Annotated in this window: 101 protein-coding genes (2 of these 101 only partly in view); 43 read left to right on the forward strand and 58 right to left on the reverse strand. The window is 61.2% G+C overall.

Annotated elements, in window-relative coordinates; all coding sequences use genetic code 11:
* The 5 genes from RF819_RS06890 to RF819_RS06910 all read right to left on the reverse strand — a co-directional run.
* A protein-coding gene (locus RF819_RS06890) for an excinuclease ABC subunit UvrA (RefSeq protein ID WP_078364298.1) crosses the window boundary here: on the reverse strand, positions 1-5455 show its 5' portion. 824 nt of this gene lie to the left of the window's left edge; only the first 5455 of its 6279 coding nucleotides appear in the window; it begins with the start codon at positions 5453-5455; the stop codon falls past the left edge of the window.
* Positions 5456-5602: 147 nt separating this feature from the next.
* The gene (locus RF819_RS06895) at positions 5603-6265 is read right to left on the reverse strand and encodes an ABC-type transport auxiliary lipoprotein family protein (protein ID WP_078364299.1); all 663 of its coding nucleotides are present in this window, start codon (positions 6263-6265) and stop codon (positions 5603-5605) included.
* Positions 6262-7191: an MlaD family protein gene (locus RF819_RS06900; protein WP_200224347.1), complete on the reverse strand. Its 930-nt coding sequence runs from the start codon at positions 7189-7191 to the stop codon at positions 6262-6264. The genes RF819_RS06895 and RF819_RS06900 overlap by 4 nt, the downstream gene beginning before the upstream one ends.
* Complete coding sequence (locus RF819_RS06905) at positions 7188-8000, reverse strand: ABC transporter ATP-binding protein (RefSeq protein ID WP_078364301.1); 813 nt, start codon at positions 7998-8000, stop codon at positions 7188-7190. Before RF819_RS06905 ends, RF819_RS06900 begins: the two co-directional genes overlap by 4 nt.
* A 1-nt stretch (position 8001) precedes the next feature.
* Positions 8002-8841, reverse strand: a complete 840-nt coding sequence (locus tag RF819_RS06910) for an MlaE family ABC transporter permease (RefSeq protein WP_242473167.1) — start codon at positions 8839-8841, stop codon at positions 8002-8004.
* A gap of 292 nt (positions 8842-9133) precedes the next feature.
* Between RF819_RS06910 and RF819_RS06915 the strand changes: the two genes are divergently transcribed.
* Complete coding sequence (locus RF819_RS06915; protein ID WP_078364302.1) at positions 9134-10981, forward strand: phosphoenolpyruvate carboxykinase (GTP); 1848 nt, start codon at positions 9134-9136, stop codon at positions 10979-10981.
* Between the two features lie 116 nt (positions 10982-11097).
* On the opposite strand, the gene RF819_RS06920 is transcribed toward RF819_RS06915, so the two are convergent.
* Positions 11098-12360, reverse strand: coding sequence for an Hsp70 family protein (locus RF819_RS06920; RefSeq protein ID WP_078364303.1), 1263 nt, complete (start codon positions 12358-12360; stop codon positions 11098-11100).
* A gap of 198 nt (positions 12361-12558) precedes the next feature.
* Between RF819_RS06920 and RF819_RS21290 the strand changes: the two genes are divergently transcribed.
* The 6 genes from RF819_RS21290 to RF819_RS06945 all read left to right on the forward strand — a co-directional run bounded on the left by RF819_RS21290 (position 12559) and on the right by RF819_RS06945 (position 20226).
* The gene (locus tag RF819_RS21290) at positions 12559-12705 is read left to right on the forward strand and encodes a hypothetical protein (protein WP_158081243.1); all 147 of its coding nucleotides are present in this window, start codon (positions 12559-12561) and stop codon (positions 12703-12705) included.
* Between the two features lie 60 nt (positions 12706-12765).
* Positions 12766-13917 (forward strand): glycosyltransferase, encoded by a 1152-nt coding sequence (locus RF819_RS06925; RefSeq protein WP_244899876.1) that lies wholly within the window; start codon positions 12766-12768, stop codon positions 13915-13917.
* A complete protein-coding gene (locus RF819_RS06930; protein ID WP_078364304.1) occupies positions 13914-15449 on the forward strand; it encodes a CYTH and CHAD domain-containing protein in 1536 nt (511 codons plus the stop codon). The genes RF819_RS06925 and RF819_RS06930 overlap by 4 nt, the downstream gene beginning before the upstream one ends.
* Before the next feature lie 179 nt (positions 15450-15628).
* Complete coding sequence (locus tag RF819_RS06935) at positions 15629-18280, forward strand: PAS domain S-box protein (RefSeq protein ID WP_078364305.1); 2652 nt, start codon at positions 15629-15631, stop codon at positions 18278-18280.
* 265 nt (positions 18281-18545) lie between these two features.
* Positions 18546-19079 carry a DUF2242 domain-containing protein gene (locus tag RF819_RS06940; protein WP_143541813.1) on the forward strand — a complete coding sequence of 178 codons (534 nt, stop codon included), beginning with the start codon at positions 18546-18548 and terminating at the stop codon, positions 19077-19079.
* 196 nt (positions 19080-19275) lie between these two features.
* Positions 19276-20226, forward strand: a complete 951-nt coding sequence (locus RF819_RS06945; protein ID WP_242473169.1) for a hypothetical protein — start codon at positions 19276-19278, stop codon at positions 20224-20226.
* A gap of 262 nt (positions 20227-20488) precedes the next feature.
* Here the strand turns inward: RF819_RS06945 and RF819_RS06950 are convergent, their stop codons facing one another.
* The 4 genes from RF819_RS06950 to RF819_RS06965 are packed head-to-tail and all read right to left on the reverse strand — an operon-like array spanning position 20489 to position 27383.
* Entirely contained in the window at positions 20489-21910 is a 1422-nt protein-coding gene (locus tag RF819_RS06950) for an efflux transporter outer membrane subunit (protein WP_078364307.1), read from the reverse strand.
* Between the two features lie 27 nt (positions 21911-21937).
* Positions 21938-25180, reverse strand: a complete 3243-nt coding sequence (locus RF819_RS06955) for an efflux RND transporter permease subunit (RefSeq protein WP_078364308.1) — start codon at positions 25178-25180, stop codon at positions 21938-21940.
* A gap of 49 nt (positions 25181-25229) precedes the next feature.
* Complete coding sequence (locus tag RF819_RS06960; RefSeq protein WP_078364309.1) at positions 25230-26450, reverse strand: efflux RND transporter periplasmic adaptor subunit; 1221 nt, start codon at positions 26448-26450, stop codon at positions 25230-25232.
* Between the two features lie 24 nt (positions 26451-26474).
* Positions 26475-27383, reverse strand: a complete 909-nt coding sequence (locus RF819_RS06965) for an alpha/beta hydrolase (RefSeq protein ID WP_078364310.1) — start codon at positions 27381-27383, stop codon at positions 26475-26477.
* Positions 27384-27564: 181 nt separating this feature from the next.
* Between RF819_RS06965 and RF819_RS06970 the strand changes: the two genes are divergently transcribed.
* The 9 genes from RF819_RS06970 to RF819_RS07015 all read left to right on the forward strand — a co-directional run bounded on the left by RF819_RS06970 (position 27565) and on the right by RF819_RS07015 (position 37333).
* Entirely contained in the window at positions 27565-28581 is a 1017-nt protein-coding gene (locus tag RF819_RS06970; protein WP_078364311.1) for a LysR family transcriptional regulator, read from the forward strand.
* Positions 28582-28904: 323 nt separating this feature from the next.
* Entirely contained in the window at positions 28905-29837 is a 933-nt protein-coding gene (gene osmF, locus RF819_RS06980) for a glycine betaine ABC transporter substrate-binding protein OsmF (protein WP_078364313.1), read from the forward strand.
* Between the two features lie 312 nt (positions 29838-30149).
* Entirely contained in the window at positions 30150-31046 is an 897-nt protein-coding gene (locus RF819_RS06985) for an ABC transporter permease (RefSeq protein WP_158081244.1), read from the forward strand.
* A gap of 3 nt (positions 31047-31049) precedes the next feature.
* Positions 31050-32012: an ABC transporter ATP-binding protein gene (locus RF819_RS06990; protein WP_078364315.1), complete on the forward strand. Its 963-nt coding sequence runs from the start codon at positions 31050-31052 to the stop codon at positions 32010-32012.
* Complete coding sequence (locus tag RF819_RS06995) at positions 32009-32767, forward strand: ABC transporter permease (protein ID WP_078364316.1); 759 nt, start codon at positions 32009-32011, stop codon at positions 32765-32767. Before RF819_RS06990 ends, RF819_RS06995 begins: the two co-directional genes overlap by 4 nt.
* Before the next feature lie 233 nt (positions 32768-33000).
* Positions 33001-33645 carry an RpiB/LacA/LacB family sugar-phosphate isomerase gene (locus tag RF819_RS07000; RefSeq protein WP_274610619.1) on the forward strand — a complete coding sequence of 215 codons (645 nt, stop codon included), beginning with the start codon at positions 33001-33003 and terminating at the stop codon, positions 33643-33645.
* Between the two features lie 265 nt (positions 33646-33910).
* Entirely contained in the window at positions 33911-34330 is a 420-nt protein-coding gene (locus RF819_RS07005) for a hypothetical protein (RefSeq protein WP_078364318.1), read from the forward strand.
* 127 nt (positions 34331-34457) lie between these two features.
* A complete protein-coding gene (locus RF819_RS07010; protein ID WP_078364319.1) occupies positions 34458-34667 on the forward strand; it encodes a hypothetical protein in 210 nt (69 codons plus the stop codon).
* A gap of 344 nt (positions 34668-35011) precedes the next feature.
* The gene (locus RF819_RS07015; protein ID WP_143541623.1) at positions 35012-37333 is read left to right on the forward strand and encodes a hypothetical protein; all 2322 of its coding nucleotides are present in this window, start codon (positions 35012-35014) and stop codon (positions 37331-37333) included.
* A 165-nt stretch (positions 37334-37498) separates the two neighbouring features.
* Here the strand turns inward: RF819_RS07015 and glmS are convergent, their stop codons facing one another.
* The gene (gene glmS / locus RF819_RS07020) at positions 37499-39367 is read right to left on the reverse strand and encodes a glutamine--fructose-6-phosphate transaminase (isomerizing) (protein ID WP_078366816.1); all 1869 of its coding nucleotides are present in this window, start codon (positions 39365-39367) and stop codon (positions 37499-37501) included.
* A gap of 138 nt (positions 39368-39505) precedes the next feature.
* Between glmS and RF819_RS07025 the strand changes: the two genes are divergently transcribed.
* Positions 39506-40405: an EamA family transporter gene (locus RF819_RS07025; RefSeq protein WP_078364321.1), complete on the forward strand. Its 900-nt coding sequence runs from the start codon at positions 39506-39508 to the stop codon at positions 40403-40405.
* Positions 40402-40893 carry an Lrp/AsnC family transcriptional regulator gene (locus RF819_RS07030; protein WP_078364322.1) on the forward strand — a complete coding sequence of 164 codons (492 nt, stop codon included), beginning with the start codon at positions 40402-40404 and terminating at the stop codon, positions 40891-40893. Before RF819_RS07025 ends, RF819_RS07030 begins: the two co-directional genes overlap by 4 nt.
* A gap of 56 nt (positions 40894-40949) precedes the next feature.
* On the opposite strand, the gene RF819_RS07035 is transcribed toward RF819_RS07030, so the two are convergent.
* Both RF819_RS07035 and glmU read right to left on the reverse strand, forming a co-directional pair.
* Positions 40950-41747 (reverse strand): sensor histidine kinase, encoded by a 798-nt coding sequence (locus tag RF819_RS07035; protein ID WP_078364323.1) that lies wholly within the window; start codon positions 41745-41747, stop codon positions 40950-40952.
* Positions 41744-43177: a bifunctional UDP-N-acetylglucosamine diphosphorylase/glucosamine-1-phosphate N-acetyltransferase GlmU gene (gene glmU / locus RF819_RS07040; RefSeq protein WP_078364324.1), complete on the reverse strand. Its 1434-nt coding sequence runs from the start codon at positions 43175-43177 to the stop codon at positions 41744-41746. The genes RF819_RS07035 and glmU overlap by 4 nt, the downstream gene beginning before the upstream one ends.
* Between glmU and RF819_RS07045 the strand changes: the two genes are divergently transcribed.
* Together RF819_RS07045 and RF819_RS07050 are read left to right on the forward strand one after the other, a co-directional pair.
* Positions 43176-44069, forward strand: a complete 894-nt coding sequence (locus RF819_RS07045) for a DUF6279 family lipoprotein (RefSeq protein WP_143541624.1) — start codon at positions 43176-43178, stop codon at positions 44067-44069. The genes glmU and RF819_RS07045 overlap by 2 nt on opposite strands.
* A gap of 19 nt (positions 44070-44088) precedes the next feature.
* Entirely contained in the window at positions 44089-45489 is a 1401-nt protein-coding gene (locus RF819_RS07050) for an L-serine ammonia-lyase (protein ID WP_078364326.1), read from the forward strand.
* 5 nt (positions 45490-45494) lie between these two features.
* On the opposite strand, the gene RF819_RS07055 is transcribed toward RF819_RS07050, so the two are convergent.
* Both RF819_RS07055 and RF819_RS07060 read right to left on the reverse strand, forming a co-directional pair.
* Entirely contained in the window at positions 45495-46034 is a 540-nt protein-coding gene (locus RF819_RS07055) for a cysteine hydrolase family protein (protein ID WP_078364327.1), read from the reverse strand.
* A 34-nt stretch (positions 46035-46068) separates the two neighbouring features.
* Positions 46069-46668 carry a 5-formyltetrahydrofolate cyclo-ligase gene (locus RF819_RS07060; RefSeq protein ID WP_078364328.1) on the reverse strand — a complete coding sequence of 200 codons (600 nt, stop codon included), beginning with the start codon at positions 46666-46668 and terminating at the stop codon, positions 46069-46071.
* A gap of 9 nt (positions 46669-46677) precedes the next feature.
* Here RF819_RS07060 and RF819_RS07065 point away from each other — a divergent pair, with 9 nt between their 5' ends.
* Positions 46678-48651, forward strand: a complete 1974-nt coding sequence (locus tag RF819_RS07065; RefSeq protein ID WP_078364329.1) for a lytic transglycosylase domain-containing protein — start codon at positions 46678-46680, stop codon at positions 48649-48651.
* A complete protein-coding gene (locus RF819_RS07070; protein ID WP_078364330.1) occupies positions 48648-49352 on the forward strand; it encodes a glutathione S-transferase family protein in 705 nt (234 codons plus the stop codon). Before RF819_RS07065 ends, RF819_RS07070 begins: the two co-directional genes overlap by 4 nt.
* Here the strand turns inward: RF819_RS07070 and RF819_RS07075 are convergent.
* The gene (locus tag RF819_RS07075; RefSeq protein WP_244899944.1) at positions 49349-50521 is read right to left on the reverse strand and encodes a GGDEF domain-containing protein; all 1173 of its coding nucleotides are present in this window, start codon (positions 50519-50521) and stop codon (positions 49349-49351) included. The two genes, RF819_RS07070 and RF819_RS07075, sit on opposite strands and share 4 nt — an antisense overlap.
* Before the next feature lie 96 nt (positions 50522-50617).
* A complete protein-coding gene (locus RF819_RS07080; RefSeq protein ID WP_158081245.1) occupies positions 50618-51091 on the reverse strand; it encodes a putative pterin-binding protein in 474 nt (157 codons plus the stop codon).
* Between the two features lie 219 nt (positions 51092-51310).
* Between RF819_RS07080 and RF819_RS21880 the strand changes: the two genes are divergently transcribed.
* Positions 51311-51433, forward strand: coding sequence for a hypothetical protein (locus RF819_RS21880; protein WP_274610620.1), 123 nt, complete (start codon positions 51311-51313; stop codon positions 51431-51433).
* Between the two features lie 93 nt (positions 51434-51526).
* Here the strand turns inward: RF819_RS21880 and RF819_RS07085 are convergent, their stop codons facing one another.
* The 7 genes from RF819_RS07085 to RF819_RS07115 all read right to left on the reverse strand — a co-directional run bounded on the left by RF819_RS07085 (position 51527) and on the right by RF819_RS07115 (position 59084).
* A complete protein-coding gene (locus RF819_RS07085; protein WP_078364333.1) occupies positions 51527-52462 on the reverse strand; it encodes a helix-turn-helix domain-containing protein in 936 nt (311 codons plus the stop codon).
* A gap of 90 nt (positions 52463-52552) precedes the next feature.
* Complete coding sequence (dalD, locus tag RF819_RS07090; RefSeq protein ID WP_078364334.1) at positions 52553-53938, reverse strand: D-arabinitol 4-dehydrogenase; 1386 nt, start codon at positions 53936-53938, stop codon at positions 52553-52555.
* A 56-nt stretch (positions 53939-53994) separates the two neighbouring features.
* Complete coding sequence (locus tag RF819_RS07095; RefSeq protein WP_078364335.1) at positions 53995-54732, reverse strand: SDR family oxidoreductase; 738 nt, start codon at positions 54730-54732, stop codon at positions 53995-53997.
* A 23-nt stretch (positions 54733-54755) separates the two neighbouring features.
* On the reverse strand, positions 54756-55817 hold the full coding sequence (locus tag RF819_RS07100) for an ABC transporter ATP-binding protein (protein ID WP_078364336.1): 1062 nt from the start codon (positions 55815-55817) through the stop codon (positions 54756-54758).
* A 150-nt stretch (positions 55818-55967) separates the two neighbouring features.
* The gene (locus RF819_RS07105; protein ID WP_078364337.1) at positions 55968-56792 is read right to left on the reverse strand and encodes a carbohydrate ABC transporter permease; all 825 of its coding nucleotides are present in this window, start codon (positions 56790-56792) and stop codon (positions 55968-55970) included.
* A gap of 10 nt (positions 56793-56802) precedes the next feature.
* Entirely contained in the window at positions 56803-57663 is an 861-nt protein-coding gene (locus RF819_RS07110; RefSeq protein ID WP_078364338.1) for a carbohydrate ABC transporter permease, read from the reverse strand.
* 107 nt (positions 57664-57770) lie between these two features.
* Positions 57771-59084, reverse strand: coding sequence for an ABC transporter substrate-binding protein (locus tag RF819_RS07115; protein WP_078364339.1), 1314 nt, complete (start codon positions 59082-59084; stop codon positions 57771-57773).
* 339 nt (positions 59085-59423) lie between these two features.
* On the opposite strand from RF819_RS07115, the gene RF819_RS07120 reads away from it, so the two are divergent.
* From RF819_RS07120 to RF819_RS07135, 4 genes are all read left to right on the forward strand, one after another.
* The gene (locus RF819_RS07120) at positions 59424-60683 is read left to right on the forward strand and encodes a multifunctional CCA addition/repair protein (protein ID WP_078364340.1); all 1260 of its coding nucleotides are present in this window, start codon (positions 59424-59426) and stop codon (positions 60681-60683) included.
* Positions 60684-60798: 115 nt separating this feature from the next.
* Positions 60799-61500 carry a response regulator gene (locus RF819_RS07125; RefSeq protein WP_078364341.1) on the forward strand — a complete coding sequence of 234 codons (702 nt, stop codon included), beginning with the start codon at positions 60799-60801 and terminating at the stop codon, positions 61498-61500.
* Positions 61497-62948, forward strand: coding sequence for a sensor histidine kinase (locus tag RF819_RS07130; RefSeq protein WP_078364342.1), 1452 nt, complete (start codon positions 61497-61499; stop codon positions 62946-62948). The genes RF819_RS07125 and RF819_RS07130 overlap by 4 nt, the downstream gene beginning before the upstream one ends.
* Before the next feature lie 86 nt (positions 62949-63034).
* Complete coding sequence (locus tag RF819_RS07135; RefSeq protein WP_078364343.1) at positions 63035-65623, forward strand: sensor domain-containing protein; 2589 nt, start codon at positions 63035-63037, stop codon at positions 65621-65623.
* Between the two features lie 26 nt (positions 65624-65649).
* Here RF819_RS07135 and RF819_RS07140 read toward each other — a convergent pair whose 3' ends face one another.
* The 5 genes from RF819_RS07140 to RF819_RS07160 form a co-directional block, all read right to left on the reverse strand.
* A complete protein-coding gene (locus tag RF819_RS07140; protein ID WP_078364344.1) occupies positions 65650-66720 on the reverse strand; it encodes an ABC transporter ATP-binding protein in 1071 nt (356 codons plus the stop codon).
* Between the two features lie 4 nt (positions 66721-66724).
* Positions 66725-67585 (reverse strand): carbohydrate ABC transporter permease, encoded by an 861-nt coding sequence (locus RF819_RS07145; protein WP_078364345.1) that lies wholly within the window; start codon positions 67583-67585, stop codon positions 66725-66727.
* Between the two features lie 112 nt (positions 67586-67697).
* Positions 67698-68567 carry a carbohydrate ABC transporter permease gene (locus RF819_RS07150; protein ID WP_078364346.1) on the reverse strand — a complete coding sequence of 290 codons (870 nt, stop codon included), beginning with the start codon at positions 68565-68567 and terminating at the stop codon, positions 67698-67700.
* A gap of 30 nt (positions 68568-68597) precedes the next feature.
* Entirely contained in the window at positions 68598-69848 is a 1251-nt protein-coding gene (locus RF819_RS07155; RefSeq protein ID WP_078364347.1) for an ABC transporter substrate-binding protein, read from the reverse strand.
* Positions 69849-69976: 128 nt separating this feature from the next.
* The gene (locus RF819_RS07160) at positions 69977-71425 is read right to left on the reverse strand and encodes an aminotransferase-like domain-containing protein (RefSeq protein ID WP_078364348.1); all 1449 of its coding nucleotides are present in this window, start codon (positions 71423-71425) and stop codon (positions 69977-69979) included.
* Positions 71426-71730: 305 nt separating this feature from the next.
* Here RF819_RS07160 and RF819_RS07165 point away from each other — a divergent pair, with 305 nt between their 5' ends.
* The 6 genes from RF819_RS07165 to RF819_RS07190 all read left to right on the forward strand — a co-directional run bounded on the left by RF819_RS07165 (position 71731) and on the right by RF819_RS07190 (position 76720).
* Positions 71731-72423, forward strand: coding sequence for an aspartate/glutamate racemase family protein (locus RF819_RS07165; protein WP_078364349.1), 693 nt, complete (start codon positions 71731-71733; stop codon positions 72421-72423).
* 40 nt (positions 72424-72463) lie between these two features.
* The gene (locus RF819_RS07170) at positions 72464-73375 is read left to right on the forward strand and encodes a DMT family transporter (protein ID WP_078366817.1); all 912 of its coding nucleotides are present in this window, start codon (positions 72464-72466) and stop codon (positions 73373-73375) included.
* The gene (locus RF819_RS07175; protein WP_078364350.1) at positions 73372-74634 is read left to right on the forward strand and encodes an aminotransferase-like domain-containing protein; all 1263 of its coding nucleotides are present in this window, start codon (positions 73372-73374) and stop codon (positions 74632-74634) included. The genes RF819_RS07170 and RF819_RS07175 overlap by 4 nt, the downstream gene beginning before the upstream one ends.
* A gap of 2 nt (positions 74635-74636) precedes the next feature.
* Positions 74637-75254 carry a glutathione S-transferase family protein gene (locus RF819_RS07180; RefSeq protein ID WP_078364351.1) on the forward strand — a complete coding sequence of 206 codons (618 nt, stop codon included), beginning with the start codon at positions 74637-74639 and terminating at the stop codon, positions 75252-75254.
* Positions 75255-75272: 18 nt separating this feature from the next.
* Positions 75273-76208 carry a PhzF family phenazine biosynthesis protein gene (locus RF819_RS07185; RefSeq protein ID WP_078364352.1) on the forward strand — a complete coding sequence of 312 codons (936 nt, stop codon included), beginning with the start codon at positions 75273-75275 and terminating at the stop codon, positions 76206-76208.
* Positions 76209-76396: 188 nt separating this feature from the next.
* Positions 76397-76720 (forward strand): hypothetical protein, encoded by a 324-nt coding sequence (locus tag RF819_RS07190; protein WP_078364353.1) that lies wholly within the window; start codon positions 76397-76399, stop codon positions 76718-76720.
* Between the two features lie 100 nt (positions 76721-76820).
* Here RF819_RS07190 and phaP read toward each other — a convergent pair whose 3' ends face one another.
* The 4 genes from phaP to RF819_RS07210 all read right to left on the reverse strand — a co-directional run bounded on the left by phaP (position 76821) and on the right by RF819_RS07210 (position 79651).
* Positions 76821-77366, reverse strand: a complete 546-nt coding sequence (gene phaP / locus RF819_RS07195) for a TIGR01841 family phasin (protein ID WP_078364354.1) — start codon at positions 77364-77366, stop codon at positions 76821-76823.
* A gap of 157 nt (positions 77367-77523) precedes the next feature.
* Complete coding sequence (locus RF819_RS07200; RefSeq protein ID WP_078364355.1) at positions 77524-78417, reverse strand: DMT family transporter; 894 nt, start codon at positions 78415-78417, stop codon at positions 77524-77526.
* 8 nt (positions 78418-78425) lie between these two features.
* Positions 78426-79271, reverse strand: a complete 846-nt coding sequence (locus RF819_RS07205) for a creatininase family protein (RefSeq protein ID WP_078364356.1) — start codon at positions 79269-79271, stop codon at positions 78426-78428.
* Positions 79272-79303: 32 nt separating this feature from the next.
* The gene (locus tag RF819_RS07210; protein WP_078364357.1) at positions 79304-79651 is read right to left on the reverse strand and encodes a zinc ribbon domain-containing protein YjdM; all 348 of its coding nucleotides are present in this window, start codon (positions 79649-79651) and stop codon (positions 79304-79306) included.
* Positions 79652-79753: 102 nt separating this feature from the next.
* Between RF819_RS07210 and RF819_RS07215 the strand changes: the two genes are divergently transcribed.
* Both RF819_RS07215 and RF819_RS07220 read left to right on the forward strand, forming a co-directional pair.
* The gene (locus RF819_RS07215; protein WP_078364358.1) at positions 79754-80512 is read left to right on the forward strand and encodes an alanyl-tRNA editing protein; all 759 of its coding nucleotides are present in this window, start codon (positions 79754-79756) and stop codon (positions 80510-80512) included.
* The gene (locus RF819_RS07220; RefSeq protein ID WP_078364359.1) at positions 80509-80835 is read left to right on the forward strand and encodes a DUF167 domain-containing protein; all 327 of its coding nucleotides are present in this window, start codon (positions 80509-80511) and stop codon (positions 80833-80835) included. The genes RF819_RS07215 and RF819_RS07220 overlap by 4 nt, the downstream gene beginning before the upstream one ends.
* A 37-nt stretch (positions 80836-80872) precedes the next feature.
* Here RF819_RS07220 and RF819_RS07225 read toward each other — a convergent pair whose 3' ends face one another.
* On the reverse strand, positions 80873-81460 hold the full coding sequence (locus tag RF819_RS07225) for a hypothetical protein (RefSeq protein ID WP_078364360.1): 588 nt from the start codon (positions 81458-81460) through the stop codon (positions 80873-80875).
* A gap of 110 nt (positions 81461-81570) precedes the next feature.
* Here RF819_RS07225 and RF819_RS07230 point away from each other — a divergent pair, with 110 nt between their 5' ends.
* From RF819_RS07230 to ruvC, 7 genes are read left to right on the forward strand one after another with little or no spacing between them, the layout of a single operon-like run.
* Positions 81571-83640, forward strand: coding sequence for a ribonuclease catalytic domain-containing protein (locus tag RF819_RS07230; RefSeq protein WP_078364361.1), 2070 nt, complete (start codon positions 81571-81573; stop codon positions 83638-83640).
* A gap of 2 nt (positions 83641-83642) precedes the next feature.
* On the forward strand, positions 83643-84494 hold the full coding sequence (locus tag RF819_RS07235; protein ID WP_078366818.1) for an energy transducer TonB: 852 nt from the start codon (positions 83643-83645) through the stop codon (positions 84492-84494).
* A gap of 31 nt (positions 84495-84525) precedes the next feature.
* Entirely contained in the window at positions 84526-85362 is an 837-nt protein-coding gene (gene aroE, locus RF819_RS07240; RefSeq protein WP_078364362.1) for a shikimate dehydrogenase, read from the forward strand.
* 10 nt (positions 85363-85372) lie between these two features.
* Complete coding sequence (locus tag RF819_RS07245) at positions 85373-86161, forward strand: transglycosylase domain-containing protein (RefSeq protein WP_078364363.1); 789 nt, start codon at positions 85373-85375, stop codon at positions 86159-86161.
* A gap of 34 nt (positions 86162-86195) precedes the next feature.
* Entirely contained in the window at positions 86196-86831 is a 636-nt protein-coding gene (locus RF819_RS07250; protein WP_371736847.1) for a lysophospholipid acyltransferase family protein, read from the forward strand.
* A 13-nt stretch (positions 86832-86844) separates the two neighbouring features.
* The gene (locus tag RF819_RS07255) at positions 86845-87843 is read left to right on the forward strand and encodes a phosphatidate cytidylyltransferase (protein WP_078364364.1); all 999 of its coding nucleotides are present in this window, start codon (positions 86845-86847) and stop codon (positions 87841-87843) included.
* 59 nt (positions 87844-87902) lie between these two features.
* Entirely contained in the window at positions 87903-88463 is a 561-nt protein-coding gene (gene ruvC / locus RF819_RS07260; protein WP_078364365.1) for a crossover junction endodeoxyribonuclease RuvC, read from the forward strand.
* Between the two features lie 60 nt (positions 88464-88523).
* On the opposite strand, the gene RF819_RS07265 is transcribed toward ruvC, so the two are convergent.
* Entirely contained in the window at positions 88524-89330 is an 807-nt protein-coding gene (locus RF819_RS07265) for an AraC family transcriptional regulator (RefSeq protein WP_244899877.1), read from the reverse strand.
* 74 nt (positions 89331-89404) lie between these two features.
* Here RF819_RS07265 and RF819_RS07270 point away from each other — a divergent pair, with 74 nt between their 5' ends.
* Complete coding sequence (locus RF819_RS07270) at positions 89405-90628, forward strand: MFS transporter (RefSeq protein WP_078364367.1); 1224 nt, start codon at positions 89405-89407, stop codon at positions 90626-90628.
* Positions 90629-90668: 40 nt separating this feature from the next.
* Here RF819_RS07270 and RF819_RS21395 read toward each other — a convergent pair whose 3' ends face one another.
* From RF819_RS21395 to RF819_RS07380, 23 genes are all read right to left on the reverse strand, one after another.
* Positions 90669-90845 carry a hypothetical protein gene (locus RF819_RS21395; protein WP_169906428.1) on the reverse strand — a complete coding sequence of 59 codons (177 nt, stop codon included), beginning with the start codon at positions 90843-90845 and terminating at the stop codon, positions 90669-90671.
* A 20-nt stretch (positions 90846-90865) separates the two neighbouring features.
* A complete protein-coding gene (gene lpxC, locus RF819_RS07275; protein ID WP_078364368.1) occupies positions 90866-91789 on the reverse strand; it encodes a UDP-3-O-acyl-N-acetylglucosamine deacetylase in 924 nt (307 codons plus the stop codon).
* Positions 91790-91862: 73 nt separating this feature from the next.
* Positions 91863-92561, reverse strand: a complete 699-nt coding sequence (locus RF819_RS07280; protein ID WP_078364369.1) for a DUF3334 family protein — start codon at positions 92559-92561, stop codon at positions 91863-91865.
* Between the two features lie 114 nt (positions 92562-92675).
* Complete coding sequence (gene ftsZ, locus RF819_RS07285) at positions 92676-93932, reverse strand: cell division protein FtsZ (RefSeq protein ID WP_078364370.1); 1257 nt, start codon at positions 93930-93932, stop codon at positions 92676-92678.
* 140 nt (positions 93933-94072) lie between these two features.
* On the reverse strand, positions 94073-95302 hold the full coding sequence (gene ftsA, locus RF819_RS07290) for a cell division protein FtsA (protein WP_078364371.1): 1230 nt from the start codon (positions 95300-95302) through the stop codon (positions 94073-94075).
* 21 nt (positions 95303-95323) lie between these two features.
* Entirely contained in the window at positions 95324-96112 is a 789-nt protein-coding gene (locus tag RF819_RS07295; RefSeq protein WP_078364373.1) for a cell division protein FtsQ/DivIB, read from the reverse strand.
* Entirely contained in the window at positions 96109-97068 is a 960-nt protein-coding gene (locus RF819_RS07300) for a D-alanine--D-alanine ligase (RefSeq protein WP_078364374.1), read from the reverse strand. The genes RF819_RS07295 and RF819_RS07300 overlap by 4 nt, the downstream gene beginning before the upstream one ends.
* A 5-nt stretch (positions 97069-97073) precedes the next feature.
* Entirely contained in the window at positions 97074-98498 is a 1425-nt protein-coding gene (murC, locus tag RF819_RS07305) for a UDP-N-acetylmuramate--L-alanine ligase (RefSeq protein ID WP_078364376.1), read from the reverse strand.
* Positions 98499-98592: 94 nt separating this feature from the next.
* A complete protein-coding gene (gene murG, locus RF819_RS07310) occupies positions 98593-99669 on the reverse strand; it encodes an undecaprenyldiphospho-muramoylpentapeptide beta-N-acetylglucosaminyltransferase (RefSeq protein WP_078364378.1) in 1077 nt (358 codons plus the stop codon).
* 82 nt (positions 99670-99751) lie between these two features.
* The gene (gene ftsW, locus RF819_RS07315; RefSeq protein WP_078364379.1) at positions 99752-100999 is read right to left on the reverse strand and encodes a putative lipid II flippase FtsW; all 1248 of its coding nucleotides are present in this window, start codon (positions 100997-100999) and stop codon (positions 99752-99754) included.
* Positions 100996-102597 (reverse strand): UDP-N-acetylmuramoyl-L-alanine--D-glutamate ligase, encoded by a 1602-nt coding sequence (murD, locus tag RF819_RS07320; RefSeq protein WP_078366820.1) that lies wholly within the window; start codon positions 102595-102597, stop codon positions 100996-100998. Before murD ends, ftsW begins: the two co-directional genes overlap by 4 nt.
* A 2-nt stretch (positions 102598-102599) precedes the next feature.
* A complete protein-coding gene (gene mraY / locus RF819_RS07325) occupies positions 102600-103778 on the reverse strand; it encodes a phospho-N-acetylmuramoyl-pentapeptide-transferase (protein ID WP_078364382.1) in 1179 nt (392 codons plus the stop codon).
* Positions 103772-105196 carry a UDP-N-acetylmuramoyl-tripeptide--D-alanyl-D-alanine ligase gene (locus RF819_RS07330; protein WP_078364383.1) on the reverse strand — a complete coding sequence of 475 codons (1425 nt, stop codon included), beginning with the start codon at positions 105194-105196 and terminating at the stop codon, positions 103772-103774. Before RF819_RS07330 ends, mraY begins: the two co-directional genes overlap by 7 nt.
* On the reverse strand, positions 105193-106707 hold the full coding sequence (locus RF819_RS07335; protein ID WP_078364384.1) for a UDP-N-acetylmuramoyl-L-alanyl-D-glutamate--2,6-diaminopimelate ligase: 1515 nt from the start codon (positions 106705-106707) through the stop codon (positions 105193-105195). Before RF819_RS07335 ends, RF819_RS07330 begins: the two co-directional genes overlap by 4 nt.
* On the reverse strand, positions 106707-108440 hold the full coding sequence (locus tag RF819_RS07340) for a peptidoglycan D,D-transpeptidase FtsI family protein (RefSeq protein ID WP_078364385.1): 1734 nt from the start codon (positions 108438-108440) through the stop codon (positions 106707-106709). The genes RF819_RS07335 and RF819_RS07340 overlap by 1 nt, the downstream gene beginning before the upstream one ends.
* The gene (gene ftsL, locus RF819_RS07345; RefSeq protein WP_078364387.1) at positions 108437-108763 is read right to left on the reverse strand and encodes a cell division protein FtsL; all 327 of its coding nucleotides are present in this window, start codon (positions 108761-108763) and stop codon (positions 108437-108439) included. The genes RF819_RS07340 and ftsL overlap by 4 nt, the downstream gene beginning before the upstream one ends.
* Positions 108760-109713 carry a 16S rRNA (cytosine(1402)-N(4))-methyltransferase RsmH gene (gene rsmH, locus RF819_RS07350; RefSeq protein WP_078364388.1) on the reverse strand — a complete coding sequence of 318 codons (954 nt, stop codon included), beginning with the start codon at positions 109711-109713 and terminating at the stop codon, positions 108760-108762. The genes ftsL and rsmH overlap by 4 nt, the downstream gene beginning before the upstream one ends.
* A 9-nt stretch (positions 109714-109722) precedes the next feature.
* Positions 109723-110151, reverse strand: a complete 429-nt coding sequence (gene mraZ / locus RF819_RS07355) for a division/cell wall cluster transcriptional repressor MraZ (RefSeq protein ID WP_078364389.1) — start codon at positions 110149-110151, stop codon at positions 109723-109725.
* A gap of 292 nt (positions 110152-110443) precedes the next feature.
* On the reverse strand, positions 110444-111775 hold the full coding sequence (hslU, locus tag RF819_RS07360; RefSeq protein WP_078364391.1) for an ATP-dependent protease ATPase subunit HslU: 1332 nt from the start codon (positions 111773-111775) through the stop codon (positions 110444-110446).
* Between the two features lie 61 nt (positions 111776-111836).
* On the reverse strand, positions 111837-112382 hold the full coding sequence (gene hslV, locus RF819_RS07365) for an ATP-dependent protease subunit HslV (protein ID WP_078364392.1): 546 nt from the start codon (positions 112380-112382) through the stop codon (positions 111837-111839).
* Between the two features lie 16 nt (positions 112383-112398).
* A complete protein-coding gene (locus RF819_RS07370; protein ID WP_078364394.1) occupies positions 112399-114099 on the reverse strand; it encodes an STAS domain-containing protein in 1701 nt (566 codons plus the stop codon).
* A 39-nt stretch (positions 114100-114138) separates the two neighbouring features.
* Entirely contained in the window at positions 114139-114867 is a 729-nt protein-coding gene (gene dksA / locus RF819_RS07375; protein WP_420853881.1) for an RNA polymerase-binding protein DksA, read from the reverse strand.
* A 459-nt stretch (positions 114868-115326) separates the two neighbouring features.
* Positions 115327-115343, reverse strand: the 3' portion of a protein-coding gene (locus tag RF819_RS07380; protein ID WP_078364395.1) for a CobW family GTP-binding protein. 1045 nt of this gene lie beyond the right edge of the window; only the last 17 of its 1062 coding nucleotides appear in the window; the start codon falls outside the window, past its right edge — the gene reads right to left on this strand; the stop codon is at positions 115327-115329.

Consider the following 115343-nt stretch of genomic DNA (forward strand, 5'->3'; position numbering starts at 1 on the left):
TGACCTGTTCACAACCGGTCCAGGCGATGGTTTCGCCTGCTTCCAGCGCATCGCGCCCCGCCTTGGTACTGCGTTTGTGGACCGCTGTCTGCACATTGGCCAGCAACACATCGCGCGCAAGCGTGGACTTGCCGGAGCCGGACACACCGGTCACCGCGACCAAGCGTTTGAGTGGCACCTGGACGGTGACGTTTTGCAGGTTATGCAAATGGGCACCGGTGACGGTGATCCATTGCTGGCTGTAGGGCTCAACCACGTTCGGGTCCACGGGCAACCGTTTGGCGACCTTCGTTTTCTTGGGCGCAGGCACAAACACAAATTTGGCATCCCCAGCTACAGCCGCCAACACGCTGTCAGCAGACGCTGGTTCGCTGGGCAACGGGTTGGCATCAACCGCCAAGGTTTCTGGCGCACTGGCACCCAATTGGCCTCCGGCCCTTTTATCACCTGGGCGAACAGCTACCGATTCCGCAGCAAGCACTACCCGGCGCGCCTGCACCGGATGGCGCATGGCGTGCAACAGATAACGCCCGGTCTGCGACTCGGCGGCGTCCTGAATGTCAGCCACCGAGCCTTCGGCCACCAGCCGCCCGCCGCGTTTGCCAGCACTTGGGCCAATGTCGATGATGTGGTCGGCGTGGCGGATGGTGTCCTCGTCGTGCTCGACCACCACCAGGGTGTTGCCCTGGTCGCTCAGCGTTTGCAAAGCACCCAGCAAAATCTGGTTGTCACGCGCATGCAGGCCAATGGTCGGCTCATCCAGCACATAACAGACACCCTGCAAGTTGCTGCCCAGCTGCGCCGCCAGCCGGATGCGCTGCGCCTCGCCGCCGCTCAAGGTCGGTGCGCCGCGGTCCAGCGTCAAATAACCCAGGCCAACCTGCTCCAGGAACTTGAGGCGGCCCAGAATCTCGGGCACCAGGTCGCGGGCAATCTCGGTCTCGCGCTGGCTCATACGACCCAATACCTGCAAGGTCTCAACCCACGCGCGCATGTCACTCACGCTCAGACGGGCCAGTTCGGTGATGCCAATGCCCTCACCCCTGCCCTCTCCCGACGGGAGAGGGAGAAATTCAGACGCCTGCGCCGCGCTGATGACCGCACTCTCTTGCTCCCTCGCCCCTTTGGGGAGAGGGCCGGGGTGAGGGGCTCCAAACTTGACGGCCCGCGCCGTCGCGTTGAGCCGTGTGCCGTTGCAGCTGGGGCAGACGACATCCACCAGGTCTTCCACATCGGCCTCGACAAAGGTTTGTTCACGGCCTTTGGTTTCATCGTCGCGCACCGAGTCGTCAAACACCTTGCGCTGCTCACGGCTGAGTTTGAGACCGGTGCCCACGCAGTCCGGGCACCAGCCGTGTTTGCTGTTGTATGAAAACAGGCGCGGGTCCAACTCGGCGTAGCTGGTGCTGCACACCGGGCAGGCACGCAAGGTGGAAAACACGCTCAAACGGCCAATCCCCGCCGTCGAAGTGCCCGCCTGCATCGCCTCCGACAACCCGTCCAGATCAGACAAGACATGCAACACGCCCTTGCCATGCTGCAAAGCATCGGCCAGGGCTTGGCGCAGCAGGGTTTCATTCTCGGGCGTCACGTCCAGGCTGAACACCGGCAGCTCGATGGTGTGCTCCTTGAAACGGTCCAGGCGCGGGAATGCTGTGGTCGGCAAAAAGTTGCCGTCGACACGCAGATGGGTGAACCCACGTGGGCGCGCCCAGTCGGCCAGCTCGGTGTAGACACCCTTGCGGTTCATCACCAGCGGCGCCAGCAACCCAATATGCTGACCGCGATAGGTTTTCATCAACTGCGCGGCAATACTCTCAGGCGTTTGCGGCGCCACTGGTGTGCCGTCATGGACGCAGTGCTGGGTGCCGAGTTTGACAAACAGCAACCTTAAGAAGTGCCAGACCTCGGTGGTGGTGCCCACCGTGGACTTGCGCCCGCCGCGACTCAGCCGCTGCTCAATCGCCACCGTGGGCGGAATGCCGTAGACCGCGTCCACCTCGGGCCGCCCAGCCGGTTGCACGATGCTGCGCGCGTAGGCGTTCAGGCTCTCCAGATAACGGCGCTGCCCTTCGTTGAACAAAATGTCAAACGCCAGCGTCGATTTGCCCGAACCGCTGACCCCGGTGACCACGGTGAACTGGCCACGCGGGATGTTGACACTCAGCCCCTTGAGGTTGTGCTCACGCGCATTGATGATCTGAATGGCATCGTGCCCGGACGGCTGCATAGCATCGCTCACCCGCAAACCCGCCGGGGTTGGGCTGAGGCCGGGTGACGATGTCGAGGCAGCGAAGCTGACGTCTGAGGAACCCGGACTCAGCCCAGCCCCGGCAGCGCGCACCACAGACAAATACTTGACAGAGACCTCCGCCACCTCATGCACCACCCCCATCTGCGCCGCGTACTCACGCAGCGCCTGGCCCGTGTGGGAACTGGCGTGCAACATCACATCTTCAGGTGTACCAAAGGCCACCACCTCACCACCCGCGTCACCGCCCTCGGGGCCCAGGTCGATGAGCCAATCGGACGCACGGATCACATCCAGGTTGTGCTCAATCACCAGCAACGAGTGACCCGCGTCGAGCAACTTGCGCAACGCCCGCATCAGTTTGGCAATGTCGTCAAAGTGCAGCCCGGTGGTGGGCTCATCAAACATGAACAACACCCCTTTGCGCGCCAAAGCCTGGCGGCTGGCACTGCTGCTCTTGGCCGCGTCAGCCAGGAAACCAGCGAGCTTCAGGCGCTGGGCTTCCCCCCCACTGAGCGTGGGCACCGGCTGGCCGAGCTTCACATACTCCAGCCCCACATCCACGATGGGTTGCAACGCACGGATGACATCGCGGTCGTCTTTGAACAAGGCTGCGGCTTCACTCACCGTCAGGTCCAGCACATCGGCCACATTAACAACACGCCCACCACGCTCGATGCTGATCTCCAGAATTTCGGGGCGGTAACGTTTGCCATCACAGTCCGGGCAACGCAGGTAGACGTCGCTCAGGAACTGCATCTCAACATGCTCAAAGCCTGAACCACCACAGGTCGGGCAACGTCCGTCGCCGTTGTTGAAGCTGAACTTGGTAGCGGTGTAGCCGCGTTGCTGCGCGAGCGGCGCGTTGGCAAAAATCTCGCGAATCGCGTCCCAGGCACCCACATAACTCACCGGGTTGGAACGCGCGGTTTTGCCAATCGGCGACTGATCGACAAACACCACATCACTGAGTTGCTCAGCACCCAGCAGGCGCTCAAACGCACCGGGCGTGTCGGTGGCTTTGCCAAAGTGGCGCAACAAGGCGGGGGCCAGTGTGTCCTGGATCAGCGTCGATTTGCCCGAGCCAGACACACCGGTGATACACACCAGGCGCTGCAGCGGGATCTCGACCGAGACGTTTTTGAGGTTGTGGTCCGAGGCGCCTTCCATAATCAGGCGCGGTGTGCTGCTTGCCACCAGCCGCTTGAAACCCATGCCCACCTGTTTACGGCCGCCGAGGTACGCGCCGGTCAGCGTGTCGGCATTGCGCAGATCGGCCGTGCTGCCGTCAAACACAATTTGCCCGCCCAACTGGCCGGGGCCGGGGCCCATGTCAATCATGCGGTCGGCGGCGAACATCACCGCCGGGTCGTGTTCAACCACCACCAGGGTGTTACCGGCGTCGCGCAGGCGCTGCATGGCCACGATGATGCGGTGCATGTCGCGCGGGTGCAGGCCGATGCTGGGTTCGTCCAACACAAACAAGGTGTTGACCAGCGAGGTGCCCAGCGCAGTGGTCAGGTTGATACGCTGCACCTCGCCGCCACTGAGGGTGCGGCTTTGGCGGTCCAGCGTCAGGTAACCAATGCCGACCTCGCTCAGGTATTGCAGGCGGGTGCAGATTTCTTCCAGCAGCAGCTTGAGCGTTTTGGCATCTGCCTCGTTGCCAGGGGCCGCGCCCACCTGGGCCAACTGCATGCTGTCAAAAAAGCGGCGCAGCCGGTCGATTGGCAGCAGCATCAGGTCATGCAGGCACAGGCCCGGCAATGCCTCCAGCTGCGCGCGTGACCATGACACACCGGCAGGCAGAAAACGCTTGGCGGGGTCCAGTACCGCGTCGGCCTGGGCCTTGGAGCCAATGCGCCAGAGCAGGCTTTCGGTCTTGAGCCGGGCGCCGGTGCAGGTCGGGCATTCGGTGTAGCTGCGGTACTTGGACAGCAGCACCCGGATGTGCATCTTGTAGGCCTTGGTTTCCAGGTACTCAAAAAAGCGTTTGACGCCAAACCACTTCTTGTTCCACTGGCCATCGCGGTAGCCAGGTTCACCATGGATCACCCAATGCTGTTGCTCCGGGCTGAGCTTGTTCCAGGCAGTGTCGCGCGGAATGCCGTGGGTTTCGGCATGGCGCATCAGATCGTCCTGGCACTCCATCCAGGCCGGGGTCTGGAACGGCTTGATGGCGCCAGAGCGCAAGGTCAGTTTGTCGTTCGGGATGACCAGGCCGTAATCGACCCCGATGACGCGGCCAAAACCTCGGCAGCTGTCGCAGGCACCGACCGCCGAGTTGAACGAAAACATCGAGGCAATTGGCTCGGTGTAGCGCAGGTTGCTGTCCGGGCAATGCAGGCCGGTGGAAAAGCGCCAGATTTCAGGCGCCTCAGCAACTCCTGAATTTGTAGCCACCTGCCCTTGATTGATAAGGGCTAGAGGCTGATTTAACACATAAACACTGAGGCGACCGCCGCCGTGTTTGAGGGCAACCTCAATCGCCTCCAGCACCCGGGCGCGCTCGGCCGCGCCCAAGCGGAAACGGTCGGCCACCACATCGAGCAACTTGCGCTGCGCCACATCACGCTGCGCCTGCACCTTTGTGAAACCACTGACCGAGAGCCATTGTTCAATCTCTTCGGGCGTGGCGCTGGCGGGCAGCTCGACCGGGAAGGTGATGGCCAGCCGCAGGTCCGACGCCCCCACGCTCCCCACTGCGTTGGGTTCGCTGCCCCCCGAGGGGGCTGCTTCACCTTGGGGCGGCCCGGCGGTGAAGCTTTCCGCACGACGCAGCAGTTCGGCGTAAATCGTTTCAGGCGTGTCATGGCGCACCGGCTGGGCAGTAGCGCTGTCAAACAGCTGGGCAGCGCGGGCGAACAACAGCTTCAGGTGGTCGTTGAGCTCAGTCATCGTGCCCACGGTGGAGCGGCTGGAGCGCACCGGGTTGGTCTGGTCGATGGCGATGGCGGGCGGCACACCGTCGACCTTGTCGACCGCAGGTTTGTCCATACGGTCCAGAAACTGGCGCGCGTAGGCGCTGAAGGTCTCTACATAACGGCGCTGGCCTTCGGCAAACAAGGTGTCAAACACCAGGCTGGACTTTCCCGAGCCGCTCGGGCCGGTGACCACGGTGAGTTCACCGGTACGGATGTCCAGGTCCAGGTTCTTGAGGTTGTGCTGGCGTGCACCGCGAATGCGGATGGTTCCCTGGGTCATGGATGGTGTTTCCGGGTGAGGTGGCAAAGGTTGGGGCCGATGATTCTAGGGCGCCACCTGTCGCCCCGGGCCAGCAGCGGTCTTTGTCGAGATCATGACATTCCCGGCTTGGTCAAGCACCGCTCCAGCAGCGGCCTCACAAAGCGTTCAGTCTGTTGGGGGCAAGCGGGATGCTGAAGCGACAAATAGCGCCAGCTGCGCCAACACCTCCTGCACCACCTGGTTCGCTGCCGTCACACCGGCTTGTGCGTTGTCGCTGGTGGCGTCTGCCTCGGCGCTGAACTCGCGCCAGGCCAGAACCCGGCGGGTTTTTTCATCAGTCAAGTAGGCACGCAGGCTGAACTGCACCCGGCTCGGCGTGTTGTGAAAGTTCTGCTGCAAACGGATGATCTGGGTGTCCAGCCGCAAGTCGCCCGACACACCCGCAGGTGCCAGCACCACCGGGCCAAACGCGCCGGTGTGGTCCAACGCGGCCACCAGCAAGGGGCCCAGCATACGCGCCGGTGGGTCAACCCACTCGCTGTGCGCAAAAAATGCCAGGGTCTGGTCGTCACGCACATAGATGATGCGCTGGCTGTCAAACCCCGATGCCGCCCGCGTTGGAGTAACCAGCAGCGTGGACAAGGGCGGTACCACCTTGCTTTGAACAGCTGTTGCCACCGGACCGGGCAAACCTGCCAGCAGGTACAAGGTCGGGGCCTGGGTGGGGGTCGGGCGCAGCGCACCACAGGCCGACAGTGTGAACAGCGCCGCAACCAGCAGCGCACGCTGTAGCCGATAGGTCGAGGTTTTCAGAACGTGATGGGTCATGGTGTGTCGCCTGATTCGCCGGGGCCATTGACCACGGCGGGGTGTCCAAAAATGAGGCCGCTGGGGTTACGCCGGGTTTGTTCGGTGAGCTCGGTGAGTGAACGGCTCAAGTTACTCAGCTCGGCCAACAAACGCTGTAATTCGGGCAAGGTTTCCGCCCCAAACCGCTGCACATCAGCCCCCACCGCACCAATGGTCTGGCCCGCACCGGCGCTGGTTTTGGCCACCTCGGTGCCCATCAGGGCCACCGCGTCGGCGCTGCGCGCCAAGCGCTGCACCAAGTCGTTGAGGCCAGCGCTGGCCACTGAGGCGTTTTTCATGGTGCGGGCGCCGTCGACCAGCGCGGTGTCGATGCTGTCTTTGCGCGCAGCCAGGGTGCGTGTGATGATCGCCATGTCGGCCAGCGCGTTGTGAAAGGCGGCCTGGTTGTCTTTGCTGAGAATCGCGTTGAGGTTGGTGGAAGTGCTGTCGAGCTTGGCCAACACACTGGAGAGCACGTTCTCCAGCCGGGCCGACAAAGACGGCGAGCTGCGGATCACCGGGTAGCGCGCGCCCACTTTGGCCAGCAACACCGGCGAAGCCAGGCTGCCACCACTGAGCTCCACATAAGCAATGCCGGTGAGGCCCTGGGTCTTCAGCACCGCCAGGGTGTCTTCTTTGACGGGGGTGCCTTGCTCGATGGCAAACAGCAGGTTGACGTTTTTAGGGTTGCTGCTGTCGAGCAGGATGGCCTGCACCTTGCCCACATCCACACCGTTGTATTTGACGGGCGCGTTGAGGTTGAGCCCGGCCACCGACTCCTCCAGCACCGCCTGGTACAGCGCGTACTTTTTCTGCCAGGCGCCGCCCGAGGCCAGCCACAAGATACCCGCCACCAGCAGGCTGCCCAGCAGCAGCACAAAAGCGCCAACCAGCGCATAGTTCACTTTGGTTTCGATGATGTCTCCTGTCGGGTAAAACAGGCCTGTGCGGCGGCGGCGCGCGCCCTCGGCCCGTCAAAAAAGGGGCGTATGGCGGGGTCGCTCATCGCGGCCAGCTCAGCCATCGAGCCAATCGCTTGCACCCTGCCATCTGCCAACACCGCCACCCGGTCTGCCACCTGCCACAGCAGATCGAGGTCGTGGGTGATCATGACCACCGTCAGCCCCAGGGTGTCACACAAGCGCAGTACCAGCTCATCAATACCGGCGGCGCTTTGCGGGTCCAGCCCGGCGGTGGGTTCGTCCAGAAACAGCAGCTCAGGCTCCAGCACCAGGGCACGGGCCAGCGCGGCACGTTTCAACATGCCACCACTGAGTTCGGACGGGTATTGGCGGGCCACACTCGCCGCCAGGCCAACAGCAGCCAGCTTCTCGGCCGCCAGGGCATCCACCTCGCGGTTGCCCAGCTGGCGATGTTCACGCAGCGGCAGCCCAATGTTTTCCAGCACCGTGAGTGAGCCAAACAGCCCGCCCTGCTGAAACAGCACCCCAAAACGCTGGCGCAGTGCCAGCGCCGCGGCGTCGCTGATGTTGGCCAGGTCCACCCCCAGCACCCGGATGTGACCCGCATTGGGTGTCTGCAACAAGATCATTTCGCGCAGCAAGGTTGATTTGCCGGTGCCGCTGCCGCCAATCACGGCAAACACTTCGGCGCGGCGCACGGCCAGGTTGATGTCCTTGTGCACCACATGCTGGCCAAAACGTGTCACCACCTGTTGCATCTCAAGCACCGTCTCGGGCGTATCGGTGGTCATGTCACAGGTCCAGCATGCTGAAGGCCACCGAAAACAGGGCATCCGCCACAATCACCACAAAGATGGACTGCACCACAGCGCGGGTGGTGTGTATGCCCACACTGTCCGCACCACCGCGCGTGCGAAAACCCTGGAAACAGCCGGCCATGACAATGATCGCGGCAAAAATCGGCGCCTTGCCAATACCCACCAGGTAGGTGGTGACACTGACCGCTTTGGAGAAGCGGTCCAGAAACTCAGCAAAACCCACACCCAGTTGGGCGCGGGCCATCAACATGCCGCCCAGCACACCTGAGACATCGGCAAACACGGTCAGCAGTGGCAGGGCCAGCACCAGGGCCAGGAGTTTGGGCAGCACCAGCATCTCCAGCGGCGCGATGCCTATGGTGCGCATGGCATCAATCTCCTGCGTCACCGACATGGTGCCGATTTGTGCCGCATAGGCCGAGCCGGAGCGCCCGGCAATGATGATGGCCGTCATCAAGGGCGCAAATTCGCGCAACATCGACAAACCCACCAAATCCGCGACAAAAATATTGGCGCCGTATTGGCGCAGCTGATCAGCCCCCTGGTACGCCACCACAATACCCAGCAGGAACGACAGCAGCCCAACAATCGGCAGCGCATCGAACCCCGCGCTGCGCAGGTTAAACAGGATGGGGCGCCAGCGAATGCGCCTGGGGTGCAGCACCCAGCCAAGCAGCGCCATCACGTTTTCCCCCAAAAAACCAAGTACTGCCAATACCTGCGCCTGGATGCCGCACGACCAACGGCCAAGGCGCGCCAACATCCCCCATGGGGGCTGGGCGGCGCTTGGGGCGGATGGCAGATCGTCATTCATGGATGCCGCGCATGCTAGGGGCCGATGAAGGGACAGTCTGTGCTCCAGTACACGGACAGCGCCCTCTTTGCCCCCAAACCGCGCTTGGCCACGTCGGGCTGGCGGCCGCCTGTTTGTCACCCATCTGACATGGATCAAAACCATACTGCACAAAGTGCTGGACTTGTGCAAAGATGAGGCTTGCGCCATAATTATTAACAATTAATTAATAACGTCGCGCATCAGAGACCTGGAGCCGCACACGGGTACGCACTCCGGGAGACAAGTTTTTTTAACTGCAAGGAGTCGTTCAATGAGTGGCAAGTCCATGGGTTCCCCGGCGAATACGAGCAACGAGAAGCTTCTCACATGGGTCAGTGACATGGCCGAACTGTGTAAACCTGACCGCGTGGTGTGGTGCGACGGTTCGCAGGATGAGTACGACCGCTTGTGTGAAGAAATGGTGGCCGCAGGCACCTTCATCCGTCTCAATCCCGAAAAGCGCCCCAACTGTTTCCTCGCCCGCACCCATCCCTCGGATGTGGCCCGTGTCGAAGAGCGCACCTTCATCTGCTCTGCCACCAAAGACGAGGCAGGCCCCACCAACAACTGGGCCGCACCAGAGGAAATGCGCGCCACCCTGAAGAATGTGTTCACCAACTGCATGACCGGGCGCACCATGTATGTGATCCCGTTCAGCATGGGGCCACTAGGCTCACCGATTGCCAAGATTGGTGTGCAGATCACCGACAGCGCCTATGTGGTGACCAATATGCGCATCATGACGCGTATGGGTGCCAAGGTATTGGACGTGCTGGGCAACGGCGCCTTCATCCCGTGTATGCACTCAGTCGGCGCACCGCTGGCTCCGGGCCAAAAAGACTCGACCTGGCCATGTGAGCCCGATATCGCCAAAAAGTACATCGCCCATTTCCCCGACACCACCGAGATCTGGTCGTATGGCTCGGGCTACGGTGGCAATGCCTTGCTGGGCAAAAAATGCCTGGCCCTGCGTATTGCCTCGGCCATCGCCCGCAAGGAAGGCTGGCTGGCCGAACACATGCTGATCTCGGGTCTGGAGTCTCCGGAAGGTCAAAAAACCTACATCGCAGCCGCGTTCCCCAGCGCCTGTGGCAAGACCAACCTGGCCATGCTGCGCCCACCCAAGGGCATGGAGGGCTGGAAGGTCACCACCGTGGGTGACGACATCGCCTGGATCAAAAAAGGCCCTGACGGCTCCCTGCGCGCCATCAACCCTGAGGCCGGTTTCTTTGGCGTGGCCCCAGGCACCAACTACTCGTCCAACGCCAACGCGATGTTGACCATGACGAAGAACTCGATCTTCTCCAACGTGGCATTGACCGACGACGGTGATGTCTGGTGGGAAGGCATGGACGGCCCCGCCCCCGAGCACTGCATCGACTGGCAAGGCAAGGACTGGACCCCTGGCTGTGGCCGCCCCGCCGCCCACGCCAACTCGCGCTTCACCGCGCCTGCCAGCCAATGCCCGTCAATTGACCCCGACTGGGAAAACCCGGCTGGGGTGCCGGTCGCGGCCTTCATCTTTGGTGGCCGCGCCAGCAAGGAAATGCCGCTGGTGTTCCAGTCCTTCAACTGGGCGCATGGGGTTTACCTGGCCGCTACCATGGGCTCGGAAGCCACCGCTGCAGCGATTGGGGTGGTGGCCACCCGGCGTGACCCGATGGCCATGCTGCCGTTCTGTGGCTACAACATGGCCGACTACTTCTCGCATTGGCTCAATGTGGGGCGCAACGTCAGCAACCCACCACGCATCTTCCGCGTCAACTGGTTCCGCAAAAACGACGAAGGCAAGTTCATCTGGCCTGGTTTTGGCGACAACCTGCGTGTGCTGAAGTGGATTGCCGGACGCGTGCATGGCCAGGCTTGTGCGGTGGAAAGCCCGATTGGCTGGATGCCCCGCTTTGAGGACCTGGATTGGACGGGGTTGGACTTCTCCAGCGACAGTTTCTACGACCTGATGGCCGTGGGCCGCGAAGCTGGCACGGCCGAAGCCCATGCCCACGAAGAGCTGTTTGACCGCTTCCGCGACCGCCTGCCCAAGGAGTTCACCTTTGAACGGGAGTTGCTGCGCTCTCGCCTGTGGCGCTCGCCCGACCGCTGGGAACTGGCGCACGAGTAAGGCCCCCTTGACGCCCCGGCCAACCAGCGGGGCGATATCACCACACGGCGAGCTTCTGGCTCGCCGTTTTTTTGCCCCTATCACACCAACCAGCGCGTGATGTGACCACAGCCCTCTCAAGCCCGAACTTGGGAATAGGCCAGACCGGCCGCCACCCCACCAAACAGGTCACCTTCCACCAGGGGCACACCGGGAAACTCGGCCCGCAACGCCGCCTGAAATGGCCGCAGGGCCGACGAGCCCCCGGTCAGGTAAATAGCGTCCAGCGCGGCGTCGGAGATACCGGCACGCAACACGCAGTCTCGTGCACAGGCCACCACCTTACCTAGCAAGCTCGCCAGGTGCGCCTGCATGTCCTCGGGCGTCATCTGCAAAACAAAGCCAGGTTCCACAAACGACAGATCCACGGCCGTGCTGTCATTGAGGTCTGAGCAGCGAATTTTGGCCAGTTCCAGCTCATGCGCCATCTGGTGGCCTAACCGGTGGTTGAGCACCTTCATCAAGCGCTGGTGTAAATGCGGGTCGGCATAGTTGCTGCGCAATTCCCGGGCCTGGCTCAGCGCGCGCGACTGGTACAGCCAGTTGATCAGATGCCAAGTTGACAGGTCAAAGAAGATGCGGCTGGGCACCTCGCGCTGCTGCGGCCCAAGGTGGCGGTAACCCAGCATCGGCATCAGCTGCTCCAGACTCAGTTTCTGGTCAAAGTCGGTGCCGCCGATGTGTACACCGGTGGTGGCCAGGATGTCGCTGACCCGCTCCGGCCGCGTGACACGTTGCGGACCCAGCCGCACCACGGTGAAGTCTGAAGTCCCGCCGCCAATGTCCACCACCAACACCACCGACTCACGCTGCAGGCGACGCTCGTAGTCCAGTGCGGCAGCAATCGGCTCCAGCTGGAACGTCACCTCGTCAAAACCAACGGACTGCGCCGCCTGCCGCAGTGAGGCCTCGGCCTGGGCATCACGCAACGGGTCATCATCGACAAAATGCACCGGGCGCCCCATCACCACACGCCTGGGAGACGCCCCCAATGACTCGGTGGCGCGCTCGCGCAAAGTCGCCAGAAAAGTGGCGATGATGTCCTGAAAGCTGACCTGCCGGTGGTTGATCACCGTGGTTTCCAACAACAAGGGGCTGCCCAGCAGGCTTTTGAGCGAACGCATCAGCCGCCCGGGTGTGCCACCCAAGTACTGCGCCACCGCATCACGGCCAAAGTGGGTGCTCAGGTCTTCTGAGTTGTAGAACACGGCGGTCGGCATGGCGGTGGCCTGGCCCTCCAGGCAGAGGTGGCGGGCCTCACCGAGCGGGTCGGCCCAGGCCATGGCGGAGTTGGAGGTGCCGAAGTCGATGCCAAGTGTGCCTTGGGGGGAAGAAATCATGGGGAAAAACAAGGTGGGTGAAAGGAAACCAGCCCATATAGATGGGTAGAACCCAGGAAGGACCGAAAAGTCAGAGCGGGCGATTCTGCCAGCTTGGGGCAAACGCTGGCGCGTGGCAGGAAAGCCCACACGACGCTGTCACACAAGCTTCACAGACAGAAAGCACACTGAAGGCCTTGTTCTGGACAGAGGCAACCCATGCGTGATCGATCCGACTTTGTGATGTTGTGTCTCAGCTGGCTGGGGGCTTTCAACGACCACTTGACCATGGGCTTCATCACCTCGACAGAAATCGCCTACGCTGACTGGCCTGAGTCAGCGCGCCATCCGCAAACATGGAAATAGTGTGGTTCGGCCGTCCGCAAGAAAGATCTCCAGCGCAGCAACGTGAACGGTTGGACGCCATTGCTGGCAACCTCTGAGCTTGAAAAAGCCCCCCCGGGGTCAGCGACGACCCGCGTCGACCTGATCTACTTCAATGCCGGGGGTGGGCACCGGGCCGCTGCGACCGCGTTGCAACAGGTCATGCACGGCCAAGCCTGGCAAGTGCGACTGGTGCACTTGTTTGACATCCTTGACCCCAGCCGCCTGTTTGCCAGAACACTCGGTTTCCAGCCGGAAGACCTCTACAACAGGCAACTGGCCATCGGCATGACCCTGGGCATGTCACTGGAGCTCAAATTGCTGCAGATGCTGATCAAAATGGGGCACCAGGCGATGGTCAAGCGGATGCAGGCCTATTGGCTCGATGCCCAGCCCGACATGGTTGTGTCAGTGATACCCAACTTCAACCGCGCCTTGTGTGAAAGCTTGAGACTGGCCTTGCCAAGTGCCTCGTACGTGACCGTGCTCACCGATATGGCCGACCACCCACCAGCCTTCTGGGTCGAACCGGACCTGCCCCAGCAGGTGGTTTGCGGTACCCACTACGCAGCCCAGCAAGCGATAGCTGCAGGTTGTTCAGCGCAGCGTGTCCACCAAACCTCAGGCATGATCCTGTCGCCCCGGTTTTACGCGTTGTCGGCCTCGGATCGCTGGGCAGAACGGTTCAGGCACGGCTTTGTTGGCAAGCAGGCGGTGGGGCTGGTGATGTTTGGCGGGTATGGCTCCGATGTGATGAAGACCATCGCGACCCGCCTGGTCGACACGCCGCTGATTTTGGTCTGCGGCAAAAATGCAGCGTTAGCCCAATCCTTGCGCGCAATGACCACCCAAGCGCCTCATGTGGTGGTCGAATTCACCGATGACATGGCGTACTGGATGCGTCTGGCGGACTTTTTCATCGGTAAACCCGGGCCAGCCAGCCTCAGTGAAGCGGTGCATATGGGGCTGCCTGTTGTCATCACCTGCAATGCCTGGACCATGCCTCAGGAGCGCTGGAACACCCAATGGGTTCGCAACAACGGTTTGGGGGTGGTCCTCAAAAGTTTTCGCAGTGTGCGCTCGGCAGTGCATGACATCGTGAGTCACCTGTCCACGTGGCAAAAGAACGTCCGCCAGGTGCAAAATCGGGCCGTGTTTGAAGTGCCACAGCTTTTGGCCAAGATGACCATATGATTCGATCACTTTCCAGGCAAGCACCCGCACCCCAAGAGATTGAGCTCAAACTGAGCTTGCCGATGGCCGATCCGGCCAGATTGGCTACACAGTTGGCACAGGTCCCTGCGTTGTCCCGACACCAAGCCACTCACCAGACCTTACACAACATTTATTACGACACACCCGACCAGCAGCTTCGCCAGCAACACGCCGTCCTCAGACTGCGGCGTGTTGGCAGCAGCGGCGCCCCGCGATGGCTGCAGACTTTCAAAATGGGGAGCAGTGAGCCATCGGCCCTGAGTCGGCGCAGCGAATGGGAGACTCCCGTCGCTGCGGCCACCTTGTCCCATCAGGCGCTCAAGGCCACAACATGGTCGGAGATTGACTCCGATGGCAGCCTCTTTGCGGCCTTGGCACCTTGTTTTGTGACCCACTTTGAACGCACCCTCTGGCTGGTGCAACAACACGACAACAGCGTGGTCGAAGTGGCGCTGGACCTGGGTCAGATTGAGGCCCTTGGCCAAACCACACCCATTTGTGAACTGGAGCTGGAACTGAAGGCCGGAGAGCCATCCGTTTTGTTTGATATCGCCCATGAGATTGCCCACTCGGTCGCTGTGCTGCCGTCCAGCATGAGCAAAGGTCAGCGCGGTTATGCACTGGCGCAAGCTGGTTTGAACCGGCCGTACCGCGCGCCATTGCCAAACTTCAGCAAAGACGTGCCCGTGCTGCTGATGGCACAGCAGGTGCTGCGCCATGCATTGACCCAGTTCACCACCAATCTGGAGAGTTTGCTCTGTTCTGACGATCCCGAAGTGCTACACCAGGCCAGGGTAGGCTGGCGCCGCTTCAAGAGTGCCCGACAGATGTTCAGGAAGCTGATGCCCCTGGCTGCACCACAACCCGATGCTGCCTTGCACGGTCTTCTGACCCATCTGGGTGAACTGCGCAATCTGGATGTGGCCCGCACTGAAACCTTGCCAGCCCTGGCCGAGGCGTTCATTCTGGGCGACCCTCGGCGGGCCCAAGCCTGGCAAACCATGATGACCCTTCTGACGCAGCTGAGCGACCAGCAACGCGAAACGGTGCGTCAGGCGCTGCAACAAGCTGATGTGGGAGCCAGTCTGCTCGCCATCCAGCAATGGTTGGAAAACCTTCCTGCTGACGGGCAGTCAAGGCCTGCGCCCCGCATGCGACTGCGTGGCTGGGTCAAACAACGGATGCAGCGCTTGAACCGTCAGCTGGACAAGGCCTGCCAGGTTGCCAACACCCCAGCGCAGTGGCATCAGGTACGCATCTTGGCTAAACGATTGCGGTATGGCACCGAGAACTTGCAAGGTTTGATGCCCCCACGCCTGGTCAAGCTCAGTCTGGAACGCGCAAGCACCCTTCAAAGCAGCATCGGTGCATCACGCGATACCGCTCACATCAGCACCTTGATGGCCAGACTGGCTCTGGAGCCTGGTGTGGCGGAATTTTTGCGTGGATTCTCTGTCGGGGCGACACGGGCACTCGCCAGCACAGCACACTCGGCAAAGCATATTGCCTGACTCGGATAACGCGGTCATCTGCTGACCGCATCCCGTGCGTTCCGCTTGGGAACAACGGCAGCGGCACCCGGCTGCAAGCATTTGCCATGGGTAATACCAATTGGCCAAATCAGGCACACGGGCACCATAGAATCACCAGACAACGAAGAGACCCCATTAACCAAATCTGACTGGTTATTATGGATACACCCATACTATTGACAACGGGCGCACTGCTTTCCACAGCTGCCGCCATTGTCATGTTCGTGGTACTGCTGACCAGGAAGTCGTATCCAGGATTCGGCTATTGGGTGTTTGGCGTGTTGTGCCTTGCTTTGGGTGCTGCCATGTTAATTCCAGGCGCATGGCCTTCAAATTGGTTGATTCGCCTGGCCCGCAATACCCTGCTGGTTGGTGGTCAGATGCTGATACTCCACGGCTTGCTCGTTTTCAGAGAAACGAGCTTCAGTCGGCGCGTCGAATGGCTGTTTTTTATGTCGTTCCTCGCCATCTTTGCATACCTGAGTTTTGATCCGGCAAAGATTGACGCGCGCATTGCCACATATTCAATTTACACCGCGTTAATCTGCTTTGCCACCGTATATATAACGATCCACCGCCGCCCCGGTTATTTTGCATCCAACGATGTGATGCTGGCTGTCTGGCTGGCGGTATACGGCTTGCTGCTGCTCACCCGGTTGGCACAGCAACTCATCAGCCCAGAACAGAGCACCGCTTTCGAAGCCTTGAAGGGACTGGGATCGTTTTACGCCATTGCACAGATACTGACCGTCCAGCTGGTGACGTTGACCTTGATCAGCATGAATTCACAACGCATCGAGTGGGAGTACAAATCCAGTTTGGTGCGAATACGTGAAAGTGAAGAAAAATTCCGCTCCGTCAGTGAGGCTGCAAATGATGCGATTATTTTGCTCGACAACACTGGACGCATCACCTTTTGGAATCGTGCCTCCGAGCGAATGTTCGGCCGCCTGAGTTTGGAGGTTATCGGTCGCCCCCTCATTGATGTGATCGCCCCCAGACGATACAGAGAGGCCTATTTGCCCGTGTTTGAGCCATTCAAACATGGGGCCCCAAACCAGGCCAATGGCAAAACCATAGAACTGACCGCGCAAACCAGTCGCGGTGCAGAGTTCCAAATAGAAATTTCACTCTCTGCGGTGCAGCAGAAAGAAGAATGGGGTGCTGTGTGCATAGTGCGTGATATTTCGGAGCGCAAGCGACACGAAATCGCACTGCAGGAGTTGCGGGGGAATCTTGAAGCAACCCTGGACGCGATTCCCGACCTGCTGTTTGAAATCGACCTCAATGGTGTTTATCACACCTATCACTCACCCCGGCTTGACCTGCTGGCAGCTGCACCTGAGCAGCTGATCGGCAAGTCCATCCATGAGGTTCTGCCACCAGAGGCCGCCCGTTGCTGCGCTGCGGCTCTGCAAGAAGCCAATACGAACCAGATTTGCAGCGGTATGCAGATGTTCCTGGACCTGCCGATTGGCCGCAGATGGTTTGAACTGTCGGTGGCCAAGAAACCAACGGCTTCTTGTGAAACACCACACTTCATCGTGATTTCGCGTGACATCACCCAGCGCAATGAGGCGATGTCGATCCTGAAGAACCACCACAGTGAGCTCGAACAACGAGTTGCAGAACGCACGCAGGAGCTCCTGGAAGCCAAAAAAGGGGCAGATGCAGCCAATATCGCCAAGAGCACCTTCCTGGCCACCATGAGCCACGAAATCCGTACCCCCATGAACGGCGTATTGGGCATGGCCAATCAACTGCGCCGCACCGAGCTGACGGCCAAGCAGTCGCATCTGCTGGATCTGATGGAGTCTTCTGGCGCCCACCTGATGGCCATCATCAACGACATTCTGGACCTCTCACAAATTGAATCCGGAAACATCCATTTGGACGAGCGCGATTTCAATCTGCCAGATGTGCTGAACAATGTCACGGCCATCTTCGACTCAAGAATCCGGTCCAAAGGACTGCACCTGGAAGTCCGCATGCCCAGTGCGACTCAGGCGTTCAGAGGTGATCAGGCGCGACTGACCCAGATGATCGTCAACTATGTCGGCAACGCTGTGAAATTCACACCTGAGGGCAACATCACCATCACCTGCCGCCTGCAGGAGGAAACCGAGGACCGCTATCTGTTGCGCATTGAAGTGCACGACACCGGTATCGGTGTGTTGCCCGGACAGATCACAAGAATATTTGAAGCATTTGAGCAGGCGGACCAATCCACGGGACGGGCCTACGGTGGCACAGGTTTGGGGCTGGCCATCAACCGGCGTATTGCACAGCTCATGGGTGGAGATGTGGGCGTGGAGAGTGAGCCAGGCAAAGGCAGCACATTCTGGCTAACCGTGTCCCTGGGTAAACCGATATCACCCGGGCTGCAGGAAACGGATGTGGACAACGCCGAGGACCTCATCCGCAGCGACTACAGTGGCCGTCGCGTCCTGATTGTTGACGATGAACCCATCAACCTGGAACTGGCACGCCTGCTTCTGGAGCAGGCCGGACTGACGGTGGATCTGGCGGAAGATGGTGAACAGGCCTTCCAGTCTGTGGCCTTGCATGATTACGCTCTGGTCCTGATGGATGTGCAGATGCCAGTGACGGACGGCCTGAGCGCCACCAGGTTGATACGCCAGCTTCCGGGAAAAGCGGCAGTTCCTATTCTGGCGCTGACAGGCAATGCTTTCAGCGAAGACCGGCAGCGCTGCCTCGCCGCTGGCATGAACGATTTCATCACCAAGCCCATCCAACCTGCGGTACTGTTTCGCACCATGCTCAGATGGTTGCAGGCACGCCATCCCTGACAGTCTCCACTTCGTCGGCTGAAGGCCTCACCGATACATCACAAACCCACCGGCGGGCACAAGGAGGTGCACCGCGCGCCCGTTGCGTGCCTCTATGGACGTGGTGGTGCCGATTTGCGCTGGATCGGTCGGACAAACCACACGTGTGAGGACTTGTGTCCTCAAGAGCGAAAATAGGGCCTGATTGACCCGTCCTAAACCCGATTTTTGATGCCCAAAGGAGTGCCTGGCTTTGAAATTTGCATGGATACGACGCCACCCTACCCTGTGGCTGGTGGGCCTGGTGAGCTTGTCAAGTGTGCTGACCGCGTGTGGCACGTCCTTGAAGAAGTTCCCGTTGCAGGAGAAATTCGGCTCCACCTCGACCTATTCACGGCTGTTTGACAGCACCCCGGCGCACACCTGCGAGGCCGCCAGAAGGGCCTTGCTGAGCCAGGGCTACATCACCAACATCACCCGCGACGATCTGGTGACGGGGCAAAAAAGTTTTCAGCCCGATGGCGAATCCCACTTGCAGCTGGAGATTCGGGTGGTGTGTGTGCCCGACAGCAAAGACGGGCAAATCAGCCTGGGTTTCGTCACCGCTTTGCAAGACCGTTATGCGCTCAAGAAAAGCAATAACTCGGCGAGTGTCGGCGTGAGCGCCATTGGCTCCGTCTCTCTGCCATTCACCTCCAGCAATGAGTCCATGGTCAAGGTCGGCAGTGAAACCATTGTTTCAGACGCTTTTTACGACCGCTTTTTTGACCTGGTGAAGCAGTATTTGGTGAGCAATGCTGAGCCGGACGAAGCGCCGTAAACATCCTGGTAACGCGGCTGAACCTCTGCTCTGACAAGTTGTCCCCGCAGACTGGGCCCAAAGCTGTGGATAAGGACGGGAACAAGTCGCCAAAGCCGCGCCCCGCTTGAGCTGGCGGGGACTGCTTAAAACATAGGCAGCAGGCTGGTCAACACAGCGGGCTTTCTTTTATACTGTACACATTAACAGTATTTGTATGCGCCCCGCGTCATCCACCCCCAACCCGAACACCGCTTTGAGCCAGGCCCCAGGGGCAGAGACGGCCAAGGAAAGTGGCCCGCAGGCCAGCACGGCCGCTGACACACCTGTCAAACCTTCCCGCAAAACCAGAGTCAAAGCCAAGCCCAAAGCCGACACCGGCACCCAGGCTGCGGCCCCGTCAAACAACCCCAACCCGGCAGCAGCGGCAGATCTGCCGATCCCCCTGAAACGGGTCCACACCCAGCGCCTGCGTGAGGTGTACCGCTCAGCGGGTTGGCCGTATCAAGATGGGGTGGAAGTTGAACTGCTGGCAGCCGGGCTGCTCAGGCGCACCAACAGCGACGCGGGGCACCCCCTGATTGCACTCACCGATGCGGGCATCACCCACCTGGCCCAGGCCACCCAGGGCAACCGCCAGGCCCGCTCAGCACACGAGGCACTGGTGGACAAGGTGGTGCAGGCCATGCTGCGTGATGGCCGCCTGGTCTGGACCGGGCTGAACCTACGCGCCAAGGTGCCAGGGGAGTCTGAAGAGCAATCACGCTGGAAGATGTGCCAGCCCGATGTTTTCTCGATCCGCAACAGCTCACGGCAAGAGTACCTGGAGCCCATCGTGCACGAGATCAAGGTCAGCCGCGCTGATCTGCTGGGCGACATCAAACGCCTCGACAAACGGTCGGCTTATCTGGATGTGGGCGGCCAGTGCTGGTATGTGCTGGGCTGCGACCGCAGCGGTTACCCGATTGCCAAGGCCAACGAAATTCCGCTGGAGTGTGGCGTGATGGTGCTGCAGAACAGCCAGCTGGAGGTGCTGCGTATGGCGCCCAAGCGCATGGTGAGTCAACTGCCATTTGCGGTGTGGATGGCCTTGGCAAAGGCAACGCCGGTGAGGGGAACGGAGCTGGAGCCCTGTCAGGATGCGCTGGGACTCACGGGTGGTGGATGACGGGCTTCTACCCCTTGCAGCCGGTCGCCGCGAACCCAAGCGGCAGGCACACAGGATGCTCACCTTGCACGAATGGCCTTCTGGCACCGAGGTTCCAGACACACCTCCTTTTAAGCGCCAAAACAGCCTCTAGCCCTTATATAACAAGGGTATCTAGCTATTACTTAAGGAGTCGCCCGGAGCCTTGGTTTGCATGGCACCAGGAGCGCGGCGAGGTGACGGCCCCTTGCTACCGAGCCATCGCAAGACCCCAACAGGTTCGTCAGACCCAGCCCCCACCCAAAGCGCGGATCAGCCCGACTGTGGCCTGGTATTGCGCCGCACGCACTTGCAGTGCCTGGCGGCGGTTGCGCAGTTCGCTGCGCTGCGCGTCCAGCAGTTCAAGTTGACTGACAAAACCATTGCGGTAACGTGCGCCCGACAGCTGTGTGGCGCGGCTGCTGGATGCCACTGAGCGCGCCTGCGCCTCAGACTGCTCGGCCAGCAGCCGCAATGACGACAACTGGTCTTCCACCTCCCGAAACGCCACCAGCACCTGCTCACGGTAGCTGGCCAGTGCCATGTCGAGTTCGGCGTTGGCGCTTGACAGACCCGCCTCACGCTTGCCACCGTCAAACACCGGCAGCGAGAGCAGTGCGCCCACACCCCAGGCCCGGGTAGACAGCGAGAACAAGTCCTTGATCTCGGGCGCGGCATAACCGCCATTGGCCGTTAATGAAAAGCTCGGAAACCAGGCGGCTTTGGCCACACCAACGCGTGCTTGGGCGGCCTGCATGCTGCTTTGGGCTGCAGAGATATCGGGCCGGCGTGTCAACACGGTACTGGGCACACCCGCGGGTATCGCGGGCAAGGCCGTCGCCCATTGGGTGGGCGGCACAGAGAAGTTGGAGGCAAGCTCACCGACCAGAACGGCCAGGGCGTGCTCCAGCTGGGCACGGCGCTGGTCCAACGCCAGCACGTCGGATTCTGTGGAGGCCACTTCGGACCGCACTCGCGCCACATCCAGCTCGGCCACATCGCCTTCCCTGTAACGCACTTCGGTGAGCTGCAAGGTGTTGCGGTAGGCCTGCAAGGTATCGCGCACCAAGGTCCGCTCGCTGTCCGTGGCACGCAGGCTCAGATAGGTCTGGGTGACTTCGGCTTGTACCAGCAGTTGTGTGCTGCGCAAGAGGGCATCGCGCGAGCTGGCGTCCAGCGAGGCGGCATCCGATGCCGCCGAGAGCTTGCCAAACAGGTCCACCTCGTAAGACAGGTTGAGGCCGGTGCTGACCACCGTCTGCAGTGTGTTGGCCGTTGTGCTGTTGTTCTGGCGTGCCACGCCGGTGCTCAGGCCCATCTGGAGCGCGCGGCTGGCATCGGTCAGGCCAGCCAAAGCACGCGCCTGTGCCAGCCTGGCGGCCGCCACTTGAATGCTGTTGTTGTTGCGGTTGGCTTGTTCAACCAACTGATCAAGCAGTGGATCGGCGAAGACCTGCCACCACAGGCCTTGCGCCTGTCCTGGCGCGCTCACCGTGGTGGCTGGCGTGTGGGTTGAGGTGACCGTGCCGCCGTTTTCCTTGAACGCGGCAGGGGCGGTTGGCAGGCTGGATGGCGGGATCACCGTGCCAGTGGCACAGCCAGCCAGCACCAGTGCGGCAAGCAGCGGCAACAGTGCAAGATGTCGCTTTAAGGGGGACTGGTTCATGAGGAACTCCTTGGGTGTCATGTCTTGTTATTCGTGGTATCCGATGGCTGCTGCGGGCTGGGCATGACCGGCTGGCCCGCCTGCGGCATGGCTGCCTGCAAAACCGTCCAGATGGGGCACTTCGCCATGTAATTTGAGCGGTCGGTTGCCCGCAAGACGGCGCAGAACCACGTAAAAAACGGGCGTGAGAAACAGGCCAAACGCTGTCACACCAATCATCCCGAAGAACACCGCCACCCCCATGGCAGAGCGCATTTCTGCACCCGCCCCGGTGGACAGCACCAGCGGCAGCACACCCATCACAAAAGCCATGGAGGTCATCAAAATGGGGCGCAAGCGCAGGCGGCTGGCTTCAATGGCGGCCTGCACCGGTGTCCGGTCGGCAAACTCAAGCTCGCGGGCAAACTCCACAATCAGAATGGCGTTTTTGGCAGACAGCCCAACCAGCACCATGAGCCCGATCTGGGTGAACACATTGTTTTCACCCCCTGACAACCACACACCGGTCATCGCCGCCAACAAGCTCATCGGCACAATCAGAATGATCGCAACAGGCAAGGTCAGGCTTTCATACTGCGCCGCCAGCACCAGGAACACCAGCAAAATGGCCAGCGGAAACACCAGCACGGAAGAGTCACCCGCCAGGATCTCCTGGTAGGTCAGCTCCGTCCACTCAAAGCCGATGCCTGTGGGCAAGGTCTCGGCCGCGATACGCTCCACCGCTGCCTGGGCCTGGCCCGACGAATAACCCGGCGCCGGGCCACCACTCACGTCGGCCGAGAGGTAGCCGTTGTAACGCATGGCACGCTCAGGCCCAAAACTGGACTGCACCTTCATCAGCGCCGACAGCGGCACCATCTCGCCGGTGGTGGAGCGCACCTTGAGCAGGCCCACATCTTCAGCACGTGCGCGGTAGGCCGCGTCGGCCTGCACACGCACACTGTAGGTGCGGCCAAACTTGTTGAAGTCGTTGGCATACAGGCTGCCGAGGTAGATCTGCATGGTGTCGAAAATGTCCGTCACCGGCACGTTCAGCTGACGCGCCTTAGTGCGGTCAATGTCGGCATACAACTGCGGCACATTGACCTGCCAGCTGGTGAAGCTGCCCGCGAGTTCGGGTGCCTGCGAGACCTTGGCCATGAAAGCCTTGACCGCCGTGTCCATGACCTCATAACCGAGCGACGCACGGTCCTCCAGCTGCAGCTTGAAGCCGCCTGTTGTCCCCAGGCCCTCCACCGGTGGTGGCGGGAACATCACAATGAAGGCATCCTGAATGCTGCCAAAGGCCTGGTTGAGTTGCCCCGCAACCGCACCGCCGCTCTGGTCTTGGCGGCTGCGTTCGGCAAAGGGCTTGAGCGTGGCAAACACAATGCCCGAGTTGGAGCTGTTGGTAAAACCGTTGATTGACAGCCCCGGGAAGGCAATCGCGTCTTCCACATTCGGGTTCTGCTTCATGAGATCGCCCATGCGCTTGATCACATCCTCGGTGCGGTCCAGCGTCGCACCGTCAGGCAACTGTGCAAACCCAATCAGGTACTGCTTGTCCTGTGCAGGCACAAAACCACCAGGCACCAGTTTGAAGATGCCCACCGTTGCGCCAACCAGCACCATGTACACCACCAGCATCAAGGTCTTGCGCGAAATGGCGCCGGTCACCCCCGTGCTGTAGCCCTCAGCGCCCCGCTTGAATAAACGGTTGAAACCGGCAAAAAAACGGCCTAACACCTTGTCAATACCGCGCGCCAACGCATCTTTGGGCGCGTCGTTGCCCTTGAGTAACAAGGCTGCAAGAGCGGGCGACAAGGTCAGCGAATTGATCGCGGAGATCACGGTCGAGATCGCAATCGTCACCGCAAACTGGCGATAAAACTGACCGGTCAAGCCACTGATAAATGCCAGCGGCACAAACACGGCGACCAGCACCAAGGCGATAGCAATGATGGGGCCCGACACCTCGCGCATGGCACGGTAGGTGGCCTCGCGCGGGGTCAAGCCGCTTTCGATGTTGCGCTCCACGTTTTCAACCACCACGATGGCGTCATCCACCACAATGCCAATGGCCAGCACCAGCCCGAACAGGCTGAGCGCGTTGATGGAGAAACCCAGCAGGTGCAATACCGCAAACGAGCCAACCACCGATACCGGCACAGCCAGCAGCGGAATGATGGACGCACGCCAGGTTTGCAAAAACAAAATCACCACCAGCACCACCAGCGCAATCGCTTCGAGCAAGGTGTGGATCACCGAGGTGATCGATGCACGCACAAACTGTGTCGGGTCGTAGGCGATGCGGTACTCCACACCTTCCGGCATGTTTTTGCCAAGCTCTTCCATCGTTTGGCGAACTTCTGCGGAGATGTCCAGCGAGTTGGAGCCAGGCGCCTGGAACACACCCATGCCAACGGCCTGCTTGTTGTTCAGCAAAGAACGCAGCGCGTAGTCAGCGGCACCCAGCTCCAGGCGCGCGATATCGCGCAGCCGTGTGACAGCGCCGTCAGCACCCGTCTTGACGATGATGTCGCCGAACTCTTCTTCGTTCTGCAAGCGCCCCTGCGCGTTGATCGACAACTGCATGTCCACGCCCTCCAAGCCAGGGGAGGCACCCACAACACCAGCCGCCGCCTGGATGTTCTGGCCACGGATGGCGGCCACCACGTCGCTGGCCGAGAGACCACGTTGCGCGACTTTCTGGGGGTCCAGCCAGACGCGCATGGCGTATTCACCGCCGCCAAAGACCTGCACCTGACCCACGCCCTGGATACGCGCCAGCCTGTCCTTGACATTGAGCACAGCGTAATTGCGCAGGTAGTTGATGTCATAGCGGTCATTGGGCGACACCAGGTGAACCACCATGGTGATGTTGGGTGAACTCTTGACCGTGTTCACGCCCAGTCGCCGCACCTCTTCGGGCAAACGCGGCTCGGCCTGTGCGACGCGGTTTTGCACCATCTGCTGCGCTTTGTCGGGGTCGGTTCCCAACTTGAAGGTGACAGACAGTGTCATCACCCCATCGGTGGTGGCTTGGCTGTTCATGTAGAGCATGTCCTCCACACCGTTGATGGACTCCTCCAGCGGGGTAGCCACGGTCTCTGCAATCACCTTCGGGTTGGCACCCGGGTACTGGGCGCGCACCACCACGGTTGGCGGTGCGACCGCGGGATATTCCGAGATCGGCAGGCCACGCAACGCGACCAGACCGGCAAGCAAAATCAGCAAGGACAACACGCCAGCAAAAATAGGGCGGTCGATAAAAAATTTGGAAAGATTCATGGGGTGTTTCTTGTTCGGGCCAAAAGCGGGCTCAGGTTCAGATGTCCGTTCATGACTTCGCTGCCACCCACACAGGCTTGTTCAGCTCAGCCTTGGCACTCATTTCCACGAGCTGTGGCGCGACCAGCGAGCCCGGACGAATACGCTGCAGGCCGTTGACAACAATGCGCTCATTGGCCTCCAACCCCTGTTTAACGATGCGCAGGCCGTTGACAGACGCGCCCAACGTGACTTCGCGGTAGATAGCTTTGTTGTCGGCGCCGACTACCAGCACGAATTTTTTGTTCTGATCGGTGCCCACTGCACGTTCATTGATCAACAGCGCCGTGCCCTGGGTGGCCTGGCCCATGCGAATACGTGCAAACTGGCCGGGCATCAGCTGGCCGTCCGGGTTATCGAACACGGCCCGGGCGCGGATCGTGCCGCTTTTGGGATCCACCTGGTTGTCCACCAACTGCAGCCGCCCTTCGAAGGGTGTGTCGGTGCTGGCCGCCGTACCCATTTGCACGGGGATCCGGTCGAGCTTGCGCACACCCTTCACACCAACGTCTTTTAATGCTTTGGCGACCACCTGCTCGTCGGCATCAAAGCTGGCATAAATCGGGCTGACCGATACCAGGGTGGTCAACACCTGCGCACCCGGGCCGGCAGCAACCAGGTTACCCACCGTCACTTCCAGCTTGCCAACGCGCCCCGCCACGGGTGCCCGAAGCTGCGTGTAACCCAAGCTGAGTTGGGCGGCTTGCAGGGCCGCCTGGGCCGCACGCAAATTGGCATCAGCTTCACGCTGACCGTTGACACGTTCATCAAGTTCACGTTTGGAGATCGCCTGTTCACTCCAGAGACGTTGTGAACGTTCCTGCTCCCCCCTGGCTTGTGCAACCCGGGCCTGTGCGGCCATCACCTGGGCCTCGGCACGCTGCACCTCGGCAGCATAGGGCGCCGGGTCAATGGTTAACAGCAACTCACCTTTTTTGACCAGCGCACCTTCACGGAAGTGCACGGTCTGGAGTGTTCCTGCCACTTGCGAGCGGATGTCAACTCGCTCCACAGCCTCGAGTCGGCCTGAAAACTCGTCCCAGGCTGCCACCTCGCTTTGCACGACGGTGGCCATAGAGACGGGTGTTGCAGGTGCCTGTGATGGCCCTCCAGGCTGAGCCTGGGACTTAGATACCCCAAACATGACGGTGGCCGCGCCGATCACGGCAAGAGTCGCGAGAGCCAGAACGAGCAGTCGGCGTCGAGAAGGGTGAAGTTGAATGGTTGGCATGGCAAAGATCCTCAATGAGTGAAATTACGAAACTGAAATGGGAAGCGAACAAACGGGCTTGCGCGAGGAGTCGACCTCGGCAGCGCCCAGGAAACTGTGGAAGAAGTCGGAAAACTGTTGCTGCACAGCAGCACCCCAGGTCGCCTGCTGGCTGGTGGCTTGCCGATAACTGGCTGGCCAGCCCGTCGGCCCAGGCAGCACAACGGCTTGCACAGCCCTCCCGGCTGCACCAAGACGATTGGCATAAGCCTGCGCTTCATCGCGCAGCGGGTCGTCCTGCGCGGTCAGCAACAAGGTCGGTGGCAAGCCAGACAAGCGCATCGCGTTGCCCGGAGCGGCATAGGGATGGCACGCCTGCTCCAGGCGTGACAAGTACTGGCGCCAACCATCTGCCCAGGGACACCCAACTCGCCCTGCATTCACACATCTCAAAGACGCGGTGGCCAGAATCGGGTCCAGCATCGGAGAAAGCAAAATTTGTCCGGCCAGCACCGGCTGCTGCCGGTCGCGCGCCATCAATGCCACAGCGGCCGCCAGGTTGCCACCCGCTTCTTCACCGGCCACAAACAGTGATGTACTCCTGCCGACCAACTTGTGCCGGGCTTTCCAGGCCCACACCAACGCTGCATATCCAGCCTCAACCGCCAAAGGAAACGGCTGGGCAGGTGCCAATGGATAGTCCAGGGAAATCACAACAGCCCCCGCTTGAGCCAGCAGGCGCGCAACACAGGTGCCGGTGTCGAGTGAACCGGCCACAAAAGCACCCCCATGGAAATGGACCACCAGGGGCATCGACCCCGCATCAAGCACTGCCCTGCGATGGCTGTAAATGCGCACCCCCAGAAGCTGGTTCGACGGTGTGTTGATCTGTTTGTCCACCTCCAGCAGCCGGTCGGTCGGCAGATCTGCAGAGGTGGGATGAATGCTGTGCATCGGGTTAAGCCGTCAGGCGGCACCTGTTTGTTGCGATGCGGCAGAATGTAAAGTCAGCAATGGAAACAATAAATAGCCGGTTTGCTTATACTTTGTTTCACCAAAGAAACAATCGGCCGGCAACCCATCTGGTTTACCCGTTCAACCCTTTGAGGTTCGCCCTCAACCCCACAGGAGTCCCGTGGACAAGTTCTCTGCCATGCAGGCGTTTGTGCGTGTCGTGGAGGCTGGTACTTTTACCAAGGCCGCCGATTCGATGCACCTGCCCAAAGCCACCGTCACCCGCCTGATCCAGGATCTGGAAAAAGAGCTGGAAACCAAGTTGCTCAATCGGACAACCCGCAAAGTCACCGTGACTGTTGATGGCGCGTCCTACTACGAGCAAGCCTGCCGCCTGCTGGATGAGGTGCATGAGCTTGAGGCCAGCATGTCGCGCGCCAAAGCCAGCCCACGCGGCAAGTTGACGGTGGACGTTCCGTCGTCTTTGGGGCTGGCCGTCATCATTCCTTCGCTGCAGGACTTCTACGCGCGTTATCCAGACATTCAGTTGCATCTGGGTGTCAGCGACCGACCAGTCGATCTGCTGGCGGAGAACGTGGACTGCGTGGTCCGCGCTGGTGCCATCACCGACCAATCCCTCGTGGCTCGGCGAATTGGTGAGTTCTACATCATGGCGTGTGCTTCTCCGAGCTACCTCCAACGCCACGGTGTGCCGCAACACCCGGATGAACTCAAAAACGGGCATCGGACCATCGGTTATATGTCGCCTCTGACAGGCAAACTGTTTTCTCTCAAGATGCAAAAGGATGGCGAGCTGACTGAGGTTGGTGGGCAACACCAACTTGCGGTGAATGATTCCAGCGCGGCCGTCGTGGCGGGTCTGTCGGGTCTGGGTGTCTTGTTTACCTCGACATTCATGGTGCAGCAGCACATCAGCAGCGGTGCGCTGGAGCCCTTGTTCACCGGCTGGTGCACCGAAGCCAAACCGATCTACATCGTCTACCCGCCAAACCGGCACCTCAGCAACAAGGTACGCGTCGTTGTGGACTGGATTGCCGAGTTGTTTGCCCAACATGATTTGATGAACCGCAAAAGTTCTTTGCCCCCAGAGATGTGCAGCGCATGGACAGCGGCTAAGGAGTCATCGGTGGTCATGCCCACAAATGCACAACGGGAACAAGTTGCGGAGACTGCCTGAATTACCCGGGAGTTGAGGTGGCTCTCTGTATGCTGGAGGCCTCGTATGAGCTTCGGCCGACCGATCAACGCTCACACCTGATTGTTGTGAATGAAGCATCTTTGCGGTGGCACCTGCTCCATCTCAATAACAACTACCATGCGGTACACCACGCGCGTCCGGAGTGGCCTTGGTACCAGATTTCTACCCATTGCCACGCCGACCGTACTGGTTATTTGGAACCAAACGGAGGTTTTGGATACCCGGCTACGCTTGGTGGATTCGCTACCGTTTGCGGCGGCCTGGTTCGATTCCGATGTATTTCACTTCAACAAGGACACAACATGACAGCTTCAATTTCACGTCGGGCGTTGACCTTGGTTTCGTTGGCGTCAGCGCTGCTCATAACGTCTGCCTGGGCACAAGAAACACCAGTGCGCGTCGGCTCCAAAATCGACACAGAAGGTGCATTACTCGGCAACATCATTGTTCAGGTACTAGAAGCGCATGGCATCAAAACCGAAAACAAGGTACGCCTGGGCAATACAAAAATAGTGCGCAGTGCCCTCGTCGCCGGGGAAATCGACATCTATCCCGAATACACCGGCAATGGTGCCTTCTTTTTCTCGGACGAGAAAAATCCTGCCTGGAGAAATGCCCAAGCTGGTTTTGATCTGGTCAACAAGCTCGACTCTGAGACGAACAAGATTACCTGGCTGGCTGCGGCACCAGCCAACAACACCTGGGCCATTGCGATCCGCAAAGACGTGGCCAACACCAACAAGCTCAAGACGCTGGCAGACTTGGGCCGCTGGTTGTCCAGTGGCGGCAAGTTCAAGCTTGCCGCATCGGCTGAATTCATTGAACGCTCGGACGCCCTCCCCGCTTTCCAGACCGCCTACGGCTTCAAGCTCAGTCAGGATCAGCTGCTAACCCTGGCGGGCGGTGACACGTCCGTGACGATCAAGGCGGCCGCCGAAAACACCTCTGGCGTGAACGCGGCAATGGCCTATGGAACGGATGGGCCCGTTGCCGCACTGGGATTGGTGATTCTTGATGACCCCAAGGGCATCCAACCTGTTTACGCACCGGCACCCATCATTCGCGCGTCCGTCCTTGCAAAGAACCCCAAAATAAAAGACATATTGGCGCCTGTCTTCAAAACCTTGGACGGCCCAACACTGCAGTCCCTCAATGCGAAGATTGCGCTTGAAGGCCAGGATGCCAAAAAAGTTGCTGCCGATTACTTGAAAGCCAAAGGCCTTCTCAAGAGCTGAGCATGGCCAATGTCTGCACCCATGTCGCGTTTCTCCAAACCGTCTTCTCTGGTGATATTGGTGCTGCTTGCCTTGCTGGTTCTGACTGGCCTGCCGCTTGTCAGTGCGGCACCAAACCGTTTGCTTAGCGGCCACGGGCTGAGCCTTTGGACAGTTTCTGAGTCAACGGGCTCTCTCTGGAAAGAGAGCCTGCTGGCGCTAAGCTTTGTCACCGTCGTCGCCATGGTTGGACTCTGCCACAGGTCTTGGCAGAGATTTTTTTCTGCACTTGTATTGGCGGCTCTTGCTTCTGGCTGGTGGTGTCTGACTGCCATGTCGGGGCAATTTGCCGCCGCAGCAAACACACAGACCGACGGTTTGGGCCGCATTGCTTTGTCGAGTGGCTACTGGCTGACGGTACTGATCGCATGGCTAGCCGCAAACGATGCCTTGCGGCGTGTTCAGGCCACAACATGGGCACGCTACCTCTACTGGTTGACGGTGCTTGCAGGGTTGGCGGGGCTGCTGGCCCACGGCACACTTGACAGCCTGTCTCTACTCAAAGAATTCGCCAACCGCCAAGACGATTTTTGGCGAGCACTTGGGCAACATATTCACATCATCACCCTCGTCACCTTTTTCACCTTGGTGATGGGTTTGCCCCTGGGGGTGGCCATTCACCGACATCCCGCTTGGGCCAGCCGAGTCTTTCCCCTGTTGAACCTTGTCCAGACCATTCCTTCCATTGCCCTGTTCGGCCTGTTGATCGCTGTGCTGGCGTGGTTTGGAAAGTTGTTCCCATTGCTGCCTGCCTGGGGTTTACAGGGAATAGGACTGGCACCCGCTGTGATGGCATTGACCTTGTACTCGCTGCTGCCTTTGACACGAAGCACCAGCGAAGGACTCAGCCAACTGCCAAAGGCCTTGACCGAATCCGGCAAAGCCATGGGCTTGTCAAACAGCCAATTGTTCTGGCAGGTAGAGTTGCCGCTGGCGTTTCCGGTGATTCTGTCGGGTCTGAAAGTGATGCTGATCCAGACCATTGGCTTGACCGCAGTTGCCGCCCTGATTGGTGCGGGCGGACTCGGTTCTTTGATGTTTGAGGGCTTGTTTAGCAGCGCGCTGGATCTGGTGGTGCTGGCCGTGATCCCCATCGTGGTGCTGACCTGGCTGGCCAACGGTATTTTCATCATGCTGACGGCCATCTCCCGCCAATGGATTCGGGGCTAGGTCATGATTGAATTTGACAATGTGAGCAAGGTTTATGGTGGCCATCCTGCCGTTACCGATCTGAATTTGTCGATTGGGCAAGGCGAGTTTGTGGTCCTGATTGGGCCGTCGGGCTCGGGCAAGTCCACCACCTTGCGCATGATCAACCGCTTGGTGGAGCATGACCGGGGCCGCATCCGCTTCGCGGGCCGCGAGATCCGTGATTTCAAACCCGAAGATTTGCGCAGGCGCATGGGGTATGCCATTCAGTCGGTGGGCTTGTTCCCGCATTGGACTGTCGAAAAAAATATCGCTACCGTGCCGCGCTTGCTGGCCTGGCCCAAAGACAAAATCAGAGCTCGGGTTCATGAGCTTCTGGAGCTGCTGCAGTTGCCACACGCTGAGTTCGCCAAACGCTACCCGCATGAACTGTCGGGTGGTCAACAACAGCGTGTAGGTGTCGCCCGTGCCCTGGCTGCTGACCCAGAGATTCTGTTGATGGATGAGCCCTTTGGCGCACTGGACCCGGTGACCCGCATCGTGATGCAGCGAGAACTCAAGCGCATTCATGCGCTTGCAGGCAAAACCATTGTGATGGTCACCCACGACATCGATGAAGCGCTCTTTCTTGCCAGCCGCGTGGTGTTATTGAAGGACGGGCAAATTGTTCAAGATGGCACACCGCTTGAATTGTTCTCACACCCGGCCAGTGATTTTGTTGTGGACTTCCTGGGTCGGGCAGAGTTGGGCATCAAGCGCTTGGGGCTCGGGTCCGTCCGCGAACATCTGCGTCCAGGACGTCCAACGGTTGGCAAAGCAATTTCCGTTGACGCCAGTCTGAGAGAGGCACTTTCTGCCTTCATCGTGCAAGGCACGCCGATCCTGCCAGTGATCAACACCAACGGCAGCCACGCCGGAGAAATGCACTTCTCCGATCTCTTGCTCCCCCGAAAAGATGCAGATCCAACCAAGGATCAGTCCGCATGAACAAACGGGCAGCAAAAGACAACAGCCTGAGAACGACGGTCGTTCTGGTCACGCTGCTCATCCTGCTTGCGCTGTTCATGACGGAGTTGGAGCCGGTATTTCACCACTTGTTTGCCATGCAAGAACGGCCCATGTACCGGCAAGAGTCTTTCATCAATTTGTTGGGCGCCCATGTGGCGCTGGTGCTGGTTTCTAGCGGTTCTGCCTTGGTATTGGCGCTGGCTGCAGGCATCTGGGTCACTCGCGCGGGTGGGCGCGAGTACCAAAGCACGGTGGAGTCGCTGGTGGCCATGGGCCAAACCTTCCCGCCGGTGGCCGTGCTGGCATTGGCAGTCCCTCTGATCGGATTTGGCGAACGGCCTGCCTACATTGCACTGGCTCTATACGGTCTGTTGCCGATGTTGCAAGCGGTGATCGCGGGGCTGGACTCCACGCCGGAAGCTGTGGTGGATGCGGCCAGGGGCCTGGGCTTGAGCCAGTGGCAGGTCTTTCGATCTGTAGAATTGCCGCTGGCAGCGCCAGTGATTCTGGCGGGGATACGCACCTCGGTCACGATCAATATCGGCACCGCTGCCATAGCCGCTACTGTGGGTGCCCAAAACCTGGGTTCGCCGATCATCATTGGTCTGAGTGGTTTTAATACGCCCTACGTTCTGCAAGGCGCCCTGCTCACGGGTCTTCTTGCCATTACCACGGACTGCGCATTTGAGTTTTTGTCCCGTCGCACACAACGCTGGAAACTGGCAGCTCAGTAGCGATTGCAACCGGCGTACCACTTGCTGATGCGACGCTGGCAGCGTCATCGGCACAACATAGCGCGCGTCGGGCAGACCCACAGCGGTTTGATCTAGGACGCCTTGGTGGTCCGGCCTGAATACGGTCGGCAACCGCACCGCCTTCTAGGGTGCTGGCAAAGAACAGCGTTTTGGTTCATCTGGAAAAAGGTGAGCCACGTAAAATCGGCTGCTATTTAATCTGCATGAAAGCAATGACAATGAAAATCGCCCTGATCAATGAAAACAGCCAAGCTGCCAAGAACGAGATCATCTTCAATGCACTCAAGACTGTCGTCGAGCCCATGGGACACACCGTTTTCAACTACGGCATGTACGCGGCTGATGACAAGGCTCAGCTCACCTACGTGATGAACGGTGTACTGGCCGCCATTTTGCTCAACTCCAAGGCTGCTGATTTTGTGGTGACTGGCTGTGGTACCGGTATGGGCGCCATGCTGGCCTGTAACGCCATGCCCGGCGTGCAGTGCGGCCTGGTGATCGACCCGACGGACGCCTTCCTGTTTGGCCAGATCAACGATGGCAATGCCATCTCGATGCCCTACGCCAAAGGCTTTGGCTGGGCTGCCGAACTGAACCTGCAAGATTGTTATCGCAAACTGTTTGAAGGCGAGCGCGGTCTGGGCTACCCCAAAGAGCGCGCAGCCATCATGGCCAAAAACCGGGGCATCTTGTCGCAAGTGAAGGCCGTTTCCTGCAAGGACATGCTGACCGTCCTGAAAGAAATCGACCAAGACCTGTTGAAGGCCGCCATCGCTGGCGACAAGTTCCAGGAATATTTCTTCGCCAATTGCCAGGATGATGCCATTGCGGCCTACCTGAAGACTGTGCTGGCCTGATTCTTTGGTTGCAAGTGAAGGGGAGCCAGACGGCTCCCCTTTTTTATTGCCAGTTCGCGCCGAGGCGTTAGACCTTTGCGGCATCGCAGATATCGCGATAGCCACCTCGATACAAGACCCTGCGAAGGTCACCCCGTGCAGGCCAGCTTCAGCGCCAAGCTTTGAGCTTTTGCCAGAGGCATGTTTGGCATTGGTCTCGATATGATGGCCGTCAGACCCCGATGCGACCAGGCAAGCTGCGGGTTTCAAAGAAAAGGAAAACAAGATGCTTCTAACTGATATCGCCGTCGAGCACACACGGGTGTCCAAACAGAATGGGGTGCGGCAGACTTTCGTGCTGCATCCGTTTACCGATACGCAGCGAGACACGCTGGGCAAATTCGAGATCGTTCGTGACATTCGTGAGCCAGGGCTCAAAGAAGTGAAACGATCAACCTTCGTGACGTTTCAACAACTGGCGGAGTTGTATGCAAAAGGCGTGCTCGATGAGTTCGGTTTTTCCGTTCGCATGTGTCCGGGTCAGGGCACCTACCCCGCTGCAAATCCCACCAAAAAGATACTGCCAACCAGCATCCGGCCAGGCTCACCGTTCGACCTGGCTGTTCAACAGGTGGACGTTTCAAAACCTGCTACTCGCGAATTGAGAACAGCCTTACTGCGCACCCACGTCAAACTTGAAAGGTGATGACACCAACGAATGGCCTGCCCACCCTAAAAAGCCAATCACTCCAAGCCACTTGGCCTGATCCTGGCTGTCACGGTATGGGGTGCGAAACAACTCAAAAAATGCGCCATCAGATAAGGGAGTACCCGTGAATCCATCCGTTGCCCATGCCGAACTCATCGCCACATTCAAGCGGGCGCAGGCAGATGCTGATCACAAATTTGGATTGATCAAAGCTGCTGCGCAAAAGGGCCCCAAGGCCATCCAAGCGGCCACCGAAGCAGCGGCAAAAGCAGCCAAACGCAGGGACTCGTATGCCAAGAAGCTGGCTGCCTTAGGTGTGAGCATCGAGGATTGAGCGGGGCCAAGCCTGCTGACCGACATCAGTCATTGGCGACGACCCCCAACTGGCCACAGCTGGCGCTGCTGTCACCTGCTGAAACAATGAAAGTTGTTGTGTTGACGACTTGAATTGCGCGGAACAGCAGTCGCCCCGTTACTGTCGTTCTGCAATAGGCCATTGACCAGTGTTAGCGCAAGGCTTCAACGAAATGGACGGCGGTGAAGCCCATTCGTCAGGACGCAAATTACTGGTTCGAATGGCCAGCCTAAGTCTGGCATCTCCCACGCACATACCTGGCTCATCTATCGAACCGGGAAAAGTCCAGGGCATACTGTCCCGAAAATCAGACGGAGAGGATGATGGTCAAGAAGAAAAATCCACGCAAGCCAAAAAAGGCGAAATCGAATTCCGCGCGGGGGCCCTTTATGGTTGGCCATCCTCTGAATGGCTTGCCTTCTAACATACGTCGGCAATTCGTATTGGAATCTGTAGCTAGAAGCAAAGCCAAGTATGCTGAGCTCCTGCCAAAGCTTCTCGAAAGCGTATCCAGGCTTGCCCCCCTGCACTCAGTTGCGTTGATGTCCACCTACGGGCTAATGGGGGCGGCGGAAAGGCAGGACAAAGCAGTCGGCAAGGGTTGGAAGCCGAGAATTCAGCAAGGCCACGTGGAGTATTTGCAGGCTCTGTGCTTGCGACACCCAATTGATCTTGAGAACAGCCACTTCCCAGCCCCTCCCGATATCCAAAACTACTTCGACTGGATACCTGCGCTTTTTGAAGCTTCACAACTCATTCGCCACCCAGGAGTTGCTGCAGAAGGAGAGAATGAAATCACTTCCCAAAATCGCATGGCGATCGCTGGAGTACAGGAATTCATTCGTGGGCACACTTCAGTTGTGCGGAACTGGGGGTATTTCAAGAACGTTACGAGAATCTCGAGGGCACTATTTGAACGCATCGACGAACCATTTAGCCGAGTTTTTGGACTCAAACTCACTAAAGTCATCGACATATTCGAAAGCCTAGTTCGCCAACAAGAAGATCGAATCAACGATCATCGCGAAAAAATCCATCAGGCATTTGCTCGCAAGCCATCCCAAGGCGCCATGGTGGATGCGTTCTTTGCGGCGTACCCTGAGTTCCACGGCGAACTCGCTGAGTTTAGAGCCCGGCTCACTGCACCTGGTGTGTCCATGCAAGAGGCGTTTGGCCGCATTCTTGCAATGACCGATAGGCTAGTCGCGCAGCTTCTCATCATCGATTGCGAAAAACTCGGGCCAGAGCATAACGTCGACCCCAAGGTTCTTGGCACTTTTTTCAATTGGCTCAGCATAGGCCTAGGCGACTTGGACGAAGTTGACCCAGAAGCGCTATTTCTCGACAACCCTGTTTGGCTCAGGCCCCTTATCTACTTCAGCCGCAATAGCTATTTCTGTGCGCTTCCTCAGACGCTCATGAGTTTTGTTTTCCCCATCGTGGACGAATTGATTCACCCGTATCCAGATCTGGCAAAGAAGCTGAGCTTGGCACGGGCGTCGTTCCTCGAAGACGAAGTGGCAGCCCTATTCGAAAAGGGACTTCCTGGCGCTCAGCTCAGTCGCGGGTTTAAGTGGAGAGAAGGCAGCCAGCAGTTTGAAAGCGATCTGGTGATTCGCTATGACACAACGATATTGCTCGTGGAAGCGAAGTCCGGGAAGGTTTCCTGGCCTGCCCTCAGAGGCGCGCCAGCAAGAATGATTGACCATATACGCACTTTGATTGTCGAGCCCTCCGACCAATCGGGAAAGCTCGCCCAGCGCCTGCAAGAAGACATTGAACGTGTGCGGGGCGGTAGACCCACTCAGCTTCGGTTTCCCCTGCCAATGGAAGGAATAACCTGCGTCGTGCGTCTTTCGGTCACGCTCCATGACTTTGCCACTCTTCAAAGCGTTCCCGGAATGCTCGCCGAGGCGGATGTCCTCAAAAATACGTTTCCCTTAGCTCCATGCATGTCTCTGGCCGACCTGGAAACCGTGCTCGACCTCTTTGACGAGCCACATGTCCGTCTGCATTACTTGCGCCGTCGCGCTGAGCTTCTTTTTAAGATCAATACGATAGGGGACGAGCTCGATATGCTTGGCTTCTACTTGGACACATCGCTGGACGTTGGCGCTATGAGCAAGGAGCGCAACACCTTTTTGCTGACCGGCTACTCGAAGAAAGTAGACCGCTACTACACGCTGCTCGATGAAGGTATTCGGATTCCAAAACCTCAGCCCAATATTTCCGCTTGGTTCACGCGCCTTTGCGAGCAGCTATCTAAAAGAAAGCACCCCGGATGGAGCGAGATAGCGTGTGCCTTGCTCTCAGTGTCACCTACCGATCAAAGGACCATTGAACGGCGCGTTCGGAAAATCAGCGCGAAAGTAAAGGTCGGGAAGATGCCCAAGGACGACCACGACGCCATATTGAGCATTCCTCCGGCTGGAATGAAACAAGCACTTGCCTTTCTGGTAAAGCGTAGCGATGGAGTGGGCTACGGAGCGGACTCACAGAACATTGCAAAAGCATCTTTTGAGACTCCTTACGTGGAAAAAAGCATTGTCATCGTGGTTGATGCGATGTCTGACGAGCTTACATATCTGAGCGCTGGACTGTTCATAGCCAACGAGCGAAACCCAAACATGACGGTTTTCTTGTGAGAAACACAACTGTATATTCCAGTTCCATCTTCGATTGGGACCAAGACGGGAGCGCTCGTGTAACCGAGGTCCGCCCCTAGCCCACAGCAGGCACTACTGTCACCTGCTGAAGAAGCAATAATTTATTTTGTTTACGACTTTAACTACGCGGAAGACCGGTCACACCTACTCCACCGTCACCGACTTCGCCAAATTACGCGGCTTATCAACATCCGTCCCGCGTGCACAAGCGGTGTGGTACGCCAGCAATTGCAGTGGAACCACGTGCAGCATGGGTGACAGTTCACCGTAGTTTTCAGGCATACGAATCACATGCAGGCCCTCGGCGCTTTCAATCTTGGAGTCGGCGTCGGCCAGTACATACAACACACCACCCCGTGCACGCACCTCGTGCATGTTGCTCTTGAGCTTTTCCAGTAGCGCGTCGTTGGGCGCCACGGTGACCACCGGCATGGCGCTGGTCACCAGTGCCAGCGGGCCGTGTTTGAGTTCACCGGCCGGGTAGGCCTCGGCGTGGATGTAGCTGATTTCTTTGAGCTTGAGGGCGCCTTCCAGCGCAATCGGGTAGTGCAGCCCTCGGCCCAGGAACAGCGCGTTTTCCTTGGCGGCAAAGTCTTGCGCCCAGGCGATCACCTGCGGCTCCAGCGCCAGCACAGACTGCAACGCGGCGGGCAGGTGGCGCATGGCCTTGATGTGGCGCACTTCCTCAGCCTCGCTGAGCAGGCCACGGGATTGCGCCAGCGCCAGCGTCAGCAAAAACAGCCCGGCCAGTTGCGCGGTGAAGGCCTTGGTAGAGGCCACACCTATCTCGACGCCAGCGCGGGTGATGTAGGCCAGCTCACACTCGCGCACCATGGCGCTTGTGGACACGTTGCAAATGGTCAGGGTGTGTTGGGTGCCCAGGCTTTGTGCATGGCGCAGCGCGGCCAGGGTATCGGCGGTTTCGCCCGACTGGCTGATGGTGACCACCAGGGTGCGTGGGTTGGGCACCGAGTCGCGGTAACGGTATTCGCTGGCCACCTCGACCTGGGTCGGGATCTTGGCAATGCTCTCGAGCCAGTACTTGGCGGCGCAGCCGCTGTAGTAGCTGGTGCCACAGGCCAGGATCAGTACCGAGTCAATCTCTTTGAACACGCGGGCAGCGCTGGCGTTTGCGCCGTCAAACAGCTCGGGCTGGATGTGGTTGACACCTTCGAGCGTGTCGGCAATGGCGCGCGGCTGCTCAAAAATCTCTTTTTGCATGTAGTGGCGGTACGGGCCCAACTCGGCCGCGCCACTGTGGGCATGCACGGTTTTGACCGGGCGCTGGGCGGGCGTGAGGGGTTTGAAGGCCTTGTCCACCAGCCAGTATTTGCCAAGCTGGATGTCGACCACGTCGCCCTCTTCCAAGTACACGATCTGGTCGGTGACACCGGCCAGCGCCATCGCATCACTGGCAAGGTAGTGCGCCTGGTGGTCTGGCCCCACACCCAGAATCAGCGGCGAGCCGGCGCGGGCGCCAATCAGGCGATGCGGCTCGTCCTTGCAGAACACCGCAATGGCGTAGGCACCACGCAGCGAGCCCAGCGCGGCTTTGACGGCCTCAAACACATCACCGTCATACAGGCTGTCGACCAGGTGGGCGATGACTTCGGTGTCGGTCTGGCTCTGAAACACATATCCCTTGGCCTGCAGGCTGGCACGCAGCTCGTCATGGTTTTCAATGATGCCGTTGTGCACCAGCGCAATACGACCGGGGCGGCTGGCGGCGTCAGCCCCTGGGCCATGGCTGAAATGCGGGTGGGCGTTGTGCACTGCCGGGGCACCGTGGGTCGCCCAGCGGGTGTGGGCGATACCGGTGGTGCCCTCCAGATGGGTGGTGGCGATCTGGTCCATCAGCTCCGACACACGGGCGGTGCTACGGGCGCGCTGCAGGCCGTTGGCGTACACCGCCACACCACAAGAGTCATAACCCCGGTACTCCAGCCGGGACAAGCCCTGCACCAGAATGGGAACGATGTTTTGCTGGGATACTGCACCGACGATGCCACACATGAGCTGCTCCAAAAAAGTGATGGGCTGCATCGTAGAAGCTCACACAAGAAATATGCAGTCTATTTGTCACACTATTTGACTCAAAATTTCACAAAACAAGATGTGTGTTTAAATATTTCATAAATAGAGTTTTCATGAATGAATAAATCACTCTCTCTGCGCCATTTTTTGCTGGCGCTGGCCGTGGTGGCGGTCTGGGGCAGCAATTTTGTGGTGATCAAGCTGGCGCTGGGCCAGATGCCGCCGCTGCTGTTTGCCACGCTGCGCTTCCTCATGGTGGTGGTGCCGATGGTGTTTTTGATACCGCGCCCGGCGGTGCCCTGGCGCAATCTGGCGGCCTACGGGCTGCTGATTGGTGTGGGGCAGTTTGGGCTGCTGTTTGTGGCGATGAACGGGCACATTTCGCCGGGGCTGGCCTCGCTGGTGATCCAGGTTCAAGTGTTTTTCACGATCGGGCTGGCCATGGCGCTGGCGGGTGAAACGCTGCAGCGGGTGCAATGGCTGGCGCTGCTGCTGGCGGCCGGTGGCCTGGGGGTGATCGTGGTCCACACCGACGGCAGCACCACCCTGCTGGGCCTGGGGCTGGTGTTGCTGGCAGCCTTGTCCTGGGCCGGTGGCAACCTGGTGAGCCGCGCTGCCGGGCGCATCAACATGGTGGCGTATGTGGTGTGGTCCAGTCTGTTTGCGGTGCCGCCGCTGGCTGTTTTGTCACTGTGGGTAGAGGGCTGGCCCGCGCTGTTGGCCGGGCTGCAACATGCCGATGCGGTGGCCTGGGCCGCCGTGGCCTGGCAGGCCTGGGGCAACTCGATCTTTGGTTACGCCGCCTGGGGCTGGCTGCTGAGCCGCTACAGCGCGGCCACCATCACCCCGATGGCGCTGCTGGTGCCGCTGTTTGGCATGGGATGTTCGGCCTGGTGGCTCGGCGAGAGCCTGCCGCCCTGGAAACTGGGTGCTGCCGCGCTGGTAATGGCCGGGCTGGCGCTCAACCTGCTGTGGCCCATGTTGCGCCAAAAACTCTTGAAGCGACCCGCCCCATGAGCGCCCTGACACTCGACAACATCGATCTGCAGTTACTCGCCCAGCTGCAAACCAACACGGCTTTGTCTAACCAGGAACTGGCCGAGCGGGTCCATGTGTCGCCGCCCACCTGCCTGCGCCGGGTCAAACGCCTCAAAGATACCGGCTTGATCGAGCGCGAGATCGCGGTGCTCAGCACCGACAAACTCGCCAGCGAGCTTGGCCACGGGCTCACCGCCGTGGTGGAGATCACGCTGGACCGCCAGGACCAGGCCGCGCTGGAGGCCTTTGAGCAGCGGGTGGCACCCATCGATGCGGTGCAGCAGTGTTACCGCGTTTCCCCTGGGCCGGACTTCTGCCTGGTGGTGCACGCCGCCAACATGCCCGACTACCTGGCGCTGACCCAGCAGCTGTTCACCGCAGATGCCAATGTGCGCAATGTGAAGAGTTTCTTCAGCCTCAAACGCAGCAAGTTTGGTGCGAGCCTGCCTTTACCCGAATCGCTCTAACTTATAAGCCTTTTCGGCCTCTAGCCCTTATATAACAAGGGCCAGAAGCTATGGATTTAAGAGATATCCGGTGCCACAGGCAGGCACACCGTCACCTCGCAGCCTTGGTCTGGCGTGGCGGTGATCTGGATTGCGCCACCCAGGCGCTCCAGGATACGGCGGCATAACAGCAGGCCCAGCCCCAGGCCTTCAAATTCACACGCCGGATGCAAGCGGCCAAACACCTTGAACAGCGCCTGCGCCTGCTCGGGCCGGAAACCCACACCGTTGTCGCGCAGGGTCAGGCGGATGCTTGCGGGTGCAGCGGCCTCGGCCTCTGCAGATGGCGCGGGCTCAAGCTGCCAGCCCAGGGCAATCTGGACCGGCGCCCGGCCCCGGCTGAATTTGAGGGCATTGCCCAGCAGCTGCTGCAACACTTGGCGCATCAGACACGGATCGGCCTGCACTGGCGGCACATCGTCTGCCAGTTGCCACAACACATCGACATCCGGGTGCAGTGCCGCCAACTCATCTGCCACCTCACGCGCCAGCGTACCAACAAACACTGGCTGCAGGTCCAGCACTTGTGACCCCAGCCGCGACAGCTGGGCCAGGCCGTCGAGCTGGCGGGTCAGCAGCTGCGCCGACTGGCGGATGGTGCCCAGGTGGCTGGCCAGCTCGTCGGGTAGCTCAGGCCAGTCTTCGGCAATGATCTGGGCATAGGCTTGGATGTGGCGCAGTGGTGCACGCAGGTCGTGCGACACCACGTAGGTAAATTCCTGCAATTCGGCGCGGCTGGCATCAAGCTGGCGCTGCAGCTGCGCCAGTTCCTGGATCAGTTGGTGGGGATGGGGCTGTTCGCTGGGCGCACTCATTTCTTGGCTGGGCGTTTCCAGTTGGGGATGCTGACCTGGCGCGCACGCGCCACGGTGAGCGCCAGCGGTGGCGCGTCCTTGGACAGGGTCGAGCCGCCGCCCACGGTGCCACCCGCGCCGATGGTGACCGGCGCAATCAGCACACAGTTGCTGCCAATGTGCACGTCGGCCTCGATCACCGTGCGGTGTTTGTTGGCGCCGTCGTAGTTGGCGGTGATGCTGCCTGCGCCATAGTTGACACGTTCACCCACGGTGGCGTCACCCAGGTAAGCCAGGTGGTTGGCCTTGGCGCCTTTGGCCAGGGTGGAGTTCTTGACCTCGACAAAGTTGCCGATGTGCACCTCGGCACCCAGCTTGGCGCCGGGACGCAGGCGGGCAAACGGTCCAATCAGCGCACCCGCGCCGACCTCCACCGCGTTTTTGCTGCCGGGCTCACCCCCCTCGATGTGGGTGAAGGGGTGGATCACCGCACCGGCGGCGATGCTGGCGTTTTTGATCACGCAGTTGGGGCCAACTTGGACGCCCTCACCCAGGCTGACTTGACCTTCAAACACACAGTTCACATCAATGGCCACGTCCTGCGCACAGGTCAATGTGCCGCGCACATCCAGGCGCGCGGGGTCAGCCAGGCGCACACCCTGCTCCATCAGCTGCAGTGCCACACGTTTTTGGTAAGTGCGTTCCAGCTCAGCCAGCTGCACCGGGCTGTTGACACCGGCCACCTGGGCCGCGTCGCTGATCTTGTGCGCCACCACCGGAAAACCGTCGGCCACCGCAAACTTGACGATGTCGGTCAGGTAGTACTCACCCTGGGCGTTTTTGTTGTCGAGCCGCGCCAGCCAGCTTTTGAGCTGTTTGGCCGGCACCGCCATGATGCCGCTGTAAACCTCGGTGATCTTGAGTTGCGCGGCGCTGGCGTCTTTTTGCTCAACGATGGCTTGCACCGCGTCGCCCTTGCGCACGATGCGGCCGTAACCCGTGGGGTTAGCAAAGTCGATGGTCAGCAGCGCGAGTTTGTCACCGGCGCAGGCGCTGATCAGCTGCGTCAAGGTGTCGGCTTGGGTCAGCGGCACATCACCCGAGAGCACCACCACCAGACCATCGTCACGCAACACCGGCACCGCCTGCTGGATGGCATGGCCGGTGCCAAGCTGCGGCTCTTGGCGCACAAAATGAATATCCAATTGGCCTGCAGCCCTCGTCTTTGTTGACAAAGCTGCTTCAACTTCTGCAGCACCGTGACCGGTGATCACGGTCACCTGGCGCGCCTGCAACTCGGCCGCGGTGTCCACCACATGCTGCACCAAGGCACGCCCGGCCAAAAGATGCAACACTTTGGGCAGTTTGCTTTTCATGCGGGTGCCCTTGCCCGCTGCCATGATCACCACGTCCAGCGGTGTGTCTGTAAAAAGTGTCTGAGTGATTGCCATGCCAAGCTCCGCGTTGAGTCGATTGCCGTTTTTTCGCATTATCCGCGCCCTGCTGGTGACGCTGACCGTGCTGCTGCTGGGTGCCTGCAGCATGGTGCGCCTGGGGTACGACCAGTTACCCAGCCTGACGTATTGGTGGGTGGACAGTTACTTTGACCTCAACGATGCCCAGAGTGTGGCCCTACGCCGTGACCTGGAGTCCCTGCACAGCTGGCACCGCAGCCAGGAGCTGCCACAACTGGCCAAGCTGCTGGCCTCGCTGCAGACCCAGGCCTTGCAAGACACCACACCGCAGTTCACCTGCCAAGTCATTGACCAGCTCAAAGCGCACCTGCAGGTGGTGCTGACCCAGGCCGAGCCCGGCCTGGCCACCCTGGTGCGTCAACTCACACCCGCGCAAATGCAACACTTGGCCCACCAGCTGGACAAACGAGAACATGCCTGGCGCGAAGAGTGGGTGCAGATCAGCCCGGCCAAGCTGACCAAGCGCCGCACCGAACGCCTGATCGAACGCAGCGAAAGTTTTTACGGCCGCCTGAGCGACTCACAACGCAGCCTGCTGACCAGCAGTGTGCTGGCCAACCCCTATGACGTGGTGCAGGCCGAAGCCGAGATGCTGCGCCGCCACCAGGACCTGCGGCAAACGCTGCAAGCGCTTGTGCAGGGTGGCGACAGCGCCAGCCAGGCACAGGCACGGCTGCATGCCCTGCAACAGCGCCTGCTCGACTCGCCCAACACCAGCTACCGCACCCAGATCGCGGCCTTTACCCAGGCCAACTGCGCCAGCTTTGCCCAGTTGCACAACAGCGCCAGCCCAGCGCAGCGGCAACAGCTGGTGAGCCGACTCCAAGCTTATGAACTCGACCTGCGCACGCTCTCAGCGCCGCGCTGAACCCACCTAAGATCACCCCATGGCTATCAGTGTTTTTGACCTTTTTAAAGTGGGCATTGGCCCCAGCAGTTCCCACACCGTGGGGCCGATGCGTGCCGCGCGCCTGTTTGCGGCGGCGCTGCAAACAGAGGGTGTGTTGGCGCAGACCACCAGCATCTGCTGCGAACTCTACGGCTCGCTTGGTGCCACCGGCAAAGGCCACGGCTCGGACGTGGCGGTGATGCTGGGCCTGATGGGCCACGCGCCCGACACGGTGGATGTGGACGCAGTGCCCGACCTGATTGCCGGTGTGCGCAGCAGCCGTTCACTCAGTGTGCTGGGCCAACACCCGATTCCATTCATCGAGCGCGAACACGTGCTGATGTACCGGCGCGAGGCCCTGGCCGAGCACCCCAATGGCATGAAGTTCACAGCCCTTGACGCTCAAGGCCAGACACTCAAAGCCGCCAAGTATTTGAGTGTGGGTGGCGGTTTTGTGGTGACCGCAGGCGCTGCCAACGAGGCCGTGCTGACTGAGTACCAAAAAGTGCCCTACCCCTTTACCAGCGGCGATAAGTTGCTATCGATATGCAAGCAGACCAACTGGAGCATCAGCCAGGTCATGTGGGCCAACGAGCGCACCTGGCGCAGTGACGAGGCCATCCACAGCGGCTTACACACCATCTGGCGCGTGATGCGTGAGTGTGTGCAACGCGGCCTGAGCCACAGCGGCACCCTGCCCGGCCCCTACAAAGTGCAGCGCCGCGCCCCGCTGCTGGCCGCGCAGTTGCGCGAACGTGCCGAGCGCACGCTGGCCGACCCCTTGAGTGTGCTGGACTGGGTCAACGTCTACGCCTTTGCGGTGAACGAGGAAAACGCCGCCGGTGGCCGCGTCGTCACCGCGCCGACCAATGGCGCGGCGGGCGTGATCCCGGCGGTGCTGCATTACTGCGACCGTTTTGTGCTGCCGTCGCGCCGCCAATACACCAGCGCAGGCGGCCAGGACAATGTGGACAACTTCCTGATGACCGCCGCCGCCATCGGCATCCTCTACAAACTCAACGCCTCGATCAGCGGCGCCGAGGTGGGTTGCCAAGGTGAGGTGGGTGTCGCCTGCTCGATGGCCGCTGCGGGCCTGGCCGCGGTGATGGGCGGCACGCCGGAGCAGGTCGAAAACGCCGCCGAGATTGGCATGGAGCACAACCTGGGCCTGACCTGCGACCCGGTGGGTGGCCTGGTGCAGGTGCCGTGTATCGAACGCAATGCCATGGGCGCGGTCAAGGCCATCAACGCCGCGCGCATGGCGCTGCAGGGCGACGGCCAGCATGTGGTCTCGCTCGACAAGGTTATCAAAACCATGCGCGAGACCGGCGCCGACATGAAAACCAAATACAAGGAAACCTCACGCGGCGGGCTCGCCGTGAATATCGTGGAATGCTGACGCGCTCAGGCGCTCAGGGCTATCTCAGCCGCCGGGACTGCTGTCACGCGTGGGCCAAAGCTGCCCAGGTTGGCCAGCGTGGTGTTGTGGTGGGCTGAAATCTGCGCCGCAGTCAGCACAGCGTTGTCCACGGTGCTGTGGCCGTCGGCCACCAGGGTCACCGGGTAGCCCCGGGCCAGTGCGGCGCGCACGGTGGAGTCCACACAAAACTCGCTCTGCAGGCCACACACCACCAGGTGATCCACCGTGTGTGACAGCAGCAGGTCCTGCAGGTTCGTCTTATAAAACGAATCACAGGCGGTTTTGTGAAGCCGCAGGTCGGCATCCGACAGCTGCAGGCGAGCATCGAGCTGCCAGCCCTCGGCACCGTGCTGCAGCGGCCCATCAGCCTCTTCGTGCTGGATCAGGATCACAGGAGCACCCACCGCACGGGCCTTCGCTGACACACGGTTGATGCGATCAATCACAGACGCAATGTCAAAAGCGGCATCTGCGCCGTGGCATAGGGCATGTTGGACATCAATGATCAGAAGCGCGGAAGTCATGGTCGATTCGGAAAAAGTCTGGCGCAAACTCAACTCACACCGGCCAGACCACGCCGTGGTCGTTGAGGATCGCGTCGAGCGGCATGTCGTGGGGCTCGGGTTCAAAGTCGGGCAAAAAGTCGGTGCCAAAACCCAGCCCCACGGTGAACGGGCGAGGGTTGAGCGAAGCCAGCATGCGGTCATAAAAACCGCCGCCATAACCCAGCCGATAACCACCGGGTGCGTAACCCACACAGGCCACAAACAGCAGCGTGGGGGTGATCACCTCGGTGTCTTTCGGCTTGGGGATGCCATAGGCGTCGTCTTCCATCGGGCAGCCCGGGTACCAAGCATGAAAGGTCATGGTTTTGTGAACTTTGTCGACTACCGGCAGTCCAATCTTGCGTAGCTGGGGGCGCTCGACCAGTTCGCCGTCTTCTTTCCAGCGGTGCAGGGCCGGCAGTGGGTTGAATTCCCCTTTGATCGGCCAGTAGGCACCAATCACCGTGTCGGGGCGACCCACCAGCCAGATGCGCATGACACGCCGCAACAGGGCCACCCGCTGTTCGCGGTCTGGCAGATGCAGGCGTTGTTCGAGAAGCTGTTTGCGCAAGGCCTTTTTGTCCTGCGCACGTTGTTCATCAGAGTTATTCATAATCTCCACATGCAGTTCAAGATGATTTTGACATTGATTGGTGCCGCCGGATTGGCTGCGGCACCAATGCTTCATGCCCAGAGCACGGCCGACAACGTGGTGCTCGACATGCAGCAGGCTTTTAAACGGGGTGACAGTGCCCGACTCACCGCCTTGTTACCCCAGACCCAGGGCCATCTGCTGGAACCCTGGGCCGCCTACTGGGCCTTGCGTGCCCGCCTGGACAGCGCCTCTGCCGACGAGGTGAATGCGTTTTTTACCCAGTACCGTGGCAGCTACCAGGAGGACCGCTTGCGCAATGACTGGCTGCTGCTGCTGGGCCAGCGCCGTGACTGGTCGCGTTTTGCCCAAGTGGCGCCCGACTTCCGCATGAACGATGACCGCGAGGTGCGCTGTTACACCCTGGCCATGGAGAACATCCTGGCCAAGGTGGACCTGGCCAGCGAGGTCAAGGCCCAGTGGTACGCGGCCAAAGACGCGGGTGACGGATGCACCCTGGCGGCACAAAGCCACTTTGACGCAGGCCAGCTGTCCGAGGCAGATGTCTGGCGCAAGGCACGTCTGCTGGTGGAGGCCCGCCAGCTCGATGCGGCACGCCAGGTGGTCGCCATCGTGGCGCCCGGCGCCAGCGCGGCACTCAACGACGCCCTCAAAAAACCTGAGACCGTTCTGATCAAACGCCCGGTGTCCAACCAACGCCTGAATCAGGAGCTGGCGGTGCTGGCGCTGATCCGCTGGGCCGACAGTACACCTGACAGCGCGGCTCAGGCCTTGGAAGAACGCTGGAGCAAACACCTCAGCCATGCCCAGCGTGCCTGGGCTTGGGGCGCGATTGGCAAACTGGCAGCACAAAAACTCTCTGACAGCGCCTTGCCCTATTTCCAACACGCCAGCCCCGAGGCCATGAGTGACGAACATCTGGCCTGGCGGACCCGCGCCGCCTTGCGCCAGCACCAATGGCATGACGCGCTGGAGAGCATCAAGGCCATGAGCCCGGACGCCGCCAGCGACCCCACCTGGGTTTACTGGCGCGCCCGCGCCTTGTTGCAGCCGGGCCAGAGCCAGGCCGAGCAAACACAAGCACGCCAGCTGCTGCAAGGCATCGCCAGCGTGCGTGGTTTTTACCCACTGCTGGCGCTGGAGGAACTGGGCCAACCAATCACACCACCACCCACACCCGCACCTTTGAGCGCGCAGGAAAAAGACCGGGCGCAGGCTAACCCAGGGCTGCAGCGTGCCCTCAAAGCCATCACCCTGGGCCTGCGCAGCGAGGGTGTGCGTGAGTGGAACTACACCACCAATTTGCATGCCCCCGGCGGCATGAATGACCGCGAGCTGTTGGCCGCCGCTGACCTGGCCTGCCAGAACGCAGTATGGGACCGCTGCATCAACACCAGTGAACGCACGCGCAACATCATCGATCTGGCGCAGCGTTTCCCGATGCCCTACCGCCAGGCAGTGATTGAACGCAGCCGCAGCATCAGCCTGGACCCGGCCTATGTCTACGGCTTGATTCGTCAGGAAAGCCGCTTCATCACCGATGCGCGTTCGGGCGTGGGTGCCTCGGGCCTGATGCAGGTGATGCCTGCCACTGCGCGCTGGACCGCCAAAAAAATTGGCCTGAGCAACTTCACACCCCAGCAGCTCAATGACCGCGACACCAACATCACGATTGGCACCGGTTACCTCAAGCTGGTGCTGGACGATTTTGCGGGCTCCATGCCCCTGGCCGCCGCAGCCTACAACGCTGGGCCCGGGCGCCCGCGGGTCTGGCGTGGCCAACCCGGCGCCCCCTCAGTGGAGGCCGCCATTTGGGCGGAAAACATCCCGTTCACTGAAACCCGTGATTACGTCAAAAAAGTGCTGGCCAACACCACCATTTACGCGGCCATGATCACTGGGCAAACCCAGTCCCTCAAGGCACGGCTGGGGCACATTGGCCCAGCCGACATCAGCACACCAGAGAACCGCGACCTGCCATGATCCAACTCTATATCGGTAACAAAAACTACTCGTCCTGGTCGATGCGGCCCTGGGTGCTGCTCAAGCAGGCGGGCATCCCGTTTGAGGAGGTGATGGTGCGTTTTGACGCCTTCACGCCCGACTCGCAGTTCAAGGCGGCGCTCAAACCCGTGTCACCCACCGGCAAGGTGCCGGTACTGGTGGACGGGGATCTGGTGGTGTGGGACACGCTGGCGATTGCCGAGTATCTGGCCGAGCAGTTTCCCGACAAACAACTTTGGCCGACCAACAAGGCAGCCCGAGCCCGTGCGCGCAGCATCTGCGCAGAGATGCACAGCGGCTTCACCAGCCTGCGCAACCACTGCCCGATGAACATCGAAGCGCGGCTGCCCGACACCGGCGCCCTGCTCTGGCGCGACCAGCCCGGTGTGCGTGCCGATGTGGCGCGCCTGATTGAGATGTGGCGGCCGCTGCTGCAGGCACACGGTGGACCGCTGCTATTTGGTGACTTCTCGGTGGCCGATGCCTACTTCGCACCGATCTGCACCCGGCTTGTCACCTATGGACTGCCTTTGCCAGAGGACATCGCCGCCTATGTGCAGCGTGTCTGCGCCCTGCCGGGTGTCAAGGCCTGGATCGATGGTGCCTGCGCGGAGCAGGATTTTCTTGACTTTGAAGAGCCCTACCGCTTGGCCAGCCAGGCCAACAAACCACAGGCTTAAGTCGCCCGTTCACTGCGGTTTCCGCCAAGTTGCTTGGCGCGGTACATGGCGGCATCAGCGGCTTTGATAATTTGATCGGCACTGAGCTCGTCCTTGAAAAACACCGCAACACCCACGCTGGCCGTACACACATGACGAATCCCGCCTGGCTCGGCTTTCTGACCCAACGGGGTCAGCAGATAGGGGGCGGACAAGGCGTCAAGCAGCTTCTGCGAGACCATGCTGACGGTGCCATTCACATCCTCCGCCGGACCATTGATCTGCCCGAGCAAGACCGCAAACTCGTCACCCCCCAGCCGGGCGACCGTGTCCACATCACGCACACAGTTCTTCATCCGTTTGGCCACTTCAACCAGCAACATGTCCCCGGCATCATGGCCGTAGGTGTCGTTGATGGGCTTGAAATTGTCGAGATCAATCAAGATGACCGCACCATAGGCGTTGTGCCGCTTGCTGCTGGCCAGCGCGTGTTGCAACTGGTCGTAGAGCAATCTTCGGTTGGCCAAGCCGGTCAGAAAATCGTGTGAGGCATGAAAACTCGAATGCAGGTACAACTCTTTGAACTGCTGTTGCCGCTGCAAAGTCAGGCTCAAGTTGCGCATGGCTGAGACACCCCAGCCGATCCCCAGCACAAGCACAACGGACGACAGCACAAGAAGGTAGTTACCGAGGGCAGTCACCTCTTGGATCAGTTGGCTTGACTGCAAATAACGTCGGCTATGGGCCTCAATGACGAGGCGATGCACATTGGCGTGCAAACTGTCGACCTGGTCCAACAGCAGCTGCATGGCTGGGTAATCGGGCGTTGGGCTCACCGATTCAAGCACCGGATCGGCCTGTTTGACAAAGGCATGCGCTTGCGCCAACACCGTCTGAAAGATGGGCGCGTCCTGCATCGCTTCCCGGCTCTCACCGTTGTCAATCGATGACATGTGCGCGAAAAACAGGCTGTACTGGGTGCTCACTTGCTCGATCAGTTGCGGCGTATCCTGCCGCATCTGTGCTTCAAACAAGGCACTGCGTAAAGACAAGACCCGCAGCTCCAGCTTGAAGGCATTCCATTCAAAACCGCTGAAGCTTGGGCGGGTCAAATTCTCCAGGCTGTGTGCCTGCCGGTATTGAAGCCATCCAAAAATGGGAATGCCCAACAAGATCAGCAAAAAGATCACCAAGGCCCCGCGCCTTACCCGGGCGCTCGCACCAGCATCACCTTCACAGCGCAACCATCCAAGCAACCAGGCTTTCACATCAAGGCCCCGGGCAACTCATTCCACCACCATCTGTGTCAGATGCCAGACAGATCGGCTGTAATAGACATCACTTTTGAGCTCTGGCAGATCGTCAAACGGGTAGATCAAGAACAGGGGACCTTGGTCCTTGACTTTCAAGCTCACCCCGTCAATTTTTCGGGCAAGTACCGGATTGAATTGCGTCACATCCTGAACGGGTACACGCACCTCATAGTTGTCCAGGGCGATCAACCTCAGCGACTGGCCTTTGGCACCCACCAGCGCCAGCACGGATTGGAGGGAAGGCCCGGTGAAGGTACGCAGCCCTTTGCGCCAGAATGCGGACGTTTTGACCTGGCTCACGGCCAGGGCATCCACCATGGCCGCGTCAAACACGGCGGCATTGGCCGAGTTTTTGTGGGTGATGTTCCCGCTGATGGTCAGGATGACGGGCCCCTCCGGCTTGGCCAAGGACTGCGCCTGCGATAACCAAGGCAAAACAGCAGCCAACAGAAACAAACCACTGCGCGAGAACAGCCTCCACCGACAAGTCGACATCACCATCCACCCTGCTCACTTTTTTCACAAAGTTGACCGGTTCTTGTGCCGGATTTGTAACATTCTAAAGTGCTGATCGCCCTGTCTGACGGCGCCTCGGGCAAGGCTGATCAAGTCTCTGCTTGGCCCATGACTTGCGTGGTTCATGGCAACACTGGCAGGAAGAGGCAGATGAAACAACACACCCTGGCCCTGGCCGAACAGCAAAGCTTTGACAGCGATCGCCAACCCACGCGGCGCGACGAGTGCTTGAAAACCATGGAAGTCATCGTTCCCTGGCCATCCCTGTGCTAAGTCAGGCCAGTTTTATGTGCTCCAGCGGTCTTGGCGGTCGTCAATAGCTGTAGTTTTCCTTCCTATTTGCTGTTCTCTTTTCGCTCGCAGGCGTCAGTGGCGAGACGTAGCGTTGGCGCCAAAACGGCTGGCCGCCTGGCGACGGTAATCGCTGGGGGTCATGCCTTTGATGTCCAGAAAACGTCGGTTGAAGTTGGCGATGTTGTTGAAGCCCACCTGGTAACCAATGTGGGTGATCAGCAGGTCAGACTCCATCAGCAACTGGCAGGCGCGACTGACCCGCACGTGGTTGACAAAATCGGTGAAGGTGTTGCCGGTGGCCCGACGGAAAAAGCGCGAAAAACTGCTCTCGCTCATGTCGAGTTCGCGCGCCATGTCCGCCGCCGAAATCGGTTCGGACAGGTTGTCGCTGATGCGGCTGAGAATGGCATTGATCTGGTCGAGTTGGGTGTCGCTGTCCATGCTCTTCATCTGGGTGTTGGACAGCAGCCGGAAATCTGTGCAGCGTGAGAGTTCACCCATCAGCTCACAAAACGCCGCAAACCGCGCCAAACCCTGATTGGCTTTGATTCGCTGCCAGTACGTGACCGTTTGCGCAAAAACGCCAAAAAACTCGATGCCATGTTTGGCTCGCTCCAACAAGGGCATCACCTCACGCAGTTCGACGATGTGCCTGCTGGCTGTTTCAATGGGTTCGTGCAAAAACTGGATCACCAGATCACGCAGTGGAACGCCGCCATCGGGCACGTCGGCGCTAACCCAGTTGTGCGGCAGGCGCGGACCAGTCAAGACCACGTGCCCCGGCTGGAAGTGGCCGATCCAGTCGCCGACGAACGCCTTGCCAGAGGTGGTGGTGATCAAGTGCAGTTCATACTCGTCATGGTGGTGCCATCGCGCCAGCGGTGTCGGGAACCCATGGGACAGGCAGCGGATGAAGCCCGACTCATCAGGTGTCTCATAGCCCAAATCCGAGGAGCGTACGTGGTCGAGCTCCAGCTCTGGCTTGAGTTGACGTCGCAGGTTGAACATGTCTTTTTGTGCTTGTTTGTCAACTCATCACATTACCACCATCCACACGCAGCGTCTGTTTGCCCTGCGGGCCGACGCTTGGCACCGTGGTCATGATTGGTGGTTCTTGACAAAGAGTTTGACACGTTCAAACGCGGTGCGCATGGCCTGGACCAGGCGCTCGTCATTGGCCAGCGGACCCCACAACACGGTGTTGGCACAGTACGCTGCAACTGGGTCAACAGACTCGCAAATCGCATGGGCCGCCGCTGGGTCCATGGCCTGGTCCTGGTAGGTGTAGGGAATCTGCCCGGCATGCCAGCGTTGCAGGTAGGCTAAAAAGAGTGCAGGCAGCATGGACACGCTGTGGATGGTTTCACCACGTGCCAGCCGGTCGCGGATGGTGGGTGCAATCATCGCTGGGATCTTCGAGAACGCGTCCATCGCCACCCGCTGGTTGGTATCGGCAATGGCCGGGTTGCCAAAGCGGTCCAACACCACGTCACGGTATTTTTCGAGGTTAATCGGGCAGGGCAACAGCACCGGAATGGTGTCGTCGGTGACGTAGTCATAGGCCAGTTGGCGGATCACCGGGTCAAGCGTGCCCTCATGGATGTAGGTGTAACCGACCAGCGTGCCAGCCCAGGCGATGCAGCTGTGGGTGGCGTTGAGCAGGCGGATCTTGGCTTCTTCATACGCTTGCACCGAGGTCACCATCTCCACCCCGACCTTTTCCCACTCGGGGCGACCGGCGATGAAGTTGTCTTCAATCACCCACTGGATGAAGCTTTCTCCCATCAGCGCCGCAGCGTCGTCGACGCCGGTGGTGGCCAGCACACGCGCCCGCACCTCTGGCGTCGGGCGTGGTGTGATGCGGTCCACCATCGCGTTGGGGCTGGTGGTGTTGGCCTGCACCCAGGCCAGCAGGGCGCTGTCACCAAGCAATTCAATGAATTGCAGCAGCCCGCCGCGTGAGCGTTCGCCGTTGTGGCGCAGGTTGTCGCAATTGAGCAGTGTCACTGGCCCGGCATTGGCTTGCATGCGGGCGCGCAGGATGACGCAGAGTGCGCCGTAGATGGTCGACACCGGTTCGCCTGACTTGACCGCAGCCAGATCGGCTCGCAGGTCGGCAAAGTTCTGATCGAGCTGGTACTTGGCATCGAGGTAATAGCCGGCTTCGGTCACGGTAAAAGAAATGATGCGTGTGTCCGCGTCTGCGCCGATACGCACCAGACCACAGAGCTCGGGATCAAAAGGCACCACGGTCTGGATGGCGGTGATACGGGTGTAGCTGCGCTCGTTGTGCGGGGTCACGGTTTCCAGCGTGTAGGCCCCCCCCTGGGCAATCAAAGCGTCAATGGTGTCTTGCATGTCGGGTCGGATATTGCCGCCGGCCAGCGCCCAACGTTGGTCGCCGGATTCCCGCAACTGGTGCAGGTAGACGGCCTGGTGGGCACGGTGGAATGAACCTAGACCCAGGTGGAGCATCGTCGTCATGATGTGGCTTCTTTCTAGAGTGTGACTGTCAATAAAAAGGGATACGGGTGGCCGGTTCAGAGGTCGAACTGCGTGGGCATCATCACCACATCGCGGATCGTCATGCCGCGCGGGCGCGTGAGCATGAACAGCACGACGTTGGCAACCTCGGCGGCCTCCAGCAAACTGCCCTTGGCCTTGGCCTCTTCCAGCTTTTCTGCCGGCCAGTCGGCCAGCAGCGAGGTGATCACCGGTCCTGGTGAGATGGCGCCCACACGGATGCCGTGCTTGAACACCTGGCGCCGCACTGTCTGCACAAAACAATCAATGGCCCACTTGCTGGAGGCGTAGACCGGCTCCCAAGGAGTGGGGAAATGCGCTGCGAGCGAGCTTGTCACGATGATGTCGCCCACACCTCTCTCCATCATGTGGGGCAGCACCCCGCGTACGTTCTTCATGACCACGTTGATGTTCAGGTTGAGCATGCGGTCGATCGCGTCGTCGGTCGCGTCGATCAGATCACCACCCACATACAGTCCGGCGTTGGCGTGGAAGATGTCGAGTCGGCCACCGGTCAGCGCCAGAATGCGCGCTGGCATGGCCGCACACTGTGCGGGGTCCAGCAGGTCCAGCACCAGTGGCAGGGCGCAATCGCCCAGTGTTTCCCGGGCCTTGGCCAGAGCCGGTGCATCGCGGTCAACCAGGACGACCTGTGCGCCAGCAGCGATCATCGCCTGGGCACAGGCAAACCCGATGCCCGATGCCGCACCGGTGACGGCGGCCACCTGGCCGCTCAGGAGAGGTGTATGGTTCATGATGTCACGCAGTGGTCGGTGAGTCAGTGGGTCGGTGTTTCATGGGTTTGACCGGTGCGTGTGATGCGCCCGTTGGCATCAAACACATGGGCCGCGTCGGTGTCGATCTGGATGCCCACGGCATCACCCGTTCGCAGCGGTGTGCGTTCGTTTTGGCGCGACACCAGTTGGGCACCTTGTGTGGTGGTGACGTAGATCAGTGTTTCCGCGCCCAGCGCCTCGACCAAGTCGACCTTGCCATGCAGCAAACCCTGCCCAGCCGGGTGCAGCATCACGTTCTCTGGCCGCAAGCCGACGAAGCCATCCGACGCGATGGACAAACCTGCGGTGGTTTGCAGCGCAGGCAACTGGGAGGCCGGAACAATGTTCATCTGGGGCGTGCCAATGAACTGCGCCACAAACTGGTTGGCCGGGCGGTCATAGAGTTCCAGCGGTGTGCCAACCTGCTCGATCACGCCATCGCGCAGCACCACCACGCGGTCGGCCAGGGTCATGGCTTCGACCTGGTCGTGGGTCACATAAATCGTGGTGGCACCCAGGTCGCGGTGCAGTTTGGCGATCTCGATGCGGGTCTGGCCGCGCAATGCCGCGTCCAGGTTGGAGAGTGGTTCGTCGAACAGAAACACCTTGGGCGCTCGCACGATGGCGCGGCCAATGGCAACGCGCTGGCGCTGGCCACCGGATAACTCTTTGGGCGTGCGGTCCAGGTACTGCGTCAGATTCAGAATCTTGGCGGCCCGGTCCACTTTTTCCTTGATCAAGCTGGGGTCGGCTTTGGCCAGTTTGAGCGCAAAACTCATGTTCTCGAACACACTCATGTGCGGGTACAGCGCGTAACTCTGGAACACCATGGCCAGGTCGCGTTTGCTCGAAGGCAGGTGGGTGATGTCACGGCCATCGAGCTTCAGGGTACCGCCGTTGATCTGTTCCAGCCCGGCGATCAGGCGCAAGAGCGTGGATTTGCCACAGCCCGAAGGCCCGACAAACACCACGAATTCACCCTTTTGAATGTCCAAATTCAAGCCCTTGATGACGTGAACTTGACCAAAAACTTTGTCGATGCCGCTTAAGCTAAGGTAAGCCATCAAATTGCTCCTAATCTATTTATATGCAAAGGGTTGAGTGCAACGACCGCTAACCAGGGGTGCCGCAGAACCGGCTTTGCCGGGCTGCTGGCGCCGCCCCCTGCAAGGGGGAAAGCGGCCACACGGAGTGGGCAAACCTGGGGGTGTTCATCATTTGACGGCACCGAAGGTCAAGCCTTGCACCAGTTGTTTTTGGCTGAACCAGCCAAACACCACGATGGGTGCGATGGCCATGAAGGACGCGGCAGACAGCTTGGCCCAGAACAGACCTTCGGGACTGGAGTAACTGGCAATCAGCGTGGCCAGCGTGCCTGCCTTGGCTGCGCTGAGGTTGAGGGACCAGAACGCCTCATTCCAGCTCAGCACCAGGCACAACAAGCCGGTTGATGCCAAGCCGCCCAGTGTGAGCGGTAGCAGCACCATACGAAACTCTTGCCACAGCGTGGCGCCGTCCATGCGCGCGGCCTCCAGAATCTCGCCCGGTATTTCCTTGAACTGCGAATACAGCATCCAGACCATGATGGGCAGGTTGCTCAGGGTGAAGATGATGGTCAGCCCGGTGCGGGTATCGAGCAAACCGGAGTTCTGTGCCAGCACATAGATCGGCACCAGCGCGCCCACGGCGGGCATCATCTTGGTGGACAACATCCACATCAGGATGTCCTTGGTGTATTTGCCTTTGAAGAAGGCCATCGAGTACGCGGCTGGAAACGCCAGTGCCAGCCCGAGGAGGGTGGAGGCCACGCTGGTGATCAGCGAGTTTTGGGCGTACAGCAGATAGTCACTACGCTCCTCGACGATCGTGAAGTTCTCCAGCGTGGGCGTGAACAGCAGCAAAGGCGGCACCGCGATGGCTTGCAACTCGGTCTTGAACGCGGTCAGCACCAGCCAGCCCAGCGGGAAAAACAGCAGCAAGGCAACGCCCCAGGCGGCCAGCGTGCGCACATATAACAAGAGCTTGTTTTGGGTGTTCATGGTGCGCTACTTATTTGTCAAGGTTTTTGCCAACCATGCGGATCAGGAAAATGCCGGCAATATTCGCCAGCACCACCGCAAACAGCGCCCCGGCAGAAGCCACGCCGGCGTCAAAGTTCAGCAGCGCCTGCTTGAAGATCAGAAACGCCACATTGGTGCTGGCGTCCCCCGGACCGCCACCGGTAGTGGTGTAGATCTCGGCAAACACGCTGAGCAAAAAGATCATCTCGATCATCACCACCACCGCCATCGAGCGGCCCAGGTGTGGGATGTAGAGGTAGCGCAGTTGCTGCAGGTAGGTGGCACCGTCCATGCGCGAGGCCTCTAACTGCTCGCGATCCATGCTTTGCAGCGCGGTGATAAAAATCAGTGTGGCAAACGGCAGCCACTGCCAAGTGACGATCAGGATCACGCTCCACAGCGGCCAGTCGGTCAGCCAATCCACCGGCGTGGCACCAAAGAAAATCCAGACTTGCGCCAGCACGCCATAAATCGGGTTCATCATCATGTGTTTCCACAGCAGCGCGTTGACTGTGGGCATGACAAAAAAGGGCGAAATCAGCAGGATGCGCACGATGTTGCGCCCCGGAAACGGCGCATCCACCAGCAGCGCCAGCAATATGCCAACCACCACGGTCAGCACAATCACCGAGCCCAGCAGCAGCAAGGTGTTGCTCACCGCTGTACCAAAAGACGGGTCGGTGATGAAGTATTCAAAGTTCTCCAGCCCGATGAAGCCGCTCTGATCGGGCTGCATCAGGTTGTAGCGAATGACCGAAAAATAGATCGACATCACCAGTGGCACGATCATCCACAGGAAGAGCGTGAGCACAGCAGGTGCCAGCAGGATGCGGGGAATGAATCTGTTCATGGACAAAGGCCTTGGTGAATCAGTTTGCTCATCAAAATGGCTTCAAGCCCTCTTCTATAAAGGGCAAGAAGCTATTGATTTGATAGTTTTACAAGTCCTGATCTGATTTATTTGTAATAACCGGCCTTCTTCATTTCACGCTCGGCAGCGATTTGCGATGCCTTCAAAGCGGCGTCCACCGTGGACTTGCCAGCCAGCGCGGCGCTCATCTGTTGACCGACAGCAATGCCAATGGCCTGAAATTCAGGGATGGCCGCAAACTGCACCCCGACATACGGGCTCTTGGGCAGGGTTGAATCGGTCGGGTTGGCGCTGTCGATGGCCATCTTTTCGGCGGCGGCAAAACGGGCTGCTTTTTGGAACTCAGGCGCGGCGTAGGTGCTCTTGCGGGTGCCGGTGGGCACATTCGCCCAGCCATTGGTCTTGGCGACGAGCTGGATGTATTCCTTGCTCGTGGCCCAGGTCACGAACTTCTGAGCGGCGTCCACCTTTTGTGAACCAGCAGGAATCGCCAGGTTCCAGGACCACAGCCAGTTGGCGCCTTTGGGCGTGTTCATGGTGGGAGCCTGGGCAAAGGCCATCTGGTCCGCCACCTTGGACTGCTTCGGATCGCTGACAAACGAGGCGGCAATGGTGGCATCAATCCACATGCCGCACTTGCCAGCGTTGGTCAGCGCCAGGATTTCGTTGAAGCTGTTGGCCGACGAGCCGGGCGGGCCGTAGTTTTTCAGCAGGTCCACGTAATAGGTGATGGCTTCTTTCCAGGGTTTGCTTTCCAGCTGGGGTTTCCAGCTCATGTCGAACCACTGGCCACCAAAGGTGTTCACCATGGTGGTGATAAAGGCCATGTTGTCACCCCAGCCCGGCTTGCCACGCAGGCAGATGCCATAGACGCCATCCTTGGGGCTGTTCATCTTGGCGGCCAGGTCTTTGATTTGCGGCCAGGTCGGGCGATCAGGTACTTGCACACCGGCCTTGTCGGCCAGGTCCTTGCGGTACATCAGCATTGAGCTTTCACCATAGAACGGTGCGGCAAACAGCTTGCCATCCACCGACAGGCCGTTGCGCATGGCGGGCAGCAAATCGTCCACGTCATAGGCGGCATCGGTTTTGAGCTCCTGCAACCAGCCTTTTTTGCCCCAGATCGGCGCCTCGTACATGCCGATGGTCATGATGTCGAACTGACCGCCCTTGGTGGCGATGTCGGTGGTCACGCGCTGACGCAGCACGCCTTCTTCGAGCGTGACCCATTTGAGTTTGATGTCGGGGTTGGCACTCTCAAAATGTTTGCTGAGCTTCTGCATTTCGATCATGTGGCCGTTGTTCACGGTGGCGATGACCAGTTCGGTGGCTGCATGAGACATGCCGCAAAGCGACAGAACCAGAGAGGCAGCAAGTGTGAGGCGAACTTTCAGTTTCATGGTTGGGGCTCCGTTGAGAGAAATGTGGTTTGCTCTGTTCAGCGCGCTATCTGCGCTGACACAGGTGACGATACTGATCCTGTCTCGCGGCTTTGATACTTAAATTGGTCAAGTAGGTACGTTATTGCAAAATTTGACTAGTATTTACACCTAGGGGCGTCAAATTTGTACTGCTGCTGAGAGGCATATTGGTAGTCCGCGCCCATCGATCTCACCTGGATACTCTGCAAAAGAGATGTGCTGCAGATGTGTGCAGACGGGCATGTGGCATCTGCACAGCATGTGCGCGGGTTTGACGAGACTTGTTCAGTGTGGCCCTAAGCTCAGTAAACTGCGGCCATGAAAATCTTCCTTGTAGGTGGTGCGGTGCGCGATGCGCTGCTGGGTTTGCCAGTGAGTGACCGCGACTGGGTGGTGGTGGGCGCCACGCCGCAGCGGATGCTTGACCAGGGTTATGTGCCGGTTGGCAAAGACTTCCCGGTGTTCCTGCACCCGCAAACCCATGAGGAATACGCGCTGGCGCGCACCGAGCGCAAAACCGCGCCCGGTTACCACGGCTTTGTTTTCCACACCGCACCCGACGTGACTCTGGAAGATGATTTGGCGCGGCGTGACATCACTATCAATGCCATAGCTACTTCCCCATATTCAATAAGGGCCAACGGCCAATTTGACACTAAAAGCACGCTGATTGACCCGTTCCACGGCCAGCAGGACCTGGCAGCCAAATTGTTTCGCCATGTCAGCCCGGCGTTTCGCGAAGACCCGGTGCGTATCCTGCGGGTGGCGCGTTTTGCGGCACGGTTTGCCGACTTCACGGTGGCGCCCGAAACCCTGGCACTGATGCAGCAGATGGTGACTGACGGCGAAGTCGATCACCTCGTGCCCGAACGCATCTGGCAAGAGCTGTCGCGCGGGCTGATGGAGGCCACACCTTCACGTATGTTCGCGGTGTTACGCGACTGCGGCGCACTGGCGCGCCTGCTGCCCGAGGTGGACCGCCTGTGGGGCGTGCCCCAGCGCGCCGACTACCACCCCGAGGTCGACACCGGTGTGCACCTGATGATGGTGCTGGACATGGCCGCGCGCCTGCAGGCGCCCCTGGCCGTGCGTTTTGCCTGCCTGTGCCACGACCTGGGCAAGGGCAACACCCCGGCCGATGTGTTGCCGCGCCACATCGGCCATGAAGAGCGCAGTGCCCGGTTGCTCAAAGGGGTCTGTGAACGCCTGCGTGTGCCCACCGAATGCCGCGAACTCGCCGATGTGGTGGCGCGTGAACACAGCAACGTCCACCGCAGCACCGACTTTGGCGCCAGCGCCCTGGTGCGCCTGCTGGAGCGTTGTGATGCCTTGCGCAAACCACAGCGTTTTGCCGACATGCTGCTGGCCTGTGAGTCTGATGCACGTGGCCGACTTGGGCACCTTGACAGCCCCTACCCGCAGCGGCCCCGGCTGCTGCAGGTGCTGGCGGTGATGCAGGCGGTGGACACCAAAACCATCGCCCAACAGGCCATGGAGATGGGCGCCAGTGGGCCAAAAGTCGGCGACATGGTGCACCAGGCCCGGGTGGCGGCGGTGCAGGCCACCCTGCCTGGCTGAAACCACCCACGTCAGGCGCTGCGGGTGTCGCGCGGACGGGCCAACAGACGCAAGATTCGCGAGAAATCCCTCACAGATCAAACTTGGGCGAAATCCGCTGGGTTATGCTTACAACATGTCAAGTTTGCTGATTATTGAAGACGACGAACTGCTGCGTGATGGTTTAAGCGCCCAGCTTCGTCAGCTCGGTCATGCAGTGACCACAGCGGCCGATGGTGAGTTGGCACAACGGCTGCTGGAGTCTGACCGCTTTGACGGTGTGGTGCTGGATCTGGGCCTGCCCAAGATCAGTGGCATGGAACTGCTGCGCTGGTTGCGCAAACGTCTGCCCGCGCTGCCAGTGCTGATCCTGACCGCCCGCGACGATGTCGATGACCGGGTACAGGGCCTCAACGCCGGTGCCGACGACTACCTGACCAAACCCTTCGACATGGCCGAACTGCAGGCCCGGCTCGGCGCGCTGCTGCGCCGCGCCGCGCTGCCTGCCTTTGGTGGCAGCCTGGAGGTGGCCAGCCAGAGCACCCGGCGCCTGCGGGTCGACGCCACCCTGCCACAAGCCTGGCTGGGGGACGAACCACTGGACCTGACCCAGCGTGAATGGGCCCTGCTGTCGCTGCTGGTGACCCACGCCGGGCGGGTGGTCAGCCGCGAGGATGTGCTGGAAACCTGGCAGGCCGAACCCGGCGACAGCCTGAGTTCCGCCTCGAACGCACTGGAGGTCTACATCCACCGCCTGCGCCGCAAGCTGGTCGACTCGGGCCTGAACATCCGCAATGTGCGCGGCCTGGGCTACATGCTGGAAACCACGCCGCAATGAACACCGAGGCCAGGCCTGCCGGGCAGGGTCTGTCACTCAAACGCCAGTTGCTGCTGTGGCTGCTGCTGCCCCAACTGGTGCTGTTTCTGGTGGGTGGTGCGCTGGCTTACCGGATCGCCCTGAGTTACGCCGAAAAAGCCACCGACCAGTCACTGACCCAGTCGGTGCGTTCGCTGGCACGCCAGGTCAAACCGATTGGCTCCGGGCTCTTGATCGACTTTCCGCGTGCGGCGCAGGACATCATCGAACAGGACCCGCAAGACCGAGTCAGCTACATGGTGTCGAGCCCGCCCGGGCATTTTTTGCTGGGCAACGCCAAGCTGCCCGACCCCGCCATCACGGTGGCGGCCAACAGCCGTGACGCCCTGCTCTACACCACCCACATCGATGGCAAACCGATGCGCCTGGCCCTGCTGGAGCTGGACTACGGCGAGGCCGATGCGCCCCAACGCCTGCGCGTGCAGGTGGCCAAAAGCCTGGCCCTGCAACAACGTCTGACCAACGAACTGATTGCCGACATGCTGGCACCACTGATGCTGCTGGTGGCGCTGATGAGTTTGCTGGTTTTTGCCGGTATCTCGCGCGGGCTGCAGCCGCTCAAACGCCTGCAGGCGCAGCTCGGCGACCGCCAGTCACTCAGCGTGCACGCGCTGTCGCCGATCGAGCTGACACAGGCGCCGCAAGAGGTCCATGCCCTGGCCACGGCACTGAACCAGCTGCTGTCGGCGGTACGGCGCAGCCTGAGCCAGGAAAAACGTTTTCTCAACGATGCGGCGCACCAACTGCGCACCCCGCTGGCGGGTTTGATCAGCCAGACCGAACTGGCGCTGACCGAAACCGACCCGCAGGCGCGGCAGGACCGGCTCAACAAGGTGTTGTCAGGCGCCCGGCGCAGTGCCCACCTGGTGCACCAGTTGCTGTCACTGGCGCGCAACGAGGTCGAGGCCAAGCTGGCGCCGCTGGATGTGGCGGTGCTGGCGCGGGAGGTGGCGCGCGAGTGGACACCGCGTGCGCTCAAACACAACATCGACCTGGGTTATGAGGGGGAGGACCACCTGATGGTGAACGGTGAAGCCCTGCTGCTGCACGAAGCCCTGAGCAACCTGATCGACAACGCCCTGACCTACGCCGGCCCGGGCACCGAGGTGACGCTGAGCGCCCGCACCGAAGCGGACCAGGTGGTACTGGAGGTCCAGGACAACGGCACCGGGGTCTCCGAGCAAGACCTGCCGCAGGTGTTCAACCGGTTCTGGCGCGCCAACGAGTTGCCGGGCGGCTGCGGGCTGGGCCTGGCGATTGTGAAAGAGATCACCCAACGCCATGGTGGCCACGCCCAGGCGCTGGCGGCACAACCCCATGGGTTGCGGGTGCAACTGTTGTTGCCAAGACTCGACACGGCGGACGGCACCTCGCTCTCGCAGGGCACAAGTGCCCCTCAGAGACCGTAGGCGGGTTGGCGTCATGAGATACTGAACTGCCGCACGGATCACAGCAGGTCGCGGCATCAATGGGCTCGACACTCACCCGATGAACCGTGAACAACATCAAGTCCTTTCTCCATGACGCCTCTCTGGCCAGACAGAGCACGCAGGACGTGGTGCGTGACGAGGCCAGCCACAACCCCTGGCGACTGGCGCTGGAGGGCTTGCAGGCCGGCATTTGGGACTGGAATGTGCTCACCGGTGAGCAATACCATTCACCGCGCTGGGAGCAGCAGCTGGGCTACAGTGGCCACGAACTCGACGCCAGTTACCACGCGTTCATCTCCCGCGTCCATCCAGAGGATCTACCGGCCTTGCAGACGGCCATGGCCGACTACCTTGAAGGACGCAGCAGCCACTATGCGATCGAGCTGCGTCTGCGCTGCAAGGATGGACGCTGGACCTGGATAGGTGCCTCAGGCATTGCGGTGAGCCGCGACGCGCAGGGGCGCCCCACCCGCATCATCGGCACCCACAACGACATCACACAGCGCAAAGAGGCCGAGCAAGCCCTGATGGAGCTCAACACCAACCTGCAAGAAACAACAAGGCTGCTGCGCACCACCCTGGACCACATCAGCCAGGGCATTTTTCTGCTGGACGCCGACAAACGCATCATCGGCTTCAACCCACGGGTGTGTGAGTTGCTGGAAGTACCGCCCGAGATGCTGATGGCACGCCCCACCTTGACGCAGTTCAGCGCGTTCCAGCTCAGCCGCGGGGACTTTGGCGAAGGTGAGCTGTTTGTGAGTGAGAACGCGCGCGCCTACGTTCGCAGCGATGGCTTGGGTGAACCACCGGCCCACTATGTGCGCGAGACACGCCAAGGCCGCATGCTGGAGGTCCGGTCCAGGCTGTTGCCCGACGGCGGCATGGTGCGCACCTTCACCGATGTCACCGACTACGTGCGCACCCAGCAAGCCCTGCAGACCAACGAAGCACGCTGGCGCCTGGCGCTGGAGAGCACCGGCGACGGGCTGTGGGACCTCACCGTGCCCACCGGTGAAGAGTACCTGTCGCCGGGTCTGCTGCGCATGTACGGTTTTGAGGAGGGTGACCTGCGCGCCAGCCTGGAAGACCGTGACCGACACACCCATCCCGACGACCTGGAGCGGGTGCGGCGCGACCGGCAGGACCACCTGGATGGGCTCACCCCTACCTACAGCAACGAACACCGCGTGTTGTGCAAGGACGGCAGCTGGAAATGGGTGTTGTCACGCGGCATGGTCATCAGTCGGGACGCCAACGGCAAAGCCTTGCGCATGATCGGCACCCACACCGACATCAGTAAACGCAAGGCGGCCGAGGCCACCATCTGGCAACAGGCCCACTTTGACGCGCTGACCGGCCTGCCCAACCGTCGCTTGATGCGTGAACGCCTGGCACAAGAGATGAAAAAATGCCGACGGGATGGGCTGAAACTGGCGCTGCTGTTCATCGACCTGGACCGCTTCAAGGAAGTCAACGACACCCTGGGCCATGACCGCGGCGACCTGCTGCTGACCGAGGCCGCCCAACGCATCAGCCACTGCCTGCGCGAAGTTGACACCGTGGCGCGCATGGGCGGTGACGAATTCATGGTGATCGTGACCGAACTGCCGCAGGTGGCTGACCTGGAAGCGGTGCTGCACAAGCTGCTGGGCTCGCTCGGCGGGGTGTTCCAGCTCGGGCTGGATCAGGTGTTCATCTCGGCCAGCATCGGTGTCACGGTTTACCCCGATGATGCGCTGGAGATTGAAGGCCTGCTCAAAAACGCGGACCAGGCGCTCTATGTGGCCAAAGCCGCCGGGCGCAACCGCTTCAGCTATTTCACACCCGCGCTGCAGGAAGCCGCCCAGTGGCGGGCCCAGCTCACCCGGGACATGCGCTTGGCGCTGGTCGAGCAACAGTTCCGGGTGGTGTATCAGCCGATCGTGACCCTGGCCACGGGGGTCATCCACAAGGCCGAGGCCTTGTTGCGCTGGCAACACCCGACACGCGGCCTGATCAACCCGGGCGAGTTCATCCCGGTGGCCGAAAGCAGTGGGCTGATCGGGGCGCTGGGTGAATGGGTGTTCCAGCAAGCCGCCGACCAGGTACAGGCCTGGCGTGCCAGCTTGCACCCGGACTTCCAGATCAGCATCAACAAGTCACCGGTGCAGTTTGAAAACCCCGACCCGCTGGCCACCCCCTGGATCGAACAGCTGCGTGCACGCGGGCTCGGTGGCGACAGCATCGTGGTGGAAATCACCGAAGGCCTGCTGCTGTCCACCAGTGCCGGCGTGACCGAGCAACTGCTGGCCATGGGGGATGACGGCATCCAGGTCTCGCTGGACGACTTTGGGACCGGCTACTCGTCGCTGGCCTACTTGCAGAAGTTCCACATCGACGTGATCAAGATCGACCAGTCGTTTGTGCGCCAGCTGGCGCCTCAGTCCACCAACTTAGCGCTGTGCCAGGGCATCATCGCGATGGCGCATGCGCTGGGCATCCAGGTGGTGGCCGAAGGCATCGAGACAGAGCAACAGCGTGCGCTGCTGGCCGCTGCGGGGTGTGACTTTGGCCAGGGTTATTTCTTCTCGAGGCCGGTGAGTGCTGCCGAGTTTGAACAGATCTGCGGCCAGATCCACGTCCATCCACCCACCGTCAACGCCGCGCTCTGAGCCAGGCGGCGGGCCAGGCGTTCACCTCAGCCGAGTCGCACACCGGTCTGGGCATCAAACCAGTTGTTGTGGCGGCTGCTGATGGTCAGGCCCACGTTGTCACCCACGGCCACCGGGGTGCTCGGCGGTACACGCACATTGATCAGCCCGGCACCGGTCTGGACCACCACATAGGTGTCGGCGCCGGTCGGCTCCACCAGCGTGACCTCACCGCGCCAGGGTGCGTCGTCAGCCAGGTGGATGTGCTCCGGGCGCTGGCCCAGGGTCACCGCGCCGGCCACCGGTGCGGGCAGCTGCAAAACCCCACCTTCAAAGGAAAATTGGCCTGTAGCCCCGATGCCGCTTGCGTTACCAGTTATGAAATTCATAGTGGGTGAACCAATGAACCCGGCCACATAGGTGTTGACCGGCTGGCGGTAGATCTCGTAGGGGGTGCCAATCTGCTGCAACGTGCCGTCCTTCAACACCGCGATGCGGCTGCCCAGCGTCATGGCCTCAATCTGGTCGTGCGTCACATACACGCTGGTGATGCCTGAGAGCAGGTGCAGGCGTTTGATCTCGGCACGCATCTCCACGCGTAACTTGGCGTCCAGGTTGGAGAGCGGCTCGTCAAACAGGAACAGCTGCGGGTCACGCGCCAGCGCCCGGCCCATGGCCACCCGCTGGCGCTGGCCACCCGAGAGCTGCGCTGGGCGGCGCTCCAGCAGGTGCTCGATCTGCAGCAATGCGGCCACCTCGTGGATACGGCGGGTGCGCACATCGAGCGGGATCTTGCGCATCTCGAGCGCAAAACCGATGTTCTGCGCCACATTCATGGTCGGGTACAGCGCATAACTCTGGAACACCATGGCGATGTCGCGCTGCGCAGGCGGCATGTCGACCACGTTTTTGCCACCGATCCACAACTCCCCTTCGGTGGGCGCCTCCAGCCCGGCCAGGATGTTGAGCAGGGTAGATTTGCCGCAACCCGAGGGCCCGACCAGAATCAGAAACTCGCCCGGCGCCACATCAATGTTGATGTGGCTGAGCACCTCAATCGCGCGGGGACCTTTGCCGAACACCTTGCGAATACCCGCAATGTGGAGTGAAGCTGCCATGTTCTTATCCTTTGACGGCACCAGCCGTCAAGCCTTTGACGAAATACTGGCCAGCCAGCACGTACACCAGCATGGTCGGCAGGCCGGCAATGATGGCGGCGGCCATGTCCACGTTGTAGTTCTTGACGCTGCTGCTGGTGTTGGCCAGGTTGTTGAGGCCCACCGTGATCGGCTGGCTGTCGGCACCGCTGAAAGCCACCCCAAACAGGAAGTCGTTCCAGATGTTGGTGAACTGCCAGATCAGCGTCACCATCAGAATCGGTGTTGACATCGGCAACACGATGCGCCAGAAGATGCGCCAGAAACCCGCACCGTCCAGACGTGCTGCGTTGACCAGCTCACGCGGAATGGCGCTGTAGTAGTTGCGAAAAAACAGCGTGGTGCCCGCCATGCCGGCCAGGCTGTGCACCAGCACCAGCCCGAACACCGAGCTCGACAGGCCCAGATCCCCCAGCACCTGGCTCATCGGCAACAGCACCACCTGGAACGGCATGAACACCCCGAACAGCAACAAACCAAACAGGAACTCCGAGCCCCTGAAACGCCACAGGCTCAGCACATACCCGTTGACCGCGCCCCAGGCGGTGGAGATCAGCACCGCAGGCACCACCATCGTCACCGAGTTCAAAAAATAGGGCTGCAGACCCCGGCAGTCGACCCCGGTGCAGGCGCTGGACCAGGCCAGCCGCCAGGCCTCCAGGTTCAACGCCTGCGGCAGGCTCACCAGGTTGCCTGCGCGGATTTGCTCGGCATCTTTGAAGCTGGTGACCAGCATCACATACAAAGGCGCCAGAAAAAACAGCGCCGCCAGCAGCAGCACGCCGTACACCAGCAGACGCGTTAACAGCAACAACTTGGCATTCATGCGTCTTTGTCCAAGCAGGGGGGATGTGTGCGGGCACCCATGGAACTGGCTTTGCCAGACCATAGGGTGCGTCCCCCCTTCAGGGGGGAAGACTTGATGCGGCTCAGGGGGCTCATCTTTTTTCGCGCAGCTCGCTGTAAAGGTAAGGCACCACGATGGCCGCCACAGTGGCCAGCATCATGGTGGCACTGGCCGCCCCCAGACCAATCTGGCCACGCGTGAAACTCATGGTGTACATGAAGGTGGCGGGCAGATCCGATGCATAACCCGGCCCGCCCGCGGTGAGTGCCATCACCAGGTCAAAGGCCTTGATCGCCAGATGTGACAAGACCAGAATGGTCGAAAACACCACCGGGCGCAACATCGGCAGGATGATGCGCCAGTAAATGCGTGGCAGGCTGGCGCCGTCGATCTGCGCGGCCTTGATGATGTTGTCGTCAATACCGCGCAGGCCCGCCAGGAACAGGGCCATGGCAAAACCGGTGGACTGCCAGATGCCGGCGATCACCACGCAGTAGATGGCGGTGTCGCTCTGCACCAGCCAGTCAAAACCGAACGAGGTCCAGCCCAAGTCGTGCATGAGTTTTTCCAGGCCCAGGCTGGGGTTCAGAATCCATTTCCAGGCGGTACCGGTGACGATGAAAGACAGCGCCATGGGGTACAGGTAGATGGTGCGCAACACCCCATCAAAGCGGATTTTCTGATCCAGAAAAATTGCCAACAGCAGGCCCAGCAACATCGAGCCGCCCACATACAGCAGGCTGAAAAGAACCAGATTTTGGAGCGCAACGTGCCAGCGTTCCATGTCCCACAGGCGCACATACTGTTCCAGCCCGACAAACTCGTCGTAGTTGGGCAACATGCGTGAGTTGGTGACTGAGAGCACCCCGTTCCAGATCATCAGCCCGTAGATGAAGGCAAACCCCAACACAAAGCCGGGCGCAACCACCAGTTTGGGGAGCAGGTTTTCAAGGGATTTCATAAGCACGCTGACGAGACATGTTTGCTCGGTTCACTGCGTCGCAGCCGCCTTAGCAATGCTTTTGACACCGTCGGCCACGCTGATTTTGTCGTTGTTCCAGAACTGGCTCACCGCGTCCTTGATCGCGCCCTCGATGGCGGGTTTGACCGCCATGCCGTGGGAAATCGACGGCACCAGGGAGCCCGCTCTGCCAGAGGTGGCAAAGTCCCTGGCGGACAGCTTGGCGCAGTCGTCAAACTTGCTCATGTCCATGCCAAGTCGCACCGGGATCGAGCCCTTGCTCAGGTTAAAAGTCTGCTGGAATGTGGTGCCCATGAGGGCGGCGGCCAGGTCGGCCTGGGCTTGTTGCGCCCCGGCGCTTTTGAGCTTGAACATGACAAACGAGTCCAGATTGAAGGTGTAGGCATTGGTGCTGCCCGGGGCGGCGGCACACAGGTAGTCTTTGCCGGGCAACTTGCCTGCGGCGCTGAACTCACCCTTGGCCCAATCCCCCATGATCTGGAAAGCGGCCTTGTTCTGGATCAGCAGTGCGGTGGCCAGGTTCCAGTCGCGCCCCGGGGCGGCCGGGTCGGTGTAGGCCTTGAGCCTGCGAAAGGTTTCCAACGACTTGGCCATGGTCGGGCTGCTCAGGGCAGCCGGGTCGAGCTTGACCAGCGCGTCCTGGTAAAACTTCGGTCCCCCCACCCCCAGCAGCACCGACTCGAAGACGGTGAGGTCTTGCCAGTTCTGGCCGCCATGCGCCAGCGGGATCAACCCGGCCTTTTTGACCTTGTCCGCTGCGGCAAAAAACTCGTCCCAGGTCCTGGGCATGGCTGCCACACCGGCCTTTTTGAGCACCGACGTGTTGGCCCAGATCCAGTTGACGCGGTGCACATTGACCGGCGCGGCCACATAACTGCCCCGGTATTTCATGCCGTTGGCCACCACCGGTGGCAGCAGGCTGTCCCATTTTTCGGCTTTGGCGGTGGCATCCAGGTTGGCCAGCACCCCCTCGTTCGCCCACTCCTGAATCGCCGGGCCCTTGATCTGGGCGGCTGCGGGTGGGTTGCCCGCGATCACGCGGCTTTTGAGCACGGTCATGGCGTTGTCACCACCGCCCCCGGCCACCGCAAAGTCTTTCCAGCTGTGGCCCTGGGCTTGCATGGTCTTTTTCAACTCGGCCATGGCCCGGGCCTCGCCGCCCGAGGTCCACCAGTGCAACACTTCCACCTCACCCGCCATCACGCATCTGCCAGCCAGCAGGCACAACAAGGCAAGCGCTTGCGGGATTCGTTTGACCATGTCCACTCCTGAAAATCGATCCGGGCAGGCGCACAGCGTCACCCGAATTAATTAATTGTTAATTAATAAAACACCCAAACAATGCGGGCTTACCCTTGTTGTTGTTGCTGCAGATCAAGCTTTCCAACTCACAGGCTGGCGCGCATCTCCTGAAACACCTGCCAAAAGGTGGCGTCCTGCGTGGTGCAGAAGTTGATGCGCATCAGGGTGCCGGGCGCCCGGTTGGCATGGAACAGCGAGCCCGGCGCCAGCAGGTAACCCAGGTCCAGCATGCGTTGTGCCAGCGCATCGGTGTCCACCCCGGTGTCGACCCAGCCAAACAGGCCCGTCGGGGGCGCCACAAAACGGCAACCCGCTGCCAGCGCCAGCGTCACACTGCGCCCCCGCGCCTGGGCCAGTCGAGTGCGCACCTGCTGGGCATGGCGGCGCAGCTGGCCCTGCTCGATGCACCAGGCCAGCGCTTTTTCGAGCAGCGCCGGGGTGGTCAGCGTGGCCAGCAGCTTGGTGTCGAGCAGTTGTTCGTACAGATGGGTGGGGGCAGCCAGAAAACCGATGCGCCAGCCAGGCGCCAGGATTTTGGAAAACCCACTGACGTAGATGGTGCGCTGCAGACCATCCAGCGCACTCAGCCGGGTGGCGTGTTCGGGCGCCAGATGGCTGTAGGTGTCGTCCTCCACAATCACAAAGTTGTGCGCGCTGGCCAGTTGTAACAAGCGGTGCGCACTGCCCGGGCTCAGGCAGAAGCCGGTCGGGTTGTGCAACACACTGACGCTGACAAACAGCTTCGGGCTATGCAACTCACAATAACGCGCCATCACCGCCAGGTCCGGCCCGTCCGGCCCGCGTGGCACCGGCAGGATGCGCATGCCCAGGGCGTCGAGCCGGGCAAACTCGATGGCCCAACCAGGCTCTTCAACCATCACACAGTCACCGGTGCGCAGCAGAGTGCGGCTGACGATGTCAAGCGCGTGGGTTGCCCCCACGGTGGTGATGATCTGCTGCGCGGTGGCCGGAATCGCCAGCGCCGCCAGCCGGGCCGAGAGCGCCTGGCGCAGCCCCGAGTCACCGGCGGGTTCACCATACTGCAGCGACAAGGCGCGCAGCTGCGCACCACTGCTGACACGGCGGATGGCGGCGGGCAAAAAACCGGTCTCCAGCCAGTCCGGCGGGAAAGCGCCCAGGCCGGGCTGGGGTTTGTCGCTGCCACGCTGGAACATGCCACGGATCAGTGCGGTGGCATTGACCGGCACATGCTGCGCTGCAAAAACGCTGCCAACCGAGCTGGTGCCGGGTGGCATCAGATCCACATTTTTTGTAGCAACCTGCCCTTTATCCACAAGGGCCAGCGCGCGATTTCTCACAAAGAAACCGCGATTCTTGTGCGCCTCCACCAGGCCCTGCGCCAGCAACTGGTCGTAGGCTGCCACCACCGTGCTCGGACTCACATCCTGCTGCTGCGCACACAGGCGTACCGAGGGCAGGCGGCTGCCCGCTGCCAGCAGACCGCTGTTGATGCGCTCCGCCAGGCGCGCCGCGAGTTGTGCGGACAAGGACTGTGACCGGGTTCTGACCAACATCTTGTGTACTCCCTCTAACGCTGCCAACACTTCAAGCCAGCTGGCAAGCCTCCACACGGTGGCGGCAGCTGTGTTGCCAACACAAACAATACAGTAGTCTGAAATGTCTTTTTAAGTGTACTGCAGGTGTATTGTTTTTGGCACTACATTTGTGGGCATGATGGGCTTTTCTCCCCCCGCTGACCACCACCCCAAGTGCCGCACTGCGGCGGCACGATGCTGCACGGATCAGCAGGATTCAAGCCAAATTTGCCCCCAGCCCTTACGCCAAAAGGGCCAATAGCTATGACAAATGGAGCACACCCATGAAAACGCTGGGCCTGATCGGTGGCATGAGCTGGGAGTCCACGCTGCCTTATTACCAGCACATCAACCAGACAGTGAAGGAATCCCTGGGCGGCTTGCATTCGGCCAAACTGATCCTGTACAGCGTGGACTTTGCCGAGATTGCGCAACTGCAGGCAAGCGGGCAATGGGATGCGGCGGGCGCTTTGCTGGCAGATGTGGCGCGCAAGCTGGCGCACGCCGGGGCCGACGCGCTGGTGATCTGTACCAACACCATGCACAAGGTGGCCCCGGCCATCGAGGCTGCGGTCGACATCCCCTTGTTGCATATCGCCGACCCAACCGCACAGGCCATTCAACAAGCCGGGCTCACTACCGTCGGGCTGCTGGGAACCCGTTTCACGATGGAGCAGGACTTTTACCGCGCCCGCCTGGAGAGCCATTTTGGCCTGACGGTGCTCACACCGCCGCCTGAGGCGCGCAACGAGGTGCACCGGATCATCTTCGAGGAGTTGTGCCTGGGCCAGGTGCAAGCGGGCTCGCAACACACCCTGCAGCGCATCGCCGCGCAATTACAAACGCAGGGCGCACAAGCCATCATCCTGGGCTGCACCGAACTGGCCATGAGCCTGCAGCCACAACATCTGAGCCTGCCCCTGTTTGACACCACCGCGTTGCACGCCCGCAGCGCTGCGTTGTGGGCTCTATCTTGAAAGTTTGCTTTTGAAAAACACCCACCACGAAACCCTGGGCATGTGGCTCGGTGTGCTGGGCGTCGCCATCTTTGCGGTGACGCTGCCGATGACGCGCCTGGCCACTGGCACGGCACAGGCGCCCTATCTCTCGCCCTGGTTTGTGACCTTTGGGCGGGCGGTGCTGGCAGGGGCCTTGTCCCTGGTGTTTTTGCTGGCCACCCGCTCTGCCCTGCCCACCCCGGCGCAGCGCAAGCCGCTGGTGATGGCGCTGTTGGGCAATGCCATCGGTTACCCGCTGCTGCTGGGGTTTGCGCTGTTGCATGTCAACTCCGGCCATGCGGCGGTGATCACAGCGCTGCTGCCGCTGAGCACGGCGGCGGTGGCCGCTCTGGTGTTGCACCAGCGGGCGCGGCTGGGCTTTTGGTTGTTTGCCGCGCTGGGCAGTGGCCTGGTGCTGGTGTTTGTGCTGTGGCGCAGCCACAGCCAGGGCCACGGTTTTGGCCTGGCCTGGGCCGACCTGTTGCTGCTGGGTGCGGTACTGTCTGCCTCGGTGGGTTATGTTTTTGGGGCGCAGGTGACCCATGCGCTGGGCGCCGAGCGGGTGATCTGCTGGGTCTGTGTGATGGCGCTGCCACTCACCGTGCCCGGTGCGCTGTTGACTTGGCCGAGCCACAGCGTGCCCAGCTCGGCCTGGCTGGGTTTGGTGTACGTCGGTGTGTTCTCCATGTGGGCCGGTTTTTTTGCCTGGTATCGCGGCATGGCGATGGGCGGTGCACTGCGCGTGAGCCAGACCCAGCTGCTACAACCGTTTTTGAGTATCCTGGCTGCCGTGCCCTTGCTGGGTGAGCCGCTGGAACTGGCCACCCTGGGCTTTGCCCTGGCCGTGATCACCACCGTTTTTCTGGGCAGGCGTTTTGCCAAACCTGCCCCTGTTGTTGTTACCCTCGTCGCCTCAAAGGAACCTGTATGAACGCACCCCTGCCCCCAGATTGTCTGAACTCACCCTGGCAACTCGCCCGCCGCGCCGAGCGCATGAACCCGTCGGTGATCCGTGAGATCCTGAAAGTGACCGAGCGCCCCGGCATCATCAGTTTTGCCGGTGGTCTGCCGTCGAGCAAAACCTTCCCGGTGGCCGAATTCGAAGCGGCTTGCGCCCAGGTGCTTAAAGACGACCCGGCAGGCGCCCTGCAATACGCCGCCAGCGAAGGCTACGCCCCCCTGCGCCAGATGGTGGCCGAACAACTGCGGACCAAGGCCGCCGCAGCGGGCCACACCTGGGAGGTGGACCCGGCGCAGGTGCTGATCACCACCGGCAGCCAGCAGGGGCTGGACCTGGTGGCCAAGGTGCTGGTGGATGCGGGTAGCAAGATTCTGGTGGAGTCACCGACCTATCTGGGGGCGGTGTCGGCCTTTATCCCGATGGAACCGGACGTGGTGAGTGTGGCCAGCGATGACCAGGGAGTAGACATCAGCGACCTGCGGACCAAGGCAGCCGGGGCGCGTTTCCTCTATGTGTTGCCCAATTTCCAGAACCCGACCGGCAACACCATGAGTGAGGCCCGCCGCGCTGCGCTCAGCACAGTCGCTGCCGAGCTGAACCTGCCGCTGATCGAGGACAACCCCTACGGCGACCTGTGGTTTGACACCCCACCCCCTGCGCCGCTGACCGCCCGCAACCCGGACGGCTGCATCTACCTGGGCTCGTTTTCCAAAGTGCTGGCACCCGGGCTGCGCCTGGGTTTTCTGGTGGCGCCCAAAGCGGTCTACCCCAAACTGCTGGAGGCCAAACAGGCGGCCGATTTACACAGCCCGGGTTTTAACCAGCGCATGATCGCCCAGGTGATGCAAGGCGGTTTTCTGGATCGCCATGTGCCCAAAATCCGTGCGCTCTACAAGGCCCAGCGCGATGCGATGCTGGAGGCGCTGGCGCAGCACTTTGGCCCGATGCCAGCCCAAGCCGACGCGGCCATGCTGGACAGCCGCCTCACCTGGAACTGCCCGGCCGGTGGCATGTTCTTGTGGGCACGCCTGCCCCAGGGCCAACGTGCTGTGGACCTGCTGCCCATCGCGGTGGAGCAAGGCGTGGCCTTTGTGCCGGGCGCGCCGTTTTACGCCGATCACGGCGACGAACGCACACTGCGCCTGAGTTTTGTGACACCCAGTGTCGAAGAGATCCATCGTGGGGTGGCCGCACTGGCGCGCGCCATGCAAGAACAGGCAGGGGTTTGAACATGCTGCACATCTGGGGGCGATTGAGCTCCATCAACGTACGCAAGGTGGTCTGGGCCGCGCAGGAAACCGGTGTGCCCTTCACCCGCACCGACGCGGGCCTGACTTTTGGGGTGGTAAAAACCTTTGACTACCTGCGCCTGAACCCCAACGCCCAGGTGCCCACGCTGCAAGACGGTGAGCTGGTGTTGTGGGAGTCCAATGTGATCGTGCGTTACCTGTGTGCACGTTACGCACCTCACCTGTACCCGCAGGAGCTGGCCGCGCGTTTTGATGCCGAGCGCTGGATGGACTGGCAACAAACCAGCCTCAACCCCGCCGGCAGCCCGGCCTTCATCCAGTGGTTTCGCACCGCGCCCGAACAGCGCGACCAGAGTGTGATCACCAAGTCGGTGGCCACCATGACCCCGTTGCTGCTACTGCTGGACCAGCATCTGTCACAACGCGCCTACATGGGGGGTGACAGCTTCGGCATGGCCGACATCCCGGTGGCCTGCGACATCCACCGCTGGTTTGGCCTGCCCCAAACCCGCCCTGAGTTGCCCCACCTGGAACGCTGGTACAGCCAGATCCTGGACCGCCCGGCAACACGGGGGGTGCTGGACTTGCCACTGGCTTGACTGCTTGGAGTTGTGCCCATGATCACCAGAACCTTCACACAAGTCGACGTTTTCACCGACACCGCCTACCTCGGCAACCCGCTAGCCGTGGTGTTGGACGGTTCGGGTTTGTCCAGCGCCGATATGCAGCACTTTGCGCGCTGGACCAACCTGTCCGAGACCACTTTTTTGCTGCCCCCCACGCCAGAAGCAGCGGCCCAAGGGGCCGACTACCAGGTGCGCATCTTCACACCCGGCGGTGAGTTGCCGTTTGCCGGCCACCCGACATTGGGCAGCTGCCACGCCTGGCTGCAGGCCGGTGGTCAGCCCAAGGCGCCCGAGTGCATCGTGCAGGAATGTGGCCAGGGGCTGGTGCGCATCCGCCGCGACGGCAGCCGCCTGGTTTTTGCCGCGCCGCCGCTGCAACGCAGTCTGCCCAGTGCCCAACTGCTGGCCGATGTCAGCGCCGCGCTGGGCCTGGCGCCGCAGCACATTCTGGCCAGCCAGCTGCTCAACAACGGGCCACTGTGGTTGGGCCTCTTGCTCGATGACGAGGAGCTGCTTCTGGCGCTGGAGCCTGACCACGCCGCGCTCAAGGCTTTGGGGCAAAAAGTGGGTGTAGCCCATATAGATCAAGGGGTAACAGCTACACCACTGATAGCGCGCTCCAACCGCGAGGCCCGCGCCTTTGGTCCACGCACCAGCACACCCGGCGCAGCCCAGGGTGTGGCCCAGGCCCAAGTGCGCGCTTTTGCGGCACCGATCGGTGTCAACGAAGACCCGGTCACGGGCAGCCTCAACGCCAGCCTGGCCCAGTGGCTGATCGCTGACGGGCTGGCCCCCAGTAGCTACATCGCCACCCAGGGCACCTGCCTGGGGCGACACGGCCAGGTGATGGTGTCACAAGACGACCATGGTCAGGTCTGGGTGGGGGGTGATGTGGTGACCTGTATCGCCGGGACAGTGACGCTGTAGAGCCACACGCCGCCCGCGCCCGGATGACCCGGGCGCGGGCATTTTTCAGGTGGCAGCCACCAAATAGTGACCCCAAGCGCATCACAAGGGTGCAAAATCAAAGTTGCTGACTGGCAGTGCGCGCCACACTTCAGCACCGTTGTCGGCGCAAACTGCTGCTCATGACAAGCACTCGGAGCACGACCAACATGGACTACCAAGAACGATTTACCGACCGCGATTTGGAAAAAATCGTTGATGAAGGCCTGATTTACATGTGCGCCTGCCCGGCACAGGTGGCCGATGCCATCCGCAAACTGCGCGGGCTCTACCGCTACCAGTACCACTGCATCAACGACCCGGACAACCAGTCCGAGGTGCACCAGACCATTGCCCAAAGCGCGATCCACGCCCATGCCCACCTGCAGGACTGTCTGGACCAGATCCTGACCCTCGAAAAATGGGACCGCACCACATTGACCATGCCCGCCAACCTGCGTGTCAGACAGGCCAAGGCCATGCTCTCGGAATAAGCCACCCTACGCGGCGCCTGCGTCAGACACAAAAAAAGCACCCGAAGGTGCTTTTTTTATGGCCACACGTGGGCCGACAGGCACGAGGCCATCGGGCAAATCAGGCCTTCTTGCTGACCGCAGCGGCGGCGCTCAAGGCGTGTTCGGTCACTGCAGCGACATTGCTTTCAGCCATGGCGAGCGCTTTTTTGGCGGTGCTTTGGGCCGATTCGATGGCGTTTTGGCTGGATGCCAGAGCGCTCTTGAGCACCGCCACGGCCGACTCGGTGCCAGCCGGTGCGTTCTTGCTCAAGCTGTCCAGCGCCTTGGTCATGGTCTTTTGGCTCTCTGCGGCCTGCGCTTCAAATGCCTTGGTGAACTCGGCACTGGTCTCCACGGTGATGCCGTACACATGGCGGCTGTAAGCAGCGGCTTTTTCAGCGGCAGGGCCAACCAAGCCGGTTTGCAAAGTCATAACTTGTTGCAGGTCTTTGGCAGCCAGCAGGCTTTGGGCGTGGTGGAAGGACTCGGTCAACACCGCTTTGGCAGCGGCCAGATTGAGTTCAACCAGTTTTTCGAAGCCAGAGAAGGCCTTGGTGGACAGGCCGGTGAACGCGTCCAGGTTGGTCTTGTTGGCGGCGGTGATTTGGTCAGCGGTGATAAACATGGCGGTGTCTTTCAGGAAGAGGTTGATGAACCAGGGATGCTTTGCAAACTTATGTTGCAGTGCAGCATGACTGAATTATAGGAACACCTGACGCCAAAACAAGTATTTTTTGCTGCACCGCAACAAATAAGCTAGGTGACAGCCTCTAAAACCGTGGTCAGCGCCAGAGCAACAGCCCGGTGCCCACCACCGTCATCAGCGCCCCCAGCCAGGCACCCGGTGCTGGCGCACGTTTGAGCTGGAACCACAACAAGGGCAGCACCAGAATCGGTGACACCGAGGACAGGATCGCGACCATGCCCACATCGCCCTTTTCCAAGGCAAGAAGCACCAGCGTCATGCCCACCCCCATGGCCACAAAACCGTTGAGCCCGGTTTGCACCAGCACACGCGCCGTCGGCGCCGTGGTGGCGCGCGCCGCCCGAAAACCGGAGAGCAGCAGCACCCCATGCGCGGCGGTGGCCACCGTCACCCGCACCGCCGAGGCCATCATCGGGTCCACCTGCAAAGCCATCACCGGTTTGGCCACCAGCGAGCCCACCGCCTGGCACAAGGCGGCCAGCAGCGCCAGCGCCACGCCCAGCCCGACATGGCCACGGTCGACCTCCCAGGCGTGGTTTTCGTCCTTGCGTCGGCCCAGGGCCATCGCGGTCATCACCCCGGCCAGCGTCAGTGCCGCACCCACCAAGGCCTGCACACTCATGCGCTCGTCCAGCAGCCAAAAGCCCAACGCCGCGCTGAAAGCCGCATGGGTGGCGAACAACACCCCGGCGCGGCGTGGCCCCAGGCTGTTCATGGCCGCAAACAAGGCGGTATCACCGACAAAAATGCCGATCAGCCCACTGATCGCCATCGCGCCCCAGGCCTCCAGCCCAAACCCACGCCAGCCACCCGTGACGGCCACCACCGACCACAACATCACCGCCACCATGGCCATGCGCCAGCGGGTGAAAGCAAACGCACCGAGGTGGCGCGAAGGTGTGACCGACATCACACTGCCCATCGCCCAGCAGGCGGCGGCGCCCAGCGCCAACAAATCGTAAGCAAGCATGGGGAAAGTCAGCGCAGTGCGGTGCAGTTCGTCAGGGTGTCTGGCGGCAACTGATCGATTTCAGCCAGCAGTTGCGCCAGTGCCCGGCCAGCCGCCTGCACCAGGGCGTGACCCTTGTCGGCCGTGGCGGCGGCGGCGTTGCCGACCGCACCCGCCGGGTTGTAGTCCTGCATCTGCCAGCCAAGCTTGGCGCTTTTGCCATTACCCAGAATCTCAAATTGCTGGGCACGGGTTTGTGAGGTGGAGGCAAAGTTCTGCGCCTGATCCAAAGCTACATGCGCTGGGTCCAACGCCAGCATCATAGAGGTTTCGATGTCGCCCGCGTGGATGCCAAAGCGGTGTTCATCGGCAGAGAACAAGGCATTCACGTCTTGCCCTTGGGTATCACGCAGCGGCAGGTTGAACCAGCTCACGCTGTACACCAGCATGTCCAGCCGTGCACGCAGGTCACGCGCCACCAGGTCCATCACCCCCACATGACCACCATGGGTGTTGAACAACACCAGCTTGGTGATGCCGCTGGTCGCCACTGACTCACCGATGTCGGTCCACAGCCGCAAGATGGTCTCGTTCTTGAGCGTCAGTGTGCCTGGAAAACGGGCATGTTCAGGACTCAGCCCCACGGCTTGGGTCGGCAAAAACAGCACCGGCAGGTCTGGCGCCAAGTGCGGCAAGCTGGCCGCCACGATGCCGTTGACCAGCACCGTGTCAACACTCACCGGCAGATGTGGCCCATGCTGCTCGGTCGCGGCCACCGGCAACACCGCGATGGTGCGCGCCGCCTCGCCACTGGCCAACAAAGCAGCAAAGTCACGGGTACTCAGGTCGACCCAGTAGCGTGATGGGGTGCTCATGGTGCGTTTTGGAAAGTGAGGTCGTGCTCGACTCAGGCCTTTTTCATGAACTCGGCTTTGAGCATGAAGGCGCCTTGGTCGGTCTTGCAGTCGACCTCGTGGTCACCCGCGCCTTCGGGCAGGCGGATGCCTTTGATCTTGGTGCCTTTTTTGAGCACGATGGACGAGCCTTTGACCTTCAGGTCCTTGATCAGGATCACCGTGTCACCACTGGCCAAGGGGTTGCCATTGGCATCAAGCACCGGACCGCTGGCGGCTTCACCCTCTTCCGCCGCAGCGGTTTGGGGCCACTCAAACCCGCAGTCCGGGCAGATGTAGTTGTCCCCATCCGGGTAGGTGTTGTCTAAGGTGCATTGGGGGCAGGCGGGAAACTGGGGCATGGTGAAAGTGCAAAAAAATGGTGGGTTCAACCCAAGGGTGACAAGTGTACGAGGCCTATCCGGCTACTGGTCGCGTCGATCACGCTTCAGTATCATGTGCGGATGACACAAGATCTCTTCCGCACCGACGCTTATCTGCTTGACACCACCGCCACGGTGACAGCGATCACATCGCAAGGCATTGTGCTGGACCGCACCGTGTTTTACCCGCTGGGCGGTGGCCAGGCGGGGGACACCGGTGTGCTGGTACTGGCCGATGGCACCGACATCACCATCGTGGACACCCGCAAGGGCAAGGCCGAGGATGGCAGTTTTACACAAGATATCTGCCATTTGCCCTCGCCAGACGTGCTTGAGCAGCTATTAACGCCAGAGCAAAGCAAACTCGCGGTGGGCGACACGGTCACAGCCCGCATCGACTGGGCGCGGCGCCACCGGATGATGCGTTTCCACACCGCCACCCATTTGTTGTGCCACATCGTGCCTCAGCTGGTCAACGGCTGTTCGATCACGCCTGACTACGCGCGGCTGGACTTCAACATGACTGACGCGCTGGACAAAGAGGCCCTCACCGCCGCCATTGCCACGCTGGTGTCCGCCGCCCACCCGGTGACGGTCGGCGCCATCACCGATGCCGAACTCGACGCCAACCCCGCGCTGGTCAAAAGCATGTCGGTGCAACCACCGCGCGGCAGCGGGCAAATCCGCACGATACGGATCGGCGACGAGACCTTGATCGACCTGCAACCCTGCGGCGGCACCCATGTGGCCAACACGGCGGAAATTGGCCCGGTCATCGTCACCAAGATCGAGAAAAAGTCTGCCAGCACCCGCCGTGTGGTGCTGGGTTTTGCCCCATGAGCCGGGGCCAGATCAGGAACATCACCGGCGACTCCTTTTTTGCCTGGGATGGCATCGTCCTGGTGGTCAACATCCTGGGCAAACCCAGCGCGGCCAAGGACGCGATTGGCAAACCCCACGGCACCCAGCTCAAGGTCAGCGTGACCGCCAAACCGCTGGGTGGCAAAGCCACAGACCACATGGTGCGTTTTCTGGCGCCGCTGTTTGGTGTGAGTGTGTCTGCCATTGAGGTGGTGTTTGGCCAGGAAAACGTCAACAAGCAGTTACGCATCACCGCGCCGACCAAATTGCCAGCGGTATTTACCCAGGACGCATCAGACTGAGCCGAATGGTGCGCCGCCCGGAACGCTCAGGCGCGGGCTATTTGAGTTTGCCCAGAGATACCCGGATCGCCTCCAGCCGCGCCTCGTAGTCAGTCGCATCACCGTAGTCCAGAAACTGGCTGTAACGGGCATGGGTGCCCATCACTTTTTTGGCGTGTTTGATCGGGCAGAAATAGGCTTCGGTGCGCGCCAGAATCTCGCGCCAATAACCCACCAGCCCGTTGCCGTATTCGCAGTAGGTGCAGTGAAACTTCTCGATGAAGTTCAGATACTGCAGCTGGCGGCGGTCAAACACCAGGTAGTCGGCGCGGCGCACCTTGGTGATGCCGTAAATCGGAAAACAGCTCCACTGGTAGAAGCTGACACAGAGGTCCAGCAGCACCAGCGGAACAATCATGCCGTAGATGATCGGGCCGGTGATCAGGTTTTGTGGGCGAAAACTCACCAGCCATCTGAAAAAATTCATCTTGAGCTTGCGGTGCGCGGCTTTGACCGAGCTCTCAAACTCCACCCGTTTGCCCTTGATCTGGAAAAACATGCGACTTTGCTGCTCGTGCATGGCGGTGACGAGTTCGGCCTCCAGAGTGGCCATTTGGGCCAGCAGCTGGCTGATACGTTCGTTCATGCTTGTCCTTTCTGGTGCGGGAGCTTGGTGCAAAGCTTGTCCGGCCAATATACGCCCACGCAAGTCAGACCCCAGCCCAGACAGCAGGCACCCATGGGACAATCCGGCGCATGCACCTATTATTTGAAGAAACCGGCAAATTCCTCGCTGGCCGGATCCTGTCCGAGGCCGACGCTTCGGCGCAGGTCGAGCTCGACAGCGGCAAACGTGTCAAGGTCAAAGCGGCCAACATCCTGCTCAAGTTTGAGAAGCCCGAACCGGCCCAACTGATGGCGGCCGCCCAGGCCGTGGCCAGCGGCATCGAGCTCGACATGGCCTGGGAATTTGCCCCCGAAGACGAGTTTGGTTTTGCCGACCTCGCGCGCGACTATTTTTCTGAACAAGCCACGCTGAGTGAACAGGCCGGCATGCTGCTGGCGCTGTTTGAGGCGCCGCACTACTTCCGCCGCGCGGGCAAAGGGCGTTTTCGCAAGGCCACCAAAGAGATCCTGGCACAGGCGCTGGCCGCCATCGAGAAAAAGAAACAGATTGCGCTGCAGATCGAGGCCTGGGTCAAGGAGCTCAGCGCAGGGTCCTGCCCGGCCGCGATCCGTGATCAGCTCTACAAAATCCTATTCAAACCCGACAAAAACGCGCCCGAATACAAGGCGGTGGTGGAAGCCTCACGCGCCACGCACCTGGGCCCGCTCGAGCTGCTGATCAAAGCGGGAGCGATTGACTCGCCCTACCAGTTCCACTGGAAACGCTTTTTGCTGGAAAACTTTCCCAAAGGCACGGCTTTCCCCAAACTCGAAGCACCACGCATCACCGACGAGTTGCCGCTCTCGAGTGCCCGTGCCTTCTCAATCGACGACTCGGCCACCACCGAGATTGACGACGCCTTGTCCGTACAAGGCCTGGGCAGTGGCACGGTGCTGCTGGGCATCCACATCGCCGCACCCGGTCTGGCGATCCAGCCCGGCAGCGCGATTGACCAGCTGGGCCGCGCCCGCTTGTCCACCGTCTACATGCCCGGTTACAAGATCACCATGTTGCCCGACGAGGTGGTGCAGGCCTACACCTTGATGGAGGGGCAGAACTGCCCGGCGGTGTCGCTCTACGTCACGCTCGATGAAGCCACGCTCGAGATCAAAAGCAGCGAAACCAAGTTGGAACGCGTGTTCATCGAAGCCAACCTGCGCCACGACCAGCTCGACGCGGTGGTCACCACCGACTGGCTGGAAAACCCGGCCTTTGAGCATGAAATCGACCCTAAGCCCTTATTGGATAAGCGCGAGCAGCTCTCCTTTTTATACCGTCTGGCGAAAGACCTCAAAGCCAAGCGCGAGGTGGTGCGTGGCAAACCTGAAACCTTCAACCGGCCCGATTACAACTACCGCCTGGTCGGTAACAACGGTGCCGAGCCCAAGGGTGATGAACAGGTCGAGATCAGTGTGCGCCAGCGTGGTGCGCCACTCGATTTGATTGTCTCCGAGGCGATGATCCTGGCCAACAGCAGCTGGGGCAGCTGGATGGCAGATCTGGGCGTGCCCGGCATCTACCGCAGCCAGGCCAGCCTGGCGCCGGGTGTGAAAGTGCGCATGGGCACCAAGGCGCTGCCGCATGCCGGCATTGGTGTGAAAAGTTACGCCTGGAGCAGCTCGCCGCTGCGTCGTTACACCGACCTGGTCAACCAGTGGCAGATCATTGCCTGCGCACGTCACGGCAACACCGCTGCGCTGGCGGCACCGTTCAAACCCAAAGACGCCGAGCTGTTTTCGATCATCTCGAGCTTTGATGCCACCTACGCCGCCTACAACGGCTTCCAGAACGCGATGGAGCGTTTCTGGGTGCTCAAGTATGTGCAGCAGCAAGGCATCACCGAGCTGCCCGCAAGCCTGTTCAAGGACAACCTGGTGCGTGCCGACCACCTACCGCTGGTGTTGCCGGTGGCCGGGGCTCAAGGCCTGCCGCGCTGGGCACAGGTGATGGTGCGCCTGGGCGACATCGACGAGGTGTCGCTCGACATCCATGGCACCGTGACCGCACGGCTTGACGGTGGCCCGGACGACAAAAGCGCAGGCGAATCGGCCCAAGCGCCAGACGACGAGTCCGACGACGACACCCTGGCCGGCCCGATTGCGATTGCGGTGGACCTGGGCGAAGGTGACCCGGCACCCGGCGATAATTCCGCCCCGTGAAACTGCGGTCTTTCAGCACCCTCCAACTCGCCCTGGGCGTGTCCATAGCCGTGCACGCCGCGCTGCTGACGGTGCGGGTGGTCGACCCCGAGGCCTTCAACCGGGTGTTTGAAGACACCCCGCTGGAAGTGATCCTGGTCAACGCCCAGACCAACGACAAGCCGAGCAAGGCACGCGCCATCGCCCAGGCCAACATGGCTGGTGGTGGTGATGCGGCCAAAGGCCGTGCCACCAGCCCGCTGCCACCCGCCCTGGTGGCGATGCCCGGTGAGGCCAGCGAACACGACCGCGAACGCCAGGTGCGCGAGATGTTGGAGCAGCAGAGGGTGTTGTTGTCCAAGGTCAAATCGGTGCTGGCAGCGATGCCGCCCACCGACCCGCTGCAACAAAAACTCAGCCCCGACGACATCCAGCGCGAGGAAAAACGCCGCCAGCTGATTGACCTGCTGGCCGAGATCGAGCGGCGTATCCAGATGGAAAACGAGCGCCCGAAAAAGCGCTACATCAGCCCGGCCACGCGTGAGGCGGTCTACGCCATCTACTACGACCGGCTGCGCCGCGCCATCGAGGACAAAGGCACAGAGAATTTCCCCGAGGCCAATGGCCAGAAGCTCTATGGTGAGCTGACCATGATCGTCACCGTCAATCACGATGGCAAAGTGTTGGCCACCGAGGTGGTGCAAAGCTCGGGCAACAAGCTGCTGGACCGGCGCGCCCAGGCCATTGCCAAAAGCGCCGGACCGTTTGGCAACTTCAACCGCGAGATGCGCCGCCAGGCCGACCAGATTGCGGTGGTGTCACGCTTCAAGTTCACCCGCGACGACACCCTGCAAGCCCCCCTCAGCGCCCCCTGACCCACCCGGTCATTCAAGAAAGAACCTTGTTATGAGCACCGACCTCTACTGCGTGATGGGCCACCCGGTGGCGCACAGCCAGTCGCCCTGGATCCACACCCGCTTTGCCGAACTCACCGGGCAGGACATGCTCTACACCAAGCGTGAGATCCCGCTGGACCACTTTCCCGGCAGTGTGCAGGCCTTCATCGACGAAGGTGGGCACGGCTGCAACGTCACCGTGCCTTTCAAGTTTGAGGCGGCCTTGCTGGCCACCCACACCAGCGAACGCGCCAAGCTGGCCCAGGCCTGCAACCACCTCACCTTCAAACCCGGGCAGATCCTGGCCGACAACACCGACGGCATCGGCCTGGTGCACGACTTGCTGCACGGCGCCGGTGTGGTGCTGGCGGGCCAGCGCGTGCTGTTGATGGGGGCCGGCGGTGGCGCCGCAGGTGTGCTGGGCCCGCTGATCCAGGCCAAACCCGCCCAGATCTGTGTGGCCAACCGCACCCTGCCCAAAGCCGAGCAACTGGTGGCGCGCCACCTGCCCCTCGCCGCGCTACACAATGTAGAGCTATCAGCCCATGATCTAAAAGGGCTGGAGGCACAATTTGACATCATCATCAACGGCACGGCGAGCAGCCTGGGTGGCCAGGGGGTACCGGTGAGCGCGCATGTGCTGGCGCCCGGCGCACTGGCCTACGACATGATGTACGGCGCCGCGGCCAAACCCTTCCTGGACTGGGCACACAACCACGGCGCGGTGCCGCGTGACGGCCTGGGCATGCTGGTGGCACAGGCCGCCGAGGCCTTTGCGCTCTGGCGCGGTGTGATGCCGCCTGCGGCGCAGGTGCTGGCTGAACTGCGGGTACACCTGGGCCACTGAGTGGAGTGACATGAAGGCGTTGTGGCGATGGCTGTTTCTGGTGCTGCTGGCGGGTCTGCTGCTGCAGCTGTTTTTTGTGGTCCGGATCGCGGCCATGGTGGTGATCGACCCGCAGTCGACCGCGTTTGAACGCTCGGAGGCCTGGCGTCTGCTCACGGACAAGGGTGAACTGCGCTGGCGCCAGCAGTGGGTGCCCTACAGCGCCATCTCCAACCACCTCAAACGGGCGGTGATTGCCAGCGAGGACGATGGTTTTGTCAACCACGACGGCGTCGACTGGGATGCACTCGAGAAAGCCTGGCAAAAAAACGCCCTCGCTGAACAACGCCTGGCCAAGGCGCAGGAACAAGCCGCCAAGGCCCAGGCCCGCTCAGCCAGCAAAAACCCGGCCCAAGCCGCCGCAACACCGCCCAAACCCGTGAAAGCGCCCAAGGTGGTGGGTGGCTCCACCATCACCCAGCAGCTGGCCAAAAACCTGTTGTTGTCGGGTGAACGCACCTTGTTGCGCAAGGGTCAGGAATTTGTGCTGACCCTGCTGCTGGAGGCGATGCTCGACAAACAACGCATCCTCGAGATCTACCTCAACAACGTCGAGTGGGGTGACGGTGTGTTTGGCGCCGAGGCCGCCGCCCAGCACTACTTTCGCAAATCTGCGGCCCAGCTCAGCAGTTACGAAGCCGCACGGCTGGCGGTGATGTTGCCGCGCCCGAAGTATTTCGAGAAACTGCCCAACTCCAGTTATGTGGCCGGGCGCGCCCGTGTCATTGCCAACCGGCTGGACAACGCCGAACTGCCCTGACCCGGCACACATCTGCGATTACGGAAACTTTGTCATGATGAAACGTGTTGTGCTCGACTGGGTGGCGGTGCTCGTGAGTTATTTCCTGCTCGGGCTGATCCGCATCCTGACCGGCTCCCAGGCGCGCTGGTGGGGCTGCCCGCCCAAGGCCTTGCAGCGCATTTATTTCGCCAACCACCAGAGCCATGCCGACCTGGTGATGATCTGGGCCGCGCTGCCCAAGGAGCTGCGCCACAACACCCGTGCGGTGGCGGCGCGCGACTACTGGACACGCACCCCGTTCAAACATTGGCTCACCAGTGCGGTGTTCAATGTGATCTACGTGTCACGTGATCGCCAGGCCAGCGAGGACCCGCTGGAGCCGCTGATCGAGGCCATGAGCCACGGCGACTCGCTGATCCTGTTTCCCGAGGGCACCCGCGGTTTTGCCGACGAACCCCAAGCCTTCAAGGCCGGGCTCTACAACCTGGCGCTCAAGTTCCCCGAGGTGGAACTGGTGCCGGCCTGGATCAACAATGTGCAGCGGGTCATGCCCAAGGGTGAGGTGGTGCCGGTGCCGGTGCTGTGTTCGGTGACCTTCGGGGTGCCGATGCAGGTCTTGCCCGGCGAAGACTGCCCGACTTTTTTGCAGCGTGCCCGCCTGGCGGTGCTCGCGCTGCGCGACGTTTGAAAGTGTCAGAACCATGCATCGGGCCCTGAGAAACCTCAACCCCACCGAGCAGATCGGTGCGCTGTTCATCATCGTGTTTGGCCTGCTGATGGTCGGCGGGCTGGTGATCTTTTTGCGCTCCATGCGCGAGTTTGACGACCCGCAGCAGGGCGCACAACACCGCGACGAGCTCGACCGGCTGACCCAGCTGCTCAAAACCAGCTGGCTGCTGGTGTTTGTGTTCTGGCTGGCCTGGCTGGCTGGGGACATCTCGCGCCTGGTCTTGTTTGCGCTGGGTTCGTTTTTTGCATTGCGCGAGTTTCTGACACTCTCACCCACCCGCCATGGCGACCACCGCAGCCTGGTGCTGGCGTTTTTTGTCATCCTGCCATGCCAGTACTGGCTGGTGGGCACCGGGCAGGTGGCGCTGTTCACGGTGTTCATCCCGGTCTATGTGTTTCTGGCGCTGCCGGTGACCAGTGTGCTGGCCAACGACCCCAAACAGTTTCTGGAGCGCAACGCCAAACTGCAGTGGGGCATCATGGTGTGTATCTACGGCATGAGCCATGTGCCAGCGCTGCTGCTGCTCAAGTTCCCGCACTACAACCACAAAAACGCGTTTCTGGTGCTGTTTCTGGTGCTGGTGGTGCAGACCTGCATGGTCACCCAGCACCTGGTGTCACACCGGCTGATGCAGCTGGGCAAACGCCCGGCGGTGCCCGCCATCAGCCAGAGCTTCATCTGGCGCGCCTGGCGTGCAGGCATGGCCGCAGGCAGCTTGATGGGGGCCTTGTTGTCGGGCATCACCCCCTTTGTGCCGGGACAGGCGTTTGCGCTGTCTTTCATTGCGTGCGCCGCAGGCAGCATGGGGCACCTGGTGATGAAGGCCCTCAAGCGCGATCGCGGCATCCCGATGTGGCGCGGCCAGCGCACCGCCGTCACTGGCGCAGGCGGTATGCTTGACCACATCGACGCGCTGTGTTTTGCAGCGCCGGTGTTTTTCTACTCTGCCAGATGGTATTTCAAGCTCTAGCCCTTATCCAATAAGGGCAGATAGCTATATCTCTTGCAGCAAACCAGAGCCCCATCACCATGAGAATTCTCGGCATCGACCCGGGCCTGCGCACCACCGGTTTTGGTGTGGTGGACAGCGACGGCGGCACGCTGAGTTATGTGGCCAGCGGCACCATCAGCACCATCCACATCGAGAAAGACCAGCTGCCCGCGCGCCTGAAGGTGCTGTTTGACGGCGTGCGTGAGGTGGTAGCGCGCTATCAGCCGGATGCGGCTTCGGTCGAGATTGTGTTTGTCAACGTCAACCCGCAGTCCACCCTGTTGCTGGGCCAGGCGCGTGGCGCTATCGTGACGGCGCTGGTGTCGGCCGACCTGCCGGTGGCCGAATACACCGCCTTGCAGATGAAACAGGCGGTGGTGGGTTATGGCCGTGCCGACAAGACCCAGATCCAGGAAATGGTGCGCCGCCTGCTGGCCTTACCCGGCCTGCCCGGGCCAGATGCGGCCGATGCCCTGGGCCTGGCCATCACCCACGCCCACGCCGCCACCTCGATGGCCCGCCTGGCCCAGGCCAAAGGCGTGGGCGGGGTGCAGCAGCAGACCCAAAAGGCGGCTTACAAGGGCGGGCGCAGCCGCTGAAGCTGCACACCGAGGTCATGCGGATGCCACACAAACGAAGCATCTGCACACCACAGCCTGTCAGGTCCCAGCCGACTCTGTCGAAAAGTAACGACGCGGCTCCATCCCCAGCGCACGCTTGAACATCGCGGTGAAAGCGCTCGCACTGCGGTAACCCAGCTTTTCGGCCACCCGCGCAACAGGCACGCCGTTGGCCAGGTGGCCGAGTGCTTCGACCAGGCGGGCCTGTTGGCGCCACTGCCGAAAACTCATACCCGTTTCGCTCTGGAACTGCCGTGCCAGAGTGCGACTGCTGACGGCTTGTTGTGCGGCCAGCGTCTCCAGCGTCTCGTGACTGTCCGGGTTGGCGACCAGCTCCTGGCACAGGCTGTGCATGCGCGTCTCACCCGGCATCGGCAGATACAACGCCGGAATTTTCAGGAAACGCAGTTCCAGCAAGATCAATTCAGCGATGCGACCCGCCCGGCCAGCGCGCTCGTAGGCCAATGGTTCGTCAAGCAGGGCCAGGATCAAAGCCCGCAGCAGCGGGCTGACCTCGAGCAGACAACAGGTTTCGGGCAAGTCGGGGGCCGCATCGCTACGGATATAGAGCGTGCGCATTTCCACACTGCCGAGCATGATCACACGGTGTGTGGTGTTGGCTGGAATCCAGACGCCCCGCACCGGCGGCACCACCCAGCAGCCGACCTCGGTCTCTACGCGCATGACGCCGCTGCCCGCATAGATCAACTGGGCACGCGGATGGCTGTGCGCCGGTGTTTCGCCACCCCGGTAATTGCGCGCCTTGGCGGTGACCGGGTGCGGCAGCGTCTGGTGCTCATCGTCATGGGCCCAGCTCGCGGAATGCTTGGAAGATGTCCAATTCACGATATATTTTGTCAGGACAACATTGAATCGGTCATTCTAGACTCGCGCCTCCTCCCTGAATTGAGCGCCTCTCCATGGAAATAAAACTTGCGACGGCCAACGCCAGCATCCCAATACCGCCCGCACCCGATGCCCTGAGCCGCACCACCTACCCGGTGATTGCGGCCATCAGCTTCTCTCACATGTTGAACGACATGATGCAGTCGGTGCTGTTGGCCATTTATCCGATGTTGAAGCTCGGCCTGCACCTGAGCTTTGGCCAGATTGGGCTGATCACGCTGGTGTACCAAATCACCGCGTCACTGCTTCAGCCGCTGATCGGCCTCTACACCGACCGCCGACCCATGCCCTACTCTCTGAGCGTTGGTATGGGCTTCACCCTGGTGGGACTGCTTTCATTGGCACATGCAAGCAGCTTTGTCTCGGTCTTGATGTCAGCCATGTTGATTGGCATGGGCTCATCGGTGTTTCACCCTGAATCCTCACGCGTGGCACGCATGGCGGCTGGCAGTCAGCCCGGTTTGGCGCAGTCGCTGTTCCAGATTGGTGGCAACCTCGGTTCGGCCATCGGCCCGCTACTCGCCGCGTTGATCATCGTGCCCCATGGACAAGGCAGTGCGGCCTGGTTCTCGCTGGCAGCTTTGGTCGGCATCGTTGTGCTCAGTTTTGTTGGCCATTGGTCCAGTCAACATGGGGCCAGCTTCAGGAAGCGCATGCAGGCACACACCGGCAATGGCTTGAGTCGCCGCCAGATCGGCTGGTCACTGGCGATCCTTGGCCTGCTGATGTTCTCGAAGTTCTTCTATATGACCAGCCTGAGCAGCTACTACACCTTCTACCTGATGGAGAAATTTGGCCTGCCAATCGACGCCGCACAGCTCTACCTGTTTGCCTTTCTTTTTGCTGTGGCAGTTGGCACCGTGCTGGGCGGACCAATCGGTGACCGGATAGGGCGCAAGTGGGTGATCTGGTTATCGATCCTCGGCGTCGCCCCCTTCACCCTGCTGCTGCCGCATGTCAACCTGTTCTGGACCGGTGTGCTCTCGGTGATCATCGGCGTGATTCTGGCTTCCGCCTTCTCGGCCATCCTGGTTTATGCCCAGGAACTCGTTCCGGGCAAGGTGGGCGCCATCTCTGGACTGTTTTTTGGTTTCGCCTTCGGCATGGGGGGTATTGGCGCTGCACTGCTTGGTCAACTGGCCGATGCCACCAGCATCGAAACGGTTTACCGGGTCTGCGCCTTCCTGCCACTGATCGGTCTGCTGACGGCCTTTCTGCCAACCATCAAGAAAACCTGATCCCCTGGCTGCGGCTGGCGTCCTCGACAAACTGACGCCGTTACGCCAAGCGCTCCAGGATCAGCACTGCAAAAAAGCCAAACGCGGCCACCAGCGTCCACTTGAGCACTGTGAGCCCCCAGAGCCGGTAACGCTGCTGGCCAGTGCCGATGTAGAACACAAAACAGGCGACTGCCGAGAGCAGCAGCAACAGGATGGTCCAGCGAAACAGCAGCATGGTGGCAGACTAAGTGGTCTTCACCAGGCCCGGGCCAGTTTGGCAAAACCCTGGGGCGCGTTTTTCTCGTCGTCAAAACTCACCACGTCCCAGGCCTCGGGGTGGTTCAGCAACTCACGCAGCAGCAGGTTGTTGAGGCCGTGACCGGAGCGGAACGCGCTGTAGGCCGCCAGCAGGGGTTTGCCCAGCAGGTACAAATCGCCCATCGCGTCCAGGATCTTGTGTTTGACAAACTCGTCGTCATAACGCAGACCACCGGCGTTGAGCACCTTGTAGTCGTCCATGACGATGGCGTTGTCCAGGCCACCACCGAGCGCCAGGCCGTTGGCACGCATCATCTCCACATCCTTCGTAAAACCGAAGGTGCGCGCACGTGCGATGTCTTTGGAGTAGGAGCCGGTGCCCATGTCAAACACCACACGCTGGCCGGTGGAGTCCACCGCCGGGTGGCTGAAGTCGATCTCAAAACTGAGCTGGTAGCCGTGGTAGGGCGTGAGCCGGGCCCACTTGACGTTGTTGCCCTCCCCCTGGCACACTTCCACTGGCTTGAGGATGCGTACAAACCGGCGTGGTGCGTTCTGCAACTCGATGCCGGCACTTTGCAGCAGAAACACAAACGAGGCGGCTGAGCCGTCCAGGATGGGCACCTCTTCGGCGGTGATGTCGACATACAGGTTGTCCACCCCCAAACCGGCACAGGCCGACATCAGGTGTTCCACCGTGTGCACCTTGGCCTGACCATGCGAGATGGTTGAGGCCATGCGGGTGTCGGTGACGGCCTGCGCCGACACCGCAATGTCCACCACCTGCGGCAGGTCGACCCGGCGAAACACAATGCCGGTGTCAGGTTGCGCCGGGCGCAAGGTGATTTCCACCCGCTGACCGCTGTGCAGACCCACACCCACGGCGCGGGTCAGGGATTTGAGAGTTCTTTGTTTCAGCACGGCTTGATTTTACGTTTGAGGGCACAGCCCCACGCCAAGTCGGGGCGACTACAAGTGCTGCGGCGCGGCCTGCTTACATGCCCAGGGAGCGCAGCAACTCCTCATGGTTGACGGCGTCTGCGTCGCTCACCGCGGTGTCCGGGGCGGTGTTGCGCCCGGCATTCACTTCAGCCAGCACATCGTCGGGGTTGACTTCCTTGGCATCAAAGTCGTGTAACTTGATGAACTCGGCGCGGTCCACCGCCAGCTCCAGATAGAAGATGTTGTTTTTGCCGGTGTAGAAGGTCACCCGGCGGGCTTCCGGGTTGTCGAGCTGGGTGTCGACACTGAGCATCACCTGTTTGTTGAGCACCAGCATCTTGGGCTGGTTCTGGGTGATGTGGGTCTGCAACTCCCGACGCACCTTGCCGGTGAAGTCACCCACAATCTGGTTCATCAGCTCACCCATGATGTTGCTCACCTCATCAGCGGTGTGCGACATGGCCAACTCACTCTTGGGCATGCCCATGTTGATCATGTAACTCTCGTACAGCTCCATCGCGGTTTGTGAGGAGAAGTTCAGCACCACCAGGCCAGAAAAACCGCCGTCAAACAGCACAAAACAGCCAATGTCCGGCTTCAGGCAGGTTTTGGTGATGCGCTGGACCATGCCGGAATAGTTGATCTGGCAGTTGGTGGCGACATTCAGCACACGGGTGACTGAATTGCACAAACTGATCAGCAGGTCCTCAGTGCCATAGACCACGTCACTCACTTGCTCTTGCTTGCTCATGTCAAACCTCTCGGATCAAAACAGGGACTGTACAGCAGCGTGTGCCGAGCCACACGCCGGTGGCCAAGTCAATTTGGCCACCCGCAGCATGCGCTGGCGGGTGACCCGCCGGGCTCAGTCCGCCTGCTTGCGCAAAAACGCCGGGATCTCGAAGTCATCCATGCCACCGCTGGACAAGGCATCCACCTTGGCGGCGGCGCTGGTGCGGTCACGCGTGCGCCAGACACTGGGGGTGGCCATCGAGCCATAGTCAGGTGCGCTGCGACCGAGCGTGGTGGAGGCCAAACCGGTGACTTGGTTGCTGCTGACCGGGTTGTCCAGCGTCGGCACATTGAACGGCACGTCATGGGTACCGGTGCGCAGCTGCACTTGCTGCTGCGGCGGTGCCACCACCAGCTTGGGACGCACGCCCTGGCGGCTCAGACCGGTGGCCACCACGGTGACACGGATCTGGTCACCCAGGTGGTCGTCATAAGCGGTGCCGTAGATCACATGCGCGTCGGGTGAAGCGTAGGCACGGATGGTGTTCATCGCCAGTTTGGATTCACTCAATTTGAGGGAGCCCTTGGCGGCCGTGATCAGCACCAGCACACCCTTGGCGCCAGACAGGTCAATGCCTTCGAGCAGTGGGCAAGCCACCGCCTGTTCAGCGGCGATGCGGGCGCGGTCCGGGCCAGCCGACACGGCGGTACCCATCATGGCCTTACCGGGTTCACCCATGACGGTGCGCACGTCTTCAAAGTCGACGTTCACATGGCCGGGCACATTGATGATTTCGGCAATACCACCGACGGCGTTTTTCAGCACATCGTTGGCGTGGGCAAAGGCGTCGTCCTGGGTGGCGTCGTCGCCCAACACTTCGAGCAGTTTTTCGTTGAGCACCACAATCAGCGAGTCCACATTGGCTTCGAGCTCGGTCAGGCCGCTGTCGGCATTGGCCATGCGGCGGGCACCTTCAAACTCGAAGGGTTTGGTCACCACACCCACAGTCAGGATGCCCATCTCGCGGGCGACCCGGGCAATCACCGGTGCCGCACCGGTGCCGGTGCCACCACCCATACCGGCGGTGATGAACAACATGTGCGCGCCGTTGATGGCTTCGCGGATGTGCTCCACGGCCAGTTCAGCGGCGTCACGCGCCTTGTCGGGCTTGCTGCCTGCGCCCAGGCCCGTGCTGCCGAGCTGGATGATGCGGTGGGCGTCGCTGGTGGACAGGGCTTGTGCGTCGGTGTTGGCGCAAATGAACTCAACGCCTTGCACCGCACTGGCGATCATGTGGGCCACGGCGTTGCCGCCGCCACCGCCCACACCAATCACCTTGATTTGTGTGCCTTGGTTGAATGTTTCTTCGTCAATGAGTTCGATAGGCATGGTGTGCTCCTTGGGGGTGAATGCTGAAAAAGTTGTCAAAAAAATCTGGGTTGATGAAGGGGGCAGGATCGGGTGGCGGATCAACACATCGCCATCGTCGTGACAGGCTGCCTTGCAGTTGGGAAGGGGGGTGCTTCATGCTAAAAATTACCTACGAACCAATCTTTGATGCCGCTGAACGCGGTTTTCATCGAACCGTTTTTCTGCGCCACCTTGAAACCACGCAGACGCGCCAGTCGGGCCTCTTCGAGCAGGCCCATCACCGTGGCCGCACGTGGCTGGGCCACCATGTCGGACAGAGCACCGGTGTATTTGGGAATGCCACGGCGCACCGGTTTGAGGAAGATGTCTTCACCGAGCTCGACCATGCCCGGCATGACACAGCTGCCGCCGGTGAGCACAATGCCGCTGGAGAGCATTTCCTCAAAGCCCGATTCACGCATCACCTGATGCACCAGGCTGAAGATCTCTTCCACCCGCGGCTCGATCACACCAGCGAGTGCCTGGCGGCTCAGCATGCGCGGGCCACGGTCACCCAGACCCGGCACCTCCACCTGCGCTTCGGGGTCGGCCAGCAGTTGTTTGGCAAAACCATTTTCGACCTTGATTTCTTCGGCGTCCTTGGTCGGTGTACGCAGCGCCATGGCGATGTCGCTGGTGATCAGGTCACCGGCAATCGGAATCACCGCAGTGTGGCGGATGGCGCCGTTGGTGAAAATGGCTAAATCAGTCGTGCCCGCCCCAATATCGACAAGGGCTACACCCAATTCACGCTCGTCTTCGGTCAGCACTGACTGACTCGACGCTAGCGGATTGAGCATGAGTTGCTCGACCTCCAGGCCACAACGGCGCACACATTTGATGATGTTCTCGGCGGCACTCTGTGCACCGGTGACGATGTGCACCTTGGCTTCCAGGCGGATGCCGCTCATGCCAATCGGCTCTTTCACGTCCTGGCCGTCGATGATGAACTCCTGCGGCTCCACCAGCAGCAGGCGCTGGTCGGTCGAGATGTTGATCGCCTTGGCGGTTTCCACCACGCGGGCCACGTCGGCGGCGCTGACTTCGCGGTCCTTGATGGCGACCATGCCGTGGGAATTGATGCCCCGGATGTGGCTGCCGGTGATGCCGGTGTAGACGCGTGTGATCTTGCAATCGGCCATGAACTCGGCTTCTTTCAAAGCCTGCTGGATGCTTTGCACGGTGGCGTCGATGTTGACCACCACACCACGTTTGAGGCCGTTGCTGGGCGCCACGCCCAGACCCGCCAGTTTGAGGTGGCCGTCGGGCAACACTTCGGCCACCACCACCATCACCTTGGCGGTGCCGATGTCCAGACCAACAACCAAATCTTTGTAATCTTTTGCCATGATGTCACCTGTTGTCTTGCATTACTGTTGTTTGCTGGCCGTGCTGTCGAGGGTGGTCACCCCCTCCAGCCGCATCGCATAACCGTCTGTGTGGCGCAGATCGACCGAAGCCAGTTGCTCGGGTCGGCGCTGGTACCGTGCGGTGACCTGGGTCACGGTGGCCAGAAAACGCTCGGCACGGGCCACCAGTTCGGGGGCCTCACCGCTGCCCAGCTCCACCTCGGTGCCGGTATCGAGTTGGGCGCGCCAGCCTCCGCGTGGGGTGAGCTCCAGCGCATTGATCGTCATGTCCAGGCGCGCAAGCAGCGGCTGCAGCGTCTGCTGCATAGCCAGCACCCGGGCCGACTGGTCGTCTGGGCCACTCAGGCGCGGCAGGTTGTCCTGCTCGAGCTCACCGACATTGGCATCAAACACCTCGCCAAAACTGTTGACCATGCTCGAAGAGCCCTCCGGGCCCCAGAACGCCAGGGCCTGGTGCTCCTGTAATTGCACATTCAGGCGGTTCGGAAACTCGCGTCGGACAATCGCCTGGCGCACCCAAGGGATGGTCTCAAACACCTGGCGTGCCGCCGCCACGTCCAGCGTGAAGAAGGTGCCCTGCAGCCGCGGGATCACATTGGCACGCAAGGTGATGGCGTTGTAGTGGCTGACATCCCCGGTGACACGCACCTCGCGGATGGCAAACGCAGGTAGTCGGGCCCCCCAGGCCAGCAGCGCGCTCAGGCCCGCCAATGCCGCAGCGGCAAACAGCAGGCTGGCCACAGCATGCATCAGGCGAACGTCCATCGGCAGGGGGGTGGTCTGGCTCATGCGAGGGCGTGGTCCAGGGTGGCGGTCTGCAGCACCTGCAGACACAGTTCGGGGTAGCTGATGCCAGCGGCCTTGGCCGACATCGGCACCAACGAGTGGCTGGTCATGCCCGGCGAGGTGTTGATCTCCAGCAGGTAGGGTTGGCGGGTGGCCGCGTCGATCATCACGTCGGCACGTGCCCAACCGCGGCAACCCAGGCTCTGGTAGGACCGCAACACCAGCGCCTGGATCGCGGCCTCTTCACCCTCGGGCAAACCGGCGGGCACCAGGTAACGCGTGGTGTTGGTGTAGTACTTGGCCTGGAAGTCGTAGTTGCCGTCGAGCGCCTGGATGCGGATCACCGGCAGCACCCGCGCCTGGGCAGCACTGCCGAGCACCGGCACGGTCACTTCGTCACCCGCGATGAACTGTTCACACAGCACTTCTTCGTCCATCCCAGCGGCCAGCGCGTAGGCGGCGGCGCACTGGTCGGCAGCGGTGACCTTGCTCAGACCCAGGGTCGAGCCTTCCCGTGCAGGTTTGACAATCATGGGGGCTCCGGGCTGGGCCAGCTCGGCATACGCGGCTTCGGTGGCCTGGGCGCTGGCCACCAGACGCCAGGCGGGTGTGGGCAGGCCGTCGGCCAACCACAGGCGTTTGGTCATGATCTTGTCGATGGCAATGCTCGATGCCATCACGCCCGGGCCGGTGTAGGGGATGCCCAGCAACTCCAGCGCGCCCTGCACCGTGCCGTCTTCACCAAAACGGCCATGCAAGGCGATGAAACAGCGGGTAAAACCCTCTTTCTTGAGTTCACTCAGGTCGCGCTGGCTCGGGTCAAACGCGTGGGCGTTGACACCCACCGAGCGCAGCGCCTCCAGCACACCCGCACCCGACATCAGCGACACCTCACGCTCGCCGGACTGGCCACCCAGCAGCACGGCGACTTTCTCGGTTTTTATATCAAATTGGCTCATACCCCTTATATCTCCTGCGCTGTTAGCTCTTTATTCGAGAGCAAATCAACCACCTTGCCACTCACCGCACCAATGGAGCCTGCGCCCATACACAGCACCACATCACCGTCGCGGGCGTTGTCGGCAATGGCTTGGGGCAGGTCGGCCACCTGGTCCACAAACACCGGTTCGATCTTGCCGGCCACACGCAGCGCGCGCGCCAGGCTGCGGCCGTCAGCGGCGACGATGGGGGTTTCACCGGCGGCATAGACCTCGGTCAACAAGACCGCGTCGGCCTGGGCGATGACCTTGACGAAGTCGTCAAAACAGTCGCGGGTGCGGGTGTAGCGGTGCGGCTGGAAGGCCAGCAGCAGGCGCCGCCCGGGGAAGGCACCACGCGCCGCCGCCAGCGTGGCCGCCATCTCGATGGGGTGGTGGCCGTAGTCGTCGACCACGGTGAAGCTGCCACCGTTGCGCGCGGGCAGATCGCCATACCGCTGAAAGCGCCGACCCACCCCTTTGAACCCGGCGAGTGCACGCAACACCGCGTCGTCGGCAATATTGAGTTCGGTCGCCACCGCAATCGCGGACAAGGCGTTGAGCACGTTGTGGCGGCCTGCCAGGTTCAGCACCACGGGCAGGTCGGGCAAGACCTCGCCGTTGCGGCGCTGCACGGTGAAGTGCATCTGGCCGTCCACCGCGCGCACATCGACCGCGCGCACTTCGGCGCCTTCCTCAAAACCGTAGCTGGTGACCGGGCAGGTGACCTGCGGCACGATGGCACGCACCGCCGGGTCGTCGGTGCACAGGATGGCGGTGCCGTAAAACGGCATGCGGTGCAGAAAGTCGACAAAGGCCTTCTTCAAATTCTCGAAGTTGTGGCCATAAGTTTCCATGTGGTCAGCGTCGATGTTGGTCACCACCGCCATCACCGGCAACAGGTTCAAAAACGACGCGTCCGACTCGTCGGCCTCGACCACGATGTAGTCGCCCTTGCCCAGGCGGGCATTGGCACCGGCGCTGTTGAGGCGCCCGCCAATGACAAAGGTCGGGTCCAGTCCGGCCTCGGCCAGCACACTGGCGACCAGGCTGGTGGTGGTGGTTTTGCCGTGGGTGCCGGCAATCGCAATGCCGCGTTTGAGGCGCATGAGTTCGGCCAGCATCAACGCGCGTGGCACCACCGGGATGCGGCTGTGCCGGGCGGCCAGCACCTCGGGGTTGTCGGCCTGCACCGCGGTGGAGGTGACCACCGCGTTGGCACCCTGGATATGCGCGGCATCATGGCCGATGTAGGTCTGGATACCCAGGCTGGCCAGGCGTTGCAAGGTGGCGCTGTCGGCCTGGTCCGAGCCGGAAATGGTGTAGCCCAGGTTGAACAAAATTTCGGCAATGCCGGACATGCCAACACCGCCGATGCCGACGAAGTGGATGTGTTTGATGGCGTGTTTCATAGATTCTTTTCTCCCACCACGTGGGTTGTCCTGGCCCGCTCAAGGGGGGCGTAGCGGGGGCCAAAGAAAGTCGTCCGCATCAGCGTCAGCCTGGTCATGGGCTCACCTCTACACATGCGGCCACGATCTGCTCGGTGGCCTCCAGTTTTTGCAACTTTTTAGCCTCTAGCCCTTGATTCATCAGGGTAGATCGCTCCATTTTTAATAACATGTCAGCCAGCTTCTGCGGCGTCAGTTCGCGCTGCGGCACCAGCCAACCCGCGCCCTGATCGACCAGAAACCGGGCGTTGGCCGTCTGGTGGTCATCCACCGCATGCGGCAGCGGCACAAACAAGGCAGCGGCGCCCACGGCGGCCAGCTCGGTCACGGTGCTGGCACCGGCGCGGCAGATCACCAGGTCGGCCTCGGCAAAAGCCTGGGCGGTGTTGTCAATGAAAGGCGTCAACTCGGCGGCCACACCGGCCTGGGCGTAATTGGCGCGCAAGGCCTCAATCTGTTTGGCGCCGCTTTGGTGCAACACAGTCGGGCGTTGCTCAGGTGGCAGCAGCGCCAGCGCCTGCGGCACGATGTCGTTGAGCGCCTTGGCGCCCAGACTGCCCCCCACCACCAGCAGTTTGAGGGGCCCACTGCGCCCGGCAAAACGTTGTTCGGGTGGCGGCAGGTTCAAAAAGGCGGCACGCAGCGGGTTACCGACCCACCGGGCGCCCTTAAGCACCTTCGGGAACGCGGTGAAAACACGGTCTGCCACACCAGCCAGCACCTTGTTGGCCAGACCCGCCACCGAATTCTGTTCGTGCAGGATCAGCGGTTTGCCCAACGCCACCGCCATCAAACCAGCGGGGAAACTGATGTAGCCACCCAGGCCCACCACCACATCGGGCCGGACCCGACGCAGCACCTGGATGCTCTGCCAGAAGGCCTTGAGCAGACGCAGCGGCAACAGGGCCACCGTGCTCAGGCCCTTGCCACGCAGGCCCCCAAATTCAATCGCCTCAAAAGCAAAACCTTGCGGCGGCACCAGCTGGCTTTCCATGCTGGGCTGGCCCGGCTGACCACGACCACCGAGCCAATGCACGCGCCAGCCCTGCTCGCGCAGCGCCTGAGCCACCGCCAACCCCGGGAAGATGTGGCCACCGGTGCCACCGGCCATGATCAGGGCGCACTTGCTCATACACGCCCCCCATGCATCAGCCAGGCCGCTGGCGCGCCCTGACGCGCTGCGCGCTGGGTCCAGTTTTGGTGAAACAGAGCCCTCATACACGGCCTCCGTGCATGAGGGTTCTGTTTTCTTGGTCAATCCGCAGCACCACTGCGATGGCAGCGAGGTTGATCAGGATGGCGGAGCCGCCGTAACTCATGAGGGGCAGGGTCAGGCCTTTGGTCGGCAAGGCGCCCAGGTTCACACCCATGTTGATGAAGGACTGAAAGCCCATCCACACCGCTACCCCCTGAGCCACCAGGCCGGCAAACACCCGCTCCAGCGCAATCGCCTGGCGGCCGATGTACATCACCCGGCGGACCATCCACAAAAACAGGCCAATCACCAGAATGACACCCACCAGGCCAAATTCCTCACCAATCACCGCGAGCAGGAAGTCGGTGTGGGCCTCGGGCAGCCAGTTGAGTTTTTCCACACTGCCACCCAGACCCACGCCAAAAATCTCGCCGCGCCCGATGGCAATCAGCGAGTGGGTCAGCTGGTAACCCTTGGCCAGGGCGTTGGTTTCGCTCCAGGGGTCCAGATACGCAAAAATCCGCTCCCGACGGAACTCGCTGGTGGCGATCATGGTGCCAAAGGCCAGCAGCAGCACCGCCACAATCAGGAAGAACATGCGGGCATTCACGCCACCCAGGAACAGGATGCCCATGGCGATCACCGCAATCACCATGAAGGCGCCCATGTCGGGCTCGGCCAGCAGCAGCACCCCCACCACCGCCACGGCGGCGCCCATGGGCAACACCGCGCGCAGGAAGCGCTCTTTCACATCCATCTTGCGCACCATGTAGTTGGCCGCGTACAGCAACACGGTGAACTTGACCATCTCGGAGGGCTGAAAACTCAGCGGCCCCAGGCTAATCCAGCGGCGTGCGCCATAGACTTTTTTACCCACGCCGGGCACCAGCACCAGGGCCAGCAGCACCAACGAGACAACAAACAGCCAGGGTGCGGCTTTTTCCCAGGTCGCCAACGGCACCTGGTAGGCCATCAGGGCGCCGACAAAGGCCATCACCAGCCACATGCTGTGCCGCACCAGAAAGTAGGTCGGTGTGTATTGGGCAAAACGCGGGTTCTCCGGCAGCGCAATCGAGGCCGAATACACCATCACCAGCCCCCACAACAGCAACGCCGTGGTGACCCAGAACAGCGGCTGATCAAACCCCTGCGCCCGCACCGGTGCCGAGCCGGTGGCACCCAGGCGCACCGGCAACACATCACCGGCAGGCCCGCCCAGCGTCCACAAACGCAGGCGCTGACCCAGGGGCAGACTGCGGCTGCTCATGCGCTTGCCTCCAACATCACACCGGCGTCGCTGGCCAGTTGGGCCACCGACTGCACAAACACCTGGGCCCGGTGTTCGTAGTTGTCAAACATGTCAAAACTGGCGCACGCCGGCGACATCAACACCGCATCACCCGCCTGCGCCAGGGTGCTGGCCTGGGCCACCGCATCCATCATCGAGCTGGCGTCCAGCAGCGGCACACCGGTATCCAACAATGCGGCACGGATCTGTGGTGCGTCGCGCCCGATCAGCAGCACCGAACGCACATAACGGCGCACCGGCTCGGCCAAAGGTCCGAAGTCCTGGCCCTTGCCCTCACCCCCCAGAATCACCACCACCTTGCGGTCGGCACCCAGGCCCATCAGCGCGGCCACGGTCGCGCCCACATTGGTGCCTTTGCTGTCGTCAAAGTACTCCACGTCCTTGACGGTGCCAATCGGCTGCACGCGGTGCGGTTCACCTGTGTATTCGCGCAGGCCATAAAGCATCGGCGCCAGCGCACAACCCGCCGCACTGGCCAGGGCCAGCGCCGACAAGGCGTTGATGGCGTTGTGGCGGCCCCGGATGCGCAAGGCGTCAGCGGGCATCAGGCGCTGGATGAACAGCTCGTCAGCCGCTTCGCTGCGTTTGCGTTTGGTCTCGTCCGCATCCTGCGCCCGCACCAGCCAGGTCATGCCGTTGACCGACTCGATGCCAAAGTCACCCGGGCGCCGGGGCAGGTCACCACCAAACAGGATGCAAGGGCGCTGCTGCGGTTTTTGCAGCTTGACCTTGACAGGTGGTGGCAGCATGGCCATCACGGCCTCGTCTTCACGGTTGAGCACCATCAGGCCACTCTGACCAAAGATGTGGGTCTTGGCCTCGACGTAGGCGGCCATCGAGCCATGCCAATCCAGATGGTCCTGGGTGATGTTGAGCACCGCACCAGCGGTGGGCTCAAAACTGGTTTCACCATCTAGCTGAAAACTCGACAACTCCAGCACCCAGACCTCGGGCAGGGTGTTGTTGTCCAGATGCTGCGCCAAGGTGTCAAGCAGGGTCGGGCCGATGTTGCCCGCCAGCGCCACCGTTTTACCGGCACGCTCAACCAGCTGGCCGGTCAGTGAGGTGACGGTGGTTTTGCCATTGGTGCCGGTGATGGCCAACACCGCTGGGGTGTAGCCGCGTTCAGCCTTCAACTGGGCCAGCGCCTGCGCATACAAGCCCAATTCGCCTGCAGCCCAGATACCGATTGCCTTGGCCGCTTCAAACACAGGAGCAACCTCGGCCGGACTCAAACCCGGGCTCTTGAACACCGCACGCAGATGGGGGCCCTGCACCAGGGCCGCAGTGAAAGCACCACCCACAAACCGGACGCCGGGCAGCTCGCTGTGCAGCTTGGCCAGCTGCGGCGGTGCGCTGCGGGTGTCGGCCACGGTGACCTGCGCACCACAGCGGTCACACCAGCGCGCCATCGCCAGGCCAGAGGCACCCAGGCCCAGGATCAGCACGGGCTGGTCTTGCAGCGGGTGTGGGTTGCTGGCGGGCTGTTCCAAAACGGCCAAAGCCCCCTCGGGGGGCAATGCGGTGATCGTGGTGTCAAGGGGTGTTGTTGTCATGGTCACCTCAGCTTCAAGGTGGACAGGCCGATCAGGCACAACAACATGGTGATGATCCAGAAGCGCACCACCACCTGGGTTTCTTTCCAACCGGTTTTCTCAAAATGGTGGTGCAGGGGCGCCATCTTGAGCAGGCGTTTGCCGCTGCCAAAACGTTTTTTGGTGTACTTGAAATACGTCACCTGCAGCATCACCGAAACCGCTTCGGCGACAAAAATGCCGCCCATGATGGCCAGCACAATCTCTTGCCGAACAATCACCGCGATGGTGCCCAGAGCACCACCGAGCGCCAGCGCACCCACGTCCCCCATGAAGACCTGGGCCGGGTGCGCGTTGAACCACAAAAAGGCCAGCCCGGCACCGGCCATGGCGGCGCAAAAAATCATCAACTCACCGGCCCCGGGGATGTGCGGCAAAAACAGGTAACGGGCAAACACCGCGTTGCCGGTGACGTAGGCAAAAATGCCCAGGCAGGCACCGACCATCACCACCGGCATGATCGCCAGGCCGTCCAGCCCGTCGGTCAGGTTCACCGCATTGCTGGAACCCACAATCACCAGATAGGTCAGGATCACAAAACCCAGCACACCGAGCGGGTAGCTGATTTCCTTGAAAAACGGCACCATCAGCCCGGCCTTGGGCGGCAGGCTCAGATCGAACCCCGACTGCACCCAGGTGAAAAACAGCTCCAGCACGCGGTAGTTGGTGTTTTCGGAAATGCTGAACACCAGGTACAGCGCCGCCGCCAGACCAATCAGCGACTGCCACAGGTATTTTTCGCGTGAGGGCATGCCCTCGGGGTCTTTGTTGACCACCTTGCGCCAGTCGTCGGACCAACCAATGGCGCCAAAACCCAGCGTCACCAGCAGCACGATCCACACGAACCGGTTGCTCCAGTCAAACCACAGCAGGGTCGAGAGCGCAATGCTCAGCAAAATCAGCACCCCGCCCATGGTCGGCGTGCCACTTTTGACCAGGTGCGACTCCATGCCGTAGCCGCGGATCGGTTGGCCGATCTTGAGGGCGGTCAGGCGACGGATCACCCAGGGACCGGCGGCAATGCCCATCAGCAGCGCAGTCATCGCAGCCATCACCGCGCGGAAGGTCTGGTACTGGAACACGCGCAAAAAGCCCAGTTCGGGCGAGAGGGTTTGCAACCATTGGGCCAGCCAGATCAGCATGTGACCCCCTTGGGTGCGTCAGCGGTGGCCAGCAGTGCCTCCACCACGCGCTCCATCTTCATGAAACGCGAGCCTTTGACCAGCACGCTGGCCACCTCCGGCAAGGTGCTGAGCACCGCCGCTTGTAAATCCATCATCTCGGGGTACACCTTGATCTCTTCAAAATTCATAGCTGCTTGCCCATTCTGTATACCGGTCACAAGCACTTTTTCTATATTCTTCTGGCGGGCATGGGCCAGCGCCTCGGCATGGAACTGCGGGCCCTGGTCACCCACCTCGCCCATGTCACCCAGCACCAGCAGGCGCGGCCCGGGTAAAGCCGCCAACACGTCGATGGCGGCACGCACCGAGTCCGGGTTGGCGTTGTAGGTGTCGTCCACCACGGTGATGGCGCGACCCAGGCGCTGCAGCTGCAGTGCCCGACTGCGGCCTTTGACCGGTTCAAACGCACTCAAACCCTGCGCGATGGCGGCCAGCGGCACACCAGCGGCCAGCGCACAAGCCACCGCTGCAAGGGAGTTCTTGACGTTGTGGGCACCGGCGATGTGCAAGCTGTAGGACAGCGCACCGGCGGGTGTGCTGGCGCTGACTTGCCAGGCGGCGTCCTGCCAACCGGTGTGCAACGCAAACACATCGGCACCTGCTTGTGCCTGCGCCGCAAAAGTCAGCACTTTGCGCTGACCCGCCAAGGCCGCCCAGACCGGGCTGTAAGCATCGTCGGCCGGGAACACCGCCACGCCGTCAACAGGCAGCGCACGGATCACCGAGCCGTTTTCCTCGGCCACGGCCTGCACCGTGTGCATGAATTCGAGGTGCTCACGCTGGGCGTTGTTGACCAGCGCCACCGTGGGCTGGGCAATGGCCGCCAGCGTGGCAATTTCACCGGGGTGGTTCATGCCCAGTTCGACCACCGCGATGGTGTTGGCCGGGGTCAGACGCAGCACGGTGAGTGGCACGCCAATGTCGTTGTTGAAGTTGCCTTGGGTGGACAGGGCAGCGGCGCCTTGGTGGGCGCGCAGGATGGCCGCGACCATCTGGGTCACCGTGGTTTTGCCATTGCTGCCGGTCACCGCGATCAGCGGCAGTGCAAACCGGGCACGGTGCTGCGTGGCCAGTTGTGCCAGCGCCAGCCGCGCATCGGGCACCACCAAACCAGGCAAACCGGCTTGCGCCAGTTGGGCTGCGGCGCCCTCGCCCTGGCAAATCGCAGCCACCGCGCCTTTGGCCTTGGCCTCTGCCAGGAAGGCATTGGCGTCAAAACGTTCACCGCGCAAAGCCACAAACAGGTCACCGGGCTGCAAGCTGCGGCTGTCGCTGTGCACGCGGGCAATCGCCACCGGCACAGTCACGTCCAGGCCCACGGCTTGCGCCCCATCGAGCCAGTAGGCAGCTTGTTGCAGGGTCATCAGGCTGCTCATGCGTCCACCCCGCTGGTGTTGGGGGCGCGTTGCGCCAGCGCCTGGCGCACCTGGTCCAGGTCCAGGAACGGGTGACGTTTGCCGGCGATTTCCTGGTAATCCTCGTGGCCCTTGCCTGCCACCAGCACCACATCGGCGGCGGCGGCCTGCGTTATTGCCTGGCTGATGGCGCGGGCACGGTCTGGCTCCACCATGACACCGGGCACCCCACTCAGGCCCAGCAAGATTTGACAAATGATGGCGTCGGGCGCCTCGCTGCGCGGGTTGTCGCTGGTCACCAGCACCCGGTCGGCATGGCTCGCGGCCACCGCGCCCATCAGCGGGCGTTTGCTGGTGTCGCGGTCACCCCCACAACCAAACACACACCAAAGCTGGCCACCACGTTGCGCCGCCACCGGTTTCAGGGCGTCGAGCGCCTTGGCCAGGGCGTCAGGGGTGTGGGCGTAGTCCACCGCCACCAGCGGCTGACCTGGCTGGTTGACACATTCCATGCGCCCCGGCACCGGGGTCAAGGCCGAGCAGGCCTCCACCGCCGCCGCCAGCGGCACACCCAGGCTGCGCAAAGTCGCGATCACACCGAGCAGGTTGGCCACGTTGTAGTCACCAATCAGACCGGTGGCCAGTGGCAGCGCCTGCTCAGCTTCCACGACCGTGCAACGGGTTCCGCCCTGGCTGTAATCAATCGCCTGCGCCTGCAGGCGCGCGCCATTGCCGACACCGGGCAGCATCGACACACTCCAGAGATCCAATGCGCTGCCCGCCAGGGTGTGGGCCAGGTCGGCGCCGTAAGCATCATCCACATTGACCACCGCCGCGCACAGGCCGGGCCAGGCAAAAAGTTTGCTCTTGGCCTGCCAATAGGCTTCCATGCTGCCGTGGTAGTCCAGGTGGTCCTGCGTCAGATTGGTCAGGATCGCGGTGTGGATCTGCGTGCCGTCCAGGCGATGTTCTTCGATGCCAATCGAGGATGCCTCAATGGCGCAGGCACCAAATCCCTGAGCCACAAAACGCGCAAACGCCGACTGCAGCGCCACCGGGTCGGGCGTGGTCAGGCCGGTGCTCACCACATCGGGCGGCACACCAATGCCCAAAGTACCCACCAGCCCGCATGGAATGGGGGCTGCCTGCTTCAAATTCGAGAGTGCCTGGGCCAACCACCAGGCGGTGGAGGTTTTGCCGTTGGTGCCGGTGACGGCCAGCACGGCCAAGGCTTGGCTGGGTTGGTCAAAGTAGAGGCTGGCCAGCGGACCGCTGGCGGCCTTGAGGCCGCTGTAGCTGGCGATACGCGGGTCATCAAAAGCAAAGGCCTCGGCACCGCTTTGTTCTACCAGACAGGCTGCTGCACCTTTTGCCAACGCGCCCGCCACATGTTGGCGCGCGTCCACTGCCGCACCGGGCCAGGCCAGAAAACCGTCACCTGGCAACAGCTGGCGGCTGTCGGTGCGCAAGTTGCCACTCACCTGTGCGCGCAACCAGGACACGGCCTCTTGGGGACTGGACAGATGCCGCATCAGAAGGACTCCTCGACGGTCTCGGTGACCACCTGGGGCACCACCGTCATGTCAGGTGCAATGCCCAACACCCGCAGGGTTTGTTGCACGGTTTTGCTGAACACCGGCGCGGCCGTGTCGCCCCCGAAATATTTGCCATTGCTGGGCTCGTCAATCATCACCGCCACCACAATCCGCGGCGCGTCGATCGGTGCCAGACCGGCAAACACACCCCGGTAACGGTGACCGGCATAACCCCGGCCCTCCTGCTTGTGGGCGGTACCGGTTTTGCCACCCACCGAGTAACCCATGGTTTGCGCCTTGGAAGCGGTTCCACCGGGGCCAACCACCATGTGCAACATGGTGCGCACATCGCGTGCCACCTTGCTCTGGAACACCGGCTGGCCGCTGACCGGGTTGTCCACTTTGAGCATCGAGATCGGTGCCAGGTCACCGTCACGGCCAAACACCGTGTAGGCGTGGGCCAGCTGCATCAGGCTGACCGACAGGCCGTAGCCGTAGCTCATCGTGGCCTGCTCAATCGGCCGCCAGCCTTTGTAGGGGCGCAGGCGGCCACTCACCGCGCCCGGGAACGGCACTTGCGGCTTCTGGCCAAAACCCACGTTGCTGAACATCTCCCACATCTCGCGCGCGGGCATTTGCAGCGCAATCTTGGCGGTGCCGATGTTGCTGGACTTCTGGATCACCTCGCTGACACTGAGCACACCGTGCGCGTGTGAGTCGGAAATGGTGGCGCTGCCAATGGTCAAACGCCCCGGGGCGGTCTGGATCGGGGTGTTGGGGGTGACGCGCCCGGTGTTGAGCGCCAGCCCGATGACAAAGGGCTTCATGGTCGAACCGGGCTCAAAACTGTCGGTCAAGGCCCGGTTGCGCAGCTGTTCACCGCTGAGGTTCTGGCGTTTGTCCGGCACAAAACTCGGGTAGTTGGCCAGCGCCAGCACCTCGCCAGTGTGCACATCGAGCACCACCACGCTGCCGGCTTTGGCCTTGTGTAACAACACCGCTTCCTTGAGGGTCTGGAAGGCAAAAAATTGCACCTTGCTGTCGATGCTGAGCTGCAGGTCACGGCCATCCACCGGGGCGATCTGCTCACCCACGGCTTCCACCACCCGGCCCATGCGGTCCTTGATGACCCGGCGCGAGCCACTGCGCCCGCCCAGGTCCTTGTTGAAGGCCAGCTCGATGCCCTCCTGACCCATGTCTTCGACACTGGTGAAGCCCACCACATGGGCGGCTGACTCACCTTCCGGGTACTGGCGTTTGTATTCCTTGCGCTGGTAGATGCCCTTGATGGCCAGTGCCTCGATCTCTTTGCCAACCGACTCGTCCACCTGGCGCTTGAGCCAGACAAAACTCTTGTCCTCGTCTTCGAGCTTCTTGTTGAGATCGGTCATCGTCAGACCCAGCAACTTGGCCAGCTTCTTGAGCTTGACCGGGTCGCGGTCCACATCCTCGGGAATCGCCCAGATGCTGGGCACCGGGATGCTGGAGGCCAGAATCACCCCATTGCGATCCAGAATGCGCCCGCGACTGGCCGGCAGCGCCAGCGTGCGGGCAAAACGCACCTCACCCTGCCGCTGGAAAAAGTCGTTTTCAATCACCTGGATGTACACCGCGCGCCCGGCCAAACCGGCAAAAGCCAGGGCAATCGCGGCCACGATGAACTTGCTGCGCCAGACCGGGGTCGGGCTGGCCAGCAAGGGGCTGGAGTTGTAGGCGATGCTGCGGCTCATCTCAACTGCCCGCTGCTGGGGTTGGCGGGTTTACCGGCACCAGGCTGCTCGTTGGCGCCGCCGACATAGGCCACATAGGTCGTAATGGCCGGGTTGGCCGGGCGCATCTGCAAGCGCGACTTGGCCAGCCCCTCGATCCGCGCCGAGGTGGATTGCGCGCGTTTCTCCACCTGCAAGCGCTCGTTTTCAAGCTCCAGTTTGTGCGCCTGGGCACGGGCACGGTCAAGCTCCGAGAACAGATGGCGCGACTCGTATTGCACATTCACCAGGTACAGGGCGCTGAGCACCACCCCCAGCAACAACAGCATGTTCAGGCGCATCATGCGTGCCCCCGAATCGGTTCGGCTGTGCGCTCGGCAACCCGCATGATCGCGCTGCGGGCGCGCGGGTTGGCCGCCACCTCGGCAGCACCCGGACGCGTGCGACCCAGCGCCTTGAGGTGCATCACTTGGGGTGCGGCAAACGGGGCACGGCGGTCATACACCTCTTTGGCATGCTGGGTGATGAACTGTTTGACGATGCGGTCTTCCAGCGAATGGAAACTGATCACCACCAACCGCCCACCGGGCTGAAGCACCTTGAGTGCGCCGTCTAACGCCTGTTGCAGCTCTTCAAGCTCGGCGTTGATGAAAATCCGAAAAGCCTGAAATGTGCGCGTTGCAGGGTTCTGACCCGGCTCGCGGGTTTTGACCGTGTCAGCCACGAGCTGGGCCAGTTCAGTGGTGGAGACAAGGGGGCCCCGAGCCTGTCGGCGCGCAACAATCGCCTTTGCAATGGGGCCAGCAAACCGTTCTTCGCCATAGTCACGAATCACCTCCGTTATTTGATCAACTTCGGCATGGGCCAGCCATTGCGCCACCGAGGTGCCGCGGGTGGTGTCCATGCGCATATCCAGAGGACCTTCGAACCTGAAACTGAAACCCCGCGCCGGGTTGTCCACCTGCGGCGAGCTGATACCCAAATCAAGCAAAACCCCGGCCACACTGGCCTCAGGCAACTCATCCAGATGCCTGAAACCCTGGTGGCGAATCGAAAAACGCGGGTCGGTGATGCTGGCAGCCTCCGCCAGGGCATCGGGGTCTTTGTCAAACGCGATCAGCCGCGCGTCTGCAGCCAATCGCGACAGAATCAGGCGGCTGTGGCCACCCCGGCCAAAAGTGGCATCCACGTACACCGCTGGCGCCGGGCTGGGGCCAGTCGTGTCAGCACTGCCAAGCAAAGCGTCGACTGCTTCGCCCAACAACACGGTGGTGTGTGTCCATGCGTTGTCCACCGCCAGCCTTCAGAACGCAAAGTCTTTGAAAACATCGGGCATGCCGCCCTGCATGGCCTGGGCTTCTTTGGCATCGTAGGTCGCTTTGTCCCAGAGCTCAAAGTAGCTGCCCATGCCCAGCAACACCGCTTCCTTGGTGATGCCGGCGGCCGCGCGCAGTTCGGGGGAGACCAGCACACGACCGGTGGCATCGATCTCCACATCCATGGCGTTGCCCAAAAAGATACGTTTCCACCACTGCGCCGACATCGGCAACGAGCCGATGCGTTCGCGGAACTTCTCCCATTCGGGCCGCGCGAAAATCATCAGGCAGCCGTCCGGGTGTTTGGTGATGGTGAGCTGGCCACTCGCGGTGGCACTCAAGACGTCACGATGCCGGGTCGGCACAGACAGCCGACCCTTTGCATCCAGACTCAATGAGGAAGCCCCTTGAAACACTTGAAATGACCTTTTTGGATAAACCAGTTGAGCAAACGCAGAGAAAAGGCACTTTCCACCACTAAATTGCACTTTTTTGCACTGTATCAGCAAAATTGTTTCCCGCAAACACACGGACTACAAATTTTTACAATGAAATCAACAACTTAGCAGCGACTTTGAAGGCAACAGCCCGACAAAATCGTTGTAAATGAAGCACTTAGAAGACGCACTGAAAGTGATGCTTGAGGATGAAAAACATCCTCAAGAAACGTGCGAAGTTACCGGATGACGGACGGCTGCCGACAGGCAATTACAGGATGTAACGGCTCAGATCTTCGTTTTTGCTGAGTTCTGCCAGGCGAGACTCAACATAGGCGGCATCCACCTGCACTGTTTGACCGCCCAGTTGGCTGGCGTTGAAACTCACCTCATCAAGCAGGCGTTCCATCACCGTGGACAACCTGCGTGCACCAATGTTCTCGGTGCGCTCATTCACATCAAAGGCGATCTGCGCCAGGCGTGTGATGCCCTCATCGGTGAAGACCACAGCCACCTGTTCGGTGGCCAGCAAAGCCTGGTATTGCTTGACCAGTGAGGCGTGGGTTTGGGTCAGGATCGCGACAAAATCCGCCACCGAGAGCGACTGCAGCTCGACCCGGATCGGAAAACGCCCCTGCAACTCGGGGATCAGATCGCTGGGTTTGCTCAGATGAAAAGCCCCCGAGGCGATGAACAGGATGTGGTCGGTCTTGACGGTGCCGTATTTGGTCGACACCGAGGTGCCCTCCACCAGTGGCAACAGGTCGCGCTGCACGCCTTGGCGTGACACCTCGGCACTGCCACTTTCTGCGCGCGAGGTAACCTTGTCGATCTCGTCAATAAACACGATGCCGTTTTGCTCCAGCATCTGCAACGCCTGGGTCTTGATGTCGTCGTCATTTACGAGTTTGGCAGCTTCCTCGTCGGCCAGCAGTTTGAGCGCTTCGCTGATCTTGAGCTTGCGGGTCTGTTTTTTGGCAGTATTGAGTTGACCAAACATGCCGCGCAACTGTTCTGCCATCTCTTCCATGCCCGCCGGGCCCATGACCTCCAGGCGAGGTGAGGCCTGGGCCACATCGAGCTCGATCTCGCGGTCATGCAACTGCCCCTCGCGCAACTTCTTGCGAAAGGTCTGGCGTGCGGCGCTTTCGGGCTCCTGGGCTTCCATCACGCCAAATTCCTTGCGTGGCATCGGGATCAGGATATCAAGCACACGGTCCTCTGCGGCGTCTTCGGCGCGGGAGCGCACTTTCTGCATCTCGGTCTGGCGGGTCTGCTTGACCGCCACATCCGCCAGATCACGGATGATCGAATCCACGTCTTTGCCGACATACCCGACCTCGGTGAACTTGGTCGCCTCCACCTTGATGAACGGTGCATCAGCCAGACGAGCCAGGCGCCGCGCAATCTCGGTTTTGCCCACGCCCGTGGGGCCAATCATCAGGATGTTCTTGGGGGTGATTTCAGCACGCAGATCGCTGTGGACCTGCTGCCTGCGCCAGCGGTTGCGCAGCGCAATCGCCACGGCCCGTTTGGCCTGCTGCTGGCCAACAATGTGTTTATCGAGTTCAGCGACGATGTCCTGGGGGGTTAAAGATGACATGGTTCAATCAGTGAAAGGTGCAGCCGTCCGGCTGCTGAGGTTCAGACCAGTGTGCTGGCGTTCAGAGACTCTCGATGGTGTGGTTCATGTTGGTGTAGATACAAATCTCACCCGCAATTTCCAAGGACTTTTTGACCATCTCGGTGGCTGACAACTCGGTGTTGCTGAGCAAAGCGATAGCCGCAGCTTGCGCATAGGCGCCACCTGAGCCAATCGCCACAATGCCGTTTTCGGGCTCCAGCACATCACCGTTGCCGGTGATGATCAGCGAAGCTTCTTTGTCGGCCACGGCCAGCATGGCCTCCAGGCGGCGCAGCACGCGGTCGGTGCGCCAGTCCTTGGTCAGCTCGATGGCGGCTCGCACCAGATGCCCCTGGTGTTTTTCCAGCTTGGCCTCAAAACGCTCGAACAAGGTGAAGGCATCGGCCGTAGCGCCTGCAAAACCCGCCAGCACCTTGCCATGGTAGAGCTTGCGCACCTTGCGTGCTGTGCCTTTGACCACGATGTTGCCCAGGGTCACCTGCCCGTCACCACCAATCGCCACTTGGACACCGTCTGGTGTCTGGCGACGCACGCTGATGATGGTGGTTCCGTGAAATTGTTCCATAAACTCGCTGTATGTCCTAGTTGCTGCGGGCCGTCACCCGCGCATGTTCGTTGATGCCGATCAGGTTGAAAAACGCGGCCACCAAATGTGGCAGGCGCGCAAACTCGATCTTTTTGCCGGTCGCCTGTGCACTGGCGACCCAATTCAGAATGCTGCCGGCGGCGGAAAAGTCGACACGCACCAGCGCGTCGCAGGTGATCAGCACATCCCCCTTGGCTTGCAAGGCTTGCTGCAAGGGCTTGAGACCTGCAGCCACGCTACCGAGAAGATCACCGGCCAGCTCCAAACGGCTGGCATTGGCATCAACAAACGGTGTGCGCTCGGTCAGGGGATCGGCCAGCGTCGACACCTGGTTCAGTTCGTCGCGCCAGTCCAAACCCATGGCGCCCACGCTCTGAGCCAACACATGTTGACAACGCGCATCCTGCCAGGCCGGCGGCGAGATATCGTAGGTCACGCAGTAGTCCATCGACACCAGCTCAAACTCTTCGCGCGAGCCCAGCACACGCAAAGCATTCAGGCGCAATTGCCACCAGAACGGGGCAACGTCCCTGTCACCCAGGGGCGTGTTGGCTCGCAACTGCGCGTCAAGACTACCCAGGTTGTCAAATTGCAGGGACAAAGTTTGATCACACCACTGCCGCATCACCGCCGCCAAAGCCACTGCCGCGTCCGGGCTGATGTTTTCCAGCAGACGCCAGTCCAGTCGGTGAAGGCCGCCCCCCGTTGTGACACTGGCTTGCAACTGCGCAACGGCCAGCTTGTCGAGCATCGCGGGCGACTGCCACCGTGCCACTGCGGGGCTGCGCTGGGCTTGAACCTGCGCCAGTCGCTCGTACAGGGCGACCTGGCCGGTGGATCGGTACAGGTCCTGCAAGGCGGTGGTCCACGCCGCCTTGGCGCTTGGATCTGCGGCTTCCCCTTTGAGCGCCAGCGTCAGCACCGACTCGGCACCGGCGTCATCGCTGTTGGCAAAACGGATGGCCGCATCTTCGATCACCGGATCAGAGGACACCTGCCCCATCTCGACCGAGACCATGTTGGAGCAGGAAAAGTCGCTGTAATCGGTGGGTTCAAAACTGGCCACACCAACCGGCATCGTGAGCTTGGAGCGCGACTTGGCAGACCACGCCTGGTCCTGCGCTGCGCTGATGGGCAACTGCGGCGTCAAGGCCTCAAGACTGGTGGGCATGGTCGGTGCAAAGGCCAGACGGGTGTCGATCTGTGACTCTACCGCTGTTGTGCTGGAAAGGCTGCTGCCACTGGCAAGCGCTGGCGCTCGCGCCACGGAGGTGGCTGAGCTGGTGGATGCGCTGGGGCTGGGTGGTGCCGCTGACGCGGGCTCCCCGGGCTTGCGCTGCTGGCCGTTCCACCACTGCCTGGACATCTGGGCTTCGATCTCGTCGATCTTCTTGAGGGTCGAGGCACGTGTTTCAGACTCTGGGAACCCCGAACTGTCCTGGTAGAACGATGCGCGCGCTGCCATTTCGGACAAGGCGGACGGCGACACTTCGCGCAACTTGCGCAGCTGGCTGAACTCGCGCCGACGCACCGCATCGTTGTGCGCTTTGCGCTCAACCATGCGTTTGATTGCCAGCTTGCCCAGCTCCCCCGGATCCCCGGCCGGCGACTGCGGCGGTGGCACATCACTCACCGGGCTACGCACAAAATTGGCAACCCTGGCCAACAAACCGGTAGACGTGTCTTTGGTTGCCATCACTCAGTCTGGTGTTATCAGCCCTGCCAACACGCGGTCTCAGTCCCCAAACATTTTCTGCTTGAGTTCACGACGTTGTTGTGCCTCGAGCGACAAGGTGGCGGTCGGTCGGGCCAGCAGTCGGCCCACACCAATCGGCTCGCCGGTTTCGTCGCAGTAGCCATAGTCACCCGCGTCGATGCGGTTGATGGACTGCTCGATCTTCTTGAGCAACTTGCGCTCACGGTCACGGGTGCGCAACTCCAGGGCGTGTTCTTCCTCGATCGTGGCCCGGTCGGCCGGATCCGGCACCACCACGGTGTCTTCACGCAAATGCTCGGTGGTTTCACCGGCGTTGCTGAGGATGTCGGTCTTGAGCGCCACCAGCTTCTGGCGGAAAAACGCCATTTGGGTGTCGTTCATGTAGTCGTCATCCGACATGGCAATGATTTCGGCATCCGTCAGTTCGGCCACCGACTTGGTCTTCCAGTTGTTGGCCAGCTTGGGGTCTTTTTTGATGGCCGAGGCCAGCGGCGACACAATCGGCTGCACCGATGTCATCTGGGTAAAACTGGCCTTGGCCGCTGTGGACGCCACCGACTGCGCCATGGACGGAACGGTCAACTGTGCCAGCCGCGAGGACGGGCGCCCAGAACGCACCGGCACGCCCAGCGGCGTGAGTTGCGCCACAGCGGCTGGTTTGACCGCTGCCACCGACTCATTGGGTTTCGGGGCTCTGGTGAATTTGGGAGTAGAGGTCACGGTTGCGGTTTGATCGAGAGTGGTCACAGATAAAGGCTTCTTTGGGGAACGGGATGGCGCCGGTTTTGGCTCCGGCGCTGCTTTGGCAGTTTCGGTTTTTTTGACCGCTGCTGCCTTTTTAACAACCGCCACAGGCGTGTCCGCTGCTTTGGTTTTGGCAGCTGGCTTGGCCGCCGGTTTGGCTGGAGAGGCCACCACCGCCTTCTTGGTTGGCGCCGCTTGACTGGCTTTGGCCGCAGGTGCGGGCTTGGCGGCAACAACCGCTTTGGCGGGTACAGCTTTCTGTTTCACGACTGGCGCTTTCACAGGTGGTCTCCTGGCGGGATTTTTATGAGCTTTGGCAGAGGAAACTGTTGTTTGTACCGTCGTTGGCAACCTGGAAACGCCGGTTGGCGCTTTTTCTTCGGCGCGCGAGTGTACTGGCGCAGCCTTCGAAAAACCCATCAGTTGCAAAAGAGAGACAAACATCAGCCCTCCGGGGCGGGGTTAAAAGACAGGCTCAC

This window comes from Rhodoferax fermentans (assembly GCF_002017865.1).
Classification (GTDB): Bacteria; Pseudomonadota; Gammaproteobacteria; order Burkholderiales; family Burkholderiaceae_C; genus Rhodoferax; species Rhodoferax fermentans.

Bases quoted from the DNA above. Each gene is read 5' to 3' on its own strand.
- RF819_RS06895 (WP_078364299.1), bottom strand. From the start codon at position 6,265: ATGACCCATCACGTTCTGAAAACCTCGACCTATCGGCTACAGCGTGCG.
- RF819_RS06905 (WP_078364301.1), bottom strand. From the start codon at position 8,000: ATGACCACCGATACGCCCGAGACGGTGCTTGAGATGCAACAGGTGGTG.
- RF819_RS06910 (WP_242473167.1), bottom strand. From the start codon at position 8,841: ATGAATGACGATCTGCCATCCGCCCCAAGCGCCGCCCAGCCCCCATGG.
- RF819_RS06915 (WP_078364302.1), top strand. From the start codon at position 9,134: ATGAGTGGCAAGTCCATGGGTTCCCCGGCGAATACGAGCAACGAGAAG.
- RF819_RS06920 (WP_078364303.1), bottom strand. From the start codon at position 12,360: ATGATTTCTTCCCCCCAAGGCACACTTGGCATCGACTTCGGCACCTCC.
- RF819_RS21290 (WP_158081243.1), top strand. From the start codon at position 12,559: ATGCGTGATCGATCCGACTTTGTGATGTTGTGTCTCAGCTGGCTGGGG.
- RF819_RS06930 (WP_078364304.1), top strand. From the start codon at position 13,914: ATGATTCGATCACTTTCCAGGCAAGCACCCGCACCCCAAGAGATTGAG.
- RF819_RS06935 (WP_078364305.1), top strand. From the start codon at position 15,629: ATGGATACACCCATACTATTGACAACGGGCGCACTGCTTTCCACAGCT.
- RF819_RS06945 (WP_242473169.1), top strand. From the start codon at position 19,276: ATGCGCCCCGCGTCATCCACCCCCAACCCGAACACCGCTTTGAGCCAG.
- RF819_RS06950 (WP_078364307.1), bottom strand. From the start codon at position 21,910: ATGAACCAGTCCCCCTTAAAGCGACATCTTGCACTGTTGCCGCTGCTT.
- RF819_RS06955 (WP_078364308.1), bottom strand. From the start codon at position 25,180: ATGAATCTTTCCAAATTTTTTATCGACCGCCCTATTTTTGCTGGCGTG.
- RF819_RS06960 (WP_078364309.1), bottom strand. From the start codon at position 26,450: ATGCCAACCATTCAACTTCACCCTTCTCGACGCCGACTGCTCGTTCTG.
- RF819_RS06965 (WP_078364310.1), bottom strand. From the start codon at position 27,383: ATGCACAGCATTCATCCCACCTCTGCAGATCTGCCGACCGACCGGCTG.
- osmF (WP_078364313.1), top strand. From the start codon at position 28,905: ATGACAGCTTCAATTTCACGTCGGGCGTTGACCTTGGTTTCGTTGGCG.
- RF819_RS06985 (WP_158081244.1), top strand. From the start codon at position 30,150: ATGTCGGGGCAATTTGCCGCCGCAGCAAACACACAGACCGACGGTTTG.
- RF819_RS06990 (WP_078364315.1), top strand. From the start codon at position 31,050: ATGATTGAATTTGACAATGTGAGCAAGGTTTATGGTGGCCATCCTGCC.
- RF819_RS06995 (WP_078364316.1), top strand. From the start codon at position 32,009: ATGAACAAACGGGCAGCAAAAGACAACAGCCTGAGAACGACGGTCGTT.
- RF819_RS07000 (WP_274610619.1), top strand. From the start codon at position 33,001: ATGACAATGAAAATCGCCCTGATCAATGAAAACAGCCAAGCTGCCAAG.
- RF819_RS07005 (WP_078364318.1), top strand. From the start codon at position 33,911: ATGCTTCTAACTGATATCGCCGTCGAGCACACACGGGTGTCCAAACAG.
- RF819_RS07015 (WP_143541623.1), top strand. From the start codon at position 35,012: ATGGTCAAGAAGAAAAATCCACGCAAGCCAAAAAAGGCGAAATCGAAT.
- glmS (WP_078366816.1), bottom strand. From the start codon at position 39,367: ATGTGTGGCATCGTCGGTGCAGTATCCCAGCAAAACATCGTTCCCATT.
- RF819_RS07025 (WP_078364321.1), top strand. From the start codon at position 39,506: ATGAATAAATCACTCTCTCTGCGCCATTTTTTGCTGGCGCTGGCCGTG.
- RF819_RS07030 (WP_078364322.1), top strand. From the start codon at position 40,402: ATGAGCGCCCTGACACTCGACAACATCGATCTGCAGTTACTCGCCCAG.
- RF819_RS07035 (WP_078364323.1), bottom strand. From the start codon at position 41,747: ATGAGTGCGCCCAGCGAACAGCCCCATCCCCACCAACTGATCCAGGAA.
- RF819_RS07045 (WP_143541624.1), top strand. From the start codon at position 43,176: ATGCCAAGCTCCGCGTTGAGTCGATTGCCGTTTTTTCGCATTATCCGC.
- glmU (WP_078364324.1), bottom strand. From the start codon at position 43,177: ATGGCAATCACTCAGACACTTTTTACAGACACACCGCTGGACGTGGTG.
- RF819_RS07050 (WP_078364326.1), top strand. From the start codon at position 44,089: ATGGCTATCAGTGTTTTTGACCTTTTTAAAGTGGGCATTGGCCCCAGC.
- RF819_RS07055 (WP_078364327.1), bottom strand. From the start codon at position 46,034: ATGACTTCCGCGCTTCTGATCATTGATGTCCAACATGCCCTATGCCAC.
- RF819_RS07060 (WP_078364328.1), bottom strand. From the start codon at position 46,668: ATGAATAACTCTGATGAACAACGTGCGCAGGACAAAAAGGCCTTGCGC.
- RF819_RS07065 (WP_078364329.1), top strand. From the start codon at position 46,678: ATGCAGTTCAAGATGATTTTGACATTGATTGGTGCCGCCGGATTGGCT.
- RF819_RS07070 (WP_078364330.1), top strand. From the start codon at position 48,648: ATGATCCAACTCTATATCGGTAACAAAAACTACTCGTCCTGGTCGATG.
- RF819_RS21880 (WP_274610620.1), top strand. From the start codon at position 51,311: ATGAAACAACACACCCTGGCCCTGGCCGAACAGCAAAGCTTTGACAGC.
- RF819_RS07085 (WP_078364333.1), bottom strand. From the start codon at position 52,462: ATGTTCAACCTGCGACGTCAACTCAAGCCAGAGCTGGAGCTCGACCAC.
- dalD (WP_078364334.1), bottom strand. From the start codon at position 53,938: ATGACGACGATGCTCCACCTGGGTCTAGGTTCATTCCACCGTGCCCAC.
- RF819_RS07095 (WP_078364335.1), bottom strand. From the start codon at position 54,732: ATGAACCATACACCTCTCCTGAGCGGCCAGGTGGCCGCCGTCACCGGT.
- RF819_RS07100 (WP_078364336.1), bottom strand. From the start codon at position 55,817: ATGGCTTACCTTAGCTTAAGCGGCATCGACAAAGTTTTTGGTCAAGTT.
- RF819_RS07105 (WP_078364337.1), bottom strand. From the start codon at position 56,792: ATGAACACCCAAAACAAGCTCTTGTTATATGTGCGCACGCTGGCCGCC.
- RF819_RS07110 (WP_078364338.1), bottom strand. From the start codon at position 57,663: ATGAACAGATTCATTCCCCGCATCCTGCTGGCACCTGCTGTGCTCACG.
- RF819_RS07115 (WP_078364339.1), bottom strand. From the start codon at position 59,084: ATGAAACTGAAAGTTCGCCTCACACTTGCTGCCTCTCTGGTTCTGTCG.
- RF819_RS07120 (WP_078364340.1), top strand. From the start codon at position 59,424: ATGAAAATCTTCCTTGTAGGTGGTGCGGTGCGCGATGCGCTGCTGGGT.
- RF819_RS07125 (WP_078364341.1), top strand. From the start codon at position 60,799: ATGTCAAGTTTGCTGATTATTGAAGACGACGAACTGCTGCGTGATGGT.
- RF819_RS07130 (WP_078364342.1), top strand. From the start codon at position 61,497: ATGAACACCGAGGCCAGGCCTGCCGGGCAGGGTCTGTCACTCAAACGC.
- RF819_RS07140 (WP_078364344.1), bottom strand. From the start codon at position 66,720: ATGGCAGCTTCACTCCACATTGCGGGTATTCGCAAGGTGTTCGGCAAA.
- RF819_RS07145 (WP_078364345.1), bottom strand. From the start codon at position 67,585: ATGAATGCCAAGTTGTTGCTGTTAACGCGTCTGCTGGTGTACGGCGTG.
- RF819_RS07150 (WP_078364346.1), bottom strand. From the start codon at position 68,567: ATGAAATCCCTTGAAAACCTGCTCCCCAAACTGGTGGTTGCGCCCGGC.
- RF819_RS07155 (WP_078364347.1), bottom strand. From the start codon at position 69,848: ATGGTCAAACGAATCCCGCAAGCGCTTGCCTTGTTGTGCCTGCTGGCT.
- RF819_RS07160 (WP_078364348.1), bottom strand. From the start codon at position 71,425: ATGTTGGTCAGAACCCGGTCACAGTCCTTGTCCGCACAACTCGCGGCG.
- RF819_RS07165 (WP_078364349.1), top strand. From the start codon at position 71,731: ATGAAAACGCTGGGCCTGATCGGTGGCATGAGCTGGGAGTCCACGCTG.
- RF819_RS07170 (WP_078366817.1), top strand. From the start codon at position 72,464: ATGTGGCTCGGTGTGCTGGGCGTCGCCATCTTTGCGGTGACGCTGCCG.
- RF819_RS07175 (WP_078364350.1), top strand. From the start codon at position 73,372: ATGAACGCACCCCTGCCCCCAGATTGTCTGAACTCACCCTGGCAACTC.
- RF819_RS07180 (WP_078364351.1), top strand. From the start codon at position 74,637: ATGCTGCACATCTGGGGGCGATTGAGCTCCATCAACGTACGCAAGGTG.
- RF819_RS07185 (WP_078364352.1), top strand. From the start codon at position 75,273: ATGATCACCAGAACCTTCACACAAGTCGACGTTTTCACCGACACCGCC.
- RF819_RS07190 (WP_078364353.1), top strand. From the start codon at position 76,397: ATGGACTACCAAGAACGATTTACCGACCGCGATTTGGAAAAAATCGTT.
- phaP (WP_078364354.1), bottom strand. From the start codon at position 77,366: ATGTTTATCACCGCTGACCAAATCACCGCCGCCAACAAGACCAACCTG.
- RF819_RS07200 (WP_078364355.1), bottom strand. From the start codon at position 78,417: ATGCTTGCTTACGATTTGTTGGCGCTGGGCGCCGCCGCCTGCTGGGCG.
- RF819_RS07205 (WP_078364356.1), bottom strand. From the start codon at position 79,271: ATGAGCACCCCATCACGCTACTGGGTCGACCTGAGTACCCGTGACTTT.
- RF819_RS07210 (WP_078364357.1), bottom strand. From the start codon at position 79,651: ATGCCCCAGTTTCCCGCCTGCCCCCAATGCACCTTAGACAACACCTAC.
- RF819_RS07215 (WP_078364358.1), top strand. From the start codon at position 79,754: ATGACACAAGATCTCTTCCGCACCGACGCTTATCTGCTTGACACCACC.
- RF819_RS07220 (WP_078364359.1), top strand. From the start codon at position 80,509: ATGAGCCGGGGCCAGATCAGGAACATCACCGGCGACTCCTTTTTTGCC.
- RF819_RS07225 (WP_078364360.1), bottom strand. From the start codon at position 81,460: ATGAACGAACGTATCAGCCAGCTGCTGGCCCAAATGGCCACTCTGGAG.
- RF819_RS07230 (WP_078364361.1), top strand. From the start codon at position 81,571: ATGCACCTATTATTTGAAGAAACCGGCAAATTCCTCGCTGGCCGGATC.
- aroE (WP_078364362.1), top strand. From the start codon at position 84,526: ATGAGCACCGACCTCTACTGCGTGATGGGCCACCCGGTGGCGCACAGC.
- RF819_RS07245 (WP_078364363.1), top strand. From the start codon at position 85,373: ATGAAGGCGTTGTGGCGATGGCTGTTTCTGGTGCTGCTGGCGGGTCTG.
- RF819_RS07250 (WP_371736847.1), top strand. From the start codon at position 86,196: ATGATGAAACGTGTTGTGCTCGACTGGGTGGCGGTGCTCGTGAGTTAT.
- RF819_RS07255 (WP_078364364.1), top strand. From the start codon at position 86,845: ATGCATCGGGCCCTGAGAAACCTCAACCCCACCGAGCAGATCGGTGCG.
- ruvC (WP_078364365.1), top strand. From the start codon at position 87,903: ATGAGAATTCTCGGCATCGACCCGGGCCTGCGCACCACCGGTTTTGGT.
- RF819_RS07270 (WP_078364367.1), top strand. From the start codon at position 89,405: ATGGAAATAAAACTTGCGACGGCCAACGCCAGCATCCCAATACCGCCC.
- RF819_RS21395 (WP_169906428.1), bottom strand. From the start codon at position 90,845: ATGCTGCTGTTTCGCTGGACCATCCTGTTGCTGCTGCTCTCGGCAGTC.
- RF819_RS07280 (WP_078364369.1), bottom strand. From the start codon at position 92,561: ATGAGCAAGCAAGAGCAAGTGAGTGACGTGGTCTATGGCACTGAGGAC.
- ftsZ (WP_078364370.1), bottom strand. From the start codon at position 93,932: ATGCCTATCGAACTCATTGACGAAGAAACATTCAACCAAGGCACACAA.
- ftsA (WP_078364371.1), bottom strand. From the start codon at position 95,302: ATGGCAAAAGATTACAAAGATTTGGTTGTTGGTCTGGACATCGGCACC.
- RF819_RS07295 (WP_078364373.1), bottom strand. From the start codon at position 96,112: ATGAGCCAGACCACCCCCCTGCCGATGGACGTTCGCCTGATGCATGCT.
- RF819_RS07300 (WP_078364374.1), bottom strand. From the start codon at position 97,068: ATGAGCCAATTTGATATAAAAACCGAGAAAGTCGCCGTGCTGCTGGGT.
- murC (WP_078364376.1), bottom strand. From the start codon at position 98,498: ATGAAACACGCCATCAAACACATCCACTTCGTCGGCATCGGCGGTGTT.
- murG (WP_078364378.1), bottom strand. From the start codon at position 99,669: ATGAGCAAGTGCGCCCTGATCATGGCCGGTGGCACCGGTGGCCACATC.
- ftsW (WP_078364379.1), bottom strand. From the start codon at position 100,999: ATGAGCAGCCGCAGTCTGCCCCTGGGTCAGCGCCTGCGTTTGTGGACG.
- murD (WP_078366820.1), bottom strand. From the start codon at position 102,597: ATGACAACAACACCCCTTGACACCACGATCACCGCATTGCCCCCCGAG.
- mraY (WP_078364382.1), bottom strand. From the start codon at position 103,778: ATGCTGATCTGGCTGGCCCAATGGTTGCAAACCCTCTCGCCCGAACTG.
- RF819_RS07330 (WP_078364383.1), bottom strand. From the start codon at position 105,196: ATGAGCAGCCTGATGACCCTGCAACAAGCTGCCTACTGGCTCGATGGG.
- RF819_RS07335 (WP_078364384.1), bottom strand. From the start codon at position 106,707: ATGCGGCATCTGTCCAGTCCCCAAGAGGCCGTGTCCTGGTTGCGCGCA.
- RF819_RS07340 (WP_078364385.1), bottom strand. From the start codon at position 108,440: ATGAGCCGCAGCATCGCCTACAACTCCAGCCCCTTGCTGGCCAGCCCG.
- ftsL (WP_078364387.1), bottom strand. From the start codon at position 108,763: ATGATGCGCCTGAACATGCTGTTGTTGCTGGGGGTGGTGCTCAGCGCC.
- hslU (WP_078364391.1), bottom strand. From the start codon at position 111,775: ATGTCATCTTTAACCCCCCAGGACATCGTCGCTGAACTCGATAAACAC.
- hslV (WP_078364392.1), bottom strand. From the start codon at position 112,382: ATGGAACAATTTCACGGAACCACCATCATCAGCGTGCGTCGCCAGACA.
- RF819_RS07370 (WP_078364394.1), bottom strand. From the start codon at position 114,099: ATGGCAACCAAAGACACGTCTACCGGTTTGTTGGCCAGGGTTGCCAAT.